Annotated in this window: 105 protein-coding genes, 1 tRNA gene, 1 pseudogene and 1 riboswitch (1 of these 108 cut by a window edge); of the genes and pseudogenes, 54 read left to right on the top strand and 53 right to left on the bottom strand. The window is 73.0% G+C overall.

Going from position 1 to position 112078, the window contains the following annotated elements; all coding sequences use genetic code 11:
* Nucleotides 1-920, bottom strand: the 5' portion of a protein-coding gene (locus ABFY07_RS25135) for a sugar kinase (protein WP_346176655.1). Its footprint begins 178 nt before the window's first position; only the first 920 of its 1098 coding nucleotides appear in the window; the start codon lies at nucleotides 918-920; its stop codon lies off the left edge, out of view.
* Between the two features lie 141 nt (nucleotides 921-1061).
* Here ABFY07_RS25135 and ABFY07_RS25130 point away from each other — a divergent pair, with 141 nt between their 5' ends.
* Together ABFY07_RS25130 and ABFY07_RS25125 are read left to right on the top strand one after the other, a co-directional pair.
* Nucleotides 1062-2405, top strand: a complete 1344-nt coding sequence (locus ABFY07_RS25130; RefSeq protein ID WP_346176654.1) for an alanine racemase — start codon at nucleotides 1062-1064, stop codon at nucleotides 2403-2405.
* Between the two features lie 61 nt (nucleotides 2406-2466).
* Nucleotides 2467-4110, top strand: a complete 1644-nt coding sequence (locus ABFY07_RS25125; protein ID WP_346176653.1) for an N-acyl-D-amino-acid deacylase family protein — start codon at nucleotides 2467-2469, stop codon at nucleotides 4108-4110.
* Here ABFY07_RS25125 and ABFY07_RS25120 read toward each other — a convergent pair.
* Genes ABFY07_RS25120 through ABFY07_RS25095 form a run of 6 tightly spaced genes read right to left on the bottom strand, consistent with a single transcriptional unit; the run spans nucleotide 4068 to nucleotide 12081 of the window.
* Entirely contained in the window at nucleotides 4068-4742 is a 675-nt protein-coding gene (locus tag ABFY07_RS25120; protein WP_346176652.1) for a TetR/AcrR family transcriptional regulator, read from the bottom strand. The genes ABFY07_RS25125 and ABFY07_RS25120 overlap by 43 nt on opposite strands.
* Nucleotides 4739-6748 carry a CocE/NonD family hydrolase gene (locus tag ABFY07_RS25115; protein ID WP_346176651.1) on the bottom strand — a complete coding sequence of 670 codons (2010 nt, stop codon included), beginning with the start codon at nucleotides 6746-6748 and terminating at the stop codon, nucleotides 4739-4741. Before ABFY07_RS25115 ends, ABFY07_RS25120 begins: the two co-directional genes overlap by 4 nt.
* Complete coding sequence (locus ABFY07_RS25110; protein WP_346176650.1) at nucleotides 6745-8598, bottom strand: dipeptide ABC transporter ATP-binding protein; 1854 nt, start codon at nucleotides 8596-8598, stop codon at nucleotides 6745-6747. Before ABFY07_RS25110 ends, ABFY07_RS25115 begins: the two co-directional genes overlap by 4 nt.
* Nucleotides 8598-9503: an ABC transporter permease gene (locus tag ABFY07_RS25105; protein ID WP_346176649.1), complete on the bottom strand. Its 906-nt coding sequence runs from the start codon at nucleotides 9501-9503 to the stop codon at nucleotides 8598-8600. Before ABFY07_RS25105 ends, ABFY07_RS25110 begins: the two co-directional genes overlap by 1 nt.
* Nucleotides 9500-10459 carry an ABC transporter permease gene (locus ABFY07_RS25100; protein WP_346176648.1) on the bottom strand — a complete coding sequence of 320 codons (960 nt, stop codon included), beginning with the start codon at nucleotides 10457-10459 and terminating at the stop codon, nucleotides 9500-9502. The genes ABFY07_RS25105 and ABFY07_RS25100 overlap by 4 nt, the downstream gene beginning before the upstream one ends.
* A gap of 5 nt (nucleotides 10460-10464) precedes the next feature.
* The gene (locus ABFY07_RS25095) at nucleotides 10465-12081 is read right to left on the bottom strand and encodes an ABC transporter substrate-binding protein (RefSeq protein ID WP_346176647.1); all 1617 of its coding nucleotides are present in this window, start codon (nucleotides 12079-12081) and stop codon (nucleotides 10465-10467) included.
* A 232-nt stretch (nucleotides 12082-12313) separates the two neighbouring features.
* On the opposite strand from ABFY07_RS25095, the gene ABFY07_RS25090 reads away from it, so the two are divergent.
* Nucleotides 12314-13525, top strand: a complete 1212-nt coding sequence (locus tag ABFY07_RS25090) for a pyridoxal phosphate-dependent aminotransferase (protein WP_065963834.1) — start codon at nucleotides 12314-12316, stop codon at nucleotides 13523-13525.
* Between the two features lie 105 nt (nucleotides 13526-13630).
* Here ABFY07_RS25090 and ABFY07_RS25085 read toward each other — a convergent pair whose 3' ends face one another.
* Complete coding sequence (locus ABFY07_RS25085) at nucleotides 13631-14107, bottom strand: GNAT family N-acetyltransferase (protein ID WP_346176646.1); 477 nt, start codon at nucleotides 14105-14107, stop codon at nucleotides 13631-13633.
* 31 nt (nucleotides 14108-14138) lie between these two features.
* Complete coding sequence (locus tag ABFY07_RS25080; protein ID WP_428837000.1) at nucleotides 14139-14282, bottom strand: hypothetical protein; 144 nt, start codon at nucleotides 14280-14282, stop codon at nucleotides 14139-14141.
* A gap of 191 nt (nucleotides 14283-14473) precedes the next feature.
* Here ABFY07_RS25080 and ABFY07_RS25075 point away from each other — a divergent pair, with 191 nt between their 5' ends.
* The 3 genes from ABFY07_RS25075 (at nucleotide 14474) to ABFY07_RS25065 (ending at nucleotide 16322) form a co-directional block, all read left to right on the top strand.
* The gene (locus ABFY07_RS25075) at nucleotides 14474-14884 is read left to right on the top strand and encodes an SCO4983 family protein (RefSeq protein ID WP_346176645.1); all 411 of its coding nucleotides are present in this window, start codon (nucleotides 14474-14476) and stop codon (nucleotides 14882-14884) included.
* 36 nt (nucleotides 14885-14920) lie between these two features.
* Nucleotides 14921-15433, top strand: coding sequence for an O-acetyl-ADP-ribose deacetylase (locus ABFY07_RS25070; protein ID WP_346176644.1), 513 nt, complete (start codon nucleotides 14921-14923; stop codon nucleotides 15431-15433).
* 175 nt (nucleotides 15434-15608) lie between these two features.
* Nucleotides 15609-16322, top strand: a complete 714-nt coding sequence (locus tag ABFY07_RS25065; RefSeq protein ID WP_346176643.1) for a M10 family metallopeptidase domain-containing protein — start codon at nucleotides 15609-15611, stop codon at nucleotides 16320-16322.
* Between the two features lie 160 nt (nucleotides 16323-16482).
* Here the strand turns inward: ABFY07_RS25065 and ABFY07_RS25060 are convergent, their stop codons facing one another.
* Nucleotides 16483-18312 (bottom strand): phosphoenolpyruvate carboxykinase (GTP), encoded by a 1830-nt coding sequence (locus tag ABFY07_RS25060; RefSeq protein ID WP_174589044.1) that lies wholly within the window; start codon nucleotides 18310-18312, stop codon nucleotides 16483-16485.
* A gap of 253 nt (nucleotides 18313-18565) precedes the next feature.
* Here ABFY07_RS25060 and trhA point away from each other — a divergent pair, with 253 nt between their 5' ends.
* Together trhA and ABFY07_RS25050 are read left to right on the top strand one after the other, a co-directional pair.
* Nucleotides 18566-19288, top strand: coding sequence for a PAQR family membrane homeostasis protein TrhA (gene trhA / locus ABFY07_RS25055; RefSeq protein ID WP_346176642.1), 723 nt, complete (start codon nucleotides 18566-18568; stop codon nucleotides 19286-19288).
* A gap of 51 nt (nucleotides 19289-19339) precedes the next feature.
* Nucleotides 19340-19966, top strand: coding sequence for a TetR/AcrR family transcriptional regulator (locus tag ABFY07_RS25050; protein WP_346176641.1), 627 nt, complete (start codon nucleotides 19340-19342; stop codon nucleotides 19964-19966).
* Nucleotides 19967-20031: 65 nt separating this feature from the next.
* Here the strand turns inward: ABFY07_RS25050 and ABFY07_RS25045 are convergent, their stop codons facing one another.
* Nucleotides 20032-21045, bottom strand: coding sequence for an MDR family NADP-dependent oxidoreductase (locus tag ABFY07_RS25045; protein WP_346176640.1), 1014 nt, complete (start codon nucleotides 21043-21045; stop codon nucleotides 20032-20034).
* An 86-nt stretch (nucleotides 21046-21131) separates the two neighbouring features.
* Nucleotides 21132-23165, bottom strand: a complete 2034-nt coding sequence (locus ABFY07_RS25040; protein WP_346176639.1) for a thioredoxin domain-containing protein — start codon at nucleotides 23163-23165, stop codon at nucleotides 21132-21134.
* Nucleotides 23166-23282: 117 nt separating this feature from the next.
* On the opposite strand from ABFY07_RS25040, the gene ABFY07_RS25035 reads away from it, so the two are divergent.
* Nucleotides 23283-26720 (top strand): tetratricopeptide repeat protein, encoded by a 3438-nt coding sequence (locus tag ABFY07_RS25035; RefSeq protein ID WP_346176638.1) that lies wholly within the window; start codon nucleotides 23283-23285, stop codon nucleotides 26718-26720.
* Between the two features lie 8 nt (nucleotides 26721-26728).
* Here ABFY07_RS25035 and ABFY07_RS25030 read toward each other — a convergent pair whose 3' ends face one another.
* Nucleotides 26729-26986 carry a hypothetical protein gene (locus ABFY07_RS25030; protein WP_404777064.1) on the bottom strand — a complete coding sequence of 86 codons (258 nt, stop codon included), beginning with the start codon at nucleotides 26984-26986 and terminating at the stop codon, nucleotides 26729-26731.
* Between the two features lie 4 nt (nucleotides 26987-26990).
* Nucleotides 26991-27863, bottom strand: coding sequence for a mycothiol conjugate amidase Mca (gene mca, locus ABFY07_RS25025; protein ID WP_346176637.1), 873 nt, complete (start codon nucleotides 27861-27863; stop codon nucleotides 26991-26993).
* 96 nt (nucleotides 27864-27959) lie between these two features.
* Between mca and ABFY07_RS25020 the strand changes: the two genes are divergently transcribed.
* Together ABFY07_RS25020 and greA are read left to right on the top strand one after the other, a co-directional pair.
* Nucleotides 27960-28370 (top strand): DUF4307 domain-containing protein, encoded by a 411-nt coding sequence (locus tag ABFY07_RS25020; RefSeq protein ID WP_346176636.1) that lies wholly within the window; start codon nucleotides 27960-27962, stop codon nucleotides 28368-28370.
* A gap of 163 nt (nucleotides 28371-28533) precedes the next feature.
* A complete protein-coding gene (gene greA / locus ABFY07_RS25015) occupies nucleotides 28534-29031 on the top strand; it encodes a transcription elongation factor GreA (RefSeq protein WP_065963794.1) in 498 nt (165 codons plus the stop codon).
* A gap of 57 nt (nucleotides 29032-29088) precedes the next feature.
* Here the strand turns inward: greA and ABFY07_RS25010 are convergent, their stop codons facing one another.
* The 3 genes from ABFY07_RS25010 to ilvA all read right to left on the bottom strand — a co-directional run bounded on the left by ABFY07_RS25010 (nucleotide 29089) and on the right by ilvA (nucleotide 32349).
* The gene (locus tag ABFY07_RS25010; RefSeq protein ID WP_346176635.1) at nucleotides 29089-30081 is read right to left on the bottom strand and encodes an ABC transporter permease; all 993 of its coding nucleotides are present in this window, start codon (nucleotides 30079-30081) and stop codon (nucleotides 29089-29091) included.
* Complete coding sequence (locus ABFY07_RS25005; RefSeq protein ID WP_346176634.1) at nucleotides 30081-31049, bottom strand: ATP-binding cassette domain-containing protein; 969 nt, start codon at nucleotides 31047-31049, stop codon at nucleotides 30081-30083. Before ABFY07_RS25005 ends, ABFY07_RS25010 begins: the two co-directional genes overlap by 1 nt.
* Before the next feature lie 136 nt (nucleotides 31050-31185).
* The gene (gene ilvA / locus ABFY07_RS25000) at nucleotides 31186-32349 is read right to left on the bottom strand and encodes a threonine ammonia-lyase (protein ID WP_346176671.1); all 1164 of its coding nucleotides are present in this window, start codon (nucleotides 32347-32349) and stop codon (nucleotides 31186-31188) included.
* A 263-nt stretch (nucleotides 32350-32612) separates the two neighbouring features.
* On the opposite strand from ilvA, the gene ABFY07_RS24995 reads away from it, so the two are divergent.
* From ABFY07_RS24995 to ABFY07_RS24985, 3 genes are all read left to right on the top strand, one after another.
* Nucleotides 32613-33113 carry a MarR family winged helix-turn-helix transcriptional regulator gene (locus tag ABFY07_RS24995; RefSeq protein WP_065963788.1) on the top strand — a complete coding sequence of 167 codons (501 nt, stop codon included), beginning with the start codon at nucleotides 32613-32615 and terminating at the stop codon, nucleotides 33111-33113.
* A 259-nt stretch (nucleotides 33114-33372) separates the two neighbouring features.
* Entirely contained in the window at nucleotides 33373-33915 is a 543-nt protein-coding gene (locus ABFY07_RS24990) for a sigma factor-like helix-turn-helix DNA-binding protein (protein WP_346176633.1), read from the top strand.
* Nucleotides 33912-34163 (top strand): hypothetical protein, encoded by a 252-nt coding sequence (locus ABFY07_RS24985; protein WP_065963786.1) that lies wholly within the window; start codon nucleotides 33912-33914, stop codon nucleotides 34161-34163. The genes ABFY07_RS24990 and ABFY07_RS24985 overlap by 4 nt, the downstream gene beginning before the upstream one ends.
* Nucleotides 34164-34202: 39 nt before the next feature.
* On the opposite strand, the gene ABFY07_RS24980 is transcribed toward ABFY07_RS24985, so the two are convergent.
* Entirely contained in the window at nucleotides 34203-35393 is a 1191-nt protein-coding gene (locus ABFY07_RS24980; RefSeq protein WP_346176632.1) for a cystathionine gamma-synthase, read from the bottom strand.
* A 122-nt stretch (nucleotides 35394-35515) separates the two neighbouring features.
* Between ABFY07_RS24980 and ABFY07_RS24975 the strand changes: the two genes are divergently transcribed.
* The 6 genes and pseudogenes from ABFY07_RS24975 to ABFY07_RS24950 form a co-directional block, all read left to right on the top strand.
* Nucleotides 35516-36613 (top strand): hypothetical protein, encoded by a 1098-nt coding sequence (locus tag ABFY07_RS24975; protein WP_346176631.1) that lies wholly within the window; start codon nucleotides 35516-35518, stop codon nucleotides 36611-36613.
* A 134-nt stretch (nucleotides 36614-36747) separates the two neighbouring features.
* On the top strand, nucleotides 36748-37410 hold the full coding sequence (gene msrA / locus ABFY07_RS24970) for a peptide-methionine (S)-S-oxide reductase MsrA (RefSeq protein ID WP_346176630.1): 663 nt from the start codon (nucleotides 36748-36750) through the stop codon (nucleotides 37408-37410).
* Nucleotides 37411-37540: 130 nt separating this feature from the next.
* The gene (locus ABFY07_RS24965) at nucleotides 37541-37894 is read left to right on the top strand and encodes a hypothetical protein (RefSeq protein ID WP_346176670.1); all 354 of its coding nucleotides are present in this window, start codon (nucleotides 37541-37543) and stop codon (nucleotides 37892-37894) included.
* Nucleotides 37891-38163, top strand: coding sequence for a hypothetical protein (locus ABFY07_RS24960; protein WP_346176629.1), 273 nt, complete (start codon nucleotides 37891-37893; stop codon nucleotides 38161-38163). The genes ABFY07_RS24965 and ABFY07_RS24960 overlap by 4 nt, the downstream gene beginning before the upstream one ends.
* Nucleotides 38164-38371: 208 nt before the next feature.
* Nucleotides 38372-38683, top strand: coding sequence for a helix-turn-helix domain-containing protein (locus ABFY07_RS24955; RefSeq protein ID WP_346176628.1), 312 nt, complete (start codon nucleotides 38372-38374; stop codon nucleotides 38681-38683).
* A gap of 97 nt (nucleotides 38684-38780) precedes the next feature.
* Nucleotides 38781-39308, top strand: a pseudogene (locus ABFY07_RS24950) (GNAT family N-acetyltransferase); the annotation flags it as partial.
* An 87-nt stretch (nucleotides 39309-39395) separates the two neighbouring features.
* On the opposite strand, the gene ABFY07_RS24945 reads toward ABFY07_RS24950, so the two are convergent.
* The 5 genes from ABFY07_RS24945 to ABFY07_RS24925 all read right to left on the bottom strand — a co-directional run bounded on the left by ABFY07_RS24945 (nucleotide 39396) and on the right by ABFY07_RS24925 (nucleotide 44207).
* Nucleotides 39396-39932 carry a DUF2231 domain-containing protein gene (locus ABFY07_RS24945; protein WP_346176627.1) on the bottom strand — a complete coding sequence of 179 codons (537 nt, stop codon included), beginning with the start codon at nucleotides 39930-39932 and terminating at the stop codon, nucleotides 39396-39398.
* Nucleotides 39933-40064: 132 nt separating this feature from the next.
* Nucleotides 40065-40700: a GTP-binding protein gene (locus ABFY07_RS24940; protein ID WP_065963753.1), complete on the bottom strand. Its 636-nt coding sequence runs from the start codon at nucleotides 40698-40700 to the stop codon at nucleotides 40065-40067.
* Entirely contained in the window at nucleotides 40648-41091 is a 444-nt protein-coding gene (locus ABFY07_RS24935) for a DUF742 domain-containing protein (RefSeq protein WP_346176626.1), read from the bottom strand. Before ABFY07_RS24935 ends, ABFY07_RS24940 begins: the two co-directional genes overlap by 53 nt.
* 49 nt (nucleotides 41092-41140) lie before the next feature.
* A complete protein-coding gene (locus ABFY07_RS24930) occupies nucleotides 41141-41620 on the bottom strand; it encodes a roadblock/LC7 domain-containing protein (RefSeq protein ID WP_065963749.1) in 480 nt (159 codons plus the stop codon).
* Nucleotides 41601-44207, bottom strand: a complete 2607-nt coding sequence (locus ABFY07_RS24925; protein ID WP_428837002.1) for a sensor histidine kinase — start codon at nucleotides 44205-44207, stop codon at nucleotides 41601-41603. The genes ABFY07_RS24930 and ABFY07_RS24925 overlap by 20 nt, the downstream gene beginning before the upstream one ends.
* Nucleotides 44208-44597: 390 nt before the next feature.
* Here ABFY07_RS24925 and ABFY07_RS24920 point away from each other — a divergent pair, with 390 nt between their 5' ends.
* Together ABFY07_RS24920 and ABFY07_RS24915 are read left to right on the top strand one after the other, a co-directional pair.
* A complete protein-coding gene (locus tag ABFY07_RS24920) occupies nucleotides 44598-45737 on the top strand; it encodes a substrate-binding domain-containing protein (RefSeq protein ID WP_346176624.1) in 1140 nt (379 codons plus the stop codon).
* Nucleotides 45738-45791: 54 nt separating this feature from the next.
* Nucleotides 45792-46355, top strand: coding sequence for a hypothetical protein (locus ABFY07_RS24915; protein ID WP_346176623.1), 564 nt, complete (start codon nucleotides 45792-45794; stop codon nucleotides 46353-46355).
* A 28-nt stretch (nucleotides 46356-46383) separates the two neighbouring features.
* Here the strand turns inward: ABFY07_RS24915 and ABFY07_RS24910 are convergent, their stop codons facing one another.
* The 3 genes from ABFY07_RS24910 to ABFY07_RS24900 all read right to left on the bottom strand — a co-directional run bounded on the left by ABFY07_RS24910 (nucleotide 46384) and on the right by ABFY07_RS24900 (nucleotide 49818).
* Complete coding sequence (locus ABFY07_RS24910) at nucleotides 46384-48183, bottom strand: S8 family serine peptidase (RefSeq protein WP_346176622.1); 1800 nt, start codon at nucleotides 48181-48183, stop codon at nucleotides 46384-46386.
* Between the two features lie 149 nt (nucleotides 48184-48332).
* A complete protein-coding gene (locus tag ABFY07_RS24905) occupies nucleotides 48333-48839 on the bottom strand; it encodes a hypothetical protein (RefSeq protein WP_346176621.1) in 507 nt (168 codons plus the stop codon).
* 118 nt (nucleotides 48840-48957) lie between these two features.
* On the bottom strand, nucleotides 48958-49818 hold the full coding sequence (locus tag ABFY07_RS24900) for an LLM class flavin-dependent oxidoreductase (protein ID WP_346176669.1): 861 nt from the start codon (nucleotides 49816-49818) through the stop codon (nucleotides 48958-48960).
* A 165-nt stretch (nucleotides 49819-49983) separates the two neighbouring features.
* Between ABFY07_RS24900 and ABFY07_RS24895 the strand changes: the two genes are divergently transcribed.
* The gene (locus ABFY07_RS24895; protein ID WP_346176620.1) at nucleotides 49984-50901 is read left to right on the top strand and encodes a phosphorothioated DNA-binding restriction endonuclease; all 918 of its coding nucleotides are present in this window, start codon (nucleotides 49984-49986) and stop codon (nucleotides 50899-50901) included.
* Between the two features lie 18 nt (nucleotides 50902-50919).
* Here the strand turns inward: ABFY07_RS24895 and ABFY07_RS24890 are convergent, their stop codons facing one another.
* Complete coding sequence (locus ABFY07_RS24890) at nucleotides 50920-51318, bottom strand: DUF1330 domain-containing protein (RefSeq protein ID WP_346176619.1); 399 nt, start codon at nucleotides 51316-51318, stop codon at nucleotides 50920-50922.
* Between the two features lie 175 nt (nucleotides 51319-51493).
* Here ABFY07_RS24890 and ABFY07_RS24885 point away from each other — a divergent pair, with 175 nt between their 5' ends.
* Nucleotides 51494-52162: a hypothetical protein gene (locus tag ABFY07_RS24885; protein WP_346176618.1), complete on the top strand. Its 669-nt coding sequence runs from the start codon at nucleotides 51494-51496 to the stop codon at nucleotides 52160-52162.
* Between the two features lie 197 nt (nucleotides 52163-52359).
* Nucleotides 52360-53613, top strand: coding sequence for a nucleotidyl transferase AbiEii/AbiGii toxin family protein (locus tag ABFY07_RS24880; protein WP_346176617.1), 1254 nt, complete (start codon nucleotides 52360-52362; stop codon nucleotides 53611-53613).
* A gap of 105 nt (nucleotides 53614-53718) precedes the next feature.
* Here the strand turns inward: ABFY07_RS24880 and mfd are convergent, their stop codons facing one another.
* Together mfd and sugE are read right to left on the bottom strand one after the other, a co-directional pair.
* The gene (gene mfd, locus ABFY07_RS24875; RefSeq protein WP_346176616.1) at nucleotides 53719-57255 is read right to left on the bottom strand and encodes a transcription-repair coupling factor; all 3537 of its coding nucleotides are present in this window, start codon (nucleotides 57253-57255) and stop codon (nucleotides 53719-53721) included.
* A gap of 192 nt (nucleotides 57256-57447) precedes the next feature.
* On the bottom strand, nucleotides 57448-57768 hold the full coding sequence (gene sugE, locus ABFY07_RS24870) for a quaternary ammonium compound efflux SMR transporter SugE (protein ID WP_065963719.1): 321 nt from the start codon (nucleotides 57766-57768) through the stop codon (nucleotides 57448-57450).
* A gap of 31 nt (nucleotides 57769-57799) precedes the next feature.
* Nucleotides 57800-57869, bottom strand: a riboswitch (guanidine-III (ykkC-III) riboswitch).
* A gap of 173 nt (nucleotides 57870-58042) precedes the next feature.
* Here sugE and ABFY07_RS24865 point away from each other — a divergent pair.
* The 3 genes from ABFY07_RS24865 to ABFY07_RS24855 all read left to right on the top strand — a co-directional run bounded on the left by ABFY07_RS24865 (nucleotide 58043) and on the right by ABFY07_RS24855 (nucleotide 59382).
* Entirely contained in the window at nucleotides 58043-58522 is a 480-nt protein-coding gene (locus ABFY07_RS24865) for a hypothetical protein (RefSeq protein WP_346176615.1), read from the top strand.
* Nucleotides 58519-58878: a hypothetical protein gene (locus tag ABFY07_RS24860; RefSeq protein WP_346176614.1), complete on the top strand. Its 360-nt coding sequence runs from the start codon at nucleotides 58519-58521 to the stop codon at nucleotides 58876-58878. Before ABFY07_RS24865 ends, ABFY07_RS24860 begins: the two co-directional genes overlap by 4 nt.
* Before the next feature lie 72 nt (nucleotides 58879-58950).
* Nucleotides 58951-59382, top strand: coding sequence for a helix-turn-helix domain-containing protein (locus ABFY07_RS24855; protein ID WP_346176613.1), 432 nt, complete (start codon nucleotides 58951-58953; stop codon nucleotides 59380-59382).
* A gap of 163 nt (nucleotides 59383-59545) precedes the next feature.
* Here ABFY07_RS24855 and ABFY07_RS24850 read toward each other — a convergent pair whose 3' ends face one another.
* From ABFY07_RS24850 to ABFY07_RS24840, 3 genes are all read right to left on the bottom strand, one after another.
* The gene (locus ABFY07_RS24850; protein WP_065963716.1) at nucleotides 59546-60148 is read right to left on the bottom strand and encodes a ClpP family protease; all 603 of its coding nucleotides are present in this window, start codon (nucleotides 60146-60148) and stop codon (nucleotides 59546-59548) included.
* 1 nt (nucleotide 60149) lies between these two features.
* Nucleotides 60150-60788 carry an ATP-dependent Clp protease proteolytic subunit gene (locus ABFY07_RS24845; RefSeq protein WP_065963714.1) on the bottom strand — a complete coding sequence of 213 codons (639 nt, stop codon included), beginning with the start codon at nucleotides 60786-60788 and terminating at the stop codon, nucleotides 60150-60152.
* Nucleotides 60789-60906: 118 nt separating this feature from the next.
* Nucleotides 60907-62037, bottom strand: a complete 1131-nt coding sequence (locus tag ABFY07_RS24840; protein ID WP_346176612.1) for an MFS transporter — start codon at nucleotides 62035-62037, stop codon at nucleotides 60907-60909.
* Between ABFY07_RS24840 and ABFY07_RS24835 the strand changes: the two genes are divergently transcribed.
* The 9 genes from ABFY07_RS24835 to ABFY07_RS24795 all read left to right on the top strand — a co-directional run bounded on the left by ABFY07_RS24835 (nucleotide 61925) and on the right by ABFY07_RS24795 (nucleotide 66204).
* The gene (locus ABFY07_RS24835; protein ID WP_346176673.1) at nucleotides 61925-62221 is read left to right on the top strand and encodes a hypothetical protein; all 297 of its coding nucleotides are present in this window, start codon (nucleotides 61925-61927) and stop codon (nucleotides 62219-62221) included. The two genes, ABFY07_RS24840 and ABFY07_RS24835, sit on opposite strands and share 113 nt — an antisense overlap.
* A 242-nt stretch (nucleotides 62222-62463) precedes the next feature.
* A complete protein-coding gene (locus tag ABFY07_RS24830) occupies nucleotides 62464-62775 on the top strand; it encodes a gas vesicle protein GvpO (RefSeq protein WP_346176611.1) in 312 nt (103 codons plus the stop codon).
* 74 nt (nucleotides 62776-62849) lie between these two features.
* A complete protein-coding gene (gene gvpJ, locus ABFY07_RS24825; protein ID WP_346176610.1) occupies nucleotides 62850-63383 on the top strand; it encodes a gas vesicle protein GvpJ in 534 nt (177 codons plus the stop codon).
* A gap of 4 nt (nucleotides 63384-63387) precedes the next feature.
* Nucleotides 63388-64155: a GvpL/GvpF family gas vesicle protein gene (locus ABFY07_RS24820; protein WP_346176609.1), complete on the top strand. Its 768-nt coding sequence runs from the start codon at nucleotides 63388-63390 to the stop codon at nucleotides 64153-64155.
* Nucleotide 64156: 1 nt separating this feature from the next.
* Complete coding sequence (locus tag ABFY07_RS24815) at nucleotides 64157-64411, top strand: gas vesicle protein GvpG (RefSeq protein WP_346176608.1); 255 nt, start codon at nucleotides 64157-64159, stop codon at nucleotides 64409-64411.
* A 74-nt stretch (nucleotides 64412-64485) separates the two neighbouring features.
* On the top strand, nucleotides 64486-64863 hold the full coding sequence (locus ABFY07_RS24810) for a gas vesicle protein (protein ID WP_346176607.1): 378 nt from the start codon (nucleotides 64486-64488) through the stop codon (nucleotides 64861-64863).
* Complete coding sequence (locus ABFY07_RS24805) at nucleotides 64860-65708, top strand: GvpL/GvpF family gas vesicle protein (protein WP_346176606.1); 849 nt, start codon at nucleotides 64860-64862, stop codon at nucleotides 65706-65708. The genes ABFY07_RS24810 and ABFY07_RS24805 overlap by 4 nt, the downstream gene beginning before the upstream one ends.
* Entirely contained in the window at nucleotides 65705-65929 is a 225-nt protein-coding gene (locus tag ABFY07_RS24800; protein WP_065963703.1) for a gas vesicle protein, read from the top strand. The genes ABFY07_RS24805 and ABFY07_RS24800 overlap by 4 nt, the downstream gene beginning before the upstream one ends.
* Nucleotides 65926-66204 carry a gas vesicle protein K gene (locus ABFY07_RS24795; RefSeq protein ID WP_346176605.1) on the top strand — a complete coding sequence of 93 codons (279 nt, stop codon included), beginning with the start codon at nucleotides 65926-65928 and terminating at the stop codon, nucleotides 66202-66204. The genes ABFY07_RS24800 and ABFY07_RS24795 overlap by 4 nt, the downstream gene beginning before the upstream one ends.
* Nucleotides 66205-66372: 168 nt before the next feature.
* Here ABFY07_RS24795 and ABFY07_RS24790 read toward each other — a convergent pair whose 3' ends face one another.
* A complete protein-coding gene (locus ABFY07_RS24790; protein WP_346176604.1) occupies nucleotides 66373-68949 on the bottom strand; it encodes an ABC transporter permease in 2577 nt (858 codons plus the stop codon).
* A complete protein-coding gene (locus ABFY07_RS24785) occupies nucleotides 68946-69734 on the bottom strand; it encodes an ABC transporter ATP-binding protein (protein ID WP_065963695.1) in 789 nt (262 codons plus the stop codon). Before ABFY07_RS24785 ends, ABFY07_RS24790 begins: the two co-directional genes overlap by 4 nt.
* Nucleotides 69735-70195: 461 nt before the next feature.
* Between ABFY07_RS24785 and ABFY07_RS24780 the strand changes: the two genes are divergently transcribed.
* Nucleotides 70196-71842, top strand: a complete 1647-nt coding sequence (locus ABFY07_RS24780) for an MFS transporter (protein ID WP_428836999.1) — start codon at nucleotides 70196-70198, stop codon at nucleotides 71840-71842.
* A 62-nt stretch (nucleotides 71843-71904) separates the two neighbouring features.
* Here the strand turns inward: ABFY07_RS24780 and ABFY07_RS24775 are convergent, their stop codons facing one another.
* The 3 genes from ABFY07_RS24775 to ABFY07_RS24765 form a co-directional block, all read right to left on the bottom strand.
* Entirely contained in the window at nucleotides 71905-72822 is a 918-nt protein-coding gene (locus ABFY07_RS24775; protein ID WP_346176603.1) for a coiled-coil domain-containing protein, read from the bottom strand.
* 274 nt (nucleotides 72823-73096) lie between these two features.
* Entirely contained in the window at nucleotides 73097-76864 is a 3768-nt protein-coding gene (locus tag ABFY07_RS24770; RefSeq protein WP_346176667.1) for an SUKH-4 family immunity protein, read from the bottom strand.
* Nucleotides 76865-76869: 5 nt separating this feature from the next.
* Nucleotides 76870-77847, bottom strand: a complete 978-nt coding sequence (locus tag ABFY07_RS24765; RefSeq protein WP_346176602.1) for an SMI1/KNR4 family protein — start codon at nucleotides 77845-77847, stop codon at nucleotides 76870-76872.
* A 279-nt stretch (nucleotides 77848-78126) separates the two neighbouring features.
* On the opposite strand from ABFY07_RS24765, the gene ABFY07_RS24760 reads away from it, so the two are divergent.
* Both ABFY07_RS24760 and ABFY07_RS24755 read left to right on the top strand, forming a co-directional pair.
* Nucleotides 78127-78690: a YwqJ-related putative deaminase gene (locus ABFY07_RS24760; RefSeq protein ID WP_346176601.1), complete on the top strand. Its 564-nt coding sequence runs from the start codon at nucleotides 78127-78129 to the stop codon at nucleotides 78688-78690.
* A gap of 29 nt (nucleotides 78691-78719) precedes the next feature.
* Nucleotides 78720-79199 carry an SUKH-3 domain-containing protein gene (locus ABFY07_RS24755; RefSeq protein ID WP_065963681.1) on the top strand — a complete coding sequence of 160 codons (480 nt, stop codon included), beginning with the start codon at nucleotides 78720-78722 and terminating at the stop codon, nucleotides 79197-79199.
* A 100-nt stretch (nucleotides 79200-79299) separates the two neighbouring features.
* Here ABFY07_RS24755 and ABFY07_RS24750 read toward each other — a convergent pair whose 3' ends face one another.
* The gene (locus ABFY07_RS24750; protein WP_346176600.1) at nucleotides 79300-80886 is read right to left on the bottom strand and encodes a sensor histidine kinase; all 1587 of its coding nucleotides are present in this window, start codon (nucleotides 80884-80886) and stop codon (nucleotides 79300-79302) included.
* 156 nt (nucleotides 80887-81042) lie between these two features.
* On the opposite strand from ABFY07_RS24750, the gene ABFY07_RS24745 reads away from it, so the two are divergent.
* The 7 genes from ABFY07_RS24745 (at nucleotide 81043) to ABFY07_RS24715 (ending at nucleotide 86885) form a co-directional block, all read left to right on the top strand.
* Nucleotides 81043-81948, top strand: a complete 906-nt coding sequence (locus ABFY07_RS24745) for a hypothetical protein (RefSeq protein WP_346176599.1) — start codon at nucleotides 81043-81045, stop codon at nucleotides 81946-81948.
* 11 nt (nucleotides 81949-81959) lie between these two features.
* Nucleotides 81960-82031: transfer RNA gene (locus tag ABFY07_RS24740), tRNA-Gln, on the top strand.
* Between the two features lie 111 nt (nucleotides 82032-82142).
* Complete coding sequence (gene glmU / locus ABFY07_RS24735) at nucleotides 82143-83600, top strand: bifunctional UDP-N-acetylglucosamine diphosphorylase/glucosamine-1-phosphate N-acetyltransferase GlmU (protein ID WP_346176598.1); 1458 nt, start codon at nucleotides 82143-82145, stop codon at nucleotides 83598-83600.
* A 71-nt stretch (nucleotides 83601-83671) separates the two neighbouring features.
* Complete coding sequence (locus ABFY07_RS24730) at nucleotides 83672-84646, top strand: ribose-phosphate diphosphokinase (RefSeq protein ID WP_346176597.1); 975 nt, start codon at nucleotides 83672-83674, stop codon at nucleotides 84644-84646.
* A 307-nt stretch (nucleotides 84647-84953) separates the two neighbouring features.
* Nucleotides 84954-85538 carry a 50S ribosomal protein L25/general stress protein Ctc gene (locus ABFY07_RS24725; protein ID WP_346176596.1) on the top strand — a complete coding sequence of 195 codons (585 nt, stop codon included), beginning with the start codon at nucleotides 84954-84956 and terminating at the stop codon, nucleotides 85536-85538.
* 170 nt (nucleotides 85539-85708) lie between these two features.
* A complete protein-coding gene (gene pth / locus ABFY07_RS24720) occupies nucleotides 85709-86299 on the top strand; it encodes an aminoacyl-tRNA hydrolase (protein ID WP_346176595.1) in 591 nt (196 codons plus the stop codon).
* 67 nt (nucleotides 86300-86366) lie between these two features.
* Complete coding sequence (locus tag ABFY07_RS24715; RefSeq protein ID WP_346176594.1) at nucleotides 86367-86885, top strand: hypothetical protein; 519 nt, start codon at nucleotides 86367-86369, stop codon at nucleotides 86883-86885.
* 100 nt (nucleotides 86886-86985) lie between these two features.
* On the opposite strand, the gene ppc is transcribed toward ABFY07_RS24715, so the two are convergent.
* Nucleotides 86986-89706 carry a phosphoenolpyruvate carboxylase gene (gene ppc, locus ABFY07_RS24710; RefSeq protein WP_346176593.1) on the bottom strand — a complete coding sequence of 907 codons (2721 nt, stop codon included), beginning with the start codon at nucleotides 89704-89706 and terminating at the stop codon, nucleotides 86986-86988.
* A 303-nt stretch (nucleotides 89707-90009) separates the two neighbouring features.
* On the opposite strand from ppc, the gene ABFY07_RS24705 reads away from it, so the two are divergent.
* The 3 genes from ABFY07_RS24705 to ABFY07_RS24695 all read left to right on the top strand — a co-directional run bounded on the left by ABFY07_RS24705 (nucleotide 90010) and on the right by ABFY07_RS24695 (nucleotide 92212).
* The gene (locus ABFY07_RS24705) at nucleotides 90010-90990 is read left to right on the top strand and encodes an acyl-CoA desaturase (protein ID WP_174589041.1); all 981 of its coding nucleotides are present in this window, start codon (nucleotides 90010-90012) and stop codon (nucleotides 90988-90990) included.
* Nucleotides 90991-90997: 7 nt separating this feature from the next.
* Nucleotides 90998-91687, top strand: coding sequence for a TetR family transcriptional regulator (locus ABFY07_RS24700; RefSeq protein ID WP_346176592.1), 690 nt, complete (start codon nucleotides 90998-91000; stop codon nucleotides 91685-91687).
* A 66-nt stretch (nucleotides 91688-91753) separates the two neighbouring features.
* On the top strand, nucleotides 91754-92212 hold the full coding sequence (locus tag ABFY07_RS24695) for a hypothetical protein (RefSeq protein WP_346176591.1): 459 nt from the start codon (nucleotides 91754-91756) through the stop codon (nucleotides 92210-92212).
* A gap of 31 nt (nucleotides 92213-92243) precedes the next feature.
* On the opposite strand, the gene ABFY07_RS24690 is transcribed toward ABFY07_RS24695, so the two are convergent.
* The 4 genes from ABFY07_RS24690 to ABFY07_RS24675 all read right to left on the bottom strand — a co-directional run bounded on the left by ABFY07_RS24690 (nucleotide 92244) and on the right by ABFY07_RS24675 (nucleotide 95769).
* Nucleotides 92244-93125 carry a hypothetical protein gene (locus ABFY07_RS24690; RefSeq protein WP_346176590.1) on the bottom strand — a complete coding sequence of 294 codons (882 nt, stop codon included), beginning with the start codon at nucleotides 93123-93125 and terminating at the stop codon, nucleotides 92244-92246.
* 118 nt (nucleotides 93126-93243) lie between these two features.
* Complete coding sequence (locus ABFY07_RS24685) at nucleotides 93244-94038, bottom strand: SDR family NAD(P)-dependent oxidoreductase (protein ID WP_346176589.1); 795 nt, start codon at nucleotides 94036-94038, stop codon at nucleotides 93244-93246.
* A 142-nt stretch (nucleotides 94039-94180) separates the two neighbouring features.
* Nucleotides 94181-94825 carry a Uma2 family endonuclease gene (locus tag ABFY07_RS24680; protein ID WP_346176588.1) on the bottom strand — a complete coding sequence of 215 codons (645 nt, stop codon included), beginning with the start codon at nucleotides 94823-94825 and terminating at the stop codon, nucleotides 94181-94183.
* Between the two features lie 125 nt (nucleotides 94826-94950).
* On the bottom strand, nucleotides 94951-95769 hold the full coding sequence (locus ABFY07_RS24675; protein ID WP_346176587.1) for a trans-aconitate 2-methyltransferase: 819 nt from the start codon (nucleotides 95767-95769) through the stop codon (nucleotides 94951-94953).
* A gap of 122 nt (nucleotides 95770-95891) precedes the next feature.
* Between ABFY07_RS24675 and ABFY07_RS24670 the strand changes: the two genes are divergently transcribed.
* On the top strand, nucleotides 95892-96389 hold the full coding sequence (locus ABFY07_RS24670) for a MarR family winged helix-turn-helix transcriptional regulator (protein WP_346176586.1): 498 nt from the start codon (nucleotides 95892-95894) through the stop codon (nucleotides 96387-96389).
* Here ABFY07_RS24670 and ABFY07_RS24665 read toward each other — a convergent pair.
* From ABFY07_RS24665 to galT, 4 genes are all read right to left on the bottom strand, one after another.
* Nucleotides 96348-97310: a response regulator transcription factor gene (locus ABFY07_RS24665; protein ID WP_346176585.1), complete on the bottom strand. Its 963-nt coding sequence runs from the start codon at nucleotides 97308-97310 to the stop codon at nucleotides 96348-96350. The two genes, ABFY07_RS24670 and ABFY07_RS24665, sit on opposite strands and share 42 nt — an antisense overlap.
* 339 nt (nucleotides 97311-97649) lie before the next feature.
* Nucleotides 97650-98852 (bottom strand): galactokinase, encoded by a 1203-nt coding sequence (gene galK, locus ABFY07_RS24660; protein ID WP_346176584.1) that lies wholly within the window; start codon nucleotides 98850-98852, stop codon nucleotides 97650-97652.
* Nucleotides 98853-98855: 3 nt separating this feature from the next.
* Entirely contained in the window at nucleotides 98856-99842 is a 987-nt protein-coding gene (galE, locus tag ABFY07_RS24655; protein ID WP_346176583.1) for a UDP-glucose 4-epimerase GalE, read from the bottom strand.
* The gene (gene galT, locus ABFY07_RS24650; RefSeq protein WP_346176582.1) at nucleotides 99839-100882 is read right to left on the bottom strand and encodes a galactose-1-phosphate uridylyltransferase; all 1044 of its coding nucleotides are present in this window, start codon (nucleotides 100880-100882) and stop codon (nucleotides 99839-99841) included. Before galT ends, galE begins: the two co-directional genes overlap by 4 nt.
* 185 nt (nucleotides 100883-101067) lie before the next feature.
* On the opposite strand from galT, the gene ABFY07_RS24645 reads away from it, so the two are divergent.
* Nucleotides 101068-102738, top strand: coding sequence for a sodium:solute symporter family protein (locus ABFY07_RS24645; protein WP_346176581.1), 1671 nt, complete (start codon nucleotides 101068-101070; stop codon nucleotides 102736-102738).
* 34 nt (nucleotides 102739-102772) lie between these two features.
* Complete coding sequence (locus tag ABFY07_RS24640; RefSeq protein WP_346176580.1) at nucleotides 102773-103108, top strand: hypothetical protein; 336 nt, start codon at nucleotides 102773-102775, stop codon at nucleotides 103106-103108.
* A gap of 188 nt (nucleotides 103109-103296) precedes the next feature.
* Here the strand turns inward: ABFY07_RS24640 and ABFY07_RS24635 are convergent, their stop codons facing one another.
* From ABFY07_RS24635 to ABFY07_RS24625, 3 genes are all read right to left on the bottom strand, one after another.
* Nucleotides 103297-103980 (bottom strand): response regulator transcription factor, encoded by a 684-nt coding sequence (locus ABFY07_RS24635; RefSeq protein ID WP_065963638.1) that lies wholly within the window; start codon nucleotides 103978-103980, stop codon nucleotides 103297-103299.
* 367 nt (nucleotides 103981-104347) lie between these two features.
* Nucleotides 104348-106198, bottom strand: coding sequence for a hypothetical protein (locus ABFY07_RS24630; protein ID WP_346176579.1), 1851 nt, complete (start codon nucleotides 106196-106198; stop codon nucleotides 104348-104350).
* A gap of 335 nt (nucleotides 106199-106533) precedes the next feature.
* The gene (locus ABFY07_RS24625; RefSeq protein WP_346176578.1) at nucleotides 106534-108354 is read right to left on the bottom strand and encodes an ABC-F family ATP-binding cassette domain-containing protein; all 1821 of its coding nucleotides are present in this window, start codon (nucleotides 108352-108354) and stop codon (nucleotides 106534-106536) included.
* A 171-nt stretch (nucleotides 108355-108525) separates the two neighbouring features.
* Here ABFY07_RS24625 and ABFY07_RS24620 point away from each other — a divergent pair, with 171 nt between their 5' ends.
* On the top strand, nucleotides 108526-108978 hold the full coding sequence (locus ABFY07_RS24620; RefSeq protein ID WP_346176577.1) for a hypothetical protein: 453 nt from the start codon (nucleotides 108526-108528) through the stop codon (nucleotides 108976-108978).
* Nucleotides 108979-108997: 19 nt separating this feature from the next.
* Here the strand turns inward: ABFY07_RS24620 and ABFY07_RS24615 are convergent, their stop codons facing one another.
* The 3 genes from ABFY07_RS24615 to ABFY07_RS24605 all read right to left on the bottom strand — a co-directional run.
* The gene (locus ABFY07_RS24615) at nucleotides 108998-109924 is read right to left on the bottom strand and encodes a 4-(cytidine 5'-diphospho)-2-C-methyl-D-erythritol kinase (protein ID WP_346176576.1); all 927 of its coding nucleotides are present in this window, start codon (nucleotides 109922-109924) and stop codon (nucleotides 108998-109000) included.
* Nucleotides 109925-110027: 103 nt separating this feature from the next.
* Entirely contained in the window at nucleotides 110028-110897 is an 870-nt protein-coding gene (gene rsmA, locus ABFY07_RS24610; RefSeq protein WP_346176575.1) for a 16S rRNA (adenine(1518)-N(6)/adenine(1519)-N(6))-dimethyltransferase RsmA, read from the bottom strand.
* Between the two features lie 24 nt (nucleotides 110898-110921).
* A partial coding sequence (locus tag ABFY07_RS24605) for a ubiquitin-like domain-containing protein (protein WP_346176574.1) occupies nucleotides 110922-112078 on the bottom strand: 1157 nt, incomplete at its 5' end.

The raw sequence follows: 112078 nt of genomic DNA, 5'->3' as shown, positions 1-112078 counted from the left end.
CGCAGCCGCTCCGCGACGGGCAGGCCGCGCAGGGTGCCGGACAGGAACCCGGCGGCGAAGGCGTCCCCCGCGCCCACGGCCGCGACCACCTCGACCCGGGGGGCCGGTTCGCAGGTGACCTCGTCGCCGCCGGCGGACCGCCGGGCGTACGCGGTGGCACCCGCGCTCCCCTGCTTCACGACCAGCACCTCGGGCTCGGGCAGGGCCGCCCGGATCGCCGCCGCGCCGTGCAGCCCCCAGGCGGCCCCGGCCTCGTCCTCGCCGACGAAGACCAGGTCGCAGCCGCGGGCGAGGTCCAGCAGGCGCCCCGCGCCGCCGCCGCGCCACAGGGCGGTGCGGTAGTTGACGTCGAACGAGACGAGGGGACGGCCGGGCGCGCGGGCGGTGAGCTCCCGCAGCAGGGCGCGGCAGCCGTCGGAGAGGGCGGCGGTGATCCCGGTGAGGTGGAGGACGCGGCCCGACCAGGTCTGTTCCCGGGGCACCAGGTCCGGGGACATGGCCGCGGCGGCGGACCCGGCCCGGTAGTAGACGACCTCGGACAGCTCCTCTCCGCCCCCTTCACCCCTGCCGTCCCCTCCGTCCGTCTCGCCGAGCGCCCGCTCCCCCGCCGTACGGAAGTAGACGCCGGTGGGGCGGTCCGGGTCGCGCCGCACGTACGAGACGTCCACGCCGGCGGCGGCGATCTCCGCGACGAGGTGGTCGCCGAAGCCGTCCGCGCCGACCCGGCTGATCCACCGGGCGGTGTGTCCGACCCGCGCGAGCGTGCACGCGACGTTGGACTCCGCGCCGCCGATCCCGCGAGAGAACGCCGGTACGTCGGCGAGGCGGCCGGGGCAGGAGGGCACGAAGGTGACCATCGACTCGCCGAGGCACACGACGTCGACGTCACGGGCGTCGTCGGCATGGGGGGCTGCGGACACGACGTACTCGCTCCTCGCTGGGGCGTCGGGGGTGTGGCGCACACCGTTGACCGGGTGCTTGGCGGGATGTTAGACAGCGCTAAGCGTTATACGCAATGAACGTTGCACATGTTGCAACCCCGATGCTCATTGGGAGGCTCCATGGCCGCCGACTCCGCCGCCGACCGCCCCGCCGAAACGGCCGCCGACCCCGCCGCCGGCACGCCCGCCACGCCCGACTCCCCCGTCGCCCGCCTCGCCCGCGAGCGCGTCGACCACCGCTTCAAGGGCCTGCCCCCGAGCGCCGAAGGCCGTACGGTCGGCGAGCTGGCGGCCGAGCGCCGCTCCCTGTTCACCGGCGGGTTCACCACCCCCGTGCTGGTGCTGTCCGCCGAGGCCCTGGAGCACAACCTCGCCGCCCTGGAGCGCTACGCCGCCGCCCACGGCCTGGCCTTCGCCCCGCACGGCAAGACCTCCCTCGCCCCCCAGCTCTTCGAGCGCCAACTCGACCGTGGCGCCTGGGGCATCACCGCCGCCGTGCCCACCCAGGTGCGCCTGTACCGCGCCTTCGGCATCCAGCGGATCTTCCTGGCCAACGAGGTCGTGGACGCCGCCGCCCTCCACTGGCTCGCCGGGGAGTTGGACGCCGACCCCGGCTTCCGCTTCATCGCGTACGTCGACTCCCCGCGCGGCGTCGAGCTGATGGACGCGGCCCTGCGGGAGGCGGGCGCCCGCCGCCCGGTCGACGTGGTCGTCGAACTCGGCGCCGGGCCCGGCGCGCGGACCGGCGCCCGCACGGAAGCCGACTGCGCGGCCGTCGCCGACGCGGTCGCGGCCACCGGGACCCTGCGCCTCGTCGGCGTCGCCGGCTACGAGGGCGAGGTGCCGGAGCCGGACGGCGAGCGGGTCCGGGCGTGGCTGCGCCGGCTCACCGCGCTGGCCGTCGCCTTCGACCGGGAGGGCCGGTTCGCGGAGGCGGACGAGATCGTGGTCAGCGCGGGCGGCAGCGCGTGGTTCGACGCGGTCGCGGACGTCTTCGCAGAGCTGCCCGAGCTGTCCGGCCCGGTGCTGAAGCTGCTGCGCTCCGGCGCGTACGTGTCCCACGACGACGGCCGCTACCGCCAGGTCACCCCCTTCAACCGCGTCCCCCAGGAGGGCACCCTGCGCCCCGCCTTCCGCCTGTGGGCCCAGGTCGTCTCCCGCCCCGAACCGGGCCAGGCGTTCCTCAACGCGGGCAAGCGCGACGCGGCGTACGACCTCGACCTCCCCGAGGCGCAGGTCATCCGCTCCCTCGACGGCACCGAGCGCCCCGCCACCGGACTCACCGTCACCGGGCTGTCCGACCAGCACGCCTGGCTCGCGGTCGAGGAGGGCACGCGCCTGGAGGTCGGCGACTGGGTGGGCCTCGGCCTGTCCCACCCGTGCACGAGCTTCGACAAGTGGCAGCTGATCCCCGTGGCCGAGGCGGACGGCACGGTCACGGACTACATCCGCACGTTCTTCTGAGACCACTGAGGCTTCTGAGACCACCGAGGCTTCTGAGACCACTGAGCGAGAGGCAGCGCACATGGACCTGGTCATCCGCGACGCGCGGGTCGTCGACGGCAGCGGCGGCGACCGCTACCGCGCGGACGTCGGCATCGACGGCGGGCGGATCGCCGCCATCGTGCCGGAGGGGGCCGGCGCGCGGCCGGCGGGACGGCGGGTGGTGGAGGCCGACGGGCTCGCGCTGGCGCCCGGGTTCATCGACATGCACGCGCACAGCGACCTCGCCCTGCTGCGCGACCCCGACCACTCGGCCAAGGTCGCGCAGGGGGTGACCCTGGAGGTGATCGGCCAGGACGGGCTGTCGTACGCGCCCGTCGACGACCGCACCCTCGCCGAGGTCCGCACGGCCATCACCGGCTGGAACGGCGACGGCTCCGACATCGACTTCGACTGGCGCAGCGTGGGCGGGTATCTGGACCGCCTCGACCACGGCTTCGACGGGCAGGGCATCGCGGTCAACGCCGCGTATCTGATCCCCCAGGGCACCGTCCGCATGCTCGCGGTCGGCTGGGCGGACCGGGAGGCCGCCCCGGACGAGGTCGAGCGGATGAAGCGGCTGGTCGCGGAGGGTCTCGAGGAGGGGGCGGTGGGGCTGTCGTCGGGGCTGACGTACACGCCCGGGATGTACGCGTCCGACGCCGAGCTGACCGAGCTGTGCCGCGTCGTCGCGGCGTACGGCGGCTACTACTGCCCGCACCACCGCTCGTACGGCGCGGGCGCCCTCCGGGCGTACGAGGAGATGGTGGCCCTCGCCCGTGAGGCGGGCTGCGCGCTGCACCTGGCGCACGCGACCATGAACTTCGGCGTGAACAAGGGCCGGGCGGCCGAGCTGCTGGCGCTGCTCGACCGGGCGCTGGCGGAGGGCGCCGACATCACCCTGGACACCTACCCCTATCTCCCCGGCTCCACCACGCTCGCCGCGATGCTGCCGAGCTGGGCCGCCGAGGGCGGGCCCGATGCCGTCCTGGAGCGGCTGCGGGACGAGCCGACCGCCGAGCGGATCCGGCACGTCATGGAGGTGGAGAGCGCGGACGGCTGCCATGGCGTGCCCATCGAGTGGGACACCATCGAGATCTCCGGGGTCGCCGATCCGGCCCTGGCCCCGTACGTCGGCAAGACGGTCGCCCGGTCGGCGCGCGAGCGCGGCGAGGCACCGTGGGACACCGCGCGCCGGCTGCTGCTGGAGGACCGGCTCGGCTCGACGATCCTCCAGCACGTGGGGCACGAGGACAACGTGCGGGCGATCATGAAGCACCCGGTGCACACCGGCGGCAGCGACGGCCTCCTCCAGGGCGCCAAGCCGCACCCGCGCGCGTACGGGACCTTCCCCCACTACCTGGGCCGCTACGTCCGCGAGCTGGGCGTGCTGTCGCTGGAGGAGTGCGTGGCCCACCTCACCGCCCGGCCCGCGGCCCGACTCCGCCTCCCCGACCGGGGCCTGGTCCGCGAGGGATACCGCGCCGACCTGGTCCTCTTCGACCCGGACACGGTCGCCGCGGGCTCCACCTTCGAGGCCCCGCGCACCCTGCCGACGGGGATCCCGCACGTCCTGATCGACGGCCGTTTCGTCATCGAGGACGGGCGGCGCACGGACGTCCTGGCGGGGCGCTCGGTGCGGCGTCAGCCCGCCGCCGCCGCCAGCTCCACCTCCACCAGCCGGTAGAGGTGGGCGCGGGCGGCCTCGGTGGTCAGCGGCGGGGCCTGGCGCAGCCGTTGCAGGGCCAGGCCGTCGGCGAGGGCGGCGAAGCGGACGGCGAAGTCGGCCGGGTCGACGGTGCGGAAGTCGCCCTCGGCGACGCCGCGTTCGACGAGGGAGCGGATCTCGCCGTGCCAGCTGGCGTAGCGCTCGGCCTGGCCGCGGGCGAAGGCCTGGTCGCGGTCGCCCGCGTGCCAGTAGTCGAACCACATGCGCCAGTGCCGGTCGGTGTCGTCGGTGAACAGGGCGTCGATGAGCAGCCGCAGGCCCTCGGCGCCGCTGGTGGCCCGGTCGGCGGCCTCGCTGAGCGCCGCGTAGTAGCGCTCGATGTGCAGCACCATCGCCTCGGAGAGGACTTCCTGGACGCTGTCGAAGTGGTAGGTGACGGTGCCGACCGAGACGCCCGCCGCGGCCGCCACGTCGCGCACGCCGACCGCCGCCGAGCCGCGTTCGACGATGAGCGGGACGGCGGCCTCCACGATCAGCCGGCGGCGCACCTCGGTGGGCTGCCGGGTGCGTTCGGAGGCTGCGACGGCCCGGCGGGGCGCCTTGGGCCGGCGGCCGGGTCGGTCGGGCCGGTCGGGCACGGACGTCGTCATGCCGAGGTCCTGGGGGTGGTGTGGTGCCAGGTGCGCTTGGCCACTGTCTCTCCGTTCGCCCGTGCTTCGAGGCCGCTGTCCATGATGAACTCCGTGGCGATGGCGCGGAGTTCGGTGGTGGTCACCACGGTGGCGTCCCAGTCGCCGCGCCGCAGCCGGATGGTCCACTGGGAGCTTGCCACGGCCGACAGCGGGTCGGTGCCGCGGATCCGGTACGTCTCCAGGGCGCTCTCCTCGTAGCGCAGGCCGTCCGGGTAGGTGCGGGAGCCGCCGTAGTTGGGGTCCACCTCCAGGGTCCACTCGCCCGTGGCCACGTCGTGCCGCACGATCCGTTCGGGCCGGGGCCTGGCGGGCGGCTCGCTGATCACGGGGAGCGGCGGGGCCTGTTCCGGCTCCTCGAAGGCGACCGGCGGGCGGCCGGCGTCGGCGCCGGGGTCCCGTACGGGCAGCAGCAGGGCGCTGTCGGCGGGCAGGACGGTCAGGGCGCCGCGCTCGCCGTGCGGCCACACCCACGGCCAGTACTGGTCGGACAGGGCGACGCGGACGCGGTGGCCGGGCGGGAAGGCGTAGCCGGTGGCGGTCAGTTCGACCTCGACGTCCTCGTACGTGCCGGGCCGCCACTCCACGGCCCGGTCCCGGCCGTGCCGGGACAGCAGGTTGAGCACGCCCCGGCTGACCAGCGTGGAGGAGCCGTCGGGGGCGACGTCGCAGACGCGCGCGATGACGTGCGCCCGGGGGGTGGCGCTGTCCAGGCGCAGCCGTACCCGGGGGCGGCCCAGGATCTCCACGCGCCCGGTCAGCGGCGCGGAGTCGAAGCAGACCGAGCGGCCGTCCTCCTCACGCTGGTCGGGCGGCAGGTCGGTGGCGTTGCCGAAGGGGAAGAAGCGGCCCGCGTCGACGCCGGTGTGCAGCGGGGAGCGGACCACCGCGGGCCCCGCGCCGGGGCCGCCCAGGGGCCGCTCGTCCCAGGTCACGGCCGGGGAGGGCCAGGCGTCGTCGGCGACCCAGCGGCCGGGCATGGTGGAGTAGTGGGTCGCGGGCGGCACGGGGTCGTTGATCCAGGAGCGCAGGGCGGGGTCCTTCATGACCCCGGTGTCGACGCCCTTGAGCCAGTGGTCCCACCAGCGCAGCGTCTCCTGGAGGAAGCCGATCGAGGGGCCCGGCGGCAGGCCCCGGTCGGGGTACTGGTGGGACCAGGGCCCGATCAGCCCCCGTACGGGCGCGTCGAGGTGCTCGACCAGCCGCAGCACGGTGTCCCGGTACGGGTCGGCCCAGCCGCCGACCGCGAGGACCGCGGCGTCGATGGCGCCGTAGTCCTCGCACACGCTGCCGTGCCGCCAGTAGTCGTCCCGCTCCTGGTGGGCGAGCCAGGTGTGCAGATACGGCTCCAGCGCCCCGAGCCGCTCCCGCCACATGGGCAGCCAGCGGTCCTCGCCCACGGTGGCCGGGTCCGGCGGGCGGGCGGTGAAGGCGAGCATGGTGCCGGCCCAGGCGAGCATGTCGATGCCGAGGACGGCGCCGCCGGTGTAGTGGACGTCGTTGTCGTAGCGGTCGTCGGTGGAGCAGACGGTGACGATCGCCTTCAGCGGCTCGGGGCGCAGGGCGGCGATCTGGAGGGAGTTGAACCCGCCCCAGGAGATGCCGAACATGCCGACCTTGCCCGTGCACCACGGCTGGGCGGCCAGCCACTCCACGACGTCGACGCCGTCGGCGAGTTCGGTCTCGGTGTACTCGTCGAGCATCACGCCCTCGGAGTCCCCGCTGCCGCGCAGATCGACCCGTACGGAGGCGTAGCCGTGCCCGGCGTACCAGGGGTGGCGCTGGGCGTCGCGCGGGGCGGTCCAGTCGCCCTTGCGGTACGGCAGGTACTCCAGCAGGGCGGGCACGGGGTCGGCGGTGGCGTCGGCGGGGCGCCAGATCCGCGCGTGCAGCCGGGTCCCGTCGCGGGTGGGGATCCAGACGTCCTCCACCCGCACCTCGCGGTCGAACCGCTCGCGGTACCTCACGGGTTGACGCTCCTCACTCGTGGGCTCCAGCGGCGGACGCGGTGGCCGCCGCCCAGGTCGGTCCAGGTGTCATGCGGCTCGGCCGCGTCCTGCCAGTCGTCGGCCGCCTCGGACGGCTCAGGGTCGGGTTCGGCGTCCGTGCCGGGACCGGGGTCCGCGTCGGGGCCGGGATCCGGGTCGGGGGCGGGATCCGGGTCGGGGGCGGGATCCGGGTCGGGCTCCAGCGCGGCGGCCATGAGCCGCCGGGTGTACGGGTGGCCGGGGGCCGCGAAGACCGCCTCGGTGGGGCCCTCCTCGACCACCACGCCGTGCCGCAGCACCACGACCCGGTCGGCGATGCCGCGCACCACGGCCAGGTCGTGGCTGATGAACAGGCAGGCCAGCTCACGTTCCCGGCGCAGGTCGTCCAGCAGGCGCAGCACCTCGGCCTGGACGGAGACGTCGAGGGCGGTGGTGATCTCGTCGGCGATGAGCACGTCCGGTTCGCCGGCCAGCGCCCGGGCGATCCCGATCCGCTGCCGCTGCCCGCCCGAGAGCTGGGCGGGCAGCCGGTCGGCGAAGGCCGGGTCGAGGCGTACGTCGGCGATGAGCCGCCGGGCGCGGGCGGCGGCCTCGGTGCGGGAGCCGGCCGTGCCGAAGAAGCGCAGGGGCCGCCGTACCGCGTCGCCCACCGAACGCCGGGGGTTGAGGGAGGTGTCGGCGTTCTGGAAGACGAGCTGGACCTTCCGGCGCAGGGCGAGCGGCCGCTTGCGCGCCGGGCGGGCCAGGTCGCCGTCGGCCCCGGCGCCCCCGCCGGAACCCCCCTCGGCGCCGGTCGCGGTCATCGTGCCGCCCGAGGGCGCCCGGAGGCCCGCCAGCGACCAGGCGAGCGTGGACTTGCCGCTGCCCGACTCGCCGACCAGCGCCAGCACCTCGCCGCGCCGCACCCGGAACGACACGCCGTGGACGGCGCGGCTGGCCCCGTAGTCGATGGTGACGTCGCGGACGGCGACGGCCTCGGGGGCGTCGGCGGGCACCTGGGCCCTGGGCCGGATCTCGCGGCTGCCGTCGTCGGCGACGACGGCGAGCCCGGCGTCGGACAGCCGGGGCACGCTGGCCAGCAGCCGCCGGGTGTAGGGGTGGGCGGGCGCGGTGAACAGGCGGCGGGTGGGGGCCGTCTCGACGACCCGCCCGGCGCGCAACACGGTGACCTCGTCGGCCATGTGGGCGACGACGCCCAGGTCGTGGCTGACCAGGACGGCGGCCAGGCCGAGTTCCTCGCGCAGCGCGGCGAGCAGGTCCAGGACGCCGCGCTGGGTGATGACGTCGAGGCCGGTGGTGGGCTCGTCGAGGACGAGGACCTTGGGGCGGGCGGCGATGGCCATGGCGATGGCGACACGCTGCTGCTGTCCGCCGGAGAGCTCGTGCGGGTAGCGGCGGGCGAGTTCGGCGGGGCGCGGCAGGCGCACCTGGTCGAGGAGGTCGGTGACGGCGGCGGGGCCGGCCGCCGCGTCGCCGCGCAGCGCCTCGGCGATCTGCCGCCCGACCCGCATGGAGGGGGTGAGCGCGTGTCCGGCGTTCTGCGCGACCATGGCGACCGTGCCGCCGCGCAGCCGCCGCAGCTCCCGGGGCGGCAGCGCGAAGACGTCCGCGCCGTCGACGCGCACGGTGCCCGCGGTGATCCGCGAGCCGTGCCGCAGATGCCCGAGCAGGGTCGCGGCGACGGTCGACTTGCCGCTGCCGGACTCGCCGACCAGGGCGAGGGTGTGGCCGGGGCGCAGCTCGAAGCCGACCTCGTGGACGACGGGCACGTCCCGGCCGCCGGAGCGGTAGGCGACGGACAGCCCCGCCACGGAGACGATGGCGGTCATCAGGAGCCCTCCCGGATCCGGTCCACGCCCCACGCCTTGGACAGGCCGTCGGCCGCGAGGTTGAGCCCGACCACGAGCGTGGCCAGGGCGATGATGGGCGCCAGGCTCGCCATGGGCACGACGGTGATGGCGGTGCGGTTCTCGGCGACCATCAGCCCCCAGTCGGGGGTGGGCGGGTTGGCGCCGAAGCCGAGGAACGACAGGGAGCTGATCAGCAGCACCACCCACGAGGCGCGCATCGCGAACTCCACGCACACCACGTCGGTGATGTTGGGCAGCACCTCGCGCCGCAGGATCGACCAGGTGCCCTCGCCGCGGGCGCGGGCGGCGGTGACGTAGTCGGCGGGCACGACGGCCAGCGCGGCGCCGCGCACGACCCGCACGACCTGCGGGACGTAGACGACGGCGACGGCGAGCACGATGACCGCGGGCCCGGTGCCGAGCGCGGTGACGACGACCAGCAGGGCGAGGATCGAGGGGACGGCCAGCACGGCGTCCAGGACCCGCATCAGCACGTCGTCCAGCCAGCCGCCGCGCAGCGCGGCCGCGCAGCCGAGCACGGTGCCCAGCGCGAGGGTCAGCACGGTGGCGGCGACCGAGACGCCGAGCGCGTACCGCCCGCCGTACAGCACGCGGGCCAGCACGTCGCGGCCGTAGCTGTCGGTGCCGGCCCAGTGGTCGGCGCCGGGGCCGAGCAGGGCGTGGGAGGCGTCGCCGACGGTGGGCGCGTACGGGGTGAGCACGGGTGCGAGCAGCGCGATCAGGACGTGCACGGCGACGATGGCGAGGCCGATGGTCGCGGCGCGGGAGGAGCGTACGGTGCGCCAGGTGCGGGCGGCGAAGCCCGGCCGGACGGCGGGCGGTTCGACCGGAACGGCAGCGTCGGGGATCTCCAGGGTGCTCATCGGGTCCGCCCTCCTCGGGTCCTGAGCTTGGGGTTGAGGGCCATGGCGCCGAGGTCGGCGGCCAGGTTGCAGCAGACGTAGACGACGGCGCTGATCAGCGCGATGGCCTGGATGACGGGCAGGTCGCGGTTCTGCACGGAGGAGAGCATCAGCTTGCCGATGCCGGGGTAGTTGAAGACGTTCTCGACGACGGCCACGCCGCCGACCAGCCACGCCACGTTGAGCGCGATGACGTGGAGGGTGGGCAGCAGGGCGCTGGGCAGGGCGTGGCGGGTGACCACGCGCCAGGTGGACAGGCCCTTGAGCCGGGCGGTGGTGACGTACTCGCCGGCCATGACGTCGATGACCGAGGTACGGGCCATCCGCACGATGTACGCGGCCATGACGATCGCGAGCGAGGCGGCGGGCAGCCAGACGGCGGGGAGCAGTTGGCCGACGGTCGCCTCGGGCCCGTAGAGCACGACGGCGGGCAGGACGGGCACGGCGATGGAGAAGAGCAGCACCAGCACGGTGGCCACCACGAACTCGGGGACGCTCATCCCGATCAGGCTGACGGTGGAGATGAGGTGGTCGGGCCAGCGGTCGCGGTAGAGGCCGGCGAGGACGCCCAGCACGAGCGAGCCGGTGACCGCGAACAGGACGGTGACGAGGGCGATCAGCGCGGAGTTGCCGAGGTACTGGCCGACCTCGCCGCCCACCGGCTTGCCGCTCACCAGGGAGGTGCCGAAGTCGCCGTGGAGTGCGCCGTTCACCCACTCGGCGTAGCGCTCCCAGGCGGGCCGGTCGAGGTGGAGCCTGTCGCGCAGCGCGGCGACGGCCGAGGGGGTGGCGTCCTTGCCGAGCACCTGGGTGGCGACATCGCCGGGCAGGGCCTGGACGGCCAGGAAGACCAGGACGGAGGAGAGCACCAGCGTGCCGAGGGCGGCCACGACGCGGCGCAGCAGGAAGGAGAGCACGCCCCTCACGCCCCCTTCAGCCCGATGCCGAGGTAGTCGAACTCGAAGCCGTGCTCGGCGTAGCCGCGCACCTTGCGGGAAATGCCGACGAGCCGGTCGGCGAACATGGGGGTGATCGCCCCGCCCCGCTCGACCACCGCGCTCTGCGCCTGCTGGTAGAGCTCGCGGCGCCGCCCGTCGTCGGTCTCCCGGCGGGCCCGGTCCAGCAGGGCGTCGAAGTCCTTGTCCGCCCAGGCGGTCTCGTTGTACGAGGAGCCGCCCCGGAAGACCTGGTTGAGGAGCTGGTCGACGGGGCGGCCGGTGTACCAGTAGGTGGCCATCAGCGGCTTCTTCATCCAGATCTGGGTGTAGTACGAGTCGGCGGCCGCCGTCCTGACCCGGATCCGGATGCCGGCCCGCCGGGCGGACTCCTGGTAGGCGAGGGCCATCGGCGTGAAGATCGGGTCGTAGGCGGAGGTGTAGAGGTCGACCGCGAGCCGCTCGTACCCCGCGCGCTTCAGCAGGTGGCGGGCCTTGTCGGGGTCGTGCGCCGGGTGGGCGGCGAGGTGTCCCGGGGTGCCGGGCGGCACGGGGTTGTCCCAGCCGGCGGTGCCCGCGCCCTGGAGGGCGACCTTCAGCACGTGCTCGGGGTCGTAGGCGAGCTTCATGGCCTGCCGCACCCGCACGTCCGTGAAGGGCTTCTCGGTGGTGAGCATCGGCAGCACGTACCACTGGGCGTTCCTGACCCGGGCGAGGGTGGCGCGGTCGGAGTTGGCGACCACGCGGGCGGTGGCGAAGTCCAGGTTGGTCTGGGAGAGCAGATCGACCTGGCCGGCCAGCAGGGCGTTGGAGCGGGCCTGCATGTCGGCGACGGAGTAGAAGTCGATCGCGTCCAGGACGGGGCGGCCGGCCCAGTGGTCCTCGTACGCGGCGATCCGGCCGGGCCCGGCGGCGGTGAAGGAGACCAGCTTGAAGGGGCCGGTGCCGATGCCGGTGCGGCCGATGGAGGCGGCGCTGCCGTCGGGGACGACGTAGCAGTTGTAGTTGGTCAGCAGGCTCGGGAACTCGGCGTTCGGGCTCTTCAGCGGGACGACCAGGGTGTGCGCGTCCGGGGTGCGCAGCCGCTTGGGGTCCACCAGCGGGGCGAGCACGCCGGCCTGCGGGGAGCCGGTCTTCGGGTCCAGGATGTGGCGCAGGGTGTAGGCGGCGTCGGCGGAGGTGAAGGCGCGGCCGTCGTGGAAGGTGACGCCGCGGCGCAGCCGGAAGGTCCAGGTGCGGGCCTCCTTGTCGGGCTCCCAGGACTCGGCGAGGTCGGGGGCGAGGGTGCCGTCGGGGCCGATCCGCACCAGCCGGTTGTAGAGGGCGCCCAGGTATTCGTACGCGGACAGGGAGCTCGCCGGGTCGAGGGTCTCGGCGTCGGAGGCGGGCGGCCGGGCGATGCGCAGGGTGCCGCCGCGGTCGGGGCGGCCGGCGGGGGCGCCGCTGGGGAGGGCGTCGGCGGGGGAGGCGGAGGCCGCGCCGGAGCAGCCGGTGAGCAGCCATGACGCGCCGAGCGCGGCGCCGCCCGCGGCCGCGGCGGCGAGCACCGACCGGCGCGGTATCGCCGCCGCCCCCGGGGCGTGTCGGGGTGAGGTGTCGGGCATGGGCCGGCCACCCTTCTCCGCTATTCGTTCAGCGGAACGATTCGTTGAAGTGCGTGAACGATAGCCAGCCGCCCCGCCCGGGCCAACCCTCCGGACGCGGAAATTCACCCCGGAAACAGACTCGTTACCCGGCGCGCGGACATGTCCCGTCCGCCCAAAGACGCCCCCTTACACCGTCCACGTGGCGAAGAACACCGAGCGGTCCCGGTTGCGCCGCCGTAAGGTGGCCGACATGCAGGTGATCCAGTCCGCGAAGCTCGCCAACGTCGGCTACGAGATCCGGGGCCCGGTACTCGAGGAGGCGATGCGGCTGGAGGCTGCCGGTCACCGCATCCTCAAGCTCAACACCGGCAACCCCGCGACCTTCGGCTTCGAGTGCCCGCCGGAGATCCTGGAGGACATGCTGCGCAACCTCGGCGGCGCCCACGGCTACGGCGACGCCAAGGGGCTGCTGTCCGCCCGGCGCGCGGTGATGCAGCACTACCAGACCAAGGGCATCGACCTGGACGTCGAGGACGTCTACCTGGGCAACGGCGTCTCCGAGCTGATCCAGATGGCGATGCAGGGCCTGCTCGACGACGGGGACGAGGTCCTGGTCCCCTCCCCCGACTACCCGCTGTGGACCGCCGCGGTCTCGCTCTCCGGCGGCACCGCCGTGCACTACCGCTGCGACGAGCAGTCCGACTGGCTGCCCGACCTGGCCGACATCGAGCGCAAGGTCACCGACCGCACCAAGGCCCTCGTCATCATCAACCCCAACAACCCCACGGGCGCGGTGTACGACGAGGAGATGCTGCGCGGCCTCACCGAGATCGCCCGCCGCCACAACCTGGTCGTCTGCTCCGACGAGATCTACGACAAGATCCTCTACGACGGCGCGACCCACACCCCCACCGCGGCCGTCGCCCCCGACCTGCTGACCCTGACCTTCAACGGGCTCTCCAAGGCCTACCGGGTCGCGGGCTACCGCAGCGGCTGGCTCGCGATCTGCGGCCCCAAGGCCCACGCCTCCAGCTATCTGGAGGGCCTGACGATCCTCGCCAACATGCGGCTGTGCGCCAACATGCCCGCCCAGCACGCGGTGGCCGCGGCCCTCGGCGGCCGCCAGTCCATCAACGACCTGGTGCTGCCCGGCGGCCGGCTGCTGGAGCAGCGCGACACGGCGTACGAGCTGCTGACCCGCATCCCCGGGGTGTCCTGCGTCAAGCCCAAGGGCGCGCTGTACGCGTTCCCCCGGCTCGACCCCTCGGTCTACAAGATCAAGGACGACCGGCAGATGGTCCTTGACCTGCTGCGCTCCGAGAAGATCATGATCGTGCACGGCACAGGCTTCAACTGGCCGGAGCCCGACCACTTCCGGATCGTGACCCTCCCGGCGAAGAAGGACCTGGCGGACGCGGTGACGCGGATCGGGAAGTTCCTGGAGGGCTACGCCCAGCACTGACCCGCCACCCCCGCCGCCGCTCGCCCGGCGGTGCGTTTGCGGTGAGTATGAGACAGCGACACGCCGACGTCACGGCGTGTCGCTGTCTCATACTCACCACAAAGGTCAGTCGGCGGGCCGCAGCGCCTTCTCCATGGCGACTTCCCCCTCCTCCTCACCGGCCTCGGTCAACCCGACCCGCCGGTAGAACGCGATCGCGCGCGCGTTGCCCGGCGCCACACCCAGCCGCAGCACCTCGGCCCCGGCCCGCAGGCCCCACTCCTCCACGGCCCGCACCAGCCGATCGGCGACGCCGCGCCCGCGCGCGTCCGCGCCGACCCACAGGGAGATGAGTTCGACGACGCCGGCGCGCGGGCCGGGCACCCCGCTGGCCATCCCGACGGCCTTCCCGTCGAGGACGGCCACCACGTTGTACGAACCGGGGATCTCCAGCCGGGCGCGCCACCGCTCCTCGCGGTCGCCCTCCCCCTGCCAGTCCGCGAGCCGGGACCCGAACGCGTACGGCGCGTCCGCGAGCGCGGCGAGCCGCAGCTCCCGCCAGACGGGCCAGTCGTCCGCCGTCAGCAGCCGTAACTCGATCACGCCGGGCAGCGCCCCTTCCTCCGGCCGGTCGCTATGCGCGCTCCATCACCCGCTTGAGCGCGGCGAGGTCGCCGGCCACCATATCGGCGTCGCGCTGGAATCGCTCATCGCTCATGTCCGGCTGCCGGCGCAGCGTGAAGAGCACCTCGCACCCGCCGGTGTCGTCGGCGATCACCCGCATCGGGTTGTGCACGACCTCGCCGGGCGATGGCTTCCATGGCCGCGACGCTATCGAGCGCCCGCGGAGGCCGTCTTGAACGAATCGGTCGCCGTCGCGCCGGGCGGAAGTGGCGAGTATTAGCGAGAGCTCAACTTTAGACAGCGTCTAAGTTAGGATGGCCTCCTGAGATCCCTTGGAGGCCATCCATGTACGAACCGATCCGCACCAAGTCGGTCCACACCATGACGGAGCCCGGCCCCGGCGTCCCCCACCGCTCGCGCGAGGAGGAGCTGGACATCCAGCTCGCGGGCCACCTCACCGCGCTGCTGACCGTCACCGACGAGCTGCGCGCCCTCGCCCCGGCCCCCACCCTCGACGACGCCGCCCAGCGCCTCGCCGACCGGGTCACCCGCCTCCGCGCCGGCCGCGCCCCCCTCCGCGCGGCCCCCACCACGACCTCCGCCACCCCCGCCCACATCGCCGCCCTCCACCAGCGCGCCCACACCCTGGCCGGCCGCGCCCTGGTCGTCGCCACCTCCCGCGGCGACGCGACGGCCACGGCGCTCGCGGCCGAGCGCCTGGAGAGCCACGCGGCGGCGCTCGGCATCGGCGGCTGAACCCCAGCCGCCGGTAGTTCGCCGAAGATGAGCCGTATGACCACCTCGATCACCCTCGTCCGCGGCGACATCACCGAGCAGCACGCCGACGCCATCGTCAACGCCGCCAATTCCTCCCTCCTCGGCGGCGGAGGCGTGGACGGTGCCATCCACCGCCGGGGCGGGCCCGAGATCCTGGAGGCGTGCCGCGCGCTGCGGGCCTCGCGCTACGGCAAGGGGCTGCCGACCGGGCAGGCCGTGGCCACCACGGCGGGGCGGCTGCCCGCGCGGTGGGTCATCCACACCGTGGGGCCGGTGTGGTCCGCCACCGAGGACCGCTCGGAGCTGCTCGCCTCCTGCTACCGCGAGGCGCTGAGGGTCGCGGACGAACTCGGCGCGAGGACGGTCGCGTTCCCCGCCGTCTCCACCGGCGTCTACCGGTGGCCGATGGAGGACGCCGCCCGCATCGCGGTGGAGACGGTGCGGGCCACGGACACGGGCGTCGAGGAGGTCCGGTTCGTGCTCTTCGACGAGCCCGCGTACCAGGCGTTCGCCGCGCACGCCGGCTGACGACGCCGGCGCCACTTCAGCTCCCCCGGGTCCCGGATCAGGATGTCTGGCCTCCTACGCGCCGCAGGTGGCCACGCCATCGGACACCGGGCCACCGGACACCGCGCCGATGGGCCCCATTAGGATCCGATCGGCCCGGCACACTGGCGGGCCTCCGCACAACGGGGAGCAGCACATGAAGAAACTCGGGGGAGTCGCGCTGGCCGCCGCCCTCGCGACGGTCTTCGCCACCGCCTCGACCGCGAGCGCGGCGAACGAGGGCACGGGCTGGAAGCTGGAGTCCGGCTCGCCGTACTTCATCACGAATCTGACGCACAACAGCACCTACACCCTCTCCTTCGTGACGCAGAAGTCGCGGAGCTGGCTCACCTCGTATCTGAAGGTCCCGGTCCAGCAGCTCAACGCCATGCCGGAGGTGAAGAACGCGGGAATCAAGTTCGTGCTGTCCACCACGATCGAGGGCGGGACGAACTACCAGAACAAGAAGTACTGCGCCGGGCCACAGCACCACATCATGTTCCACCTGAAGTACCGGCCGCTGGACGGCAAGAAGGGCATGTCGCGCGCCCTTCCCTGCTACAACACCAAGACCAACGCCGCCTGGGGCGGATACGTCGAGATGGACACCGAGTACTGGACCAGCACGGGCAAGGAGAACACCTGGTTCGGCTCGAACAAGACCAAGGCCCACGCGATGACCCTCAACGCGGTCACCCATGAGCTGGGCCACATGATGGGCCTGGACCACCCGGACCCGTCCAAGTTCAGCCCGAACGAGAACAGGCCGGTCATGACCTCGCCGAACGGCGGGTACCTCAACAGCAACGGCGGCAAGTTCACGGCCGCCGACCTGCGCGGAATCAGGAAGCTCGTCTCCAACGGCGCCTGAGTCGACGGTCCGGGGCTGCGAACACCGGAGTTCGCGGTGGAGGTGAGACAGCGACACGCCGACGCCACGGCGTGTCGCTGTCCCCTTCGCACCGGGAAGTCAGCACGCGCCCGGACGCCACCGCCCCGCCGGCCGGTGCCGCCGGGGCGGTGACGTCGCCTCAGCCGAGGCGCTCGACGAGCGCGCGGTGCTCGTCCCACATCTCCTGCGGGGTGTGGTCGCCGAAGGTGCGCAGGTGGTCGGGGACCAGGGCCGCCTCCTCGCGCCACACCTCCTTGTCGACGGTCAGCAGCAGGTCGAGGTCGGCGTCGTCGATGTCCAGGCCCTCGGTGTCCAGCGCCTCGCGGGTCGGCAGCACGCCGATCGGGGTCTCGACGCCGTCGGCCTTGCCGTCGAGGCGGTCGACGATCCACTTGAGCACGCGGCTGTTCTCGCCGAAGCCCGGCCACACGAACCGGCCGTCGGCGTCCTTGCGGAACCAGTTGACGTAGTAGATCTTGGGCAGCTTGGCCTGGTCGGCGGTCTTGCCGATCTTCACCCAGTGGGCCATGTAGTCGCCCATGTTGTAGCCGCAGAACGGCAGCATGGCGAACGGGTCGCGGCGCAGCTCACCGACCTTGCCCTCGGCCGCGGCGGTCTTCTCGCTGGCCACGTTGGCGCCGAGGAAGACGCCGTGCTGCCAGTCGAAGGACTCGGTGACCAGCGGTACGGCGCTGGCGCGGCGGCCGCCGAAGAGGATGGCCGAGATCGGCACGCCCTTGGGGTCCTCCCACTCCGGCGCGATGATCGGGCACTGCCCGGCGGGCACGGTGAAGCGGGCGTTGGGGTGGGCGGCGGGGGTGCCGGACTCGGGGGTCCAGTCGTTGCCCTTCCAGTCGGTCAGGTGGGCGGGCGCCTCCTCGGTCATGCCCTCCCACCACACGTCGCCGTCGTCGGTGAGCGCGACGTTGGTGAAGACCGAGTTGCCCCACAGGGTCTTCATGGCGTTGGCGTTGGTGTGCTCGCCGGTGCCGGGGGCGACGCCGAAGAAGCCGGCCTCGGGGTTGATCGCGTAGAGCCGGCCGTCCTCGCCGAAGCGCATCCAGGCGATGTCGTCGCCGATGGTCTCGACCGTCCAGCCGGGGATGGTCGGCTCCAGCATGGCGAGGTTGGTCTTGCCGCACGCGCTCGGGAAGGCCGCGGCCACGTACTTGGCCTCGCCGCGCGGCGGGGTGAGCTTGAGGATCAGCATGTGCTCGGCGAGCCAGCCCTCGTCACGGGCCATCACGGAGGCGATGCGCAGGGCGTAGCACTTCTTGCCGAGCAGCGCGTTGCCGCCGTAGCCGGAGCCGTACGACCAGATCTCGCGGGTCTCGGGGAAGTGGGAGATGTACTTGGTGGAGTTGCACGGCCACGGCACATCGGCCTGGCCGGGCTCCAGCGGGGCGCCGAGGGTGTGCACGGCCTTGACGAAGAAGCCCTGGTCACCGAGGACGTCGAGGACGTCCTGGCCCATGCGGGTCATGGTGCGCATGGAGACGGCGACGTACGCGGAGTCGGTGATCTCGACGCCGATCGCGGACAGCGGCGAGCCGAGCGGGCCCATGCAGAAGGGCACCACGTACATGGTCCGGCCGCGCATCGAGCCCCGGAAGATGCCCTGCTCCCCCGTGAAGATCTCCCGCATCTCGGCGGGGGACTTCCAGTGGTTGGTCGGGCCCGCGTCCTCCTCGCGCTCGGAGCATATGAAGGTGCGGTCCTCGACGCGCGCCACGTCGGAGGGGTCCGAGGCCGCGTAGTACGAGTTGGGCCGCTTGATCGGATCGAGGCGTTTGAAGGTCCCCTTCTCCACGAGCTCCGCGCACAGTCGCTCGTACTCCGCCTCCGAGCCGTCGCACCACACCACCCTGTCCGGCTGGGTGAGCTCGGCGATCTCGCCGACCCAGGAGAGCAGCTCCTGGTGGTTGGTGGGGGCTGCGGTGGTTGAGGAAGCCACATTGCTGGGGGCCACGATCGCTCCATCCCGCCGGACCGCACCGGTCCGGCGTCACTGATTGAGGGTTTGCGGCAGGTATGTGCACTCATACCCGCATATTCCGTTTATGGAGACAGCTACCCCTTGGGGGCTGCGACCCGGATGCTCAGCTCATCCGGTGCCGACCGCGCTCATTTGATCATCCGACGGCGCGGGCATTCTGTCCAGTGGGCGCAGGGTGACCATCACCACTCGGAACAGAGGGGTAACTTACGGTCGCGTAGGTAGCATGTGCGCCATGACTGCCGCCGCACCCGACCCCGCCGTTGACGCTTCGGCCGCCCCCAGTCCAGGGCCCCCAGCTGCTCCGCCGGTTCCCCTCAAGCCCCGGCTGCGAGGGTGGCTGCATGCCGGTATGTTCCCCGCCGCGCTCGTCGCCGGCGTGGTCCTCACCGCCCTCGCCTCCAGCCCCCGCGGGCGACTGGCCTGCGCGATCTACACCCTCACCGCCTGCGCGCTGTTCGGCGTCAGCGCCCTCTACCACCGGGGGAACTGGGGCCCGCGCGCCACGGCCGTGCTGCGCCGCCTGGACCACGCCAATATCTTCCTGATCATCGCCGGCACCTATACCCCCTTCACCCTGCTGCTTCTGCCCGACGGCAAGCAGGAACTCCTGCTGTGGCTGGTGTGGGCGGGGGCGCTGGCCGGGATCGCCTTCCGGGTCTTCTGGGTCGGCGCCCCGCGCTGGCTCTACACCCCCTGCTACATCGCGCTGGGCTGGGCCGCGATCTTCTTCCTGCCCGACTTCCTGCACACGGGCGGCGTCGCCGTCATGACGCTCATCGTCGTGGGCGGGCTGCTCTACAGCGTGGGCGCGGTGGTCTACGGCACCAAGCGCCCCAACCCCTCACCGCGCTGGTTCGGCTTCCACGAGGTGTTCCACTCCTTCACGCTGGCCGCCTTCGTCGTCCACTATGTGGGCATCTCGCTGGTGGCCTACCAGCACGGCTGACGCCGTCGGCACCATGGCCCCACGGCACACCGATGCCCGACAATGAGAGCCATGGCACGTACCGCCCCCTCGGCCCCACCCAAGCTCGGACTGCGTGAGCGCAAGAAGATCCAGACCCGGCGGGCGATCCGCGGCGCCGCGCACCGGCTGTTCGAGGAGCAGGGGTACGACGCCACCCCGGTCGACCAGATCGCGGAGGCCGCCGACGTCTCCCCCAGCACGGTCTTCCGCTACTTCCCCACCAAGGAGGACATCGTCCTCACCGACGAGTACGACCCGTTCGTGGTGGCGGCGCTGCGCGAACGCCCCCTGGACGAGCCGCCGGTGACCTCCCTGCGCCACGCCCTGGTCGGCCTGATGCACCAGTACGCCGACGACGGGCGCGAGGAGATGCTGACCCGGCTCAGGCTGATCCGGCAGGTCCCCGCGCTGCGCGCGCGGATGGGCGAGAGCCTGGTCGGCACCGGCGAGCTGCTGGGCGAGGTCCTGGCCGAGCGCAGCGGTCGGGCCCCGGACGACTTCGAGGTGCGGGTGGTCGTGGCGGCCGTGCTCGGGGCGCTGCGGGAGGCGATCTTCTTCTGGTTCGAGGAGGGTCGGGCGGAGGACGGTCGGCTGGAGGACATGGAGAAGCACATCGACCGCGCCCTGGAGATCCTGGCCCGCGGCCTGACCCTGTGAACGGCCCTGTGGCCGGCCCTCTCAGCCCGCGTGAAGGACCCGGAAGCGACCGGGTTCCACCGGGCTCACAGGTCCACCAGCACGGCCCCCACGTGCCGCCCCTCCAGCAGCTCGCACAGCGCGCGCGGCCCCCGCTCGACGCCGGACAGGCGGACGTGGGGGAAGGTGAGCGTCCCGGCCCGCAGCCCGCGGCCGAACTCCGCCGTCCACTCGGGGATCACGTCCATGTGGTCGTACAGCGCGATGCCCCGCAGCGTGATCCCGCGCGCGGTCAGCGCGACCGTGTCGATCTCCACCGGGGCCGTCGCGGCGCCCGTGGCCTGTCCGGACAGCGCCCCGACGATCGCGAACCGGGCGCCCCGGCGGGCCAGGGCCAGCGCGGCCCGCAGCTGCTCGCCGCCGACGTTGTCGAAGACCGCGTCCAGGCCGTCGGGGGCGGCCTCGCGCAGCTGCTCCTCGATCGGCCCGGCGCCCCGGAGCACGACCGCGTCGTAGCCGAGCTCCCTGGTCAGCACCTCGGCCTTGCGCGGCGAGCCGGTGCTGCCGATGACCCGCTTCGCGCCCCGCAGCCGGGCGATCTGGCCCGCGAGCGAGCCCACCCCGCCCGCTGCCCCCGTCACGAACACCGTGTCCCCGGACCGCACCTCGGCGCCCCGTACGACACCCATCCAGGCGCTGGGGCCCTGCGACAGATGCGCGGCCGGGTCCGGCAGCGCCTCCGGGTCGAGCCGGTGCGCCTCGGCGGCGTCCACCACCGCGTACTCGCGCCAGCCGAACCGGTGCTCGACCAGCTCGCCGACCTCCGCGGCGCCGCCCGGCGCGGCGACCACCTCGCCGACGGCCAGGCCCCACAGCGCCTCGCCCGCCACATAGGGCGGCATGAACAGATCGGCCTCGCTGTTCATCAGGGTGCGCATCACGGCGGTCACGGCCATGACCCGGTTGCGCACCAGCAGCTGACCGGGTCCCGGCTCGGGCACCGGGACCTCGACGACCTCGAAGTGATCGACACTGAGCGGTCGCGCGGGACGCGGGCGGACGGCGAGACGCACCTCGCGGTGCACGGCGGGAACGGGCATCGGCGCTCCTCCATCGGCGATGCACCGACCGTAGGCCGCGCCGCTCATGACCCGGTCAAGCCGGGCCTGGTCCGTAGGGCCTGTCGTCACCCCAGCTTTCCGGCCAGCGCCCCCGCGTCCGCCGTAGGCGCGTCGCAGGTGAACCGGCGGCACACATACGCCGCCGGCCGGCCCTCCAGCAGCGGGCGGTCCAGCAGCAGCGGCACCTCCCCCGAGCCGGGCTCGCCGACCGCGACCACCGCGCCGGGCGCGGTGCCCAGGAGGGCGGCCCGGTGCAGGGCGCGGGTCGCCGGGTCGTCGTCGTGCCCGACGACGGCCACCTCGCGCGGCCCGTCCAGCAGCGCCTCGGCCACCGCCAGGCCCCACCCGATGAACCGCGGCGCGCGCCCGGCGAGCGCCCGCACCACCCCCAGCGCCCGCTCCGCCGCCTCCCGGGGGCGGTCCTCGCCGGTGACGGCCGCGTACGACAGCAGCGCCCCGGCCGCGGCCGTCCAGCCCGAGGGCGCGGCGTTGTCCGTCGGGTCCTGGGGGCGGCGGATGAGCTGCTCGGCGTCGTCGGCGGTGTCGTACAGCGTGCCGTCCCCGGCCGCGAAGCGGCGCATGACCGCGTCCAGCAGCAGCCCCGCGAGGTCCACCCACGCGCCCTCGCCGGTGACGGAGGACAGCGCGAGGAAGCCCTCGGCGACATCCGCGTAGTCCTCCAGGACGCCCGCGTGGGACCCGGCCGTGCCGTCCAGCGAGGTGCGGGCGAGCCGCCCGCCGTCGTCGAGGTGGACGCGCACCAGCAGGTCGGCGGCCGCGGCCGCGGCGTCGACGAGGTCGGGGCGGTCGAAGTACGCCCCGGTCTCGGCGAGTGCCGCGATCGCCAGGCCGTTCCACCCGGCGACGACCTTGTCGTCGCGGCCCGGGCGCGGCCTCAGCTCACGGGCCGCCAGCAGCCGCTCCCGTACGGAGGCGACGCGCTCGGCGTCGGCCAGCCCCTCGCGGTCGGGGAGCCGCAGCACGGAGGAGCCCCGCTCGAAGGTGCCTTCCTCGGTCACGCCGAAGTGCTCGGCGGCGAGCTCGGCGTCCCGCTCCCCCAGCGCCTCGCGCAGCTGCTCGGGGGTCCAGACGTAGTACGCGCCCTCCGCGTGGCCGCCCTTGCCGTCGTCGCTGTCGGCGTCGAGGGCCGAGGCGAACCCGCCCTGCTCGGTGCGCAGCTCGCGGACCAGGAACTCGGCGGTCTCCAGGGCGACACGGCGCGCCAGATCCGAGCCGGTGGCCCGCCACAGATGGGCGTAGACGCGACACAGAAGCGCATTGTCATACAGCATCTTCTCGAAGTGGGGCACGGTCCACGTCGCGTCGACCGCGTAGCGCGCGAATCCCCCGCCGAGCTGGTCGTAGATGCCGCCGCGGGCCATCGCCTCGCAGGTCGCCTGCACCATCTGGAGCGCGGCCTTGGAGCCGGTGCGGGCGTGGTGCCGCAGCAGGAACTCCAGCACCATGGACGGCGGGAACTTCGGCGCGCCCCCGAAACCGCCGTGCACTGCGTCGAATTCGCGGGTCAGCGCCATCAGCGCGGAGTGCAGGTCCTCGGCCTCCGGCGGCCGCGCGGACCCGTACGCGAGGGAGGCCCCGCTGCGCTCGGCCAGGTCCCGCACGATGCGCCCGGCCACGTCCCGCACCTCCTCGCGCCGGTCCGCCCAGGCGGCCCGGACGCCCTCCAGCACCTGGCGGAAGGACGGCATGCCGTGGCGCGGCGCCGGCGGGAAGTAGGTGCCGAAGTAGAACGGCTCGGCGTCGGGGGTGAGGAAGACCGTCATGGGCCAGCCGCCCTGGCCGGTGGCGGCCTGCACGGCCTCCATGTAGACGGCGTCGACGTCCGGCCGCTCCTCGCGGTCGACCTTCACGGACACGAAGTGCGCGTTCAGATACTCGGCGGTCGCCTCGTCCTCGAACGATTCGCGCGCCATGACATGGCACCAATGGCAGCTCGAATACCCGACGCTCAGCAGCACGGGCACGCCCCGGCGGCGGGCCTCCTCGAACGCCTCGTCGGACCACGGCCGCCAGTCGACCGGATTGTCCGCGTGCTGGAGGAGGTACGGGGATGTCTCGTGCGCCAGACGGTTCGGCATGCCCCCATCCTCCCTCAACTCGGGGCGAGCGCGTGTTATCCACAGGCCTGCCGGAAATGAGCCAGAAACGGAACACTTGGCGTTGGCAGGCTTGGCGCCGGCAGGAGGGGGACGAGGATGCCGGGTTCACCGACCGCGTTGCGGGACGGCCATCGTGCGGAGATCGAGCGGCTGCTCGCGCGCGCCGTGGAGGAGGAGGTGCGCCGCTCCGGGGGGCGGACGCACGGCGGGGTGCTGCTCGGCCGCGCGCGGGCCGCGCTGGATTCCATGGCGGCGACCGCCGGCGAGGAGTACGGGGCGTATCTGCGGGCGCTGGAGGAGTCGGAGGCGGACAGCCGGCCGCTGTCGTCCCGGCTGACGCGCCGGCGGTTGCGCGCGCCGATGCTGGCCACGGCGGTCGCGTCGGCCGCGGCCTTCGGCGCGGACCTCTCGTTCGGCACCTCGGTGGGTGCGGCGCTGGGCGCGGGCGTGACCGCGGCGGCGGCCGGCTCAGCGGCCGCGGTCGCGGCGCTCACGGCCGGCCACTGGCCGGCCGCCCACCGCCGGGCCGCGCTGCGCAACCAGCCGGGCGGGGCGGAGCAGCTCAGGCTCCAGTGGCTCACGGCGGTGGAGGTGCGCGGCATCCGCCCCTTCATCGACCGGCATCGGATGACGACGGCCGCCACCCGCGGCGGCGGCACCGACCGGCGCTCCGGCTCCGGCGCGGGGTCGGGCGCGGGCGCCGGCGCGGGGTCCGGCGCGGGCTCTTCGGGCCGCGGTGGCGGGAGCCGCGCGGGCTCCGGGGCCCGGGCCGGCCAGGCGCCCCGGCTGCGCGGCGCGGACCGCAGCCAGGCGGCCCGCAGACGCAGCGTGCTGGAGCAGTCCTTCGGCCATCTGCCCGAGGCGGACGGCCCGTTCGCCGGGCGCCGGGCGCAGCTCACCCAGATCGCGCAGTGGGTGCGTCAGGCGCGGGCGAGCACGGAGACCAGGCCGACGGTGGTGCTGCTGGAGGGCCCGCCCGGGGCGGGCCGGACGATGCTGGCGGTGCGGGCGGCCCACCATCTGCGCGACCAGTTCCGCGGCGCGTGCCTGGTGGATCTGCGCGGCGACAGCCCCGACCAGCCCCCGCTGGCCACCCGGGACGCGCTGCTGCACCTGCTCAACCGGCTCGGCGCGCCCCGCGACCAGCTGCTCTTCCGGGAGCGGTCGGCCCAGGGGCAGCATGTCGGGCGGCTCGCCGAGCTGTACCACCAGCATCTGACCGGCCTGCCCGTGGCGATCGTGCTGGACGACGCCAGCGACGCCGAGCAGGTGCGCACCCTGATCCCGGAGCGGTCCGACAGCCTGGTCCTGGTCACCTCGCGCGACCCCCTGGCGCTGCCGCCCGACCTGGCCGCGTGGGTCCACCGGCTGGAGGTCGGCCCGCTGGACCAGCCGGGCGCCGAGGAGCTGCTGCGCGCCTTCGCCGAGGAGCCGGCGGGCGCGGGGCCCTACGACGGGCAGTCCGTGGAGCGGATCGCCGAGCTGTGCGGGCGGCTGCCGCTGGCGCTGCGCATCGCGGGTTCCTCGCTGGGCGCCCGCACCCCTGACGCCCTGGTCACCGCCCTGGGGGCGTACGGCCCTGTGGGTCCCGTGGAGCGGGCCCTGTGGCTGCGCTACACGGACCAGACCGAGGACGCCCGGCGGCTGCTGCGCCGGCTGGCGCTGGCCGGGCGGGCCAGCCTGGGCGCCGCCGCGGCGGCCGCGCTGCTGGAGACGGACGCCCGGGAGGCGGCCCGCCATCTGGACGCGCTGGCCCGCGCCGGGCTGATCCAGCACGTCCGCGGCAGCCGCTACCGCCTCCACGACCTGGTGCGCGGCTTCGCCCACGGTCGGCTGATGGACGAGGAGGAGCCGGCCCGGCGCACCGCCGCCCAGGAGCGGCTGATCCGCAGCTACGCGGAGCTCGCGGACTCGGTGATCCGGATGGTCGACGGCAAGACCTCCACCCGCGCCGACGTCTTCACCAGGGGCGCGGCGGGCGGCCATGGCTTCACCTCGCTGGACGCGGCGCTGCGCTGGCTGGACGACGAGTCGAGCTTCATCACGGCGGCCCTGCGCCACGCCGAGGGCGTCGATCAGTCGGCGGTGCTGCACCTGCTGGGCGCGCTGTGCGACTACTGCCTGCTCCGCGGCGACCTGTACCGGCTCGGGGAGATCAGCGAGCTGACCCAGGCCGTCGACCAAGGACTGCTGATGCGCTCGGTGCAGTGGCGCACCGGTATCGCGGCCCGCCAGCTGGGCGAGCTGGACCAGGCCCGCACCACCCTGTCCTCGGTGGTCGACCTGTACTTCGAGGCGCGCCACGAGGCGGGCGCGGCCCGTGCGCTGTGCAGCCTCGGCATCACCCTGCACCACCAGGGCAATCTCACCGAGGCCGCGGCCAAGCTGACCGAGGCCATGGAGCTGCAGGCGGCCGACGAGCTGCGCGCGGACCGGGCGTGGACCATGCACGCGCTGGCCGCGGTGGAGCGCGACCGGGGCCGGCTCGCGAGCGCGCTCGAGCTGCTGGATACGGCGCTGGAGCTGCATCGGGAGAGCGAGAGCGTCCATGGCCAGGCGTGGGCGCACTTCCAGCTCGGCCAGGCGTGTCTGCGCATGGGCGAGGTGCCGCGCGCGGAGCGGGAGCTGCGCGAGGCGCTGGAGGCGTACGGCCGCACGCAGGACCAGCGCGGCGAGGCCTGGGCGCTGACGCAGCTGGCGCGGGCCCGACTGGTGGCCGGGGAGGCCTCGGCGGCCGTGGACGGGCTGCGCCAGGCCCTGTCCCGCCACCGGGAGAACGAGGACGCGCGCGGCGAGGCGTGGACGCTGTACTACCTGGGCCAGGCGCTCGAGGAGCGGGGCGACCACGACTCGGCGCTGCGCGACCTGGAGCGGGCCCGCACGATGTTCAGCCGGATGCGGGATGTGTACGGGCTGGCCTGTGCCCGTCACCACTCGGCGCGGGTCACCCGGGATCTGCGGGCGGCGCGGACCGGCTCGCTGCGCAACAGCGGGTTCGCGCGGCAGCTGCTTCAGGACGCGCGGCAGGACTTCCGCCGGGTGGGGGTGGCCCATGGCGAGGCCTGGTCCTGTGTGGAGCTCGCGGTGATCGACGCGGGAAACGGGCGGGCGTCGCAGGCGCTGGATCTGGTGGCGGAGGCGGCGGAGCTGTTCGCGGGGTACGGCGACCGGCGCGGCGAGAGCTGGGCCCGGTTCCTGCGCTGCACGCTGCTGCCGTTCGCCTCGGCGGGCGGCTCGGTCGTCGGCACCGCGGTGGCCCAGGAGGAGCTGGCGGAGCTGCTGGGCGAGCTGCGGGCGGCCGACTGGGCGGGGGACGCGCGGCTGGAGGGGTGCGCGGAGGCGTTCGCGCTGGTGCTGGAGCGCGGGGTGGAGCCGGAGACGGGATGGCAGGCATGGCAGCTCGGCATGGTGCCGAGCCGCCACGCCCGCGAGGTCATGGCCGTCCTGCCGACCGCGCCAGGCCCCCGGGACACCCCGGGAGGGCCGGATGCCCCGGGAGGGCTGGATGCCCCGGGCGACCGGGGTGATCTATGAAGCGGACCTCAGGCCGTGCGCTCGCCCTTGGGACCGCGCGCGGCCGTCGAGGACGCGGCGGCCGGGGTCTTCCCGTCCTCCGGCTCCTCCTCGAAGTCCACCTTCTTCATGTGCTTGTTCATCGACTTCATCAGCAGCCATACCGCACCGCCGATCAGCGCGAAGACGATGAAGCCGAGGACCCCCGGCGTCACCTTGTTCTGGTCGAGCTCCTTGGCGAGCGGCACGAGATGCGTCATGGCCAGGGTGCTGGTCGCACTCATCATGAGCTCAATTGTTGCGGATGCCCGCGAAGAGGTCGTCCTCGGGGAGGGAAGTGTCCACGAGCGACTTGGCGAGCTCGTACTCCTCCGTGGGCCAGACCTCCTTCTGGATGTCCATCGGCACCCGGAACCAGCCGCCGTCGGGGTCGATCTGGGTGCGGTGCGCGATCAGCGCCTTGTCGCGGATCTCGAAGAAGTCGGAGCAGGGGACGAAGGTGGTCAGGGTGCGCTCGGCCCGCTCGAACTCCTTCCAGCGCTCCAGCCACTCCCCGTACGGCGACTCCAGGCCGCGCGCGAGCAGCGCCTCGTGCAGGGCGACGGTGCGCGGCCGGTTGAAGCCCTGGTTGTAGTAGAGCTTCAGCGGCTGCCAGACCTCGCCCGCCTCGGGGTACTTCTCCGGGTCCCCCGCGGCGTCGAAGGCCACCATCGAGATCTTGTGGGTCATGATGTGGTCGGGGTGCGGATAGCCGCCGTTCTCGTCGTACGTGGTGATGACGTGCGGCTTGAACTCACGGATCAGCTTGACCAGGGTGCCCGCCGCCTCGTCCACGTCCTGCAGCGCGAAGCAGCCCTCGGGCAGCGGCGGCAGCGGGTCGCCCTCCGGCAGCCCGGAGTCCACATAGCCCAGCCACTCCTGCTTGACGCCGAGGATCTCGCGCGCCTCGTCCATCTCCTTGGCGCGCACCTCGTGGATGTGCTCCTCGATATAGGGGTCCCCCTGGAGCTTGGGGTTGAGGATGGACCCGCGCTCACCGCCTGTGCAGGTCGCGACCAGCACGTCCACCCCCTCGGACACGTACTTGGCCATGGTGGCCGCGCCCTTGCTCGACTCGTCGTCGGGGTGGGCGTGGACGGCCATCAAACGCAGCTGATCAGTCAAGTCTCGATCCTCGGTGATTCATCGTGGAAGACGGCTTCTATAGTGACCCAAACCGGGGGCGAATAATTCCGGGTCCCCCAACCAGGAGGAACGATCATGGCCACGGTGCGCGAGGGGCTGCCCGTCGGGCGTTACGGCCGGTCCGCGGACCAGCGCGCCGATCGCAAGCTGAAGATCCTGGGCGCGGTGCTCGGCGCCGGGTTCCTCGCCATGATCGCCTGGTTTGGTTACTCGTACATCGCCGGCCAGGACATCAGCGGCCGGGTGACCGGCTACAAGGTGGTCTCCGACGACGCCGTCGAGGTGCGCCTGGAGGTCACCAAGGACACCGGCACCAGCGGGGTGTGCACCGTGCGCACCCTGGACGAGGATCACGGCGAGGTGGGTCGCAAGGACTTCACCTTCGGCAAGGGGCAGGACGATGTGGTCAAGGTCGTGACGGTGCGCACCACGGCCCGGGCGACCGCCGCCGAGCTGGTCGGCTGCGACCCGGCGTCGACCCACTGATCCCTGTCTGACCTGCACTGACGCGTTTCGTGCGCATTGCGCCCACATTCCTCCTCCCCGTTTCCGCCCGTAATTGTTAGGCTCGTGGTTTCGCCCGGCTTTGAAGGCGCACCCTTCTGAGTAGGGCGTTCATTTGTATTCCCAGCACCGACGAGGAGCACCTGTGACCCAGACCAGCGAGAACGTCACCTGGCTGACCCAGGAGGCGTACGACCAGCTCAAGGCCGAGCTGGAGTACCTGTCGGGTCCCGCACGTGTCGAGATCGCGAAGAAGATCGAGGCTGCCCGCGAGGAAGGTGACCTGCGGGAGAACGGCGGGTACCACGCCGCCAAGGAAGAGCAGGGCAAGCAAGAGCTCCGCGTGCGCCAGCTCACGCAGCTGCTGCAGCACGCGAAGGTGGGCGAGGCCCCCGCCGACACCGGGGTGGTCGCCCCGGGCATGGTCGTCACCATCGCCTTCGACGGCGACCCGGACGACACCCTGACCTTTCTGCTGGCCTCCCGCGAGTACGCGAGCTCGGACATCGAGACGTACTCGCCGCAGTCCCCGCTGGGCCAGGGTGTGAACGGCAAGAAGGTCGGCCAGGACGCCACCTATGAGCTGCCGAACGGCCGCACCGCGTCGGTGAAGATCCTTGAGGCCAAGCCCTACCAGGCCTGAGCCCCCCACCAGCCGCTCGGCTGGACCCTGAGCGCCCCGTTCTCGGCGACCGCCTCCTCAGGCGGTCGCCGAGCGGTATTTCCGGACCGACAGCGTCCGGAAGACCAGGATGATCAGGGTCGACCAGAGGACCGAGGCGAGCACCGGATGCTGCATCGGCCAGGCGTCGGAGACCAGCCCCTCGGGGTTGCCGAACAGCTCGCGGCTCGCCTGCACGGTGGCGCTGAACGGGTTCCAGTCGGCGATGTGCCCCAGGAAGGCGGGCATCTTGCTGGACGGCACGAAGGCGTTCGAGAGGAACGTCAGGGGGAACAGCCAGATCAGCCCGCCGGAGGTGGCCGCCTCGGGGGTGCGCACGGACAGCCCGATGAGCGCGCCGATCCACGAGAAGGCGTAGCCCAGCAGGAGCAGCAGCCCGAAGGCGGCCAGCGCCTTCGGCACCCCGTCGTGGATCCGCCAGCCCACGATCACCGCGACGATCGCCAGCACCACCAGCGTCAGCGCCGTCTGCACCAGATCGGCGAGGGTGCGGCCGGTGAGCACGGCGCCGCGCGCCATCGGCAGGGAGCGGAAGCGGTCGATCAGGCCCTTGTGCATGTCGTCGGCGATCCCGGCGCCCGCGCCCGCCGTCGCGAAGGTGACGGTCTGCGCGAAGATCCCCGCCATGAGGAACTCCCGGTACACATCGGCGTCGGCGCTGCTCTGCCCCGGCACCATGATCGCGCCGCCGAACACATAGCTGAACAGCACCACGAACATGATCGGCTGGACGAGGCCGAACACCACCACCTCGGGGATCCGCGCCATGCGGATGAGGTTGCGCTGCGCCACGACCAGGGAGTCGCGGACCGACCGGAGGAGCCCGCCGCGCGCCCGGGGAGCCACGGCGACGCGGCCGGCCCGGCCCGCCCGGCCGTCCGCCGCCCCGGGGCCCGCCCCGGCGGTCGCCTCGGGGCCCGACCCGGCGGTCGCCTCGGGGCCCGCTCCCGCAGTCGTCTCAGGGGTCATGTCGGGCGTCGCCCCGGGTGTGCTCTCGTTCACCGCGGCCATCACTTGACCTCCTCCTCGGCACTGTCGCCCTCGGCACCATGGCCGGTGAGCGAGATGAACACGTCGTCGAGGGTCGGGCGGCGCAGCCCGATGTCGTCGATCTCCACCCCGCGCGCGTCCAGCTCCCGGATCACCTCCGCGAGCAGCTTGGCCCCGCCGACCACCGGGACGGTCACCTCGCGGGTGTGCCGCCGCACGGAGACCTCGCCCTTGCCGAAGCCGCGCAGCACCTCCTCCGCGACCGGGATGTGGGCGCGCTCATGGACCACGACCTCCACCCGCTCGCCGCCCGTGCGCGCCTTGAGCTGGTCGGAGGTGCCGCGAGCGATGACCCGGCCGTGGTCGATCACGCAGATGTCATGCGCCAGATGGTCGGCCTCCTCCAGATACTGGGTGGTCAGCAGCAGCGTCGTGCCGCCCGCCACCAGCTCCTGGATGACCTCCCACAGCGCCTGCCGGTTGCGCGGGTCCAGGCCCGTCGTCGGCTCGTCCATGAACATCACCGGCGGGCTGACGACCAGGGCCGCCGCCAGGTCCAGGCGGCGGCGCATGCCGCCCGAGTACGTCTTGGCGACGCGGTCGGCCGCGTCGGTCAGATGGAACCGCTCCAGCAGCTCGCTCGCGCGCGCCTTCGCCTCCCGCCCGCCCATCTGGTACAGCCGGCCCACCATGCGCAGGTTCTCACGGCCGGTCAGATACTCGTCGACCGCGGCGAACTGCCCGGACAGCCCGATCGAGCGGCGCACCTCATTGGGGTGGCGCAGCACATCCACGCCCGCGACCAGCGCCTTTCCGCGGTCCGGCCGCAGCAGGGTGGTCAGCACGCGCACCGCGGTGGTCTTCCCCGCCCCATTGGGCCCGAGCAGCCCGAGCACGGTCCCCTCCGGTACGTCGAGATCGACCCCGTCCAGAGCTCTGACATCTCCGAAGGTCTTCACCAGACCCTCGGCATAGATCGCACCTGGCATATGCGTCCCCCATCGGGCGTGCTGGGCGTGCTCATAGAAGGATTTAACTTTCGCCCGAATTACCCCGCCTGTCCACGCCTGTGGAAAACAGCGGGGACAGCGGTGGGGACAGCGGTGGGGACAGCGGCGCGGGCCCCTACGGCATCACCGTGTAGCCCGCCTCGCGCAGCGCCTCCCGCACCTCGTCGCAGTGGAGCGGCCCCTTCGTCTCCAGCTGCAGCTCCACCTCGGCCTCGGTGAGCCCGAGCCGGGGATCGGTGCGTACATGGCCCACGTCCAGCACGTTGGCATCCACCGCCGACAGTGCCGCCAAAAGGGTGGCGAGCGCCCCCGGCCGGTCGGTGAGCCGCAGCCGCAGCGACAGATAGCGCCCCGCCGCCGCCATGCCGTGCCGCAGGATGCGCTGCATCAGCAGCGGGTCCACATTGCCGCCCGAGAGCACCGCCACCACCGGCCCCTCGAAGGCCTCCGGCTCGGCGAGCAGCGCGGCCACCGGACAGGCCCCGGCCGGCTCGACCACCAGCTTCGCCCGCTCCAGGCACAGCAGCAGGGCGGCGGCCAGCGCGTCCTCGGAGACCGTACGGACCTCGTCCACGAGCTCGTCGACGATCCGGAACGGGACGTCCCCCGGCCGCCCCACCTTGATCCCGTCGGCCATCGTCGTGGGTGACTCGATCGCCACCGGGTGCCCCGCCGCCAGCGAGGGCGGATACGCCGCAGCGCCCGCCGCCTGCACCCCCACCACCCGCACGTCCGGCCGCAGCGCCTTCACCGCCACCGCCACCCCCGCCGCGAGCCCGCCCCCGCCGACGCCCACCACGACTGTGCGCACCTCGGGGCACTGCTCCAGGATCTCCAGGCCCACCGTGCCCTGCCCCGCGATGATGTCCGGGTGGTCGAAGGGGTGAATGAAGACCGCGCCCGTCTGCCGCGCGTACTCCTGCGCCGCGCGCATCGTCTCGTCCACGATCTGGCCGTGCAGCCGCACATCGGCGCCGTAGTCCCGGGTGGCCGCGATCTTCGGCAGCGGAGCGCCCTGCGGCATGAAGACGGTCGAGCGCACGCCCAGCAGCGAGGCGGCCAGCGCGACGCCCTGCGCGTGGTTCCCGGCGCTGGCCGCCACCACGCCCGCGGCCCGCTCCGCGGGGCTGAGACCGGCGATCCGCACATAGGCCCCGCGCAGCTTGAAGGAGCCCGTACGCTGCAGGTTCTCGCACTTGAAATGCACCGGTGAGCCGAGCAGGGCGGTCAGGTGGCGGCTGCCTTCGAGCGCGGTGACCCGGGAGACCCCCGACAGCATCTTCTGCGCCGCGCGCACATCGTCGAGCGTGGGCCCCTGGGCGTCGGACGGGGACGCCGGGAGACCCGGAGAAGCGGAGGAATTGGTACCGGGAACGGGGGTCTTGCGTGCGGCCATGGTCCCAAGTCTCGCAGCTCGCCCCACGCGCCCCAGCGCTGGCCGGATCGAGGCGGCAGGTTTCTGCAGCCCCCGTACGGGCGGGCCCCCGGCCGCGTACTCTGTGCCCCATCCCACAGACCACCGCATGAAGTGAGCCTTAGTCCATGCCCACCCAATCGGACATGACGACCCACCTCGACACCGGCGTACTCGACCTCCTGCAGCACCAGGTCGCGGTCTTCGCCCGGCGCGCCGAACAGACCCGGCTCGGCGGCGTCGGACAGGCCCGGAACTCCATGGACCGCGCCGCGTACCTGCTGCTCAACCGGCTCGACCAGGAAGGACCGATGGGCGTCAAGGCGCTCGCCGCCGGTATGGGCATCGACTCGTCCACCGTCACCCGACAGGTCGCCCCGCTCGTCGACTCCGGCATGGTCAAGCGCACCTCCCACCCCGAGGACGGCCGCGCGGTCGTCCTCCAGCTCTCCCCGCGCGGCAAGGCCCGCCTGGAGGAGGTGCGCTCCTCGCGGCGCGCCCTGATGGCGCAGGTGACCGACGGCTGGACCGCGGAGGAGCAGGACATCTTCTGCGACCTGCTCACCCGCTTCAACGCCGCGCTGGCCGCCGTGCACGCCCCCGTGCCCCAGGCGGCCTCGGCCTCCTAGGCCCTCGTAGGTCCTCACCGGACCTCGCCGGATCTCACCGGACCTCGCCGGATCTCGCCGGACCTTGCCGGATCTCGCCTGATCACCACCGAGTGTTTCCGGACCGCTTTCTGGCAGTTTCCTGACCGCTTCCTGACGACTTGCCGACCGCGGCGGCACGCCTCTTGACCGGGCGACCATGGCTGCCGTGTCCTGAAAGGGACGCCGTGTCCGGAAGGGGACGCCGTGTTCCTGCCGGGGACGGGAGGCGGAGGACGGGGTGGGCGAGAGGCGGGCAGCACGGGAGAGCCGCCGGGACCGGGAGTTCGCGGCGTTCGCCGCGGGGGCGAGCGGTCGGCTGCTGCATGCGGCGACACTGCTCACGGGGGAGCCACCCGGAGGACCACCGGGGGAGACCAGCGCCGCCGAGCGCCTGCTGACCACCGCGCTCGCCCGCACCTACGCCCGCTGGGACCGGCTGCGCGGGGAGGACCCGTACGACCGCACCCGCCGGGAACTCGCCGCCCTCTTCGCCCACCGCGCCTGGCGCCACCGCCGGCCGCGCGGCGGCCTCCTGGCCCGGCTCACCCCGCAGGAGCGGCTGGTGCTGGTGCTCCGGCTGCACGAGGGCGTACCGGAGGAGCAGGCCGCGGCCGCCCTCGGGCTGCCGGTCGAGCGGGTCCGCGCCATCTGCGCGCGCTCGGTGACGCTGATGCGCGAACACCCGCCGGGGCCGCCCGGGCCACCCGCGGCGGCACCGGCGCGGGCTTCAGCGGCGTCGAAGGCTTCGACAGCATCGGGGGCATCGGGGGCATCGGCATGAGCTTCCCCGACCGCAAGGAGGACGAGGTCCGCCGCATGCTGCTCGGCCCGTACCCGGCCGTGCCGCCCGATCTGGCCGGCCGGGCGGCCGAGCGGGGACGGCGGCTGCTGCGCCGCCACCGCGCCGTACGGGCCGCCGGCTGGCTCCTGCTGCTCGCCGCGGCGGTCGCCTTCACGGTGTGGGCGGCGATCGTCCACCCCTGGACGACGCCGCCGACCGACACCACCCCTCCCTTCGAGGGCTGGTGAGCCCGACGTGCGGCGAGCCCGCGACTCACGGGCAGGGGCCTAGGCCAGCGCCTGGCTCAGGTCCGCGAGGAGGTCGTCCACCGCCTCGATGCCCACCGAGAGACGGACCAGATCGGCGGGCACCTCCAGGGCCGACCCGGCCGTCGAGGCGTGCGTCATCCGGCCCGGGTGCTCGATCAGCGACTCGACGCCGCCCAGCGACTCCCCGAGCGTGAACAGCCGCGCCCGGTCGCAGACGTCGACCGCCGCCTGCTCGCCGCCCGCGACCCGGAACGACACCATGCCGCCGAAGGCCCGCATCTGCTTGGCCGCGACCTCGTGGCCCGCGTGCCCCGGCAGCCCCGGGTAGTAGACCTCGGTCACCTTGGGGTGGGCCACCAGCAGCTCGGCGACGCGCGTGGCGTTCGCGCTGTGCCGGTCCATCCGCACGGCCAGGGTCTTGATGCCGCGCAGCACCAGCCAGGAGTCGAAGGGCCCGGCCACGGCGCCCATCGCGTTCTGGTGGAAGGCCAGTTCGTCACCGAGGTCCGGGTCCGAGACCACGAGCGCGCCGCCGACGACGTCCGAGTGACCGCCCATGTACTTGGTCGTCGAGTGCACGACCACGTCCGCGCCGAGCGCGAGCGGCTGCTGCAGATAGGGGCTGGCGAAGGTGTTGTCGACGACGAGGCGGGCCCCGGCGGACCGGGCGACGTCGGCGACGGCGGCGATGTCGGTGATGCCGAGCAGCGGGTTGCTCGGCGTCTCGACCCAGATCACCTTCGTACGGGGCCGCAGCTCGGCCCGTACGGCCGCCGGGTCGGAGGTGTCGGCGACCGACCACTCCACCCCCCAGCGCTCGGCGACCTTGGAGAACAGCCGGAACGTTCCGCCATAGGCGTCGTCCGGGATGACGACGTGGTCGCCGGGCACCAGGAGCGTGCGCAGCAGGCAGTCCTCGGCGGCCAGCCCGGACGCGAAGGCCAGGCCGCGGCGCCCGCCCTCCAGCGCCGCCAGGTTCTCCTCGAGGGCGGTGCGGGTGGGGTTGGCGGAGCGGCTGTACTCATATCCGCCGCGGAGGCCGCCCACCCCGTCCTGCTTGTAGGTGGAGACCTGGTAGATCGGGGGGACGACGGCCCCCGTGAGCGGGTCCGCCTCCTGCCCCGCGTGGATGGCGAGCGTCTCGAAGCTCCGCGCGCCGCGATCGTCGCCGTGCCGCGGGGCGGGCTGCTGGGTGTGCTGGTCGGTCATGGGCCCGAGGGTAGTGCCCACGGCGGTACTACCGGGTTCAACGAGCCCGCGGGCACCTAGGCTGGTGCCCGGACGTTCCGACTACGGATACCGGGCGCAGCAGGGGCAGCAGGGGACAACACATGGAGTATCTGATCTTCCTCATCGCCATCGTCATGATCGGCGGTCTCCTCGTCGTGCCCGCCGTGCGCCGGATGCGCGGCGGTGGCGAGGCCATGCGCGGCGCGACGCGCGCCGCGGACCCGGGGGCGTACGGCTTCGTCCCGCAGGAGCGGCTGGACGTACGGCTGCCCGGCCCCGACCGCGAGCTGATCGACGCCCTGGAGGAGGTCCAGCGCACCCAGGACTGGCAGCCCGCCGCCCGGCTGCTGGCCCTCACCGACGCGGGCTCCGAGCTGCGCTGGCAGCGGGTGCAGACCCTGGCGGGCGCCGCCGCCTTCGAACTGGCCCAGGCGCCGGGCCAGGGCGGCATGTGGCTGCGCACCTGGCGGGTCGCCGCGCCCAAGGACCCGGGCGCGGCCGCCGTGCACGCGGAGTTCCTGGTCCGCCAGGCGCTGCGCGACCCCTCCTCGGACGACTTCCGGATGATCCTGGAGGAGGCCCGTACGGTCTGCGGCGAGGCGGCGCTGCTGGCCCCCGGCGACCCGGTGCCGTACATCATCGAGCTCGGCGTCGCCCGCGGCCTCGCCTACCGGCAGGCCGACTTCGAGGAGCTGTGGTCGAAGGTCACCGAGCGCTCCCCGCACCACATGGGCGCCCACCTCGCCGCCCTCCACTACTGGTGCGAGAAGTGGCACGGCTCCCAGGAGCTCGCCGACGCCTTCGCCCACGCCGCGGCCGCCTCCGCCCCGGCCAAGAGCCTCCTCCCCGCCCTCCCCCTCTTCGCGGTCTTCGAGCACCTCCCGGAGGCCAACCTCGTACGCACCCTCTACCAGAGCGCGGTCGTCACCCGCGCCATCGAGGGCGCCCTCTTCGCGGTCCGCGAGGCCCCCGCCGACCACCCCGTCCAGCCGCACGTCCGCCATCTGCTGGTCTGGTTCCTGGTCCGCGCCGAGCGCTACGCGGAGGCGATGGAGCAGCTCCGCCACGTGGACGGCCACGTGGGCGCGGTGCCGTGGTCGTACGGCGCGGACCCGGCGGCGGAGTACACGGTCTACCGGGCGCTGGCGGTCGCCGGCTGGGAGGGCCACGGCGGCACCCCGGCCACCCTGCCGCACTGACCTCCACACCGGCAGCGGAATGGCCCAGGGCCACCACCTGTTGTAGGGGGTGCGCACACGACACCGCCGCGCCCCCACCCGCGTGCCCCACCGCTCGCCCGCCCACCTGCCCGCCGTACAGCCAGGAGCCATCAATGCTGTTCAGCCGCCAGCTCCACCTCCCCTCCGCCGAGGAAGCGCTCAAGGGCCGCACCGAACCCGGCTTCCCGGTCCCCGACCGCCACACCGTCCTCGGCAACCCCCTGACCGGCCCCTACCCCGAGGGCCTCCTCGTCGCCGACTTCGGCCTCGGCTGCTTCTGGGGCGCCGAGCGCAAGTTCTGGCAGGCCCCCGGCGTCTGGACCACCCTGGTCGGCTACCAGGGCGGCCACACCCAGAACCCCACCTACGAAGAGGTCTGCAGCGGTCTCACCGCCCACACCGAAGCGGTCCGCGTCGTCTACGACCCCTCCATCACCTCGTACGCCGCCCTCCTGAAGCTCTTCTGGGAGTCCCACGACCCCACCCAGGGCTTCCGCCAGGGCAACGACGTCGGTACCCAGTACCGCTCGGCCATCTACACCCACTCCCCCGACCAGCAGTCCGAGGCCGAGGCCTCGCGCGCCGCCTACCAGGCCGTCCTCACCAAGTCCGGCTACGGCGACATCACCACCGAAATCCTCCCGGCCGGCCCCTTCTATCCGGCCGAGGCCTACCACCAGCAGTACCTTTCGGACGCCAAGAACCCCGCCGGCTACTGCGGCATCGGCGGCACGGGCGTCTCCTGCCCGATCGGTGTGGCCCCGGCCGACGGCTGAGGCTCCTGCCCTACGGGCATCGCCCCCGCTGGAAGCCGAGGGCCTCCGCCTCACTCATTCGGGCGATGTGATCGAGCTTGGACTCGATACGCTGCTCCCAGGGATCAGAATCTCGCCCATGGGAGCAGCAATGACCACCTCCAGCGCCGGGCAGCCACTCATCCCTCAGCCTCCTGCCACCGTCACGGCCCTCCGCCAGGCCGTCACGCGGATCGCGCCCGCCGCCCTGCCCGCCTTCACACGGGAGCTGGATCAAGCCGCCGATCAGTCCCGCCAAGCCTCCGACCTTTCTCCCCTCCAGCGGTTCATCGCCCAGTGGGCCGTCTACATCCACATCCAGCGGCAGCCGAATCTCGCGAAAGAGTTCCGTCACTGGGAGGACACCGCCGAGATCGGTGACGCGACGCAGGCCCGCCGCGCCGCATCTGCTCTCGGCAAGATCCTGGACGACGCATACGCCGCGCTCGGCCTCCCGCCGCGGTGAGCGCTGGCTGGCGCTGGGAATACGACCCCGATCACGCCCACGTCGCAGGCGGCATCCCCGCTCACGTGGTGGTTGAAGTCGAGCGTCTCGCGGAGCAACTGGTCGACCTTGCGGGGGTGGGAGTCGACGTCAGCGATTTCGGCAATGGCCCCCGACCGGGAGGCATGCGCCGCATGGACGCGGCGGACGGCTGGTTCCACTTCCTGGTGGCACCGCGAGACCAACTCATCGTGATCGTCCGCATCATCCCCCCGTTCCCACAAATCTGAGTCGGACACCCGCTGCCGACGTCGGCGCTCCTGAAAGGGGATACAACAAGCCGTACTTCGGTCTAGAAACGTCAATCCTGACCGTCTTCCGCAAGAACCGGATGCGCGAAGAGCGGCAGGTCCAGCGGGCTCTCTTGGCCCAGAAGGAATGCGAAGAGCCGCACGCCGCCGCGCAGACCGCCTGTCACCGGACGTTCGAGGAGTCACCGTGAGCAGGGGTTACCACACCTCATGGACGATCCCTGAGGAACATCGAGCCGATCCGGCGTACGTCGAGGCGGGCGCCGCCATCGCCCTGGGGCAGGCCGTGTACGACCGTCGCACGGCCTTGGGCATCGATCAGGCATCGCTCGCCGAACGGACAGGGCTCTCCACGGAGGACATCGACCGCCTTGAAGGAGGTGGCGCCATGCCTACCCTCCCGCTCCTGCGCACCTTGGCCAAGGCACTGGACGCCGCCCTGGACGTGTCGATCGACACGGAGGAAATCCGCGTGTCGTTCGTGCCGCACGCCGCTTGAGACCTTCGAAGGGGACGCCCCGACAGTGACTTAAGGCTCTACCTGAAGTGCCTGGTGAGGATGGTGGAGAGCCCATATGTGGATCCAGAATGCTTGGATGGTCACGCTTGAGACTCCCCGATTGATCCTGCGTCGCTGGCGCGAGGCCGACCTTGCGTCCATGGCTGCTGTCAACGCCGACCCCGAGGTCATGCGGTGGATCGGTGACGGCAGCCTCCGTGACGAACAGCAGACTCGCGGCGGGATCCAGGCATCGGAGAGCGAGTGGGAGTCACAGGGCTTCGGCCTGTTCGCAGTGGAGCTCCGGTCCACTGGCGAGCTGGCCGGGTTCACCGGCCTTTCGGTGCCCCGCTTCTTGCCGGAAGTACTACCGGCGGTTGAGGTCGGCTGGCGGCTGGGACGTTCCCACTGGGGACAGGGCTTGGCCACCGAGGCCGCCGCGGCCGCTGTGCGGTTCGGGTTCGAGGAGCGAGGGCTGGAGCGGATCGTCAGCATCACTCAGGTGGGCAATGACGCCTCCGAACGGATCATGACCAAACTGGGGATGCGGGCGGTCCGTGAGACCGTCGACCCCACCTGTGGTCGACGAGTGCGGGTGTTCGAGTTGTCGTCGGAGCAGTACGCCAACGCTCCAGGCCGACACACTGAGCAGCGCAGGATCGGCGGCACGGGCGGCTCCGGCCCGATCGGTGCCGCGCCGGCGCCGGAAGGGTCAGCCCTTGTCGCCGTGTTCCTCATCGCCGGTCTTGGAGAAGCCGTCGTGCCAGGCGGCCTTCGCTCCGGAGTCGCCGATCCGGTACACGTCCACGACGGCGCCCGTGGCCACCCCGACGGAGAGCACCGCAGCCACGACGCGGAGGGCCGGCGCGGAGCGGGGCGTGGCTGTCCGGGCGCGCTCCCTGGGGGCCGCCTCCGTGGACGCCGGCCTGCGGGTCGTCCACCAGATCGCCGCCGCCAGCACGAACAGGCCCGCGGCCCAGGGAAGCAGCCCGTCACCGAGTTCGGCGTGCCTGCGCACCAGGGCGTCGTTGTCGACGTGCTCCTCCAGCCACTCACCGGCCTGCGTGGCCACGGGCACGCTCGCCAGTGCCACGAGGGCCAGCAAGGGAAGCACGATCCCCATCCGCCGCGCGGTACTCGGCCATATCGCGGCTACCACGACCGCCAGGGCACTCAGGGGAACGAGCACGATGACGAAGTGCACGACCAGGACGTGTGCGGGCAGGCCGTTGACCACGGTGAGGCTCATCAGGTTTTCCTCCAGGAGTGACCATGAGAAGTCGACGCGCGCACGGCCCCCCCCATGGGCCGGCCTTGAGGCGCGCCAGACTGTCACAGGAACTTCTGAGGTTCCTCTGAACACTCCGATGTCGCGCGGGTGTCAGCCGGCGGCCGCCGCCGCGGTCTCCGCGCGGGACAGGGCGACGTCCAGGACGACCAGCAGCGCGTCCCGGACCGAGCCCCGCTCGCGGGCGTCGAAGACGATCAGCGGTACGTGGTCGGAGACGTCCAGCGCCCATCGGACCTGGTCCAGGTCGTGCTGGACCTCGCCGTCGAAGGCGTTGACGGCGACGGCGAAGGGGATGTCCTTGTGCTCGAAGTAGTCGACGGCCGCGTAGCAGTCGTCGAGGCGGCGGGTGTCCACGATCACCAGGCCGCCGAGGGCGCCCTCGACCACGTCGTCCCACATGAAGCCGAAGCGGTCCTGGCCCGGCGTGCCGAACAGGTAGAGCTTCAGCGTCGGGTCGATGGTGATGCAGCCGAAGTCCATGGCGACCGTGGTGGTGGTCTTGCCGGGGGTGTGGGTGAGGTCGTCCACGCCCGCCGCGACCTCCGTGATCGCGGCCTCGGTGGTCAGCGGCCGGATCTCGGAGATCGAGCCCACGGCCGTGGTCTTGCCGACCCCGAAGCCACCGGCGATGACCAGCTTGACCGGCAGCGGCGGCTGCGCGGCGGACGGCTGTTCAGCTGCTGTCGCGGAGTGAGCCCCGGGAGTCGGGGACGGCACGGAGACCATCGATAACCCTTCGCAGTACGGAGATGTCCTGGGTCGCCCTGGCGTTCGGCAGGTGGACCGCCAGGTGGCCGGCGGCGCACAGGTCCCCCGCCAGCACCCGGACCACGTTGAGGTGCAGTCGCAGCCGGGCGGCGAGCTCGGCCACCGACTGCGGGCGCCGGCAGGCGGCGACGAGGTCGTGGTGTTCGAAGGTGAGCCTGTCCAGGGCGGCCAGCCCGGTCGAGGTGGCCACGATCTGGGACTCGACCGGGAGCGACGGCGCGGCGCCGCTCCCCGACACCCGGCCGGCGGTCAGCAGGAACGGCCGGATCGCGGGGGCGCGGCCGGCGGGCTCCGGCGGTGCCCAGGCACCGTCCGCCGCGTCGTGCGGTACTGGTTCACCGGCGGCCATGACGATTCCCTCCTGAATGCCTGTGCCTTGGTCCCGTTGGTGGGACGGGTCAGCCGCCCGTGGCGGCGCCGGCGTTCTTCTTCAGCTCCAGCACCAGCTGGGGAGTGAGCGCGGCCCCGGCCCGGTTGGCGAACAGGGCCATCTCGTAGGCGATGTTGCCCAGCTTGGCCTCCTTCGAGGCCACCACGCCGAGGACGGCGCCGCTGCCGATGGCCGACACCAGCACATGGCCGCCCTCCAGGTCGATGATGACCTTGTTGAGGCCGCCGAGTCCGTAGTTGCCGGAGGCGCCCGCGGCGAGGCTGGTGATGCCGGACACGATCGCGGCGAGCCGCTCCGAGTCGGCCTGCTCACGGAGTTTGGAGACGGCGATCAGCAGGCCGTCGGTGGAGACCGCGATGGCGTCCACGACCCCCGCGGTCTCGGTGGCGAACCGGTCCAGCAGCCAGGTGAAGTCGGCCGCGGCGGCGCGCAGATCGGTGGGTTCCGCCCGCTCCTCGGAACTGCCGTTATCTGTCGGCGTGGTCACTGCCGGGCTCCTTCCGGGATCTTGGGTGCTGGGAGGGTGCTGGTTCCGTGGGGGTGGTGGTGCTGTCCCGCTCGGCCCTGCGTACGGCGGCCTCGAACTCGTCGAGTTCGGTACGGACCGCCTCGGCGTCCACGGGCCGGCGCACGGCCGGGACGACCCGGTCGGCCGGCGGGGTGGTCATGGCGAGGGTCGCTCCCCGTACCCGCCGGCGCAGCGGCCGGGGGGACGGTGCGGTGGTGGCCCGCTCGTCGGCCCCGGTAGTGCGCTCTGCCGTCCCGGTGGTGCGTTCGCCCTTGCGGGCCGGGACGCGCCGGGGCAGCCCGCCGGGTCGGGACGGGGAGGCGGTGCTGCTCTCGGACGCGGTGGTGGGCGTCCGTACGGGGAGGGGGGTGGGCGCGGCGGGTTCCCCCGCGGCCTCGGTCGGGGCGTCGGTCGGGGTCTCGGTCGCGGCCTCGGTCGGGGCGCCGGGCCTGGCCGGGAGTTCCCGGACGGTTCCGGCCGCGCCGCCGTCCGTCCCCGGGGCCGGGGCCGCCTTCAGGGCGGGAGCGGTCACGGCCGGAGCCGTCAGGGCCGGGGTCCGGGGCAGGCCCACGGCGTTCACGGTCAGCAGCAGGCCGGCCGGGATCCACACCGTGCCGGTGACCCCGCCGCCGGGCGTGCGGCTCAGCGCGACCCGTACGCCCCAGCGCCGGGCCAGGGTGCCGACCACGAAGAGGCCGAGCACCTTGGTGGGGACGAGGTCGAGCCGCTCGCGGCGGATCAGCCGGGCGTTCTCCTCCTCGAGGCGCTCCGCGCTCATCCCGAGGCCGTGGTCGATGACCTCGATCAGCGCGCCGCCGTCCGAGGTGACATCGGTGCCGGGCCGGACGACCACCTCGACGGGGGTGTGGGACGGGGAGAAGGAGACCGCGTTCTCCAGCAGTTCGGCCAGCATCAGCGTCAGGTCGCCGATGATGTCGGGCGCGACGGTGATGTCCGTCTCGGACCGCAGGGACACCCGCTGGTATCCCTCGATCCGGCCGAGGCCGGCCCGGATGACATTGGCCAGGGTGGTGGGGCGGGCCTCGACGTCGGTCTCCCGGATGCCGGCGAGCAGCATCAGGCTGTCGGCGTTGCGCTGGAGGCGTACGGCGATGTGGTCGATGCGGTAGAGCCGCTCCAGGACCTCGGGGTCGGTCTCCTCGCGCTCGACGGCGTCGATCAGCATGAGCTGGCGGGAGGTCAGGTTGGAGACGCGGCGGCCGACGTTGCCGAACATCTCGGCGACGTTGCGGCGGCTCACCACCTGGCGCTCCAGCAGCGCCGCGGCGGTGACCTGCACCTGGTTGAAGGCCTCGGCGAGGTCGCCGATCTCGTCGCGGACCGGGACGGGGATCGGGTGCGGACGCAACGGGGTGCTCTCCGCCGACTCGTCGTACTCGACCCGGGCCAGTTCCTCGCCCGCCACGTCGACCACCTCCCGCGCGGCGCCGGTCAGGGCGGCCAGCGGGCGGACGACCGACCGGCGGACCAGGACGGAGAAGGTCAGCCAGAGGGCGAAGCCCAGCAGGGCGAGCGCGAGCATGGCCAGCGCCTTGTGGAGGGCGCTCTTGGAGAGGTCGTCGGCCTGGTCGGCGATCTGGCCGATCAGCGACTGGGTGATGTCGAGGCGGGCCTCGGCCTGCCGGCTTCCGGCGTCCATGGCCTTGCGCAACTGCTGCGGCGTGCCGTCCTGGAGGGAGCTCGGGTCGATCTGGAGCTCCGCGAACTGGGCGGTGATGCCGTTCTCCTCGGCGTCACGCTCGATGCCGCTCAGGGCAAGGACCTGGGCCGGGGTGGCGAGCCTGCCGAACCGTTCGGCCTGGTACTCGTAGGTCGCGTGGGCAGCGACCGCGCGGGTGTACTCGGTGAGGGCGTTGGCGTCGCGGGTCTGGGCGGAGAACACGCCGCTCTCGAAGGCCGCGTGGGCGGCGTCGGCCCGCAGGACCGCGTCGAGCAGGTGGATGACCGAGGACGAGGAGGTGCCGGAGGCGTGGTCGAGGCCGATGCCGTCGATCAGGTACTGGATCGCGGCGGCGTACGCCGGGCCGATGCCGGCGGCCGAGACCGAGCCCCGTTCGACCTTGTCGCGCAGCACGGAGAGGCCGCGTACGTACGCCAGGGCGCGCGCCTCGTCCTTCGGCACGCCCTGCTCCTCGAAGGCCGAACGCACGGCGGTGGCCTGTTCGTCGGTCTTGCGCTGCGCCTTGCGGTAGGCGTTGGTGGAGGGGAGGGCGGTGCCGGGGCGGAGCGCGTCGTACCGCACGGACAGCAGCAGCGCCTGGCGGTTCTCGGCCTGGAGGTCGTTGATCAGCTGGGCGACCTGTTCGCTGTCGCGGACCACGTCGGCGGTCCGGCCGGCCTCCCGGGCCTGGTCGATCTGGCCGACGACGCCGATGGTCAGCAGCACCCCGACGACCGCGACGGGCACGATCACCAGGACGTTGATCTTCCGGCGGAACGGCCATCGGTCGAGGAGGGCCGCGGCCTTCCGGCGGGGCCGCGGCGTCAGCGGCGCACGCTCGGACCCGTCGGGTTCCGCTTCGGGCGACGGGTCCACCGTGTCCACAGACACCCCGGGCCTCCTTTCATGTGCTTCTGAGCGGTGACCGAGGGGTTGTTGGTGCCGACCGCCGACGACCGGGGGAGCGTGACGCCGACACGGCCCACGCCCGCCTGTGACGGCTCACGTCCGCGCGCACGATGGCTCACGCCCATGTGCGAGCGATCAAATCGCGCCACAGTCCGACCGGCGGTGAACACTACCGTTTGCGCGGAAGCTTGCAAGGCATGGGTGATTAAGACCGGGAAACCTGCACTTTCTGCGGCATTTGCCCATCGCGAACGGCCTTGGACGGCCCGTCACCGGATGCCCCGCCGACCGACCGGGTGGGCGACCCGTACCCTGTCATCCCCCCACCCCGAAGGCGTAGCTCCCTCATGCCCCGCGAGGAGACCCGTGCACCCCACCCGCAAGGCGGTCGCGACCGCCGCCGCGCTCCTGGCCGTGGCGGCCGTCGCCGGCTGCGACCCGGATTCCGACACCGGCGCGTCCAAGGCAGGCTCCACGAAGGCCGGCTGTCCCTCCGTCGTGGCCAAGGCCAAGCGGGCCGTCGCCACGGCCGAGGACGTGGACGCCCCCTGGTCCGGGCCCACCACCGGGCCGAAGGCGGTGCGGGGCAAGACGATCGCCTTCATCGCCCACACCCTGGCCAACCCCGGTCCCGCCGGGGTCGCCCAGGGCGTCGAGGAGGCCGCCAAGGTCGTCGGCTGGCACGTGCGGACCATCAATGGCAAGGGCACCACCGCGGGCGTCAAGGACGCCTTCGAGCAGGCCTTCGCCCTGAAGCCGGACGGCATCGTGATCAGCGGCTTCGGCCCCGAGATCGCCGCCAAGGAGCTCCGCCGGGCGAACGCGGCCGGCATCCCGGTGATCGGCTGGCACGCCACCGCCACGCCCGGGCCCAGCGAGGACCCGAAGCTCTTCAGCAACATCACGACCCGGGTGGAGGACGTCGCGAGGATCAGCGCCGACTGGATCATCGCCGGCTCCAACGGCCACGCGGGTGTGGTGGTGTTCACCGACACCACGTCCTCGTTCCCCAAGCACAAGTCGGAGCTGATCAAGAAGGAGCTGGCCACCTGCTCCGGCGTCAGGCTGCTGGCGTACGAGAACGTCCCCATCCCCGAGGCCAACCGACGCTCCGTGAAGGAGGTCTCCTCGCTGCTGAAACGCTTCGGCGACCAGTGGACCCACTCGGTGGCCATCAACGACCTGTACTTCCGCCACGCCGCCCCCGCCCTGCGCGCCGCGGGCAAGGACGGCGACGGCGCCCCGTACAACATCGGCGCCGGCGACGGCGACCCGTCGGCCTTCGAGCGCGTCAACGGCAAGCAGTTCCAGGCCGCGACCGTGCCCGAACCGCTCTCCGAGCAGGGCTGGCAGATCGTCGACGAGTTCAACCGCGCCTTCGCCGGCGAGCCGGCCAGCGGATACGTCGCCCCGGTCCACATCACCACCGCCGCCAACAGCGGTGGCGCGCTGTCCTGGGAGTCCGAGGGCTACCGCCAGGCCTACCGCAAGATCTGGGACCGCTGACCAGTCCGCGGCACGGCCCTTCTCAACCACGCCGGTCATTGCCACCATTCGTCCATGAGTGACAACGGGGGCACGGCGGGCGGCACGGCGTACGAGACGCGATACGGGTGGGACCGCAGGACCAGGATCACGGTGGCCGCCGCGGCCGTCTTCACGGTGACGTGCCTGGTGTCGCCGGTCATGCCCCTGTACGCGCGGCTGCCGGGCCTGCTGCTGTTCGGTGGCGGTGGGCTGGTCATGGCGTACGGCGCCGCAAGCGGCAAGGTGGCGTTACGCGTCGACGAGACGGGTGTGCTGTTCGGCGGGCACCCTCTCCGGTACCGGGCCGGCACGGCCCAGGTGCCCTGGCAGGACATCACGGCCGTCGTCCTGTGGCGGCAGCATTCGGCGGCCTCGATTCCGTGGGTCGGTGTGGCGCGTCGGCCGGGCGCGCCGCCGCTGCCCGGCGCGCGGCAGGGGCGGGCCGGGCGGGCCGTGGTGCGCGCCCTCGTCCCGCACCTGCCCGCCGACGTCACGCTGGCCTCGCGGCCGGTGAGCGGCTGGCGCCTCGACAAGGCATGCCTGAGCGACGCCGTGGCCCGCTTCGCTCCGGGCACCCCGGTGGTGGACCAGGGTTAGTCAGGTCTTTTCTGACGCGCTCCCCCGGTCAGACCCCGTAGCCGGCCATGGGCGGGGCGTACGACGGCGGGACGGGGCCGAGTTGCACGCCGGGGGCCAGTCCGAGGGCGACCAGGGCGTCGGGGAGCCCGCGGCCGGTACGGGCGCGCTCCCAGGTGCCGGGGAGGGCCAGGGGGCGGCAGCTCGCGGCGATGATCTCGAAGAGGCGCTGCACCCGGCCGGGTCCGCGGGGCGGCAACTGGCCGCGGAAGTCCTCGTGGTGGGCGAGGACGAGGGCGGCGAGCCCGGCGACGTGGGCCGAGGCCGGGCCGGTGCCGTCCAGCGCCGCGCAGCCGCCGCGCGGCGCGCAGGACAGGACGGCCACGCCGGGGGCGACCGCGTCGACCTCGGGGCCGTACGCGCTGAACCGCGCGGCGAACAGGCCGTCGGGGGTCAGCGGCGGGCCCGCGTGGGTGGCCTGGGAGGTGTCGGGCGGGTACGAGCCGAAGGCGCCCAGCGCGCCGACGGTGAAGACGGTGGGCAGCGAGCCCGGGAAGGCGACCGGGCCGCCGGTGTCGCCCGCGGGGGCGACGCAGGCCACGCCGGCGGCGTGGGCGTCGGCGAGCTTGCGCGCGACCAGTTCGGAGGAGTACGGGGTGGCCACCGCGATGTGCGCGATGTCGACCTCGGCCTCGACGCAGTGGTCGAGGGCGGCGATCAGATCGCTGAAGTGGCCGCCGGGCAGCACCTGGCAGGCCTCGATCCGGGCGTCGAGGGCGATGCCGGTGACGCCGGGTCCGGTGTCGGACGCGGCGATCACGCCCGCCGCGTGGGTGCCGGTGCCGAGCACGTCATGGGCCCAGCCCCGTTCCGCCCCGCCCAGCAGGTCCGTCCCGGAGCGCACCCGGTCCTTGAGGTCGGGGTGGTCGGCGTCGACGCCGGAGCCGATGACCGCGACCTTCACGCCGAAGCCGCGGAACGTGGGCGGCAGCCGGTCGAGGCGCATGGCCTGCTGGCCCCAGCCGTACTGCTGACGCTCCTCGAGTCCCGGGTACACCTTGGCCAGCGGGGTGAGGGTGACCAGGTTCTCCTGGGTGGCCGACAGGTCCGGGCGGTGGATCCAGCGGTCGAGATAGCCACCGGCGGGGCGGACGTACAGGGCCTGGACGGACCGGGCCGTCTCGGTGGCGGGGACCAGGGTGACCGTGCCGTCGGCGCCGGTGATGCCCTGGACCGGCCAGGACGTCCCGATGAGGAACACCCCGGCCCCGGCCAGCGGCTCCTCGTCCGGGCCGCACACCCGCAGCCGGATCTCCACGGGCGTCTCCAGCGGGGCGACCAGACCGGGGTCGGCCGGGGGCGGCATCCCCACCGCCGGCCCGGCGCCCGCGCCCGCGCCCGCTCCGGCCCAGACCCCGGCCGCGGCACCGACCCCGGCCCCAGCCCCTGTCCCGGTCAGCGGCAGGTCCGGCTCCACGTGGACGTGGACCGAGCGCATGGCAGGCACCTGGCCCTCCGCCGCCTCGACCACCGCGATCTCCGGACAGGAGGCGGGCGGCCCCGCCGAGTCCAGCTTCCCCGAGGGCCGCAGCCGGCGGATCACCGCGACCTCCGGCATCCGGCCCAGCCGCTCGCACACCGCGTCCATGTCGAGCGCGGTCACGCCCGGGGGCAGCAGGTGCTGGGGCAGCGGGGTGACCAAGTAGCGCTCGCGGCGCGGCCGCACCGCGAGCGGGCGCCGCGCGTTCTTCTTGCGCGGCGCCTCGCCCCGGGCCGCGTCCGCGCGGCCGGACTCCCCCGTGCCCCCCGTTTCGCCGTCCGTGTCGTTCTCGGGCCTGTTCTTGAGCATCACGTCCACCTTCACCACGCCAACGTCGTCCTTGCGCTCCTGCTGCGGCGACCGGGGCCGCGCTCCCCCGGTGATGCGCCGTGCTCCCACGGTGATGCGGTGTGCTCGGGAACCGTTCCGGGCACACCGCACACGCGTCGACCGGGGCGTCAGCCCATCAGGCCGGAGCCGAGGCCGGGCTGTTGGTACTGCTGGTACGGCTGCTGACCGGACATGCCCATCTGCCCCGTGCCCGGCTGGCCCATCCCCATGGGGCCCATGCCGGGCTGGCCCATGCCCATGTGCCCCATCCCCATCTGACCCATCCCGGGCTGGCCCATGCCCATCTGGCCCATGCCGGGCTGGCCCTGCTGCTGGATGAGCGTCGCGATCGCCATCGGCAGGGCCAGCTGCACGGCCTGCTCGACCGCCTGGCGGATCCCGCTGTGCAGCGAGTAGTTCAGCGCCATGGCCAGGTACGGGTGCGCGTGCTGCCCCATGCCCTGCTGGTTGATCTGCTGGAACTGCTGCACGGTGTGCTGCATGCGCTGCGCGATCTGCTGGCTCGCCTGCTGGCAGGCCTGCTGCATCGCCTGCTGCACGATCTGGCCGATTTGCTGCTGCCCCATCTGGGGGCCGGTCTGCTGCAGGGGTTGGGCGCCAGTCATCACCGACATGGATCCTCCACACGACGACATCGACGAGGAAGGGCACAGGGGCGACACGCCCCGCATGCCCTATTTGTTACATTTACGCTAAGTCGGTGTCAGGGGCGCCGCCATCGGAGTACGGCCGTCAGCGCTCCAACACCGCCAGGGCCGCGCGCACCTGGGCCAGCGGCTCCTCCCCCACCGGGCGCAGCACGACCGTCTCCGCGCCCGCCTCCCACAGCTCCCGGACCCGCCCGGCCGCGGTGGCCGCGTCCCCCGCCGCGAGGAACACCTCGTCGCGCGGGACGCCGAGCCATCCGGAGTACTCGTCGCGCACGGGCGCGGTGGCCGTCGCGATGTGCCGGGGGTCGTCGGCCACGCACAGGTGGGTGAAGACGATCAGCTCGTGGGCGCGGGCGGCCCCGGCGGCGGCGCGGCCCTTCCCGATGTGGCCGAGCGCGGCGGCGACCGCCTCCGGGCCCTGGCCCTCGGCCATGACCGTGCCGTCGGCGGCGCGGCCGGAGAGCTCCAGGGAGCGGGGGCGTACCACGCCGGAGACGACCGGCGGGGCCTCGGCGGGCAGGTGGACCAGGCGTACGCCGTCGATGTGCACCGTACGGCCGTCGAAGGTGGTCGTCTCGCCGCGCAGCAGCCCGCGCACCACCGTGATCGTCTCTTCGAGCAGCGCGAGCGGGGTCGGGGACGCGGCGCCGACCTGGGCCATCCACGGCTGCGCGCCGTGCCCGACGCCCGCGACGAGGCGGCCGGGGAACACCCGGGCGAGAGTGGCCAGTTCCATGGCGAGCAGCGCCGGGTTGCGCAGCGGCGCCGGGGCGATCCCGATGCCGACCCGCAGCCGCTCGGTGGCCCCCAGCGCGAGCGCCGCCGAGCCGATCGAACCGGCCCAGCCCAGGTCCTCCACGACCCACAGGTCGTCCGCCCCGGACTCCTCCACCGCCCGGGCGTACCCCACGAGTTCCTCGGGCCTGCGGTCCCTGTCGAACATCACGCCGACGCGGCGGCGGGGCGCGGTGTCGTCGGTCACCGAGTCGTTCACCGGCTCGTTCACCAGCTCGTTGGTCATCGCGCCAATGTACGGGCCGGCGGAAGCGCCGGAGAAGGGGCGACGGAGGCCGTGGGGACTGTCCGACTCCCCCGCTACCGTGGCCGGATGGAATGGACTGAGCGCGTGCGCACGCTGCGGCAGTGGTCGCAGAACGGGGAGCGGGCGCCGCACAAGCCGCTGCTCATGCTGTACGCGCTGGGCCGGTTCCAGCGCGCCCCGGGCGAGGCGCTCCGCTTCACCGACGTCGAGGCGGATCTCAAGCGGCTGTTGGCGGAGTACGGGCCCCGGCGCGACACCAGCGCCGGGTATCCGTTCCACCACCTGGCGAACGACGGGGTGTGGGAGGTGCGCACCGGCAGCGGCGAGGGCAGCCCCGGCCCGGCGCTGGGCCTGCTGCGCGCCAGCGGCGCGGCCGGGCGGCTCGCGCCCGGCCTGCGCGAGGCGCTGACCGCCGACCCCGAGCTGCTCGGCCGCCTCGCCCAGCTCCTCCTCGACCAGCACTTCGCGCCCTCCCTCCACTCCGACCTCGCCGACGCCGTCGGGCTGGACCTGACCGGGGGCGCGGGGGCGCGCGGCACCCGCCGGATACGCCATGGGGCCGCCGAGATGCGCGAGCGGGTGCTGGACGCGTACGAGAACCGCTGCGCTTTCTGCGGGTTCGACGGGGCGCTCGGCGGCCCGGGCGCCGGGAGGGGCCGGCCCGCGCCGGTGGGCCTGGAGGCCGCGCATGTGCGGTGGTGGGCCTTCGCGGGCCCGGACGACCTCGGCAACGGGCTGTGTCTGTGCTCCCTCCACCACAAGCTCTTCGACAAGGGCGTGCTGGGCCTCGACGGGCAGCGGAGGATCCTGGTGTCGCGGCACTTCACCGGCCGCAGCGAGGCCGCCCACACCTATGTGCTGCGGCTCGGGGGGCGGCCGGTGCTCGGGCCCCGGGCGGGCAGCGCGCCGGTGGCCGAGGAGCACATCGACTGGCACACGGCGCAGGTCTTCCGCGGCAAGCCGCGCGTACCCGCCGGGGGGTGAGGGCTGGAGGGTGAGGGTTTACGACGCCGGGGCCGCCGGCCCCGCGCGGTCCTCCGGGTCCCCGGCGTAGCCCTCCGGGTCGGCGGCGCGCAGCTTCCTGGCCCGCTCGGTGGGGTCGTAGCCGGGCCCGACGCCCTCGACCAGGATCAGGTCTCCCTCGATGTGGTCCGTGCGCAGCCGCAGGATCTCCTGGTAGGCGGGCGACTCGTACCAGGCGCGGGCCTCCGCCGGGCCGGGGAACTCGATCAGGACCACGCTCCCCGGCCAGGAGCCCTCCACCACCTCCAGCTCCGCGGTGTGGATGACGAAGCGTCCGCCGTAGGGGTCGAGCGTGGCCTGGATCCGCTCCAGGTACTCGATGATGTCGGGGTGCGGGCTGCGGCTGCGCAGATGGGCGAGTCCGAAGGCGCGGGGCATGGCTCCTCCAGGGGGCGGGCGGGTCGGTCGGTTGGGGGTGCGCCCGGGTGCCCGTCCAGGCTGTCGCGGGCGGGGCGCGGTGTCGATTACCTGTGGGGTAAGGGCCGTGGGAGGTGCGGGCCGTGGGAGGTGAGGGCCCGCGTCTGCGGATCCGCTCGCCTGGGATCATGCACACGTGTTCACGGTCACCGGCGAGTTCGAGATCCATCTGACGGTCGGCCCCGTCGCGGGGAGGGCGGACGCCTCCTCCCCGTACCGCGCGCTGGAGCGGTACGCGGCGGGGCGCGGCTGGAAGTTCGCGCACATCGTCCTCGACCGCGGCCGGGTGCCCTCCCAGCCGATGCTGACCCTGCGCGCCGACGGCGCGCTGTCGGCGGCCCGTTCCGCCGCCGAGGCGGCCGCCGCCGGGCTGGCCGGCGCGGGCTTCCCCGTCGTACGGACGAAGATCGAGGCGGCGCCGTGGGCGGCGGGGGTGCCCGCGTCCGACGAGGACGGCCGGGCGCTCGGCCCCCGCTACTACTTCGAGCACCACGTCAAGCTGCTGCTGGACACCCCCGGGGCGGCGCCCGCGCTCGCCGGGCTCGCCGCCGCCCACTCCGCCCATCTGTCCCGCAACGCCCGCCGGGTGCGCCCCGACGGGCGGGCCGAGCGCTTCCTCACCCAGCGCTGCCGGCTGGTCGGCCGCGACACGGCGGGCCGCCGGCTGGAGGCGCTGACGGCCGCGCTGCGGGCGGGCGGCGGGGGCGGCCCGGAAATCCTCTCGGTGGAGCGGGAGTTCGTCGTGTATGACAGCGACGAGAGCCTGGACGCGGGCTGGATGGCCGAGGAGGGGGCAGCGCGATGACAGAGTCGACACCATCGGCATCGGCGGAGTCATCTGGTGGGGCGGAGTCACCTGACACGTCGGGGGCACCTGACACGTCGGGGGCACCTGACACGTCGGAATCGACGGCATCGGCATGGACGGCGTTCGGCTACGGCCCGTGGCCGGAGGACGGCACCATCCCCCAGGAGGAGCTGGACGCGGCGACCGCCGCGCGCATGCGGCTGCCCACGTCGCTGCGGCCCGTCCTCGGCGAAGGCGTTCTGCAGCGCCCGGTGTTCGACCCGTCGATGGCCCACCACGTGCGGGCGATGCGGGCCGGCGAGCCGCAGTTCGAGGACGCGGAGGCCGGCCGCCGCTGGTACGCGGCCCGCCGCCGCGCCACGGACCTCGTCCTGGCCGCCGTCGCGGACTCGCCCTGGGCCGACCATCTGGTGCTGCGCGGCAGCGTGCTGCTGAAGGCCTGGTACGGCAAGGCGGCGCGCGAGCCGGGCGACCTCGACTTCGTCGTGGTCCCCGACTCCTGGCAGCTGGAGGACGAGCGCACGGACCGGATGATCGAGGGCATCGCGCGCGCCGCCGACCTCCGCTCCCGGCGCGCGGGCGGTCCGGTCCGCGTCGACTCCCGGGGCGCGGTCAGCGACCAGATCTGGACGTACGACCGCGTCCCCGGGCGGCGTCTGGTGATCCCGTGGACGCCCGGCGAGGACGGGGTGCCGTCCGGCACGGTCCAGCTCGACTTCGTCTTCAACGAGCGGCTGCCCGCGCCCTCCGCCCCCACCGCCATCCCCCGCTACGCCGGCCCGGACGCTCCCGAGGAGAGCGCCGAGCCCCCGATCCGGCTCCACGCGGCGACGCCCGGGCTCTCCCTCGCCTGGAAGATCCTGTGGCTGATCACGGACATGCACCCGGAGGGCAAGGACCTGTACGACGCCGTGCTGCTGGCCGAGTCCACCGAGCTGCCCTTCGAGCTGCTGCGCCGGGTGTTCGAGGGCGTCGAGGGCGGCTACTACGAGCGGAATCCGGTGCTCCTGGAGTGGATCGGGAGCGTCGAGGCGGACTGGTTCGAGTTCCGGAAGGACTATCCGCACATCAAGGGCGGCCACGGCGAATACCGCACCCGCCTCGTCAAGGCCCTCGCCCCCACCTTCGCGGCCCTCGACGACGGCAGCGGCGAGCCCGCCGAATACCTGGAGCGGGCGGCCTGGCTGGCCGGGTGGACGCGGGACTGCGGGCGGCTGCTGGCGGACTCCGGCATGGAGGCGCTCCAGGAGCACCTGGTCGATCGGTACGTGGCCGCGAAGAACGCCATCGTGATCACGCGCGAGCTGCTGGGCCGCGCCGATTGCGGGATCGTGGACGCGGCCGAGATCGTGTACGAGTACCGGTCCTTCAGCCGCAAGTCGTACCAGCTGCGGGAGGTGCTCGGCGACCCGGTCGAGGCGGCGCGGCAGCTCGCCGGCGAGCGGTGACCGCGCGGCGAGCCCGTGGTGGGTTTGCGGTGAGTACGGGACGGCGACACGCCGTGGCGTCGGCGTGTCGCCGTCCCGTACTCACCGCGAATCCGGCCCCCGCCGCTACGCCCCCACGATCGTGGTCAGGAACTCGCCTGTCCACGCCAGCAGCTCCCGCCCCACCAGCGGCTTCCCGCCGATCCTGGCCGTCGCCGGCCGGGGCACCAGCACCTGCTTGGTGGCGGGCTTGATCACCGACCGCGGATACAGCCGCTTGAGCCTCAGCTCCTGCGACTCGCGCAGCTCGACCGGCCCGAAGCGGATGTTGGAGCCCTGCAGCGTGATGTCGCCGACCCCGCAGGCCCGCGCCAGCAGCCGCAGCCCCGCGACCAGCAGCAGATTCTCCACCGGCTCCGGCAGCTTGCCGTAGCGGTCGGTGAGCTCCTCGCGGACGGCGCGGATGTCCTCCTCGTTCGACGCCGAGGCGATCGCCCGGTACGCCTGGAGGCGCAGCCGCTCGCCCGGCGCGTAGTCGTGCGGGACGTGCGCGTCGACCGGCAGCTCGATCTTGACCTCCAGCGGGGCCTCCTCCGGCTCCCCGCCCGCCTCCAGCGAGGCGCGGTAGTCGGCGACGGCCTCGCCCACCATGCGCACGTACAGGTCGAAGCCGACCCCCGCGATATGGCCGGACTGCTCGCCGCCGAGCAGATTGCCCGCGCCACGGATCTCCAGGTCCTTCATCGCCACATACATGCCCGCGCCCATCTCGGTGTGCTGGGCGATGGTGGCCAGGCGCTCGTGGGCGGTCTCCGTCAGGGGCTTCTCGGGCGGGTAGAGAAAGTACGCGTAGCCGCGCTCGCGCCCCCGGCCGACGCGGCCGCGCAGCTGGTGGAGCTGGGAGAGGCCGAAGTTGTCGCCGCGCTCGACGATCAGCGTGTTGGCGTTGGAGATGTCGATGCCGGACTCGACGATCGTCGTCGAGACGAGCACATCGAACTTCTTCTCCCAGAAGTCGACGACGACCTGCTCCAGCGCGCTCTCCGACATCTGGCCGTGCGCGGTGGCGATCCGCGCCTCGGGGACGATCTCGCGCAGCCGCGCCGCCGCCCGGTCGATGGACTCGACGCGGTTGTGGATGTAGAAGACCTGGCCCTCGCGCAGCAGCTCGCGCCGGATCGCCGCGCCGATCTGCTTCTCCTCGTACGGGCCGACGAAGGTGAGCACCGGGTGGCGCTCCTCCGGCGGGGTGGTGATCGTGGACATCTCGCGGATGCCGGTGACCGCCATCTCCAGGGTGCGCGGGATGGGAGTGGCGGACATGGTCAGCACGTCCACGTTGGCCCGGAGCTTCTTCAGCTGCTCCTTGTGCTCGACGCCGAAGCGCTGCTCCTCGTCCACGATGACCAGGCCCAGGTCCTTGAACTTGGTCTCGGAGGAGAAGAGGCGGTGGGTGCCGATGACCACGTCGACCGAGCCCTCCCGCAGCCCCTCCAGGACCGCCTTCGCCTCGGTGTCGGTCTGGAAGCGGGACAGCGCCTTGACGACCACGGGGAACTGTCCGTACCGCTCGGTGAAGGTGCCGAAGTGCTGCTGCACCAGCAGCGTGGTCGGCACCAGCACCGCGACCTGCTTGCCGTCCTGGACCGCCTTGAAGGCCGCCCGCACCGCGATCTCGGTCTTGCCGTAGCCGACGTCGCCGCAGATCAGCCGGTCCATCGGGACCGACTTCTCCATGTCCTCCTTGACCTCGCTGATGGTGGTCAGCTGGTCGGGGGTCTCCGCGTACGGGAAGGCGTCCTCCAGCTCCCGCTGCCAGGGGGTGTCGGCCCCGAAGGCGTGGCCGGGCGCGGCCATGCGGGCGGAGTACAGCTTGATCAGGTCGGCCGCGATCTCCTTGACGGCCTTCTTGGCGCGCGCCTTGGTCTTCGTCCAGTCGGCGCCGCCCAGGCGGTGCAGGGTCGGGGCCTCGCCGCCCACGTACTTGGTGATCTGCTCCAGCTGGTCGGTCGGCACGAACAGCCGGTCGCCGGGCTGGCCGCGCTTGGCGGGCGCGTACTCGACGACCAGGTACTCGCGGGTGGCGCCCTGGACGGTGCGCTGCACCATCTCGATGTAGCGGCCGACGCCGTGCTGCTCGTGGACGATGAAGTCGCCCGCCTGGAGGGTCAGCGGGTCGATGGTCTTGCGCCGCCGGGCCGGCATCCGGGCCGCGTCCTTGCCCGCCGCCTTCTGCCCGGACAGGTCGGTCTCGGTCAGCACGGCCAGCCTGAGGCCCGGGTCCACGAAGCCGTACTCGATCGAGCCGCAGGCCACATGCACCACGGACGGCTTGATCTCGGTCAGGTCGCCGTCCAGCCGCGCCGCGATGCCCTCGCCGCCGAGCACCTCGACGGTGCGGGAGGCCGGGCCGTGGCCCTCCGTCACGTACACCGTGCGCCAGCCGTCGGCCAGCCATCCCTTGGTGTCGGCGAGCGCGCGGGCGGTGTCGCCCCGGTAGGTCTCGGGGGCGCGCATGCCCAGCTTGAGCGTGTCCTCCTCGACATCCTCGTCGGTGGCCGCGAACGGGCTCACCGACCACCACATCATGCCCAGCTCGCGCGCCCGGTCCCGGACGTCGGCGATGCCCCACAGCGAGGCGGCGCCCACGTCGATCGGGGCCTCCCCTCCCCCGGCCGTGGCCGCCCAGGACGCCTGGAGGAACTCCTGGCTCGTCGCCACCAGGTCCGCCGCCCTGGTCCGCACCCGCTCCGGGTCGCACACCACGGCCATGCTGCCCGCCGGCATCACGTCCAGCAGCAGCTCCATGTCGTCCACCAGCACGGGCGCGAGCGACTCCATGCCCTCGACCGCGATCCCCTCGGCGATCTTGCCCAGCAGCTCGCCGAGCTCCGGGTGCTCCTCGGCCAGCGCCGCGGCCCGCTCCCGCACCTCCTCGGTCAGCAGCAGCTCACGGCAGGGTGGGGCCCACAGCCCGTGCTCGGCCACCTCCAGCGACCGCTGGTCGGCGACCTTGAAATAGCGGATCTCCTCGACATCGTCGCCCCAGAACTCGATCCGCAGCGGATGCTCCTCGGTCGGCGGGAAGACATCCAGGATCCCGCCGCGCACCGCGAACTCGCCGCGCTTCTCGACCAGCTCCACCCGGGAGTACGCGGCGGCCGCCAGGCCGTCGACCACCTCCTGGAGATCGGCGCTCTGCCCCGACCGCAGACTGACCGGCTCCAGGTCCCCCAACCCCTTGACCTGCGGCTGAAGCACGGACCGCACCGGCGCGACCACCACGGACACCGGCCCTGCCGCCGGGTCGTCCGCACTCGGGTGCGCCAGCCGCCGCAGCACGGCCAGCCGCCGGCCGACCGTGTCCGACCTCGGCGACAGCCGCTCGTGCGGCAGCGTCTCCCAGGACGGGTACTCCACCACCCCGTCCGGCGGCAGCAGCGAGCGCAGCGCGGCGGCCAGATCCTCGGCCTCCCGCCCCGTCGCGGTCACCGCCAGCACCGGCCGCCCGGCGGAGCGCGCCAGCGCGGCGACGGCGAAGGGGCGGGCGGCGGGCGGGCCGACCAGGTCGACGTGGTGGCGCCCGCCGGACGCGGCGGCCTGGACCGCCTCGGCGAGCGCGGGGTCCCGTACGACGGCGTCGAGCAGACCGGTGAGGCTCATAAGGGGCTAATTCCATCCCGGAGGCGAACAACGCGAAGGGCCCGACACGTGACACGGGCCGGGGGTCTTCCAGAGTACGGCCCCCCGCCGACAACGTCCGCCGGGTCCGCCGTACCCCGGAGTGCCCCCGCGCCCCCGCGCCGCGCCCTTCGCGGTCCTCGTCGTGGTCCTCGTCCCGGGAGGCGGGCGGGTTCAGTGGCCGGAGGTCGCCTTGAGCCCCACCACGGCGACCAGCAGCAGTGCCACGAAGAAGATCCGGGCCGCCGTCGCGGGCTCCCCCAGCACGACCATGCCGAGCACCGCCGCCCCGGCCGCCCCGATGCCCACCCAGACGCCGTAGGCGGTGCCGATGGGCAGGGTCCTGCTGGCGTAGGAGAGCAGCAGCATGCTGGCGACGATGCCCGCACCGGTGAACACGCTGGGGACGAGCCGGGTGAAGCCGTCGGTGTACTTCATCCCCACGGACCAGCCGACCTCGAGCAGACCGGCGACGACGAGCAGAACCCAGGCCATGACAGGCACCTCCGAAACACGGGCTTACGGTGGTGCGTCGTCTTTGCCTGCATCCCGGTACGGCGCGTCTCGTCGGGCCCTGCCACTGTAACAAGGGCGGCGTCGGGCCTCCTCCCTCCTGCCCGTCCCCGACCGCGCCGGTCAAGCGCCGGGGAGTCGGTGGCGAAGGAGAGACTGACCGCCAAGCCCTGACCCTGTCGGCACCCACCTCCTTTCGGGTGAAGGAGGCAGCGGGTCATGGCGAGGGGCCGGGTTTCGAAGTACTTTCAAAGTCATGGCAACTGAGAACGCCGCCGTGAATTTCTCCGAGCTGGTGAACAAGAACAAGCAGACGCTGGCCCGGCTCAAGGAGTCGCCCCGGCTGCTCCTGCACCGCAGAGACGGGGAGGACCTGGTCCTCACCACAGCGGCACGGGCCGAGCAGGACCAGACCGTCGTGTCGGCCGCCACCCGCATGCTCACCGCGATGGCACACCGGGAGCCCGGCAGCATGGAGCTGCTTCTGGACATACTGCCGGACGCTTTCCCCTGGGTCCGCTTCCTGCCCGAGGCCGACGTGCACGCCTTTGCTGTCGAACTGGTCGACACCATGAGAGCTGCCGACTCCGTCGGCAACAGTGCTTCGGTGGCTCAGCTGCTCATCGCATGGCAGCACACCGCCGAGGCCTACTCCGACCCCGAGCTGCTGGCCGCACTGACCAGGGACCACGGCGAGGACTACGGCGCGGCACCGGACCCACGGGACATCGCGTGAGCGCGGGCCGCGGTGACCGGGCCGCGCCACCGGCGCCGCAGGGCCACTGGGAGGTCCGCTTCGCGGACGCGGCCTCGGCCAAGGGTTGGGAAAGCCTCGCACAACAGGCACGCGAGAACACCTACCGCGCGTGGATCATCATGCGCACCGGCCCCAGGCCGGTCGCCGAGACATCCCGGCACCATCGGCTGAAGGGTGGTCTGGCGCACGGCACCCATCGGGGGCGGACCTGTGAGCAGTGGCAGCTCGAAGTGACCGGTGGAGGACGGATCTGGTACCTCCTGGACACCGCTCGTGAGACCTGCTGGATCACTTTCGCGGGGACAGGGCATCCTCGCGCCACGGATCACCGCTGAACCCCGCCCGGCTTCACCCAGGGCAGAACGCCGCTCCCTTCCCCCCGCGCCCCGGATCCCTAGGCTGAACGGGTGAGCACTCATGCGCCGAACGAAGCCCGCGTCATACCCCTGCGTCCGCAGACCGCGCCGCCCCGTTCCGGTGGGGCGGCCCCCGCCCCGGAGCGGCCGACGGGAGCCCCACGGACACCCGTGCCGAGGGAGCCCCTGTGGCGCGACCTCGTCGGCGATGTGCTGCGGCGCGAGCGGCTCGCCCAGGAGCGCACGCTCAAGGACGTCGCGGAGGCGGCCCGGATCTCGATGCCGTACCTGTCGGAGCTGGAGCGCGGACGCAAGGAGGCCTCCTCGGAGGTGCTCGCGGCCGCCGCCCAGGCCCTCGGGCTGGGCCTCGGCGACCTGCTCTCGCTCGCCCAGAACGAGCTGGCCCGGCACGCCAGGAGCCGGGTGGGGCGGGGCCGCACGTCGCCCACGGCCCAGTACGACGGCCTCTGCCTCGCCGCCTGACCGAACCGACGGTTCGTACGACGGCCTGGACGGCGGCCGGTGCGAGGGGCCGTACGGCGGCCGGCGCGAAGGCTCGTACGGCGGCCCGCACCTCGGCCGGTACGGCGGGGCGCACCGCCGCCGTACCGGCCGGATCGCGGCCTCCGGGCCACGGCCCGCGCGGTCAGACGAACGCGAGCCGTCGGCTCAGCACCTCGTCGGCGAGCCCGTAGGCGACGGCCTCCTCGGCGGTGAGCACCTTCTCCCGGTCCATGTCCGCGCGCAGCGTCGCCACGTCGTGATGCGTGTGCCGGGCCAGGACCTCCTCCACCTGCGAGCGGATGCGGACCATTTCCTTGGCCGCGAGGCTGAGGTCGGAGACCGTCCCCTGCCGGCCGCCGCTGGCCGGCTGGCCGAGCAGCACCCGCGCGTGCTGGAGCACGAACCGTCGCCCGGGATCTCCGCCGGCCAGCAGCACCGCCGCCGTCGACGCGGCCTGACCGACGCAGAACGTGGAGATCGGGGCCTGCACGAACGTCATGGTGTCGTAGATTGCCATCAGCGAAGTGAACGATCCCCCGGGCGAGTTGAGATAGATCGAGATCTCGCGCTCCGGGTTCGCCGACTCCAGGTGCAGGAGTTGGGCGATGACCACATTGGCCACCCCGTCGTCGATCTCGGTGCCGAGGAAGATGATCCGCTCGTTCAGCAGCCGGCTGAAGACGTCGTAGGACCGCTCACCCTGCGCGGTGCGCTCGATGACGTAGGGAACCGTGTACGAGCCCATGTCACAACCCCATCCGTCGGCGCGAGGTGGCCGGGCGGATGTCGGTGAGCGACTCCACCACCCGGTCCACGATCCCGTACTCCCTGGCCTGCTCGGCCGTGAACCAGCGGTCCCGGTCGCCGTCCCGAGCGATCGTCTCCTCGCTCTGCCCGGTGTGCTCGGCGGTGATCCGCTCGATGGCCTTCTTGGTGAACTCCAGGTTCTCCGCCTGGATCTCGATGTCCGCGGCGGTGCCCCCGATGCCCGCCGAGGGCTGGTGCATCATGATCCGCGCGTTCGGCAGCGCGAACCGCTTGCCGGACGCCCCCACGGTGAGCAGGAACTGGCCCATGCTGGCGGCGAATCCCATCGCCAGCGTCGAGACGTCGTTCGGGATGAGCCGCATGGTGTCGTAGATGGCCAGACCCGCGGTGACCGACCCGCCGGGGCTGTTGATGTACAGGCAGATGTCGGTGCGCGGGTCCTCCGCCGAGAGCAACAGCAGTTGCGCGCACACCCGGTTGGCCGACACGTCGTCGACCTGGGTGCCGAGGAGGACGATCCGCTGGGCGAGCAGCTGCGCCGCGAGGTGGTCGTCGAAGCGGCTGGGCGGTGTGTCGCCCTCCTCCGCGCGCGGCGCGAGCGTGGTGAGTGGAGTCATCTGGTCTCCTTGTCGAGGCAGGGGGGCCGTCGACTCCACTCTTGACCGCGGGAGATCCCCGGATGCGGTTTCTCTGCCCGCCGCAGATTCGCCACGGGCAGAGACGCCGCACCGCCGCCTAGTCGCCCCCGGGCCAGTCGATTCGCCTGGCGTGGTGGAGCCATACGACCAGCGCCGTCAACACCGCGGTGACGCCACCGAACGTCATGACCGCCGAAGGGGAGAACTGGTCGACGACGACACCTCCGACCAGCGCTCCGAGCGAGAGGGTCGCCTGGAACGACGCGGTGAACAGCACCGATGACGCCTCCAGCGCGTGGGGAGCCGACTTGGCGAACCACGTCTGGGAGCAGACCGGGACGGCACCGTACGCCATCCCCCAGACCACCAGAAGGGCGACCGCCCCGGCGCGCCATTGCCCCAGCACCGGCAACAGCGAGGCGGATGTCGCGATCAGCGCCGCCGCGACCGCGAACGTGGCGCGCGGATGGCGGGCCGCGCGGGACCCGGCGATGAAGTTGCCGGCGATCCCCGCGGCGCCGTAGAGGAACAGGAAGACGGTGGTCAGGCCGGGACCCACGTGGGTGACCTGTTCCAGGAACGGGTTGATGTAGGTGTAGGCCCCGAAATGGGCGAGCACGATGAGAAAGGTCGTGGCCAGCGCGAAGCGGGTGTTGACGCTCCGCAGCATGCCGCCGAGCACGGCCAGGCGGGTGGCCTGCTCGGGCGGGAGCGGGGGAAGCACCAGCAGCAGCGCGACGAAGACGGCGGCGGACAGCACCCCCAGGGCGACGAACGCCGTCCGCCACCCGGCGATGTCTCCGATCAGGGTGCCCAGAGGGACGCCGAGTACCGACCCCAGCGGCACCGCCGAGAAGATGACCGCGGTCGCCCGCCCGACCGCGTCGGCCGGTACGAGGCGGCCCGCCAGCCCGGCTCCGATGGACCAGAAGCCGCCGATGGTGATCCCCACCAGCACCCTGGAGACGAGCACGAGCCAGTAGCCCGGGGCCGCCGCGGCGAGGAAGTTGGCCAGGGCCAGCAGAAGAACGAAGGCACACAGCATCAGCCGGCGGTCGATGCGCGCCGTGGCCGCGGTGACCAGAGGGGCGGAGAGCGCCGCCAGGAACCCGGGCATGGTCATCATCAGCCCGGCCATTCCGTCCGAGACGGTGAAGCTCGAACCGATGGAGGTCAGCAAGCCGATGGGCAGGATCTCCGTGGTGACGATGGAGAATATCCCCATCATCACCGAGACCACCGCCGGCCATGAGGTCGTGGCTGGGCGACTCGCCGCTTCGGTGGTTCCGGCGGATGTCGCGGCGTCTGTGGGCATGGGTTTCCGCTCTTTGTCGGGCGTTGATGAGCTGATTGATCACCAGCTCATCAAGAGCCCTGACGAAACACTGGCGGGATCCCGACACCAACGCTGACGCAGAGGATGACGCCGTTTTCTCGCCACCGCACGTCGAGTCCACCGCACGCCGACCCCGCCGCACCCCCGGCCCCCACCGCACCCCGGCCCCACGGCACGCCGAGTCCACCGCACGCCGGGCCCGACCACCCGCCGGCCCCCACCACCCACCGCGCCGCTTGGGCCGACGGTGGGAGGGGGCCACCGTATCGGCCCATCTCAGGGGGCGGCCGGACACGCCATGTGAACACACTGATGCACATGGCAGAGCGAGAGCGGCACACATCTCCCCCGAAGGCGGACCGCGCACCCCGCCGGACCGGCGCGGCGGAGGCGGCCGGCCTCGCCTGCGAACGGCTCGCCGCTCTGATAACCCACCCCACCGAGGGGGTCAGTGCCGTGTGCCGGGTCGAGGACGGCTGGCGCGTCAGCGTGGACGTCGTGGAAGTCGCCCGGATCCCCGACACGACGAGCCTGCTGGCCACCTACGAGGTCGACATCGACGAGCGGGGGGAGCTCCGCGCGTACCGGAGAGTCCGCCGCTACCGGCGCGGCTCGGCCGACGACTGCTGACCAGGCCGCGTCGGTCGCGCCGGGCGGGACCGGTCGGCGCGGCCGGGCCCAGCCATCGAAAGGACGCTCCGATCATGGCCCCCACCTACGCACCCACCCACACCGACGAGGTCGTCTGCGTCTCGCGCTCGGGAAACCTCTACGACGTCCTCGAACTGATCCTCGACCGCGGCATGGTGATCGACGTCTTCCTCAGGGTCTCCCTGGTCGGCATCGAGATCCTGAAGGTCGACGCCCGCATCGTCGTGGCGAGCGTGGACACGTACCTCCGCTTCGCCGAGGCGTGCAACCGCCTGGACCTGGAATTCGACCGCAGCAGCACGACGGTGCCCGAGCTGCTGGGCTCGGGCCCGGCCGCGAGCCTCGGCAAGAAGGCGGCCAAGAAGACGGCCAAGAAGGCGGTGGAGTCCGTGGGCGGCAAGGTCAAAAGGGCCGTGACCGGCCACGACGGGGCGGACGAGGACGAGGCCGAGGGTGAGGACGAGGCCGAGGAGAGCGAGCGCGCGCGGGACGAGGACGAGCGCGGAGAGGGCGAGCGCCGCCCGCTCAAGCGCACCGCCCGCGCCCGCCGCCGTATCGAGGACGACCGCGAAGACAGGGAGGACTGACCCCATGGCCGCACAGGGCCTGTACGTCTACGGCGTCGTCCGCGCCTCCCACCCGCTGCCGCCCGGCCGCACGGGGGTGGGCGCCGACCCGGCCCCGGTGCGTACGGTGCGCGCCGGGGAGTTGGCCGCCGTGGTCAGCGACGCCCCGCCCGGTCTGCGCGCCAAGCGGCGCGACCTGCTCGCCCACCAGAAGCTCGCGCTGGCGCTGACGGCGGACGGCCCGGTGCTGCCCATGCGCTTCGGGATGATCGCCGCCGACGAGGAGTCCGTACGGGGGCAGCTGACCGCCTCGCGGAGCGCGTATCTCGCCACCCTCGACCGTCTCGACGGCCGGGTCGAGATGAATCTCAAGGCCCTGCCGGTCCAGTCCGGGCTGCCCGCGCTGGTCCGGGAGAACCCCGAGGTGGCCCGGGCGCGCGCCGCGGCTCGCCGGTCGCCGGGCTACGAGGCGAGTGTGCGGCTCGGCGAGGCTGTGGCGCGGGGGCTGACGGGGCGGGCCGCCACCGCGTCGGCCGCGGTGGTCGCCGAGCTGTCCGCCATGGCGGTGGAGCGGGTGGCCGGGCCCGAGGTGCGGGGGTGCGTGCTCAACGTGTCCTTCCTGCTCGACCGCGGCGATCAGGAGCGGTTCCGGGCCGTGGTGGAGCGCTTCGCGGCGGGCCACCACGACCATGTCGAGCTGCGGCTCACCGGGCCGCTGCCCTGCTACAGCTTCGTGGACCCCGCCCCGGGAACCGCCCGCCGGGAGACCGAGCCCGTACGGAGCGGAGCGTGACATGGGCTTGCTGAGCGGGCTGGTCCTCCTCCCCATGGCGCCGGTGCGGGGCGTGATCTGGATCGCGGACTGCCTGGTGGACGCCGCGGAGCACGAGCTGCACGACCCGGCGGTCCTGCGCGCCAGGCTCGCCGAGCTGAACGAGGACCTGGAGGCGGGGGCGATCGGCCCCGAGGAGTTCGAGCGGGAGGAAGACCGGCTGCTCGACCTGTTGGAGCGCTCGGTCCCGTCCCTGCCGGTGAGACACAACCGGTGAGACGCGGCCAGTGAGACGCGGCCGGTGAGGCGAAGGGTGAGAGACGGAGGGTGAGACGCGGATGGTGAGACGCCGTGACTGAACACGAGCTGACGGGCAGGACACCCCTGGGCACGGCCCCGCCCACGGCCAACCTCGCCGAGATCCTGGAGCGGGTGCTCGACAAGGGCATCGTCATCGCCGGCGACATCAAGATCGACCTGCTCGACATCGAACTGCTCACCATCCGGCTCCGGTTGTTCGTGTCGTCCGTCGACACCGCCCGCAGGGCCGGCATCGACTGGTGGGAGACCGACCCGGCGCTGTCCTCCCGCGCCGCGCGCGACGCCCTCGCCGAGGAGAACGCGCGGCTGCGCGAGCGCCTGGCGGCGCTGGAACCCGGCGCCGGCGACACGCCCGAGCTGAGCGCCGCCGGCACCGGCACCGGCACCGAGGAGAGGAGGGGCGGATGACGTCCCCCACGGTCATCTACGCCTTCGCCGTCTGCCGGCGGTGCGACCCCGCGGCCCTGGCGGGCCTGCCGGGGCTGGACGCCGCCGCCCCCGTACGCACTCTGGCCGCGGGCCCGCTCACCGCCGTCGTCCAGGACGTGCCCGCCGCGGACTTCGCGGAGGACGCCTTGCGGCAACGGCTCACCGACCGCGAGGAACTGGAGCGCTGCGCCCGCGCCCACCATGAGGTGATCATGGCCGCGTCGGCCGTCACGCCGACCGTGCCGCTGCCCTTCGCCACCCTCTATCTCGGCGACGCACGGGTCCGCGCGGCGCTGCGCGAGAAGGAGGAGTCCTTCCTCGCCGCGCTCGGCCGGCTCACCGGCCGGGTCGAGTGGGGGGTGAAGGTCTACACCGCCCCCGCGCCCCTGGACTCCCTCGCCCCCTCCCCCACCCCTTCCCCGGCCCGCTCGCCCGGCGCCGCATCCGCCCTCTCGCCCTGCACCCCGCCCGGCACCACGCCCGACACCCCGGCGGGCAGCGGACGGGCCTATCTGGAGCGCGTACGCGGCCGCCGGCAGCTCCGCGAGCGGCGGCAGAACGCGGCGCTTCAGGCCGCGGAGCGGGTGGACGCGGTGGTACGCGGCCTCGCCGTGGCCGCGCGGCGGCTGCGCCCGCACGGTGTGGAGGTCACCGGGGCGCACCGCACCCACCTACTCAACGCCGCCTATCTCGTCGACAGCGCCCGCGCGGACGAACTGCGCGCCACGCTGGAGGCGCTGCGCCGGGAGGAGACGGACGTCCAGATCGAGCTCTCGGGCCCGTGGGCCCCCTACTCCTTCGCCGACGGGAGCGTCCCCCGATGACGACGGCCGCCTGGGGGACCGCCCCCGCGGAAGCACACGGGCCGATCGGCGTGCCGCTCGTGGACCTGCTCGACCGGGTGCTGGCCACCGGGGTCGTCATCAGCGGCGACGTGGTCATCGCCATCGCGGAGGTGCCCCTCGTACGGCTGTCCCTCCACGCCCTGCTCTCCTCGGTCAACGAGCGCGTCCCCGCCCCGTGGACCGACGGCGGCCCGCTGTGAGCGGCGGCAGGCTCGACCTGGACGCCGACTCGGTGGGCCGCGACCTGGTCGCGCTCGTCCTCACGGTCGTGGAACTCCTCCGGCAGCTGATGGAACGCCAGGCCCTGCGCCGGATCGACGCCGGCGGGCTGAGCGAGGAGCAGGTCGAGCGCATCGGCACCACGCTGATGCTCCTGGACCAGCGGATGGCGGAGCTGTGCGCCCAGCACGGCCTGCGGCCCGAGGACCTCAATCTGGACCTCGGGCCGCTGGGTACCCTGCTCCCCCGCGACTGACGCCCCGCGACCGACGCCCGCCGCTCACTGCACGATCACGAACCTGTTTCCGTCCGGGTCGCGGAAACCCGCCGGGCCCGGCGCGCTCCCTTCGAGCGCGCCGGGCCCATCCGCTGCCCCTCACCCCCACGGAGGGGCAGTGGCCAGGTGATATCTGTTCAGTCGGGGTTACTCGGTGGCGATGGCGTTCAGCACGTTCATCCGGCCGGCCCGGAAGGCCGGGAGCAGCGCGGCGACCAGGCCGACCACGGCCGAGCCGATGAAGACGGTGATGATCGTCGGCCACGGGATGTCCAGGGTCTTCAGGCCCTCGAGTGCCAGCAGCTTCTGCGCCGTGGCCCCCCAGCCCATGCCGAGACCGAGGCCCAGCAGGGCGCCGAAGAGCGCGATCACGACCGACTCCAGGCGGATCATGCGGCGCATCTGACGGCGGGACAGACCGATGGCGCGCATCAGGCCGATCTCGCGGGTCCGCTCGACCACCGACAGCGCCAGGGTGTTCACCACACCGAGGACGGCGACGATGATCGCGAGGGCCAGCAGGCCGTAGACCAGGTTGAGCAGCTGCCCGATCTGGTCCTTCATCAGCTTCTTGTAGTCGGTCTGGTCCCGGACCTTGACCTGCGGATACCGGTCGAGCTGGGCCTTGAGCGAGGCGTACGCCTCCTTCTCCTGGCCGTCCTTGGCGGCCGCCAGCATCATCAGGTCCGCCGGGACCTTGTCGGCCGGGACGTAGCGCTCGACCGTGGTGATGTTCAGGTACTTGGCGCCCTTGTTGAGCGAGGTGTCGTCCGAGGTGATGACGGCGACCTTGAGCTTGGCCGTCCGGCCGCCCTTGAAGGCGACGGTGACCGTGTCGCCCTTCTTCGCCTTGTGGTCCTTGGCGAAGCCCTCGGGCAGCGAGATGGCGTCCTTGCCGTAGGCGTCGGCGAGCGAGCCGTCGACGGCGGGGGTGCGGAGGTCGTCCGCGAGCGTCGGGTCGGAGGCCGCCAGGTTGTCGGTGGTGGTCTTGCCGTCAGGCGTGGTGATCTTGGCGTCGCGGATGTCCTTGAAGTCGCTGACGTGGTCCAGGCCCTTCGCCCCGGTCACCGCCTTCTCGATCTCCGAGGTGATCGGCTTGCCGCCGTCGGACTGGATGATGAAGTCCGCGCCGACCGACTTGTCGAGCTCTTCGCTGGCCGAGGCGACCATCGAGGAGCCGACCACCGACAGACAGGCGACCAGCGCCAGGCCGATCATCAGGGCGGCACCGGTGGCGCCGGTGCGCCGGGGGTTGCGCAGCGCGTTCCGCTCGGCCATGCGGCCGACCGGGCCGAAGATCCGCAGAATGACGGCGGCCAGCACCCGGACCACCAGGCCGGCCAGCAGCGGGCCGATGACGATGAAGCCGACCAGGGTCAGCACCACGCCCAGGCCCAGGAACATCGACCCGTCGGTCGCCTTGTCCGCCTTCGCCGCCACCACCAGGGCCAGCGTGCCCGCCGCCGTGAGCAGCAGGCCGACCACGGCCCGGATGCGCCCGGCCTTGGCGTCCGCCGGGGTGCCCGCGTCCCGCAGGGCCGCCATCGGGGAGATCTTCCCGGCGCGTCGGGCGGGGATGTACGCCGAGATGAGGGTGACGACGATGCCGATGACGAGGCCGATGACAGGTGTGGCGGGCTTGACCGTGAGCTGGTCGGTGCTGATGTTCAGGCCCATGTTGCCCATGAGCTTCATCAGCCCGACGGCGAGGCCGACGCCGCCCAGGATGCCGAGGACCGAGCCGACCACGCCGAGCAGCAGCGCCTCGATGAGCACGGTCCGGTTGACCTGCTTGCGGCTGGAGCCGATGGCGCGCATCAGGCCGATCTCGCGGGTGCGCTGGGCGACCAGCATGGAGAAGGTGTTGACGATGAGGAAGATGCCGACCAGGACGGCGATCCCGGCGAAGCCGAGCATCGCGTACTTCATGATGTCCAGGAAGGACCCGATGTCGTCCTTGCCCTCCTCGGTGACCTCCGCCTTCGTCTGCACCTTGAAGCCGTCGCCGATGGCCGCGACCACGTCCTTCTTCAGCTGGTCGTTGCTGACGCCGGGCTGGGCGGTGAGGGCGAAGCTGGTGTACACGCCGGGGCGGCCGAGCAGCTTGCGCTGCGCGGTGTCGGTGTCCGTGTAGACGATGGTGGCACCGGGGTTGGTCACCTTGAAGGCGGCCAGGCCCACGATCTTGGCTCGGAACTCGCCGGGCACGGCGATGAGCCGCAGCTCGTCGCCGATCTTCAGCTTCTTGTTCTTGGCGGTGTCGGCGTCGAGCATCACCTCGGTGGGGCCGCGCGGCTGGTGGCCGGAGGTCACGTCCACCGAGAGGAGCTCGGTCGCGTCCCAGTTGGTGGCGACGGTCGGGGCGCCGGAGCTGGGGCCGATGTCGTCGTTGTTCTTGTCGACGACGGTGACGGTCTCGGTGCTGATGTCACCGACCACCGACTTGACGCCCTTGACCTTCTTCAGGTCGGCCATCCGGGCGCCGGGCACCGTCTCGATCCTGCCGGTCTGGGCGCTGTTCTGGCTGCCGCCCGCGTTCTTCGACTTGACGGAGACATCGGGGCTGGTGCTCGCGAAGAGCTGGTCGAAGGTGGCGTTGGTGGTGTCGGTGAAGACGAGAGTGCCGGTCACGAAGGCCACCGACAGCAGGACGGCGATGGCCGACAGGGCCATGCGTCCCTTGTGCGCGAAGAAATTGCGCATCGAGGTCTTGAAGACGGTCATGACACCCGCCCGCGCGCGTCGAAGCTCTTCATGCGCTCGAGGACCAGCTCGGCGGTGGGGTTGTACATCTCGTCGACGATCCGGCCGTCGGCCAGGTACAGCACCCGGTTGGCGTACGCGGCGGCGACCGGGTCGTGGGTGACCATCACGATGGTCTGGCCCAGCTCGTCCACCGAGCGCCGCAGGAAGCCGAGCACCTCGGCGCCCGCCCTGGAGTCCAGGTTTCCGGTGGGCTCGTCACCGAAGATGATCTCGGGGCGGGCGGCGAGGGCCCGCGCCACGGCGACGCGCTGCTGCTGACCGCCGGAGAGCTGGTTCGGCCGGTGCTTGAGCCGCCCCGAGAGACCCACCGTCTCCACCACGCGGTCCAGCCAGCCGCGGTCCGGCTTGCGGCCCGCGATGTCCATGGGCAGCGTGATGTTCTCCAGGGCGTTGAGCGTGGGCAGCAGGTTGAACGCCTGGAAGATGAAGCCGATCCGGTCGCGGCGCAGCTGGGTGAGCTTCTTGTCCTTGAGGCCGGTGATCTCCGTCTCGTCGATGAAGATCTGACCGGAGGTCACCGTGTCGAGCCCGGCGAGGCAGTGCATCAGGGTCGACTTGCCGGAGCCCGATGGGCCCATGATGGCGGTGAACTGGCCACGGGCTATGTCGACGTCCACATGGTCGAGCGCGACCACGCGGGTCTCCCCCGAGCCGTAGGCCTTGACCACCTGGCGTGCGCGGGCGGCAACAGCCGTATGTCCCCCACTGCCCCCGGTCTTGGGAATCGATACAGCGGTTGTCACGGTGACTCTCCTAGGTCGTCTGCTTCTGCGGGTACTGCGTCATCTGGGTTGTCTGCGTCGTCTGCGGGGGCCGAACGGTCGTCGACCGCGTGCCTCAAGCGTGGTCCAGGCGTACGGGGTGACGCGATGGTGCCTGGCTCCCTATCGGTGGTGGGGCTGGCCATACCCTCCCGGTCAGGCCGGCCATAGCCACCCTAAGAGCGCCGCAGGTCGGAAACCTCCTCCGCCGGTACGAACCCCGGGTAGGAGGAAGGGGTGGACATCCCCTAGGGGTGTGAGACCTCAGGCGTACCCCGTCTCGGGGTAGAGGCTGCACCCTGACGCTACGGAAGGATCAAGTCCGCTGTTCCAGGGGGCGGACGCCCGCTTCCCATCCCCCGATCCCGCATGGAATCGTGGGTATTACAAGGACCTGGCGACCGAGCCCCGAGACCCGGCTCGGCCGGGAAGGAGTGCGTACGGTGGGCGGCACCGCACGACGGCGGACAGGCTCGGACACCGGACCCCCCACCCCCGAGGCGGCCCCGTCGCCCCCCGCCCGCCGGGGCCCCGTCGCCGCCGCGCTGATGCTCGGCATGGCGCTCGCCGCGCTCGACTCCACCATCATCTCCACGGCCATCCCCCAGATCGTGGGCGACCTCGGCGGCTTCTCCGTCTTCTCCTGGCTGTTCTCCGGCTATCTGCTCGCCGTCACGGTCAGTCTGCCGGTCTACGGCAAGCTCTCCGACACCTTCGGCCGCAAACCCGTCCTGCTCTTCGGGATCGTGCTGTTCCTGCTGGGCTCGCTGCTGTGCGCGGGCGCCTGGGACATGGGCTCCCTCATCGCCTTCCGCGTCGTCCAGGGCCTGGGCGGCGGCGCGCTGCAGGGCACCGTGCAGGTCATCGCCGCCGACCTGTACCCGCTCGAGGAGCGCCCGAAGATCCAGGCCCGGCTCTCCTCGGTGTGGGCCCTGTCCTCCGTGGCGGGCCCGGCCATCGGCGGGCTGCTCGCCGGATACGCCGACTGGCGCTGGATCTTCCTGATCAACCTGCCGGTCGGCGCCGTCGCCCTGCTGCTGATCGTCCGCCATCTGCACGAGCCGGCCCGGGAGGCCGTGGCCACCTCCCGGGTGGACTGGGCGGGCGCCCTGGCGATCTTCGTGTCCGGCGGGCTGCTGCTGACCGCGCTGGTGCAGGGCGGGGTGGCCTGGGCCTGGCTGTCCGCGCCGTCGCTCGCCCTGTTCGCGGGCAGCGCGGTGGGCATGGCCGGGACCGTGTGGATCGAGCGCCGCGCCGCCGAGCCGATCATCCCCGGCTGGGTCTGGCGCCGCCGTACGATCTCGGCCGTCAACCTCGCGCTCGGCGCGCTGGGCCTGCTGATGATCGCCCCGACCGTCTTCCTGCCCACCTACGGCCAGTCGGTCCTGGGCCTCGGCCCGATCGCGGCCGGGTTCGTGCTGTCGGCCATGACCCTCAGCTGGCCGATTTCCGCCGCCCTGAGCAGCCGCGTCTACAACCGGATCGGCTTCCGGCGCTGCGCGATCACCGGCGTCTCGATCGCCGCGCTGGTCCTGCTCGCCTTCCCGCTCCTCCCCTACCCCGGCGCGGACCCCGGCGCGGCCTGGCAGCCCGCGCTGATCATGCTGCTGCTCGGCGCGGCCCTCGGTCTCTTCCAGCTACCGCTGATCATCTGGGTCCAGTCGTCCGTACGCTGGGCGGAGCGCGGCACCGCGACCGCCTCGATCCTCTTCTGCCGGCTGGTCGGCCAATGCGTGGGGGCGGCCGTCTTCGGCGCCGTCGCCAACGCCACGCTGACCGGGCGCCTGGAGGTGGCCCCCTCCGCCATCCGCCCCGGCCTGCCCGACGACCTCGACTCGGTCTCCCGCGCGCTCGAGCACCCCGGCACCCTCACCGACCAGGCCGCCGACTATCTGCGGCGCGCGGTCGACACCGCCGTCGAGCACGTGTACGTCGGCTCGGCGGGCGCCGCCGTCCTGGCCCTGCTGACCCTGCTGTTCCTCGCCCCGCGCCGGACCCCCGCCGGGCTCGACGGGGAGCAGGGCGCGGCGGGGGCGACCGGCCCGGAAGGCGCCACGGGCGCCGACGAGCAGGCGCGGACGGCGGGGTAACGGGGCCCCGGGAGCGCGGGAGCGCGGGAGCGCGGCGAAGTCCCGGGGCCGGTGCCGGGCCGTCAGGCTTCCGGTTGCGGCGCCGAGCCGATGTCCTCGGCGACCGGCCGCCCGGTCAGCGCCGCCAGGCTGCCCCGCACATGCTCCAGATGCGACTTGAGCTCCTCGCGCCGCTCCACGTGCTCGCGCAGCGTCCGCTCCGTCTCCCGCTCAAGACGCTCCTCCCGGGCCCGCGCCTGCGCGATGATCTCCGCCGCCTGCGCCTGGGCGTCCTCCTGCCGCAGCCGCGCCGCCTGCTCGGCCATCGCGTACTCCCGCTTGGCCTCGGCGAGCTTCCGCTGCGCGCGCTCCTCCATCTGCGCCACGCCCTCGGCCACCGCGGCCTCCCGCTCGGCGATCTCCCGGCCCGCCGCCTCCCAGCGCTCGGCGTGGTCCCGCTCCAGCTCGGCCAGGACGGCGGCGCTGCGCTGCCGCGTCTCCTTCAGCGCGGACAGGGCCTCGCCCCGCCACTCCTTGGCGTCCTGCCGCGAGGCGGCGCGCAGTTCGTCCACATCGGCCTGGGCCGACTCCAGGGTGGCGCGCGCGGACGCCTCGGCGGCGGCCCGCACCCGCTCGGCCTCCTCGCGGGCGGCCTCCTCGACCGTACGGGCCGCGGCCCGCGCGGCGTCCCACAGCTCCTGCGCCGAGGCCTCGGCGCGCGCCCGCAGGCTCGCGGCCTCCTCCTCGGCCGCGAACAGAATCAGCCGCGCCCGGTCGCCCAGCGATTCGTAGGTCTGGGGGGCCAGCTGGGCGACCGCCTCGCGCAGCCGCTCGGCCTCGGCGGACAGCTCATTGCTCAGCACGGTCAGCCGCGCGGCCCGCTCCCACGCCGCGTCGCGGGCGTCGGACAACTCCGCCAGAGCGCGGTCGACCTGCTCGGGGCGGTAGCCGCGGCCCCGTCCGCCGATGGTGAAACCTTGACGTGACACCGATGCGCCCATCCTTGGAACCCCTTTTGTCCGGCATGCAACCGCTCCGGCGCACATCTTTATAGATCGCGGCTAATCGCACATAACGCGACACTCCGCCCATCTTCCTCGGCCGGGCTGTCGTGGTCGTGCCCTCGTGGCGCCGACACGGAATCCGGACAGGACAACGACGAGGCGCCCGCCCCCGTCACGGGGGTCGGGCGCCTCGGTCCTGATGTTCTGGCGCTGTTCGCCTCAGGACTCGCTATCAGGGCTCGTACGTCAGGGCTCGTACGTCAGGGCTCGTTCAGAGCAGGCCGTCCCACATCTGCTCCAGCAGCACCGCCCACCAGTGGTCCGGCGAGGACAGCGCCGCCGGGTCCAGGCAGGCGAGCTGCGCCTGGAAGTCGACCGTCCAGCGGCCCGCCTGCTCGGGCGTCAGCCCGTACCGCAGCCGCCACATCCGGCCCAGCAGGGCCAGGCAGCGGACGAAGTCCGGCAGCGAGGTGTTGACGAACTGCGGCGGCACCGACGTACCACCGGGGCCCGCCTCCACCGGCACCGCCACGATGTGCGCCGTGCCGTACTGCACGCAGAGCTGACGGCCGAAGTCATTGCCCATGACCAGGTACGACCCCGCGTCCGGCGCGGGCTGCACCCCGCGCTCGGCGGCCAGCTCGGCGAGCGTCGGCACCGGACGGCCCTGCTGCGCCTGCGCCCAGAAGAACGGCCCGAAGTCCATCGGCAGCCCCGCCCAGACCAGCGTCTGCGCGACCACGTCCGGCACGCCCATCCGCGACACCGCGCGCTGGTCGAACCGGAAGACGCCCTGCGGGCCGAACGACTGGATCAGCTCCTGCGCCAGCGCCTCCGGCGGCACCGGGGGCACCCGCTGCACCTGGCTGGGGTGCGGCAGCGGCACCCGGTTCGGGGCCGGACGGGCCGGGCCGTCCGCCACCTGGTGCAACTCCCCCTGGTGCTCGATCAGATGGCGTACGCCCTGCTGACGGGTCGCGTGGTCGCGCCCGTACGCCGCCGTGTGGCTGATCCGCACCTGCGGCCAGGTCTCCTTGATCATGCGCGCGCAGTAGCCGCCGGGCAGATCGCAGGACTCCAGCTCGGTGTGCAGCTCCAGCACCTGCTGCGGGGGGACGTTCATCCCGCGCAGCTCGTGCAGGATCTGCCACTCGGGGTGCGGGGTGCCGGGCGCGGAACGGCGGATGAGCTGCTGCTCGGAGCCGTCCTGCGCGCGGTAGCGCAGCACCGCCATATAGCCGGGGCCGACGGTCGGCTGGCCGGACGGCGGCGCGGGGTAGGCGTATCCGCCGCCGGGCGGAGCGGTGCCGGGGCCGGACATGCCGGGGCCCGGCATACCGGGCGGGGGCGTGCCGGGGCCGCCCGCGAGCATCGTCGCGGCGGCGTGCACGCCGCCGGGGACGGCAGGCTGCCCGGGAGCGCCGGGCTGGCCGGGAGCGCCGGGGACGGCGGGCTGACCCAGCGCGCCAGGCTGACCCGGCGCGCCGGGCTGGCCGGGTGCGCCGGGCTGACCGGGTGCGCCAGGCATCCCGGGCGCGCCGGGGCCACCGGGCGCGTCCGGGAAGCCGGGGCCGGGCGGCGGGGGCGGCGCCTGAGCACCGCCGGGGCCGGGCACCCCGGGCTGCCCCGGGGCACCGGGCTGGCCGGGAGCGCCGGGCACGCCGGGCTGACCGGGTGCGCCGGGAGCGCCGGGCTGGCCGGGTGCGCCTGGGCCACCGGCGAGCATCGTGGCCGCCGCGTGCATCCCACCGGGAGCGCTCGGCGGGCCGGGGAAGTTTGCGGCCGGACCCGACGGGGGCGGCATCTGGGCGCCCCCGGCGCCCGGCACACCCGGCGGACCGGGCGGCTGGGGGCCCGACGCGGCGGGCTGACCCGGCGCACCGGGAGGCCCGGGCGGCCCAGGAGGTCCAGGCGGGCCGGGCGGCTGCGGGGCGCCCGCGCCCGGCGCACCAGGGGCTCCGGGGGCCGCGGGTCCACCGGGGGCCGCGGGGGCTCCCGGCCCACCGGGGGCTCCGGGCACGCCCGGCGCGCCCGGCCCCCCGGCGAACATCGTCGCCGCGGCGTGCATCCCGTCCGGCGCGCCGGGCTGGCCGGGTGCGCCGGGCGGAGGCGTCGCGCCCGTGCCCGGGGCGCCGGGCGCCGACGGCGGAGGCGGCGTCTGCGCACCGCCCGGTGCCCCACCCGGGGCGCCGAGGCCCTCGGGGTCGAGCGCCGAGACCAGCTGCGTCGGCACGTACCCCCCGGCCGACGCCCCCGGAGCACCGGGCCCGGACGGCGGCGGAGGCGGCGCGGGCTGCCCCGGGGCCGGGCCGGCGCCAGGCACGCCGGGCGGGGCCGACGGCACGCCGGGGGCGCCGGGAGGCGCCCCGGGCACGCCCGGGCCCGTGGCCGGCGGCCCCGACGGGGGCGGCATGTCCAGGGCCGGGGCAATGGCGGTGGGCGGCAGCGCGCTGCCCGCCGACAGCAACTCCGTCTTCGCGTCAGGGCGCACGCCCGGCGCCGGGGTGTCCTCGTCGTCGGAGCCCGCGAGCGGCGGCGCGAAGACCGTGACGGGCGGGGCGACCGACCGGTCGCTGTCATCGCTCCCGGAGTTGGTGTCGGCACCCGCCCACGGCGTGCCGCCGGCGGGGGCACCGGGGGCCGGGGAGTCGGCGGGGGCGCCCCAGGGACTGTCGCCCCCCGCGGCGGCATCCGCCCCGACGCCCTGCCGGCCGCCCCGCGAGTCGTCGTCAGAAGCCCCCGCACCCGCGCCCGATGTGCCGGAACCCGGCCAATCGTCCACCGCCGACGACCGCCCAGCGGCCCCACCGGAACCCCCGGGCGCACCCGCGCCGGCCGCGCCCGGCCAGTCGTCCGTACTCGACGCGCCGTCAGCGGCCCCGCTCGCAGCGCCGCCCCCGGAGGCACCGCTGTACCCACCGGCCCCGCCCGAAGCGCCCGGCCAGTCGTCGGCCCCCGACGGACGGTCAGCAACCCCGCCAGGAGCACCACCGTACGAACCGGACTCGCCCGGCCCCGCGGCCGCCCCAGCTCCGGCCACACCCGACGCGCCCGGCCAGTCGTCGGTCCCCGGCGCGCCGTCAGCGGCCCCGGTCGGAGCACCCGCCCCAGAACCACCGCCATACGAACCCGATGCCGCAGCCGTCGCAGCTCCGGCTGCGCCCGACGCGCCCGGCCAGTCATCCGCCCCCGAAGCCCCGTCACCGGCGCCACCCGAAGCACCCGCCTCGGAACCACCGCCATACGAACCCGACGCACCCGACGCCGCAGCCGCCCCGGCTCCGGCCGTGCCCGACGCGCCAGAGCCCGGCCAGTCGTCCACCACGCCGGGCTCGCCGCCGGCGGGGCCCCTCGCCGGGCCGGACGCGCCCGGCCAGTCGTCCGGCCCGCGCTCGGCCGGACCACCGGCTGTGGCGAAAGCCGCAGGCGAGCCCGTACCGGAACCCGGCCAGTCGTCCGCCCCGCCGTCGGCCGAACCACCGGCCGTGCCGGAATCCGCGGCGGAATCACCGTCCGGCGCCGCAGGCGGCGCGGCCCCGGCCCCCGGCGTGCCACCGGTCGAGTCGCCGGTCGAGTCGCCCGCCGGTCCGGCGGGCGCCGGGCCGGAGTCCGACCCGCGCCCACCACCACTGGCGCCCGACCGCTGGTCGGGGATGCCCATGGCGTCGGCCGCCTCCTGGAGCCAGGCCGGCGGGGTCAGCAGGAAGGAGGTCGCGTTGAGGTCGATGCGCTGGGGCCGGCTCCCCGTGGAGGTGGTCTCCTCGCGGCCGCCGGGGGATCCGTACTCCTCCTCGTACCGGCGGATGACCTCGCCCACCGGCAGCGCGGGCCACAGGGTCGTGTCCCCGCTGTCGCGGGCGATGACCAGCCGGGCGCCCTCGGCGGGCGCGTCCGAGACGGGGCCGTCCGCGCGGTCCTCGGCCCAGGCCACGAAGCCCAGGTCGAACTCCCGCACCCGCACCTCGCGCTGCTGGTAGCCGGGCACGTCGCCGTTGATCCAGAGTTCCGCGCGCTCCTGCGCCTGTGCGAAGGTCACCATCGCGCTCATCCCTCCACCGGGACGGCGTACGCGAAGCCGCCCTCCACCATCAGGTTGGCCACCGTCTCCAACTCCGGCGGGTTGCCCGCGAGCCGCAGCAGGAAGGCGTCGAAGTCGTCGCCGCAGGGCAGCATCAGGTGCTCGACGCGCTCCTGCACCGTCCAGCCGTCGCGGTCCCGCGCGTCGTCGTACGCGCAGAACCAGACCGAGCCGATCGCGTCGCCCTTGACCTTCACCGCGATGACCCCGCCCTGCACGAAGCCGACCCCGAGGAAGTCCTTGGTGAAGTGGTCGCGCAGGCATTTGTTGATGTAGACGAGGTCGTTGACCGCGGCCTCGTCGCGCACCGTGAAGAACGGCTGGTCGACCAGCAGGCCGAGCTCGGGGTCGAGCGCCGCGCCGACGGGCGCGCAGCCGCCCGCCGCCTTGAGGAAGGCGCGGTACGCGCCGGGCAGCCGGTAGCCGAGGTCCTCCTCGACGCCGAGGACCTGCTCCTCGGTGACCGACAGACCGCGCTTGGGCAGCCGGAAGTGGACCGGGCGGGTCTCCTGGAGGGGCCGGGTGCCGCGCTTGTCCTGGTCGACGGCGGCGGTCGCGAGCCCGCCGTGGTGCCGCAGCAGCGCCTTGACCTCCACCGGGATCAGCTCCAGGCGGCGGGTGCCGGCGACGTGGTGCCAGGTCCAGCCGTGCGGGGTGGCCACGCTCGACGAGCCGTCCCACAGGTCGTGGCCGACCGCGTGCAGCGCGGCGTTGGCGGACACGTAGTCGGTCAGCCGCAGTTCGTCGACGCCGAATCCCTCGGGGGGCTCGGCTATTTCGGCGGCGGCGCGCGCATAGGACGTAAAGTCCGGATAGCCGTTTTCGTCCACCCAGACGCCCTTGGGGTGCCTGGCGGCCCTCACCGGGTCCGGGAAGTGCACGACCTGCCCGGCGTAGGCCGTGTTCGGTGGCGCGGCGTGCTGCCCGAGCCGACCTGTCGTCATGGCGGATGCCCCCTGCTGCTGCTGGCTACTACGGACAGACTATGCGGTAGCGCGAGGCCGGACCCCGCCGCGCCCGGCACCCACGGGCCGACCCGGACCCCGCCGCGCCCGCCCTCCACTGGCCGACCCGGACCGCTCCGCGGCCCGCCAATTTTCGCCCGGCCCGCACCGGACACCCCCGGACTTTCGCACCACGCGCAACATTTGGCAGGCTGATCTTCGCAACCGGGGGGATTGCGCGGGATCGCGCGCGGATTGCGCGGGGAGGGAAGGCGGAACATGCACGGTACGAGCAGGCCGGGCGGCCACGACGGCGCCGCGCCCGGACAGCACGACCCACGGCTCAGCTGGAGCGACACCGACGGCGCGGCCGGGCCGCCCGAGCTCCTCCACCGCCGCGACGGCATCCTGCCGACCGTCGCCGCCGCGCTCTCCGTCCGCGGGCAGACCCTCACCTGCACCGCGAGCAAGGGCGACCAGCCGCCCGCGCTGCACCCCCTCGTCCAGGACTTCCTGGACACCCTCACCAGCGCGCAGCGAGAGCGGTTCACCGGCCGCTGCCCGGAGGCGATCCTGCTGTCCCGCCATCTGACCGGCGTGGAGGCGAACCGCTCCAAGCGCGCCGCCCGCAAGCCGCTCAGCCACGGCGAGGCCCGCCGCGCCTTCAAACAGGCCAAGATCACAACGCGCCGGATCCGCGAGGCCGGCGACCCGCACCACGGCAGCTACGCCCCGCCGTGCCGGTCCTGCGTGCCGCTGCTGGCCCATTTCGGCGTACGGGCCGTGGGACACCCCGATGGGGCCGGCGGGGCAGAGGCCCCGGCGGGCCCGGCCAGGGGCTGACCTTGGAGGCATCGCCACGCGTGCGCGCCATGGACACCACCCGCTTCTCCGTCGCCGTCGACGCCGCCCTGCGCGAGGCCGGCTGGCGGCCGGGGCGTCGCGACATCCGGCAGGCCGAGGTGTGGGCGGACACCCTGCGCGCCCACATCTCCCCCGCCGGGCACCTGCACGCCGTCTTCCCGGCGGCCGTCGAGGCGTGGGCCGAGTTCGGCGGGCTGCGGGTCGTCCCGCCCGGGGCCGGGCGGCACATCGCCCCGACCCCCTTCCACATCGACCCGCTGCACGGCCTGCACCTGGCCAGGACGCTGGGCGATTTAGGACGGGCGCTGGGCACGGAGGTCTGCCCGCTGGGCGAGGAGGCGGACGGGCAGGCGTTGCTGACCATCGACGCGGAGGGCCGGGTGTACAGCCTGGACCACACCGGGGACTGGTACCTGGGCCCGGACATCGACGCGGCGCTGGCGGCGCTGGTGACGGGAGTCCAGCCGCAGCGCCTGGCGCGCGGGTAGGGCCCGATCCGCGGTGAGTATCGGACAGCGACACGCCGTCGTGTCGGCGTGTCGCTGTCCGATACTCACCGCAAACCCATGGGGATGGGACCCAGGAGGGCTATGCGCTCTTCGCCCGCTCGGCGTCCCGCTCCCGCACGGGGAGGTCCACCGAGCCGCCGGCGGAGCTGTCGGCCGTACGGACCACAGCGTCCGCGGGGGCACGGTCCCCGGCCGCACGATCCCCGGCCGCACGGTCCGCGGCCGCACGGTCCGGGATGACCGCCGAGACCCGGAAGCCACCCGCCTCCGTGGCCCCTGACACGAACCCGCCGCCGAGCACCGCCACCCGCTCCTTCATCCCCAGCAGGCCGTTGCCGCCGCTCGGCAGCCCCGCGTCCGCCGCGCCCCGCTCCGACGGGCCGTTCTCCACCTGCACCGCGACCTCGGAGATCCGGTAGGCGAGCCGGACCCGCGCCCGCGCGCCCGGCGCGTGCTTGTGGACGTTGGTCAGCGCCTCCTGGACCACGCGGTAGGCGGTCTGCTCCACCCGGGGCGCGTAGCCGCGCGCCTCGCCCTCCACCGACAGCTCCACGACCATCCCGGCCGCCCGCGACTGCCCGACCAGCGTCTCCAGCTCCGCCAGGCGCGGCCCGCTCGCCAGGCCGGGCCCGCCGGCGAGGTCCGCCGCCCCGGCCCCCTCCGCTGCCCGGGCCCCGCGCACCGCCCCCGCGCCCGCCGCCCCGGCCCCCCCCGCCGCCCCGGCCGCCTCCGCCGCGGCCGACGCGGCGGCGGCCACCGCCGCCAGGGGCGCCGGGTCCTCGTCCGCCGGGCGGGTGGCGGCCGAGGCCGGGGCCCGCTGGCCGACGTCCTCGGAGCGCAGCACTCCGAGCATCTGCCGCAGCTCGGTCAGCGCCTGCCGGCCCATGTCGCCGACCAGCGCCGCGTTCCTCGCGGCCTTCTCCGGGTCCTTGAGGGCGACCGCCTGGAGGGCCGCCGCGTGCACCACCATCAGGCTCACCCGGTGGGCCACCACGTCGTGCATCTCGCGGGCGATCCGGGTGCGCTCCTCGTTACGGGCCCACTCCGCCCGCTCCTCGGCCCGCTCCGCCAGCAGCGACAGCTCGCGCTCCAGGCCGTCCGCCCGCTCCCGCAGGCTCTCCACGAGCCGCCGCCTGGCCCTGACGTACAGCCCGAGCAGGATGGGCGGCGCGGTCAGCCCCAGGGACATCACCACGGCGACCAGCGGGATCCACCAGCCGGTGGACGCCGTGGTGCCGTGGTGCATGTCCTCCCGGAACCGGATGGTCGAGATGATCAGCGTGCCCGCGCCGGACATCCCGGCCAGCACGGCCGTGATCCGGCGCGGCACCTCGGAGGCGGCGAGGGTGTAGAGGCCGACGATGCTGAGCAGCATGCCCATCTCCGCCGGGGTGACCGCGATCGATATCAGCACCACGGCGATCGCCCAGCGCCGCCGCAGCAGCAGCGTGGCGCCGACCAGCAGCCCCATCGCCACCCCTACGGCGGCCGGGACGCCGGCGTCATGGGCGAACGCGACGCCCTCCGCCGCGCACTCCACCGCCGACACCACGGCCAGGACGATGTCCAGCACCATGCTCCGCCGCCGCGGCCACCACCACGGCCCGGCGGGCGCGCCCCGCGCGCCCGCCGCCTCGACGTCCCCCGTATCCCCCGTCGCAGTCATACGGACCAGACTACGGCCGGGCGCCAGGGGTGCACCCCGGGACACGGCAGGGGCGAAGCGCCCTCGAACAGAACGCGAAGTGCGGCTTTTAACTCGAACGAATGAATCGTCCATGTTTGCGACACACGTGTCTGCGGGGCGAACAACAGTGTGACCATGAGCGAACCAGGACGCCGCGACAGCGACGGGACGAGCGGCCCGCGCGACCGGTCGGCCATCTTCGAGGAACTGCGAGAGCGGGCGATCGCGCTCCGGAGGGAAGGCCTGAGCCGTAGGCAGATCCGCGACCGCCTGAAGGTCCACAACAACGACATCCTGAACCGCCTCCTGGAGGGCGAGCCGCCACCCGAGTGGACCAAGCGGCCGAACGCGAAGGACGGCTTACGGGCGAAGGCCCGCGAAATGCGACTGCGCGGCATGACCTACGACCAGATCCAGCTGGAGCTGGGGTGCTCGAAGAGCTCGATCTCGCTGTGGGTACGCGACCTGCCGAAGCCGCCGCCGCGCACGCGGGAGGAGGCGTCGGCGATCGCCAAGCGGGGATGGGAGGCCACGCTGCGGCGGCGCGAGATCGAGCGCCAGCAGACGAAGCTGGCGGCGGCGCGGGAGATCGGCGAGCTGACGGACCGGGAGCTGTTCCTGGTGGGGGTGGGGCTGTACTGGGCGGAAGGCACGAAGAGCAAGCCCTACCGCCTCCAAGAGACGGTGGTCTTCGTCAACAGCGACGCGGGCATGATCCGCGTCTATCTCGCCTGGCTCCACCTACTGGGCGTCGAGCCGGACCGCCTCCGCTATCGCGTGATGATTCACGAGGAGGCCGATGTCACAGCAGCAGAGGACTACTGGGCAGCCGTGGTGGGCGTTCTGGCCACCACTTTTGACCGGACGACACTCAAGAAACACAACCCGAAGACAGTCCGGAAGAACGTCGACGACGGGTACCACGGCTGTCTCGTCGTTCGCGTGCGGGGTGCAGCCGATCTGTACCGTCGCATTGAGGGCTGGTGGTACGGCATAGTGGTGGGGGCCAAGTCGACAACCTCCACCGGGTGTCCGATTTGACCTTTTTGCCATCCCCTGTGGTGTAATGGGCAACACAATGCACTTTGGATGCATTATTCCAGGTTCGAGTCCTGGCGGGGGAGCTCAAGTTCGAAACCTGACCGCCCACGCCGGGACCCACCCTCGTTCCCGCCCCGAAACCTCTCGGTATCCTGCCGGGTGTCCACCCCGAGCCGAGCCCGAAGGGCACATCCGTGAGCGTCAACCGCCCGGCAGCCGTCGTCGTCCTCGCAGCGGGTGAGGGCACCCGCATGAAGTCGGCGACCCCCAAGGTCCTGCATGCGATCTGCGGCCGGTCCCTCGTCGGGCACGTCGTCGCCGCGTCCCGCGAACTGTCCCCCGAGCACCTGGTGGTCGTCGTCGGCCACGCCCGCGAGCAGGTCACCGCCCATCTGGCGGAGATCGACGCCGAGGTGCGCACCGCCGTGCAGCACGAGCAGAACGGCACCGGCCACGCCGTGCGGATGGGGCTCGAGGAACTCTCCGACAGCGGGGTCGTCCTGGACGGCACCGTGGTCGTCGTCTGCGGGGACACCCCGCTGCTGACCGGGGAGACCCTCGGCCGGCTCGCCGGGACCCACGCCGCCGAGGGCAACGCCGTCACCGTGCTGACCGCCGAGGTCCCCGACGCGACCGGCTACGGCCGGATCGTACGCGAGGGGGCGAGCGGCGCGGTCACCGCGATCGTCGAGCACAAGGACGCCACCGACGCCCAGCGCGAGATCCGCGAGATCAACTCGGGGGTCTTCGCCTTCGACGCCCGCCTGTTGACCGACGCCCTGGGCAAAGTGCGCACCGACAACAGCCAGAGCGAGGAGTACCTCACCGATGTGCTGGGCATCCTGCGCGAGGCCGGGCACCGCGTCGGCGCCTGTGTGGCCGGGGACCACCGCGAGATCGTCGGCATCAACAATCGGGTGCAGCTCGCCGAGGCGCGCAGGCTGCTCAACGACCGGCTGCTGACCCAGGCCATGCTCAGCGGGGTGACCGTCGTCGACCCGGCCACCACCTGGGTGGACGCGGCCGTCACCTTCGAGCCGGACGCCCTGGTCCACCCCGGCACCCAGCTGCTCGGCGCCACCCACATCGCGGCGAACGCCGAGGTCGGCCCGAACTCCCGGCTCACCGACACCACCGTCGGCGAGGGCGCGAAGGTGAGCTTCACCGTCGCCGAGGGCGCGGAGATCGGCGCGGGCGCGAGCGTCGGCCCGTACGCGTATCTGCGCCCCGGCACCCGGCTCGGCGCCAAGGCCAAGGCCGGCACGTATGTGGAGATGAAGAACGCCAGGATCGGCGAGGGCACCAAGGTGCCGCACCTGTCCTACGTCGGCGACGCGACCATCGGCGAATACACCAACATCGGCGCCGCCAGCGTGTTCGTGAACTACGACGGCGTCAACAAGCACCACACCACCATCGGCAGCCACTGCCGCACCGGAGCGGACAACATGCTTGTGGCTCCGGTCACGATCGGGGACGGCGCCTACACCGCCGCCGGCTCGGTCATCACCAAGGATGTGCCCCCGGGCTCGCTCGCCGTCGCACGCGGTCAGCAGCGGAATATCGAGGGTTGGGTCGCCCGCAAGCGCCCCGGAAGCGCCGCCGCCAGGGCCGCCGAGTCGGCCCGCCAGGAGGACGCGGGCGAGGGATGACCCGTGCACGGGTGCGCCGTGCGGGGCGTACCGTGATAAGCGCATCAAAGTGACATCCAAGGAGACTTGCTGTGACCGGGATCAAGACGACCGGCGAGAAGAAGCTGATGCTCTTCTCCGGCCGCGCCCACCCCGAGCTGGCCGAGGAGGTCGCCCACGAGCTGGGCGTCAGCTTGGTCCCGACCAAGGCATTCGACTTCGCCAACGGCGAGATCTACGTCCGTTTTCAGGAGTCCGCGCGAGGCGCCGACTGTTTCCTGATCCAGAGCCACACGGCTCCGATCAATAAATGGATCATGGAACAGCTCATCATGATCGATGCGCTGAAGCGGGCCTCCGCGCGCTCGATCACGGTGATCGTGCCCTTCTACGGCTATGCCCGCCAGGACAAGAAGCACCGCGGCCGCGAGCCCATCTCGGCCCGTCTGATCGCGGACATGTTCAAGACCGCGGGCGCCGACCGGATCCTCACGGTCGATCTGCACACCGACCAGATCCAGGGCTTCTTCGACGGGCCGGTCGACCACCTCTTCGCCCTGCCGGTGCTCGCGGACTACGTGGGCGCCAAGGTCGACCGCTCCAAGCTCACCGTGGTCTCCCCGGACGCCGGCCGGGTGCGGGTCGCCGACCGCTGGTGCGACCGGCTCGGCGCCCCGCTGGCCATCGTGCACAAGCGCCGCGACCCGGACGTGGCCAACCAGGTCACCGTCCACGAGGTCGTGGGTGATGTCCGGGGTCGGGTCTGCGTCCTGGTCGACGACATGATCGACACCGGTGGAACCATCTGCGCCGCGGCGGACGCGCTGTTCGCCAACGGGGCGGAGGACGTGATCGTGACCGCCACCCACGGTGTGCTGTCCGGCCCGGCCGCGGACCGGCTGAAGAACTCGAAGGTGAGCGAGTTCGTCTTCACCAACACCCTGCCCACCCCGAGCGAGGTCGAGCTCGACAAGATCACCGTGCTGTCGATGGCGCCCACCATCGCCCGCGCGGTCCAGGAGGTCTTCGAGGACGGCTCGGTGACCAGCCTCTTCGAGGAGCACTGATGGGTGCCGGCACCGGCGCCGGTGACTTAGGCGCCCGCCGACCGATCTGAGGCCACCCCCGGCGGGGTGGCCTCAGCCATGTGCCGGGGGCCGGGTGCCGGGGCCGCGGGCGGGTGCCGGGGCCGCGGGCGGGTGCCGGGGCATGGGTCCGGGGACGGTAGAATTGCCGGGTTGCTCGGCGAGGGAAGCTGTGTGCGGCCACGCGCGCGGCTCGTCCGTTATCGACGCGCTCTTCGTAGAGGTGGTCTGTCGTGGGCCGGGTGACGGCCGTCAGATCGTTCATCGAATGACTACGAGGAGTGCAGTCATGGCCGAGATCAAGCTTTCCGCCAAGCCCCGTACCGAGTTCGGCAAGGGCGCCGCCCGCCGCGCCCGCCGTGAGGGTCTGGTCCCCGCCGTGGTGTACGGCCACGGCGCCGAGCCGGTCCACGTCAACCTGCCGGGCCACGACCTGATGCTCGCGCTCAAGACCCCGAACGCGCTCCTCGCCCTCGACCTCGAGGGTAAGAAGGAGCTCGTCATCCCCAAGGCCGTGCAGCGCGACGCCATCAAGGGCTTCCTCCGCCACGTGGACCTGCTCCTGGTCCGGCGCGGCGAGAAGGTCACCGTCGAGATTCCGGTCCACACCGAGGGCGACCTGGCCCCCGGCGGCAACCTGCTGGAGCACGTGCTGAACGCGCTGCCGGTGGAGACCGAGGCCACCCACATCCCGGAGTCGGTCACCGTCTCCATCGCGGGTCTGGACGCCGGTCACTCCGTCCTGGCCAAGGACATCACCCTGCCGGCCGGCACCACCCTGGCCGTCGAGGAGGACACCGTCGTGCTCCAGGTCGTCGGTGCCCAGGCCGAGGCCCCGGCCGCCGAGGGCGAGGGTGAGGGCGAGGAGGCGTAACCACGCCCCGCGGGCGTCACGGCACCGCCTCGGCGCCGTAGAGCACCGGGGCCCGCCGCCGGCGCGACGCCCTTGCCCCCTGTCCGGCCGCCGTCCCGCCCCGCCCCTCCCGGGGCCGGGCCCGGGGCGGCGGCCGCAGCCACCCCCGGCCCACTCCAGGAGACAGCCAGATGACGGACGAAGCCAGCCCCTGGCTCGTGGTGGGCCTCGGCAACCCCGGGCCCGAGTACGCGGGCAACCGCCACAACGTCGGCTTCATGGTGGCCGACCTGCTGGCCGACCGCATGGGCGCCCGGTTCAAGGCGCACAAGTCCCGCGCGCAGGTCGTGGAGGGGCGCGTCGGCCCGCCCGGCCCGGCCGGCCGGCGGGTGATCGTCGCCAAGCCGATGTCGTTCATGAACCTCTCCGGAGGACCGACCACCGCGCTGCGCGACTTCTACAAGGTGCCGGTCGGGCACATCATTGCGATCCACGACGAACTGGACATCGACTACGGCGCGCTGCGGCTGAAGCTCGGCGGTGGTGACAATGGCCACAACGGCCTGAAGTCGATCACCAAGTCGCTCGGCCCCGGCTACTTCCGCGTCCGCTTCGGCATCGGCCGCCCGCCCGGCCGGATGGATGTCGCGGCCTTCGTGCTCAAGGACTTCTCCGCCGCCGAGCGCAAGGAGTTGGACTACTTCGTGGACCGCGCGGCGGACGCCGTGGAGACGCTGATCGTCGACGGCCTGGAGCGCGCGCAGGGCACGTACAACTCCTGACCCCCGCCCGGGCGGGCCCCGACCGGAAAGGTTGACCGCGCGCCCGGGTGTCGCCAGGATCGCCGCCATGTCTTCCACCGGCACGATCAAGCGCAGCCGTACGCGGCGGGCGGGCGAGAACGCGTACGGGCTGCTGTTGCTCACGAAGAACGTGGTCATGGCGCTTATCGCGCTGTTCGTCCTGGTCGCCGGGGTGTGGTACTCGTGGGGGACCGCCAAGTCGGCGATGTTCACCAAGAATCTCGAACGCGGCACGGTCACGGTCTCCCGGTGCGACGACGACTGGTGCACCGGCGCCTTCGCGCCCACCGACGACTCCGGCCGCGCCCGCGCCGGGGTGCGGATCGACAAGGCGGTCGCCGACGGCCCGGGCGACCGTCTGCCGGTGGCCCTGAAGCCCGGCACGGACGAGGCGGTACGGACCGGCTGGGCCGGTGTGCTGCACGCCTGGGTGCCCTTCGCGGGCTCCCTCCTCCTGGCCTCCCTGTTGGTCGCCGGCGGCCTCCGCCTCCGCCGCACCGCCTGGGCCCTGGGCCTCACCGGCGCGACCCTCCTGGCCGCGTCCTTCGCCACCCTCACGTTCTGACCCGAAGACCGCGCCGAAGACCGCGCCCGAGGTGACCGCGGCCCGGGCCGCTCCTCGCGGAGCGGCCCGGGCCGCGGTCACCTCGGGCGCCGGACGCGGGTCAGCCCGTGTTGCGCAGGCCCGCCGCGACGCCGTTGACCGTCAGCAGGAGGGCGCGGGCGAGGAGGGGGTCGGGGGTCTCGCCGCGCTCGCGGGCGGTGCGCTGGCGGTGGAGCAGGGAGACCTGGAGGTAGGAGATGGGGTCCAGGTAGGCGTCGCGGACGTGGAAGGTCTGCTTCAGCACCGGGTTGGAGTCCAGCAGCTCGGTCTCGCCGGTGATCCGCAGCACCTCCCGCACGGTCAGCTCGTGCTCCGCCCGGATGGTGTCGAAGACGTGCTTGAGCTCGTCGGGCACCAGCGTGTCGACGTAGTGCCGGGCGATCCGCAGATCGGTCTTGGCGAGCGTCATCTCCACGTTGGACAGGAAGTTCCGGAAGAAGTGCCAGTGCTGGTGCATCTCGTCCAGGACCGCGTCAAGACCCGCATCGCGGGCGGCCTTGAGCCCGGAGCCGACGCCGAACCAGCCGGGGACGATCTGCCGCGACTGGGTCCAGCCGAACACCCACGGGATGGCCCGCAGCCCGTCCAGGCCGGCGCCGGAGTCGGGGCGGCGGGAGGGGCGGGAGCCGAGGTGGAGCTCGGCGAGCTGGTCGACGGGGGTGGAGGCGAAGAAGTACGCGGGCAGGTCGGGGTCCTCGACCAGCGCGCGGTAGGAGCGGTGGGCGGCCTCCGAGACGGTCTCCATCGCGGCGTCCCAGCGGGCCAGCGCCTCGTCGGACTGGCGCGGGGCGGTGTGCAGGGCGGAGGCCTGGAGCGTGGCGGCGACGGTCAGCTCCAGGTTCTCCCGGGCCAGGGACGGCACGAGGTACTTGTCGGAGATGACCTCGCCCTGCTCGGTGACCTTGATCTCGCCCTCCAGGGTGCCCCAGGGCTGGGCGAGGATCGCGTCGTGGGTGGGGCCGCCGCCGCGGCCGACGGTGCCGCCGCGGCCGTGGAAGAGGCGCAGCCGTACGCCGTGCCGGTGGGCGACGTCGCGCAGCAGCCGCTGGGCGCGGTGGATCTCCCACTGGGAGGTGGTGATGCCGCCGAACTTGGAGGAGTCGGAGTAGCCGAGCATGACCTCCTGGACGTCGCCGCGCAGGGCGACCAGCCGCCGGTAGGAGGGGTCGGAGAGCATCTCGTCGAGGAGCTGGTCGGCGATCTTGAGTTCTTCGGTGGTCTCCAGCAGCGGCACGATGCCGATCTTGGCCCAGCCGGCGTGGAGGTCCATCAGGCCGGCCTCGCGGGCGAGGACGGCGGCGGCGAGGACGTCGTCCGAGCCCTGGCACATGGAGATGATGTAGGACTCGACGACCTCGGGCCCGAACCGCTCGAAGGCCTCGCGGATGGTGTGGAAGACGCCGAGGGTCTTGGCCCCGGCGGCGTCCAGCGGGGCGGGGGTGGGCGCGAGGGGGCGGCGGGAGCGGAGTTCCTTGGCGAGCAGCTTGCGGCGGTAGTCGCGGGGCATGTCGGCGTACCGCCAGGACTCCTCGCCGAGCCGGTCGAAGAGCTGTCCGAGGGCGTGGTGGTGGGCGTCGGCGTGCTCGCGTACGTCCATGGTGGCGAGCTGGAGGCCGAAGGCGGCGAGGGTGCGCAGGGCGCGTTCCATCCGGCCGTCGGCGATCAGCTGGCCCCGGTGGGCGCGCAGCGACTCCTGGATGAGGTGGAGGTCGGCCAGGAGTTCCGCGGTGCCCAGGTAGTCGCGGCCGGGCTGGTGGGGGGTGCCGCCGGCGAGGCGGGCCCGGGTGTTGAGGAGCTTCTGGCGGACGCAGGTGGCCTTGAGCCGGTAGGGCTCCTCGGCGTTGAGCCGCTTGTAGCGGGGGCTGATCTCGGGCAGCAGCTCCAGGTCGCGCTGGAGGGAGTCCAGCAGCTCCTCGGAGGCGTCGGAGTTGCGGATGGAGCTGGAGAGGGCGGCGCGCAGGTCGTCGACGACGGCGAGGGCGTCGGTGATGCCGTGCTCGTGCTGGAGGATCAGCACGTCCCAGGTCACCTGGGGGGTGACGTTGGGGTTGCCGTCGCGGTCGCCGCCGATCCAGGTGCCGAAGGTGAGCGGGCGGGTGGTGGCGGGCAGCGGGGCGCCGACCCGTTCCAGCTCGGCGGACAGGTCCTCCAGCACGTCGCCGACCGCGCCCGCGTGGAGTTCGTCCAGGTAGTAGACGGCGTTGCGGGCCTCGTCGGCGGGCTCGGGGCGGGCGACGCGCAGCTCGTCGGTCTGCCAGAGCAGGTCGATGTTCTCGGCCAGCCGCAGGTCGGTGCGGCGGCGGTCGCCGCCGACGGCGAGGGTGTCGAGGAGTTCGGCGATCCGGCGCAGCTTGTTCAGGACGGTGCGGCGGGCGGCCTCGGTGGGGTGGGCGGTGAAGACGGGCCGGACGCCCAGGTTCCGGACGGTCTCCCGGAGGTGGTCGGGGTCGGCGTCCTTGAGCTGGTCGGCGGTGCGGGCCAGGAGGCCGCCCTCGGCGGCGCGCTTGGCGCGCAGCTCGCGGCCGCGGTGCACCTGCTCGGTGATGTTCGCCAGGTGGAAGTAGGTGGAGAACGCGCGTACGAGCTTGGCCGCCGTCTCCAGGTCGGTGGAGCCGAGCAGCTCCGCGGCGGCCTCGCCGTCGCTGCGGGTGAGGGCCCGGACCCGCTCGACGAGGTCGAGGAGGTCGGGGCCCTCCTGTCGGACGAGGGTCTCGCCGAGGAGGTCACCCAGGCGGCGGATGTCGGCACGCAGGGCGGCGTTGGTGTTGTCGGCACTGCTCACAGGTGCGGGCTCCTTGCAGTGTTCGGGTCGCATGGGTCGGGTAACGACGGGTGACGACGGGGCCGAAACGCCACGGTACGGCTGCTGCTCCGGTGGATACGCGGCATCCGCCGGGTGGCGCCCGGGCCCGGGACCCCCGTGTCGTCGGCGATGTGCGGACCGCGCTGTCCGACGTCACCAGGATATGCGGCGCGCCTTCGGGGGAACCCATAGCCCTATTGCCCCGCTTCGGGGCCCTGCCATACTTACGTCGCCGTAGGTTACGGTCCCGTAGCCGTACCCCCGAGCCCCATGAGGGATCCCATGACTGCAAGCCCCGACGTGATCCACGACGCGCCGAAGGCCCAGGAGCCCACCCCTCCCTCCGCCACGCTCGGCGGGGACAACAAGCGCTCCATCGAACAGATCACCCTTCTGCTGTTCATCACCGTGCCGTTCCTCGCCCTGGCCGCGGCCATCCCGCTGGCCTGGGGCTGGGGGGTGAGCTGGCTGGACCTGACGCTGATGGTGGTCTTCTACTACATCGGCTGCCACGGCATCACCATCGGCTTCCACCGCTACTTCACCCACGGCTCCTTCAAGGCCAAGCGGCCGCTGCGGATCGCCCTGGCGATCGCCGGGTCGCTGGCGGTCGAGGGGCCGCTGGTGCGCTGGGTGGCCGACCACCGCAAGCACCACAAGTTCTCCGACGCGGAGGGCGACCCGCACTCCCCGTGGCGGTACGGGGAGACCGTGCCGGCACTGATGAAGGGCCTGTGGTGGGCGCACATCGGCTGGATGTTCGACGAGGAGCAGACCCCGCAGCACAAGTACGCCCCCGATCTGATCAAGGACGACACGATCCGCCGGATCTCCCGGCAGTTCGTGTTCTGGACGGTCACCTCGCTGCTGCTGCCCGCGCTGATCGGCGGCCTGGTCACCTGGTCCTGGCAGGGCGCGGCGACCGCGTTCTTCTGGGGGTCGCTCGTCCGGGTGGCTCTGCTCCACCATGTGACCTGGTCGATCAACTCGATCTGCCACGCGGTCGGCAAGCGCCCCTTCAAGTCGCGTGACCGGTCCGGCAATGTGTGGTGGCTGGCGGTGCTCTCGTGCGGCGAGTCCTGGCACAACCTGCACCACGCGGACCCGACCTGCGCCCGCCACGGCGTGATGAAGGGCCAGCTGGACTCCAGCGCCCGGATCATCCGCTGGTTCGAGAAGGCGGGCTGGGCGTATGACGTCCGCTGGCCCAGCGAGGCGCGTATCGACGCCCGCCGTAAAGAGGAAACCGCAGAAGCGGCATGATGGGGGCGTGGCGACCGACAGTAATACCAGCGGTGACAAGGCCCGGGCGGCCCGGGCCTCCGGTTCCGGGACCCGGCGCGCCCGCCGGGTGCGGATGACCGGTAAGGAGCGCCGCGAGCAATTGCTGGACATCGGTCGCACGCTCTTCGCCCAGCGCGGCTTCGAGGGCACGTCGGTGGAGGAGATCGCGGCCAAGGCCGGGGTCTCCAAGCCGGTGGTGTACGAGCACTTCGGCGGCAAGGAGGGGCTGTACGCGGTCGTGGTGGACCGCGAGATGCGCCGGCTGCTGGACATGGTGACCGGCGCGCTGACCGCGGGCCATCCGCGGGAGCTCCTGGAGCAGGCGGCGTTCGCCCTGCTGGACTACATCGAGGCGTACACCGACGGCTTCCGCATCCTGGTGCGCGACTCCCCCGTCGCCCAGTCGACGGGCAGCTTCGCCTCGCTGATCAGCGATATCGCCACCCAGGTGGAGGACATCCTGGGCCTGGAGTTCAAGGCCCGCGGCTTCGACCCGAAGCTCGCCCCGCTGTACGCGCAGGCGCTGGTCGGCATGGTCGCGCTCACCGGCCAGTGGTGGCTGGACGTGCGCCGGCCGAAGAAGGCCGAGGTGGCGGCCCACCTGGTGAATCTGGCCTGGCACGGCCTGGACGGCCTGGAGCCCAGGCCCCGGCTGATCGGCCACCGCAAGTCCTGACCCTCCGGGGGCTGGTTCGCGCGTCCCTCACCGGAGGATGATGTGGGCCACGGGGAGGGAGTACACATGGTCACGGGGGAAGTGTCCGAGGCGCGCCGGAAGGCGGTGGGCCTCGGGTCGGGCGCCTGTCACGCGCTGGGGCTGATGGTGCTGGCCATCACGGAGTGGGTCAGGGCCGACCTGAAGGACGCGACGTCGCTCGCGTCGCACTCGTATCTGAAGGACATGCTGCGGTTCGCTGCCGATCTGGCGGACGAGGACTGGTACAAGACGGCCGTGGACCTGTACGACAAGGTCTCCTTCGGCCAGCCGCGCGCCGCCCTGTGGGCGGCCGTGTTCATGGCGCTGGTCGTCCGCCTCAACCGGCACGGCCCGGAGGAGGTCCAGCAGGCCCTGTCCTGGGTGACCGCCGCATACTGTCTGCTGGCCACCGTGGCCCTCATGCCCTATCTGGCCGCCCCGGGCGCGGGCGTCATCCTGCTGCTGGCGCTCAGCGGGGGCCTGGTGCATGTGGCGACGCGCTGAGGCCAGCGGCGCTCACCCCTGGTAGACCAGCTCACCCCTGGTAGATCATGGTGCACAGCAGCGTCCGGCCGCCGTTCACCAGCCACGACCAGTAGTACGTGCGGTCGCCCTGGACCCGGGCGCAGTTGCGCGCGGAGGCGTTCGCCGGGGCCCGGTAGACGCCGGTGATGTGCAGGATCTGGTTGTACTGGGCCGGGACCCGCTTGGCGTCGCAGTCCACCGCGGTCATCAGCCCGGCGTTCATCCGCGCCTGCGCGCCGCTGCCCGACTGCTTGGCCAGCAGGCAGTAGCCCACCTTGAACTGGCGGGTCAGGCACAGGGCGGTGGTCTGCCCCCGGGAGGTGTACGACATGTAGTTGCGGCCCGGCCCCTGCGGGCAGGCGCCACCGCTCGAGCGCACGGCGCTCACCCACATGTAGGCGTTCCCGGCGCCGCAGCTCACCCGGTAGGGGATCCGGGTGTTGTAGTCGTCGTAGCCGGTGTCGTACACGGCCAGGCAGTCCCCCGGGCTCACCGCCCGGTACGCGTCGGCGGTGGGATCCGGCGCGACGGTGGGCGTCGCGGGCTCCTGCGTCCGCACCGAGCCGCCGCCTCCCCCGCTGCCCCCGTCCGTCCCCCCGCCGCCCGTCGGCTGCCCGGCCCCGTAGCCGGGTGCCGAGGTGCCGGGAAGACCGCTGGGGAGACCGCTCGGCAGCCCGCCGCTGGGCAGGCCGCCGGGCAGCGACGGCAGCCGTGAGTCGCCGCCGGAGGGCAGGACGCTGCCCGCGAAAGAAGTCTTGTCGTCGTCCGCGACGACCTGCGGCAGCACCAGCACGGCGAAGGCGAGGGCGGCGGCGACCAGTATCCACACCCCGCGCTGCCGCTGCTCCTCGCTCGCCCCGCCCGCCCCCGGCCCGCCCGACGCCCCGTCCATGGCTCTCCCCCGTGGAAACCTTGGCCCGCCCTTTGGTTGTTCAGCGCTCTACGATCTCACGCCACGCGGCTCGGGGGGAGCGTGCTGCGGCAAAGCGTGCCGCTATGTGACCTTGGCTTCACGGCACCGCTGCGATTCCCCCGTCGACGCGCAGGTCGATCCCGTTGATGTAGCCGGCCAGCGGGCTGGCCAGGAAGGCAACCGCCGCCGCGATGTCCTCTCCGGTGCCCAGCCGCCCCGCCGGATTCGGCGCGTACTCGGCCACCACGCGCGGCTCCAACTCCGACCACTCCTGCGGCCAGCCCCGCTCGGCCGCCCCCTCCTCGAACATCCGCCGCATCCCGTCGGTGACGACCACTCCGGGGCTCACGGTGTTCGCGGTGATCCCGGATCCGGCGAGATGCCGGGCCAGGCTGGTGGTCATATTGACCACCGCGGCCTTCGCCGCCGAGTACTCGACCATGTTCGGCAGCGGCGTCGTCGCCGCCCGGCTGCCCACGTTGATGATCCGCCCCCAGCCGCGCTCGCGCATGGGCGGCACCAGGGCCCGGATCATCCGCACCGCGGAGAGGACATTGCCGTTCACCGCCTCCAGCCACGCCTTTGGCTCCGCGGTCTCCCAGTCGTTTTCGACGAACGGACCTGCGTTGTTGACCAACACGTCCACGCCCCATGCCAGGGCCTGCTCGGACACCTCCTCGGCGGCCTCGTCGTCGCTGAGGTCACCCAGCACGGCCTCGACCGTCCCTCCAGCGTCGCGCAATTCCCGCGCGACCGCACTCGTGCGCCCCGGATCGCGCCCGTGCACCAGCACCGCACACCCTTCCCCGACCAGCGTCCGCGCCACCGTCGCGCCGATGCCTCCGCTGCTTGCCGTCACCAGCGCACGTCGTCCTGCGAGTCCAAGATCCATGCCCGACAGGCTAGGCACGGCCTCTGACAGCGGCGCACCCGTGAGTGGGGCGGGCCGTTCAGGCGGGAAGACCCCCGTGGTGAGTAGCGGACAGCGACACGCCGTGGCGTCGGCGTGTCGCTGTCCGAAACTCACCGCAGAGTCAGGGCTTGGTGATCGCCTCGCCGATGACGAAGCCCTTCGCCGGGCCGTCGGGGACGACCGCGTCGGTCCCGTACGGGACACGGTGCTCGTCGGCGTAGACGGCCTTGTCCGGGTTGGGGGAGGTGAGGACGCTGACCGTCCCCTCGCCGTCGAAGTCGTCGATCATGACGTAGAGCGGGATGCCCGCCCGGGCGTACGCCCGGCGCTTGCGCTCTCTGTCACGCGACCGGGCTTCGCGGCCGGGCGAGACCACTTCGAAGACGGCCGCGACGCCGCTCGCGTCGACCCCGAGATCCTCCTCGTCGGGGATCTCGTCCAGATCCCGGGGAGCGATGAACAGATCAGGGATGAACACCTTGCGGCGATGGATGACGTTGCCGTCCTGGTAAGCGGCATGGTCACCATCCGCCAGATGGGTGACCAGTGCATCCCGGAGACGATTGATGATCACGGTATGGCGGCGACGGCCGGTGGGCGACACCTCGATGGACTCCTCGATGATCTCGGCCCGGTAGCCCTCGGGGAGTTCCATGGCCTTCCACGCCTGCCACAGAACCTCGTCCAGGGCCACAGCCTCGTGCCCGGAAGCCGAGGGCGAACCTTCGTCCACGGCGGGGCACACCTCGTACGCGAGAGCGGTCATCGTGAAGCACCTCCTCCATGAAGTGTGGGCGCGGGCGCCACTGCGGCACAAGCGACACCGCGACGCTACGCAGCCGCGCCGCGCCCCCGCACCGGAACGAGATCCGATCATCCGATCGGGTGAGGTCAGGCGGCCGCGCGGGCCACGACGAAGATGCGGCGGAAGGGGAAGGCCGTGCCGTGGGGGCCCGGTGGGTAGGCCTCGCGGAGGAGGGCGGCGTATTCGGTGAGGAAGGTGTCGCGGGCCGTGGGGTCGTCTTCGAGGGCGGTGAGGACGGGGCGCAGGGCGGTGCCCTTGACCCAGTCGAGGACCGGGTCGGGGCCGGTCAGCATCTGGATGTAGGTGGTCTCCCAGGCGTCGACCTCGCAGCCGAGCGCGGCCAGGTGCTCCAGATAGGCGGCCGGGTCGAGGACGGGGGTCGAGTGGGCGCGGGGGGTGGGGAGGCGGTCGCGCCAGCGGGGAGAGGTGGACAGCTCGGCGAGCAGGGTGTGGCTGGGGGCGGTGAAGTTGCCCGGGACCTGGAAGGCGAAGGTGCCGCCGGGGCGGAGGGCGGCGACCCAGGCGGGGAAGGACGCGGTGTGGCCGGGGACCCACTGGAGCAGCGCGTTGGAGACGATCAGGTCGAAGGGCTCGTCGGGGATCCAGTGCGCGGCGTCGGCGAGGCGGAAGTCGAGCCGGCCGCCGCCCTCGGGCGGGGTGTGGGCGCGGGCCGCCTCCAGCATCTCGGCGGAGTTGTCCAGGCCGGTGACATGGGCGTCGGGCCAGCGGTCGAAGAGGTGGACGGTCACATTGCCGGCGCCGCAGCCGAGGTCGGCGATGCGGGGCGGGCTGCCGGGGGCGGTGGGGAGGTCGGGGACGCGGGCGAGGAGGTCGAGGAAGGGGCGGGTGCGGTGGCCGGCGTGGCGGAGGTACTGCCCCGGGTCCCAGGTGGGTGAGGAGTGCATGGCGAAGCCCCCTGGCAGGTAGGCGTGGTGCGTGATGATCCGCGCTGTCGGGCCTACCGTGCCCCAAGAGGTATCTTGACGTCAAGAGACTTCATGTCGACAGACCAACTACACTGATCGTCATGGAGGACGAGGTCGATCGGCTGGTCGCGGCGTGGCGGCGGGAGCGCCCCGACCTCGACGTGGAGCCGCTGGAAGTGCTCAGCCGCGTCAGCAGGCTCGCCCGCCATCTGGACCGGGCGCGGCGGATCGCCTTCACCGAGCACAATCTGGAGCCCTGGGAGTTCGACGTGCTGACGTCGCTGCGCCGGGCCGGGACGCCGTACCAGCTCTCGCCGGGGCAGCTGCTCACCCAGACGCTGGTCACCTCGGGCACCATGACCAACCGGATCGACCGGCTCGCGAAGAAGGGTCTCGTCGAGCGGCTGCCCGACCCCAGCGACCGGCGCGGGGTGCTGGTGCGGCTCACCGTCGAGGGCCGGGACCGCGCCGACCAGGCGCTCGCCGGGCTGCTCGACCAGGAGCGCGCCATCCTCGCCGAGCTGTCCCAGGCACAGCGCGCGGAGCTGGCCGCGCTGCTACGCCAGCTGACCGCCCCGTTCGACAACTTCCCCGGCTAGGTCGACGGGGCCGACGCCGGCGCGGCGGGCCAGGGCCACGGCCGCCAGGGTGGAGTGGACCCCGAGCTTGCCCAGCACGTTCTGCATGTGGGTGCGGACCGTGTGCGGGGACAGATACAGCCGCTCGGCGACCGCCTTGCGGCCGAGGCCGGCCACCATGCAGCGCAGCACCTCGCGCTCGCGCGGGGTCAGCGACTCCACCAGCCGCTCGCTCTCGGTGCGGTGCTTGCGGGCGGCCGTCAGCTCCCGCAGCACGCCGGTGAGCAGCGCGGGCGGCAGATGCGTCTCGTCGCGCAGCACGCCCCGGATGACCGCGAGCAGCCGGGAGAGCGAGCAGTCCTTGGCGACCCAGCCGCAGGCCCCGGCCTGGAGGGCCGCCGCCGCCCGGCGCGGGTCGTCGCGCTCGGCCAGCACGACGGTGCGCACGCCCGGCTGCGCGGAGCGGACCCCGCCGACCAGCGCGATGCCGTCCACCGGCCGCGCCGGGGCCATCCGACCGGGCGCCGCGCGGCCGTTCACCGCACCGCCCACCGCCGCGCCGCCAACAGCCGCGCCGCCGACAGCCGCACCGCCGACGGCGGCGCCGACAGCCGCGCCGTTCACCGGCGGGCCCGGCACCGCGCCGTGCACCGGCGAGGCCACCGCCGCGCCCGGCACCAGCGACTCGGCGGGCGCGGGCAGGGGCTGCGGCGGGATGCCGACGGCCCCCGCGGCGGCCCCGGCCGCCCTTCCCAAGTCCGCGTCGACCAGCATCACATCGAAGCGACGCCCCTCCGACGCCCCGCGCTCCAGACAGCGCAGCGCCGCCGGACCGCTCCCGGCCGCCGCGACCTCCACGTCCTGCTCCGCCGCGAGGGCGGCCGCCAGCGACTCGGCGAAGATGCGATGGTCATCGACCACGAGAACCCGAATACGTGCCACGGAACCCCCCACGACTCCGGATACGGAAAAACCAGTGCGGGTACGGCGCCCGGAGCGGGGGTCGCCGCGGCCGCACGGCCGCCGCCGTGCCGATCGCTACCCCACCCCGGGCGTCGTACCTGCCTGTCTCGCCCCCTGATCAGCGTCGGCCCCCACCGACGCTGTGCCCAGCGTACGGCCGGGGTCCGACACCAGGGGTGCATTTCGGCAAAACTGACCGTCGGCGCACCGACGTTGACCCGCTCTGATGAGGATCGTGTTCCGTTGTGGGGAGTAAGTCAACGAAACGGTACGGGATTTGATCGGTGGATCGGTCAACGAGCCTTCACCGCAAGGGTGTTACGCCAGGCGCCGCGCCCCCGCGCTCGGCACCGCCGGGAAGATCCGCGGGGTCCGGTACCCGGCCGCGGCGAACGCCTCGGTCACCGCCTTCCCCACGGACTCCGCGTCCGCCTCCTCCACCAGCACGATCGCCGAGCCGCCGAAGCCGCCGCCGGTCATCCGGGCCCCGAGCGCGCCCGCCGCGTTCGCCGTCTCCACGACCAGGTCAAGCTCCGCGCAGGAGATCTCGAAGTCGTCGCGGCAGGAGGCGTGCCCGGCGGTCAGGATCGGGCCGATGGACCGGGTGGCGCCCGCGTCGAGGCGCTCGATGACCTCCTCGACCCGGCGGTTCTCGGTCACCACATGGCGCACCCGCCTGACCAGCGTCTCGTCGCCCGCGAGGGTGGCGAGAGCGTCCTCCAGGCGCTCGTACGCGACATCGCGCAGGGCGGGCACCCCGAGCGCCCGCGCGCCCGCCTCGCAGGCGGCGCGCCGGTTCGCGTACGCGCCGTCGCCGAGTTCGTGCTTGACCCGCGTGTCCACGACCAGCAGCCGCAGCCCCTCGGCGGCCAGGTCGAACGGCACCTGGCGCAGGGCCGGCTCGCGGGTGTCCAGGAACAGCGCGTGCCCGTCCGCGCAGCAGGCGGACGCGGTCTGGTCCATGATTCCGCAGGGGACGCCGACGAAGTCGTTCTCCGCGCGCTGGCACAGCTGGGCGATGCGCAGCGGCTCCAGGCCGAGACCGTACAGCTCGTTCAGCGCGGTCGCCGTCACGACCTCCAGCGCGGCGGAGGAGGACAGGCCGGCGCCCGTGGGGACGGTGCTGGTGTAGTGCAGATCCGCCCCGCCGGCCGCGGCGCCGGAGAGCAGCCCCGCCTCGCGCAGCGCCCACACCACGCCCGCCGGGTAGGCCGCCCAGCCGCCGCGGTCGCCGCCCGCCCCGGCCTCGGCGACCGGCGCGAGGCCGTCCACGCGCAGCTCCACGACCCCGCCGGAGGCGTCCCCGGAGTGCAGCCGCAGGACGCCGTCGGTGCGCGCGCGGGCGGCGGCCAGGCAGGTGTGCGGCAGCGCGAGCGGCATGACGAAGCCGTCGTTGTAGTCGGTGTGCTCACCGATCAGGTTGACCCGGCCCGGGGCCGCCCACACACCCTCGGGCCCGGCGCCGAACACCGCGCGGAAACCCTCCGCCGCGCGGTCCGCGCCGCTCACACTGTCACTCACGGGCTAGCTCTCCTTCTGCTGTGCGACGTGCTGCGCGAACCGCCAGGCGTCCGCGACTATTCCGGCCAGGTCGGCGCGGGTCGGGCGCCATCCCAGGCGCTCCCTGGCCCGCTCGGCCGAGGCCACCAGGACCGCCGGGTCGCCGCCCCGGCGGTCCGCGATCACCTCGGGGATCGGGTGGCCGGTGACCTGGCGCACGGTCTCGATGACCTCGCGGACCGAGAAGCCGTTGCCGTTGCCCAGGTTGCAGATCAGGTGCTCGCCCTCGGCGGCGGCGCCCAGGGCCAGCAGATGGGCCTCGGCCAGGTCCGCGACGTGGATGTAGTCGCGCACACAGGTGCCGTCGGGGGTGGGGTAGTCGTCGCCGTAGACGGAGATCGCCTCGCGGCGGCCCTGGGCGACCTGGAGGACGAGCGGGATCAGGTGCGACTCGGGGTCGTGCCGCTCGCCGTACGCCCCGTAGGCGCCCGCGACGTTGAAGTAGCGCAGGCTCACCGCGGCCAGGCCGTGGGCGGCGCACTCCCCGCTGATCATGTGGTCCACGGCGAGCTTGCTCGCCCCGTACGGGTTGGTCGGCGCGGTCGGGGCGTCCTCGGTGATCGGGACCCGCTCCGGCTCGCCGTAGGTGGCGGCCGTGGAGGAGAAGACGAGCGTGCGGACGCCCGCCTCGCGCATCGCCGCGAGCAGCTCGGTGGTCCCGCCGACGTTGTTGACCCAGTACTTCTCCGGGTTGACCACGGACTCGCCGACCTGCGAGAAGGCCGCGAAGTGCAGCACGCCGTCGTACGAGGGGTCGAGCCACTTGGCGGCGTCCTGGATGCGCCCCTCGATGAACTCGGCGCCCTCCGGCACCCCCTCCCGGTGCCCGGTGGACAGGTCGTCCAGCACGGTCACCCGGTGGCCGGATGTGAGCAGATGCGCCGCGACCACGCTGCCCACATAGCCGGCACCGCCGGTGACCAGGTACTTCTTCTGCTGCGCCTTGCTCACTCGCTCGCTACCTCTCGCAGTCGCTCGGCCGCGGCCTCCGGCGGCACATCGTTGATGAACACATTCATGCCGGATTCGGAACCCGCGAGAAACTTCAGCTTGCCGGGAGTGCGGCGGATGGTGAAAAGCTCGAGGTGGAGTGCGAATTCACCCCGGCCCGCGACGCTGAACGGCGCCTGGTGCCAGGCGGCGATGTACGGCGTCGGCGGCTCATCCGGCCCGAAGATCCGGTCGAAGCGCCTCAAGAGTTCCAGATACATCTGTGGAAACTCTGTGCGCGCGCCTTCGTCCAGCTCGCGGAGGTCGGGGACGCGCCGCTTCGGATAGAGGTGCACCTCGTAGGGCCAGTGCGCCGCGTACGGCACGAAGGCGATCCAGTGCTCGCCCTCCAGCACCACGCGCCGCCCGTCGGCCCGCTCGTCGGCGACCACGTCGTCGAAGAGGTTGCGCCCGGTGCGCTCACGGTGCTCGGCGAGCGAGCGCAACATCAGTTGTGTACGAGGCGTGGTGAAGGGATACCCGTAGATCTGCCCATGAGGGTGACCGAGGGTGACGCCGATCTCCTTGCCGCGGTTCTCGAAGCAGAAGACCTGCTCGACGGAGGGGAGTTGGGCCAGCTCCGCGGTCCGGTCGGTCCAGGCCTCCAGCACCAGGGCGGCCTGGTCCACCGTGAGATCGGCGAAGGAGGCGTCGTGGTCGGAGGTGAAGCAGACGACCTCGCAGCGGCCCGAGTCCCCGGCGAGCGAGGGGAAGCGGTTCTCGAAGACGACGACGTCGTAGTCGGCGGCGGGGATCTCGCTGTGCCGGCCCTCCCGGGAGGGGCACAGCGGGCACTCGTCGGCCGGCGGGTGATAGGTGCGGCCCTGGCGGTGCGAGGCGATCGCGACCCGGTCGCCGAGCAGGCGGTCGTGGCGGACCTCGGAGCGGGTGGCGATGGGGTCCAGGGGCCGCGGGTCGACGGCGTCGCGCACCGCGTCGTCGCGCGCGTCGTAGTAGATCAGCTCGCGTCCGTCCGCGAGCCGCGTCGCCGTCTTTTTCACTCCCGCAACTCCTGTCGCTGTCTCTTCATTGATTGCACGCGTCATCCAACACAACCGAACACAATGAACCACAACTCAACAGCCCCGTCAATGAGCGTGAAGGTGACCGGACAAAGCAGGAGAATTCGGATACCTTCACCGAACGTTTGTGGTGCATTCCGTTCTGGCGACGAAGCGAGTGACTCATGCACTATCTGGCCGAAGGGCTTCGGCTCCCCACCAACGCGCTCGACTACTCCATTCTCATCCTCTACTTCGTGGTCGTCCTGGGGGTCGGATTCGCCGCCAGAGCGAGCGTCAAGACCAGCCTTGATTTCTTCCTGTCCGGCCGGTCACTGCCCGCGTGGGTGACCGGTCTCGCGTTCGTCGCCGCCAATCTGGGCGCCCTGGAGATCCTCGGCATGGCCGCCAACGGCGCCCAGTACGGCGTGTACACCGTGCACTGGTACTGGGTCGGCGCCATCCCCGCCATGGTCTTCCTCGGCCTGGTGATGATGCCCTTCTACTACGGCTCGAAGGTGCGGTCGGTCCCCGAGTTCCTGCTGCACCGGTACGGCCCCTCCTCCCACCTGCTCAGCTCGATCATCTTCTCGATCGCGTCCGTGCTGATCGCGGGCGTCAACCTCTACGCGATGGCGATCGTGGTGGAGGCGCTGCTGGGCTGGCCGCAGTGGGTGGCCATCGTGGTGGCCGGCCTCTTCGTCCTCGCGTACATCACCCTCGGCGGGCTCTCCTCGGCGATCTACAACGAGGTCCTGCAGTTCTTCGTCATCCTGGCCGCGCTGATCCCGCTCACCGTCGTCGGCCTCAAGCGGGTGGGCGGCTGGAGCGGGCTGTCGGACTCGCTCACCGAGAGCCACGGGGCGAACTTCACCTCGGCCTGGGGCGGCACGGGCATCGGCAGCGACAATCCGCTGGGCGCCAACTGGCTGACCATCGTGCTCGGCCTCGGCTTCTGCCTCAGCTTCGGCTACTGGACCACCAACTTCGCCGAGGTGCAGCGCGCGCTGTCCGCCAAGAACCTCTCGGCCGCCCAGCGCACCCCGCTGATCGCCGCCTTCCCCAAGATCTTCATCCCGCTGATCGTGGTCGTCCCCGGCCTGATCGCGCTGGTCGTCGAGCCGGGGATCGGCACGAAGGAGAGCGGGTTGCAGTACAACGACGCGATCCCGCTGCTGATGCGCGACCTGCTGCCCAACGGGGTGCTGGGCGTCGCGGTGACCGGACTGCTCGCGGCGTTCATGGCCGGCATGGCGGCCAATGTGTCGTCCTTCAACACCGTCTTCACCAACGACATCTGGAGGGCGTACGTCAAGAAGGGCCGCCCGGACGCGCACTACCTGCTGACCGGGCGCGTGGTGACGGCGATCGGTGTGCTGTGCGGCATGGGGACGGCCTTCATCGCCTCGTCGTTCAGCAACATCATGAACTATCTGCAGACCCTGTTCTCGTTCTTCAACGTGCCGCTGTTCTGCGTCTTCATCATCGGCATGTTCTGGAAGCGGGCCACGGCCGCGGCCGGGTTCTGGGGGCTGCTCGCGGGGACCGTGGCCGCGATGATCAATTACTTCTGGCTCTACAAGGGGGGCGTGATCTCCATCCCCAGCGACCAGGGGGCCAACTTCGTCTCGGCGATCGTCGCGTTCGTGGTCGGCGGCGTGGTGATGGTCGGGGTCACGCCGTTCACCAGGCCCAAGCCGGTGGAGTCGCTGGCCGGCCTGGTCTACGGGACCACCTCCCCCGGCCTGGCCGAGCCCCCCGCGGCCGGCGACGAGGCCTGGTACCGCAAGCCGGCCCTGCTGGGCTGGGGCGCGATCGTCCTGGCCGCGCTGTGCTACGTCCCGTTCTCCCTTTGACCCGCGAGCCCGATCGGAGGCGAGTCCTCACATCATGAGTGAAGAGTACGAGTACCAGCGCGAGGTCGAGGAGCTCGAGGGGAAGTCGGCGACCGCGGCCCGGCTCTTCGACGTACGGCGGATCATCGGGGGCCTGTTCGTGGTCTACGGCATCCTGGTCACCATCGCCGGGATCACCGCCTCGGACGCGGACCTGAAAAAGGCCGAGAACATCAACATCAACCTGTGGACGGGCCTGTCCATGCTCGTCGTCGGGCTGCTGTTCCTGCTGTGGCTGAAGCTGCGACCCACAGCCGCGCCGCACACCGCGCCCGAGCCGCGCCAGGAGGGCCCCGGCCCGGTCCCCAGGCGGGACACGGACGAAGGCTGAGCCACGGCGGCGGGGCTGTGCGGCGCGCGCAGCCCGGCGGGGCTCAGGGCGGCGGCGCGCGGCCCGGCGGGGCTCAGGGCGGCGGCGCGCGGCCCGGCGGGGTTCAGGGCAGCGGCGCGCGGCCCGGCGGGGCTCAGGAGGGGGCTCAGGGCGGCGGGGCCAACGGCGGCGGGAAGCCACGGCGGGGCTCAGGGCGGCGGCGCATGGTGCGTCGCCGCCCGCTCCAGCAGCCCCGTGCGCGCCGCCAGGGCCGCCGCCTCCAGCCGGGAGCCCACCCCCAGCTTCATCAGCACCCGCTGGACATGCGTGCGCGCCGTACTCGGCGCGATCCCCATGCCCGCGGCGATCAGCCTGGTGTCCTCGCCGTCCGCGACCCGCATCAGCACCTCCACCTCGCGTGGGGTGAGCATCCGCAGCAGCCGTGAGCCCTCGTCGTCCGGCTGCGCGGCCGGGTTGAGCAGCTCCGCGAACGCGCCCTGCAACAGCTGGGGCGCCACCGCGGCCTCGCCCGCGCGCGCCTTCACCATCGCCCGCTCGACGCCCTCGATGCGCTCGTCGTGGCGCACATAGCCGGAGGCCCCGGCCGCGAACGCGGCCGCTATGCCGCGCGGGCTGGGCACCGGGCCCAGCACCACCACCGCGACCTGCGGCCGCTCCTTCTTTATCCGTACGACCGGTTCGAAGGCGCCGGGCTCGGCGGGAGCCGCCGTGCCCAGCAGGCACACCTCCGGTGCCCGGCTCACCACCAGCTCCGCGGCCCCCGCGCTCGGCGCGGCCGCCGCGAGCACCCGGTGCCCGCGCAGCTTCAACGCCGAGGCGAGCGCCTCGGCGAGCAGCCGGTGGTCATCGACCACCATGAGTCGCACGCCCATGAGCTCCCCCCATCCGCTCGGGAACGGAGTCCCGGCCGCCCCGGACCACCACGTCTGCCGTCCGCGCGAGCACCCCCTCGGCCGCCGGGCCCGTAACGAGGCCAATTCCTTGTCCCCGGGAAGCTACACGCTTGTTCGACGTCGCGCGCCCCTTACCCGGAAGAAGCCCCCCGGAATGCCGAAATCCCGGCCATTCGCGCCTACTTGACCTCTACTCACGCCCGAATCGGACTGATACGGGCGGCCGGGCGGCCGAAAAACGGCGGTGGCCCCGCCCGTACGCGCCCCCTGGCGAAGGGGACGACGTACGGGCGGGGCCACCGGGAAGCGGCCACCGGGCCGGCGAGCGAGCCGAAGAGGCCGTGCCTCAGCCGCCCGCGCCGAAGATCACGGCGAGCGGGTCGTTCTTGTCGTAGCTGCTGGTGGGCTTGGTGGCGTACGTGTCGCTCATGTACAGCCGCTGGTTGGCGTAGATGACCTCCGACGAGTACTGCACGTTGAAGACGGACTCCACCTGGTGATCGGCCGCCTGGTTCTGCAGCAGCTTGTCCTTCTCGTACGACTTCGGGTCGATCCGCCAGACCGCGCCGCCCTGGTCGTAGCTGCTCTCCTGGTAGGCGAGCACGAAGCCGTCCTTGTCGAGGCCGATCGGCGTCAGCGCCGCGCCCGTGACACCGTCGGTCTTCCCGATGGGCTTGCCGGTCTTCAGGCTGAAGGCGACGATCTCGTTCGCCGTGCCCGACGCCGCGCTGCCGCGGTCCTCCGACCCCATGTAGAGGGCGTTCGCCGACTTGCTGATGGCGATCAGCTTGCAGTGCTCGACGTCGGTCGTCTCACAGTCGGCGTTGTACTTCCCGCCCTCCGTGGAGATCTTGCTGACGACCTTGCCCTCCTTGTGGCTGTCGTCGATCGTCAGGAAGTCGGAGACCGAGGCGCCTGTCGAGTCACCGGCGTCGAGGCCGATGACCAGCGGGTCGGTGGACGCCACATGGACGTAGTCCAGGCCCGAGGAGACCTTGTAGCTGGACTTCACCTTGCCGTTCTTCGGGTTGAGCGTCTGCACCTGCAACTGCGGGTTGTCGTACTGGCCGCACCGCCGCACCGCGATCAGCTTGTCGCCGCCGCCCGCGTAGCCGTCGTCCGAGCACTCCTCGCCGGGCTGCGGCTTCCACAGCAGCTTGCCGTCGATCGACCAGGCCGCACCGCCGCTGGTGCCGCCCGCGGCCACGGTGCCCCCGCCGAGGGTCACCTCGTCGAAGCGCAGCTTGTCGTCGCCGTCGCTGACGTGCTTCTGCCAGAGCATCTTGCCGTTGTTCAGGTCGAACAGCCCGACCTCGGTGCAGGAGGGGTACTTGTCCTCCTTGGAGGGCTTGGCCTCGGCGAAGAGGATCGTGGTCAGGCCGTCCTCGCTCAGGTGGTCCGAGGACCAGCAGACCTCGCCGGCCAGCGGGATCGTCCACTTCGGGCTGCCGCCGTCCAGCGGGTAGCCGACGACCTTGTAGACGTCGGCCTTCACGAAGGTGTCGTCGGTGACCCACATGCCCTGGGTGGTGATCTGGTCGCTCACCTTGGGCATGTCGATCTTGTTGATCAGCTTGGCGTCGATGGTCTTGGGCGCGGGCACGTCCTTGCCGCCCGTCGTCCCCGAGGTGTCGTTCTGGCTGGTCTTCTTGTCCTTGTCCGGGTCCTTGGCCTGGTCGCCGCCGCCGTCGTCCTTGGTGGCGAAGAAGATGCCGCCGACGACTATCAGCGCCACCGCGACCACCGCGCTGATGATGATCATCATCCGCTGCTTCGACTGCTTGCCGCCGCCACCCGGGCCGCCCTGCACGGGGCCGCCGGGGAACGGGGCCTGGGGCGGGTATCCGTACTGCGGCTGCGGGCCGGGCGGGTAGGTCGCCGCGGGCATGGACACCTGGGTCGGCTGCGCGTGCACGGACTGCGGCTGCGGATAGCCGTAGCCGCCGGCGCCCTGCGGGGGTGTCTGGGGCATGCCGGACGGAGGGGTCTGCGGGGGGCCGGGCGGGGGCGGCGGCGGGGTCTGGTGCGGTGGGGCCGGGGGAGCCTGCGGCGGTTGGCCCGGCGCCTGCGGGTAGCCGTAGCCCGGCTGGGCGGGCGGCGGTCCCGGCGGCTGCTGCGGATAGCCGTACGAGGGGTCCTGCGGTGCGCCGAAGCCGCCCTGCGGCGGCTGGTTGGGCGGCGGAGGCGGCTGTGACATCGGAATTTCCTTTGTGCGCGGGCCCGTGAGCCGACCGGTCTCCCCCGCGATCCCGGGGTCAAAGCCCGCCAGGAAGGAGCGAATCGGACACGGAACCCACCAGTGAGCGGCAGACAAGCGGGAGTTCTTTGTATCACCCGCCCCTGTCGGGCCCAGGGCCGGTCTCACGCTCATCGATCAGCTGAGACCGGCCTGTGACGCGACCGTTGCCCTCGTCCACACCGCCTTCACACGCCGGTCCCGCGCGCTGCTTTCGCCCACCGCTTTGACTCGCCGGGCCGGGCGCCGCTCTCGCCCGCCGCTGCCCGCCGTGCCGTGCGGCCGCGCGGCCGGCGCTACGCGTCCTCGGCGAGCTCCAGCCAGCGGGTCTCCAGCTCCTCCCGCTCCGCCGTCAACTCCCGCAGCCGCGCGTCCAGCTCCGCGACCTTCTCGAAGTCCGTGGCGTGCTCGGCGATCCGCTCGTGCAGCTCCGCCTCCTGCTCGCCGATGCGGTCCAGACGCCGCTCGATCTTCTGCAGCTCCTTCTTCGCGGCGCGCTGCTCGGCCGCCGACTTCTGCGCCACGCCCGTCTGTTCCGCGGCCTTCTGCCGGGCCGGGGCCGCCGGTGCCGCGGCGGATTCCTTCACGCGCTGCCGCCGCTCCAGGTACTCGTCGACGCCGCGCGGCAGCATCCGCAGGGTGGCGTCGCCCAGCAGCGCGAGGACGCGGTCCGTCGTCCGCTCGATGAAGTACCGGTCGTGGCTGATCACCACGAGCGAGCCCGGCCACCCGTCGAGCAGGTCCTCGAGCTGGGTCAGCGTCTCGATGTCGAGGTCGTTCGTCGGCTCGTCGAGGAACAGCACGTTCGGCTCGTCCATCAGCAGCCGCAGGATCTGCAGCCGGCGCCGCTCGCCGCCGGAGAGGTCGCCGACCGGCGTCCACTGCTTCTCCTTGGTGAAGCCGAACTTCTCGCACAGCTGCGAGGCGGTCATCTCCCGCCCCTTGCCCAGGTCGACGCGCTGCCGCACCCGCTCCACGGCCTCCAGCACCCGCCAGGCCGGGTCCAGCTCCGCGACCTCCTGCGAGAGGTACGCCAGCTTCACGGTCCGGCCGACCATCACCCGGCCGGCCGCCGGCTGCCGCTCGCCGTCGCTGCCGGCCGCCTCGGCCATGGCCCGCAGCAGCGAGGTCTTGCCCGCGCCGTTGACGCCCACCAGGCCGATCCGGTCGCCGGGGCCGAGCTGCCAGGTCAGGTGGGTCAGCAGCACCTTCGGGCCTGCCTGGATCGTCACGTCCTCCAGGTCGAAGACGGTCTTGCCCAGGCGCGAGTTGGCGAACTTCATCAGCTCCGCGCTGTCCCGCGGCGGCGGTACGTCCGCGATCAGCGCGTTCGCCGCCTCGATCCGGAAGCGCGGCTTGCTGGTGCGGGCCGGGGCGCCGCGGCGCAGCCAGGCCAGCTCCTTGCGGACCAGGTTCTGCCGCTTGGCCTCCTCGCTGGCCGCGATGCGCTCGCGCTCGGCCCGCGCGAACACGTAGTCGCTGTAGCCGCCCTCGTATTCGTGCACCACGCCGCGCTGCACGTCCCACATGCGGGTGCAGACCTGGTCCAGGAACCAGCGGTCGTGGGTGACCACCACCAGGGCCGAGCGCCGCGCCCGCAGATGGGCGGCCAGCCAGGAGATGCCCTCGACGTCGAGGTGGTTGGTCGGCTCGTCGAGGACGATCAGGTCCTGTTCGGCGATGAGCAGCTTGGCGAGCGCGATCCGGCGGCGCTCCCCGCCGGACAGCGGGCCGATGACGGTGTCCAGGCCCTGTGGGAAGGACGGCAGGTCGAGCCCGCCGAACAGCCCGGTCAGCACGTCGCGGATCTTGGCGTCGCCCGCCCACTCGTGGTCGGCGAGATCGCCGATGACCTCGTGCCTGACGGTGGCCGCGGGGTCGAGCGAGTCGTGCTGGGTGAGCACGCCGAGCCGCAGGTCCCCGGCGTGGGTGACGCGGCCGGTGTCGGCGGGCTCGAGCTTGGCGAGGATCCGGATCAGGGTGGTCTTGCCGTCACCGTTGCGGCCGACGACCCCGATCCGGTCGCCCTCGTTCACCCCGAGGGAGACGCCGTCGAGCAACGCCCGGGTGCCGTACACCTTGCCGACGGCTTCGACGTTGACCAAGTTGGTGGCCATCACACTCCTGTACGCGGATCGATCGGCATCCCAGGGTAGTCGCCGCGCGGAGCGGCCCGTCGCCGCGAGCGCTCCGCCGTGAGGTCCCGGCCGGGTACTCGGCCGTGAGTACCTCGCCTGAGTATCCGTACGGATGCCCCGCGGGTGATCTTCCTCCTAGCGTCCTGGGCCATGGATCACGCGAGGAGCCCGTGGGCCGGTGCGGGGACGATCGAGGCGGACCGGGAGCAGGAGCCGGCCGGGGCGGGGCGGGCCGACGCCGAGGCCGAGTCGGCCGACGCCCGGCGGCGGTCGGAGCGGGGGAGGTCGGAGCGGGGGCCGAGGATCCTCCGGGCGGTGGCGACCGGGGTCGTGTGGCTGGGCGCCGGGCTGACGCTCATGCTCCTGCCCATGCTCACGATGTCCGCCGGGTCCGACTGCGAGATCGACGACACCCGTTTCGTCTGCACGGACGGCGGCCAGGACACCGTCGTCTACATCGCGGTCTACACCTCGCTGGTCGCCGCCCTGGCCGGCACCTGGGGGGCGTTCTCCCGCCGCCTGCTCGGGCGCGTGGTGTGGGGGGCCTCGCTCGCGGCGCTCGCCGTCGCCTGGCTGGTGAATCTGCTGATCATCGGCGAGTGACCGCTCAGGCCCCGACCGGTCAGGCCCCGACGACGGCCGCCCCCGGCGCCGGCCCGGTGGCCACCCGTACGGCACGGCAGGTGCCCGAGGCGGCCAGGCCCTTGGCGACGGAGGCGGCCGCCTCCGCGTCCTCGGCCAGGAAGGCGCAGGTCGGGCCGGATCCGGAGACCAGCGCGGCCAGCGCGCCCGCGCTGGTGCCCGCGCTCAGCGTGGCGGCCAGCGCGGGCCGCAGGGACAGCGCGGCGGGCTGGAGGTCGTTGGTCACCGCGGCGGCGAGGGCCCTCGCGTCGCCGGTGCGCAACGCCTCCAGGAGGGCCGGGGACGGCTCGGGGTCGGGCACGTCGGCCACCGTCGCGCCCTGGCCGTCGGCCGCGCGCAGCCGGTCGCACTCGCGGTAGACGTCGGGGGTGGACAGGCCCCCCTCGGCCACGGCGAAGACCCAGTGGAAGGTGGAGCCGGTCTGCAGCGGGGTCAGCAGTTCGCCGCGGCCCCGTCCGAGGGCCGCCCCGCCCACCAGGCTGAACGGCACGTCGCTGCCCAACTCGGCGCAGATCTCCAGCAGTTCCGTACGGGGGGCCGCCGTGCCCCACAGCGCGTCGCAGGCCACCAGGGCCCCGGCCGCGTCGGCGCTGCCGCCCGCCATGCCGCCGGCCACGGGGATGTCCTTGGCGATGTGCAGCTGGACCCGCGGCTCGATGCCGTGCCGCGCGGCGAGCGCGAGGGCGGCGCGGGCGGCCAGGTTGGTGCGGTCGAGCGGCACGGCGTGCGCGTCCGCGCCGGAGACGGTGATCCGCAGCTCGTCGGCCGGGGTGGCGGTGACCTCGTCGTACAGCCCGACCGCGAGGAAGACGTTGGCCAGGTCGTGGAAGCCGTCCGGCCGCAGGCCGCCGACCGCGAGCTGGACATTGACCTTCGCGGGCACGCGGGCGGTCACGGATCGGGTCACGGCTGGTCTCTCCTCGGGCTGGTGCGGGCTTTCACGGTCTGGTGCGTGCCCTTGCGGGCCGTTTCGTGTGCCTTTTACGGTCTTCGCCGGTCGCGGTGCGGGGTCACTCCGCCGCGGGCCGCCGCTCCGCGATCGCGGCGAACTGCTCCACCGTCAGCGCCTCGCCCCGCGCCTGGGGCGAGATCCCGGCCGCCGTCAGCGCGGCCTCGGCCGCCGCCGCGGATCCGGCCCAGCCCGCGAGGGCGGCGCGCAGCGTCTTGCGGCGCTGGGCGAAGGCCGCGTCGATCACGGCGAAGACCTCGTCCTTGGTGGCGGTGGTCCGGGGCGGGGAGGCGCGGCGGACCAGGGAGACGAGGCCGGAGTCCACGTTCGGGGCGGGCCAGAAGACATTGCGGCCGATCGCCCCGGCCCGCTTGACGTCGGCGTACCAGGCGGCCTTGACCGACGGCACGCCGTACACCTTGGAGCCGGGCGCCGCCGCGAGCCGGTCGGCGACCTCGGACTGGACCATGACCAGCGTCCGCTCGATGGTCGGGAAGCGGTCGAGCATGTGCAGCAGCACCGGGACGGCGACGTTGTACGGGAGGTTGGCGACGAGCGCGGTGGGTTCGGGCCCGGGCAGCTCGGTGACGCGCAGGGCGTCGGAGTGGACGAGCGCGAAGCGGTCCGCGCGGCCGGGCAGCCGGGCCTGGACGGTGGCGGGGAGGGCGGCGGCGAGCACGTCGTCGATCTCGACGGCCGTGACCCGGTCCGCGGCCTCCAGGAGGGCCAGGGTCAGCGAGCCGAGTCCCGGGCCGACCTCGACGACCACGTCGTCGGGCCGGACGCCGGCGGTGCGGACGATCCGGCGGACGGTGTTGGCGTCGATGACGAAGTTCTGGCCACGCTGCTTGGTGGGGCGTACGCCGAGCCGGGCGGCCAGTTCGCGAATGTCGGCGGGGCCCAGCAGGACGTCTGCGTCGGTGGAGCTCACCGGTGAAGTTTACGGCCCTGGCGCCTACCGGCTCAGCCGGTGGCCGCAGTGCGGCCAGGGGCTCGCGCCCCGCTGCACATACAGCTTCTTGGCGCGGTAGGTCTGCTCCGCCGCGGGCGCGTCCTGCGGCCGGCCCTGCCCGCCGAGGTCGTGCCAGGTGTCCTGGTCGAGCTGGTAGAGCCCGCCGTAGCGGCCGGAGCGGTCGACGGCGTCCGGCCGCCCGCCGGACTCGCACTGCGCCATGGCCCGCCAGTCGAGCCCCTCCGCACCGGCGACGGGCAGCGGCGGCCGGGGCTTGGTGCCGACCCGTACGACGCGGGTCACGGGCTCGCGCACCACGCGGGTGGCGAGCTTCCGGGGCCGCTCCCGGACGCCGTTGACGGTGCGCACCAGGTAGGTGGTGCGCTCCAGGCCCGGCTCGCCGACGGAGGCCACCAGCTCGGTGCCCTGGAGAACGGTGGGGTCCGCGCGCCGGACGGTCTGGAACGGGATGGTCCGGTCGCGCACCTCCTGGCGGCCGGTGATCCGCAGGACCGAGACGGTCTGGCCGTCGCGCGGGAAGCTCTCCCGGGGCACGGAGGTGGTGTCCTGGTCGCGGAGGGTGATCCCGGCCTCCGCCAGGGCGGCGGCGACGGTGGCGGCGTTGGTGCGGATGGTGTGCTCGCGCCCGTCGGCCATGAAGGTGACGCTGCGCTCGGTCCGTACGTGCAGGTCCAGGCCGCGCCGGGAGATCGCGGCGGAGCGGGAGGCGGACAGGTGGGCGCCGTCGGCGCGCACCCCGAGCTGGCGCAGCGCGCCCTCCACGGTGCGGGCGGTGGTCCACACCCGGCGTCGCTCGCCGTCGATGGTGAGGGTGACCGGGCGGCCGTAGCGGACGGCGATCCGGTCGCCGCTGACGAGGGCCTGGCCGGGGTCGGGGGCGACGAGGTCGTGGGCGCCGACCCGCACGTCCTCGTCGGCGAGCAGTTCGCCGACGTCCTCGGCGTAGGTGTGGAGGGTGCGGGCGTTGCCGTCGACGCTGAGCCGTACGGCCTTGTCCTGCGCCACGAAGGCGGAGGTGCCGCCGGCCAGCGCGGCGACGACCAGCGCCTGGGGCAGCAGCCGGCGGAGCTGCTCGGGCCGGTCGGCGCGCTGGCCGCAGCGCGCGGCTCGGCGGGCGGCGGCCCGGCCGCCCCCGCCCC

The organism is Streptomyces sparsogenes subsp. cuspidosporus, from assembly GCF_039532705.1.
GTDB lineage: Bacteria > Actinomycetota > Actinomycetes > Streptomycetales > Streptomycetaceae > Streptomyces > Streptomyces sparsogenes.
This window is presented reverse-complemented; position numbering and strand designations above follow the sequence as displayed.

Coding starts and splice junctions, on each gene's coding strand:
- ABFY07_RS25130 (WP_346176654.1), top strand. CDS start 1,062: ATGGCCGCCGACTCCGCCGCCGACCGCCCCGCCGAAACGGCCGCCGAC.
- ABFY07_RS25125 (WP_346176653.1), top strand. CDS start 2,467: ATGGACCTGGTCATCCGCGACGCGCGGGTCGTCGACGGCAGCGGCGGC.
- ABFY07_RS25120 (WP_346176652.1), bottom strand. CDS start 4,742: ATGACGACGTCCGTGCCCGACCGGCCCGACCGACCCGGCCGCCGGCCC.
- ABFY07_RS25110 (WP_346176650.1), bottom strand. CDS start 8,598: ATGACCGCCATCGTCTCCGTGGCGGGGCTGTCCGTCGCCTACCGCTCC.
- ABFY07_RS25105 (WP_346176649.1), bottom strand. CDS start 9,503: ATGAGCACCCTGGAGATCCCCGACGCTGCCGTTCCGGTCGAACCGCCC.
- ABFY07_RS25095 (WP_346176647.1), bottom strand. CDS start 12,081: ATGCCCGACACCTCACCCCGACACGCCCCGGGGGCGGCGGCGATACCG.
- ABFY07_RS25090 (WP_065963834.1), top strand. CDS start 12,314: ATGCAGGTGATCCAGTCCGCGAAGCTCGCCAACGTCGGCTACGAGATC.
- ABFY07_RS25075 (WP_346176645.1), top strand. CDS start 14,474: ATGTACGAACCGATCCGCACCAAGTCGGTCCACACCATGACGGAGCCC.
- ABFY07_RS25070 (WP_346176644.1), top strand. CDS start 14,921: ATGACCACCTCGATCACCCTCGTCCGCGGCGACATCACCGAGCAGCAC.
- ABFY07_RS25065 (WP_346176643.1), top strand. CDS start 15,609: ATGAAGAAACTCGGGGGAGTCGCGCTGGCCGCCGCCCTCGCGACGGTC.
- trhA (WP_346176642.1), top strand. CDS start 18,566: ATGTGCGCCATGACTGCCGCCGCACCCGACCCCGCCGTTGACGCTTCG.
- ABFY07_RS25050 (WP_346176641.1), top strand. CDS start 19,340: ATGGCACGTACCGCCCCCTCGGCCCCACCCAAGCTCGGACTGCGTGAG.
- ABFY07_RS25045 (WP_346176640.1), bottom strand. CDS start 21,045: ATGCCCGTTCCCGCCGTGCACCGCGAGGTGCGTCTCGCCGTCCGCCCG.
- ABFY07_RS25040 (WP_346176639.1), bottom strand. CDS start 23,165: ATGCCGAACCGTCTGGCGCACGAGACATCCCCGTACCTCCTCCAGCAC.
- ABFY07_RS25035 (WP_346176638.1), top strand. CDS start 23,283: ATGCCGGGTTCACCGACCGCGTTGCGGGACGGCCATCGTGCGGAGATC.
- ABFY07_RS25030 (WP_404777064.1), bottom strand. CDS start 26,986: ATGATGAGTGCGACCAGCACCCTGGCCATGACGCATCTCGTGCCGCTC.
- ABFY07_RS25020 (WP_346176636.1), top strand. CDS start 27,960: ATGGCCACGGTGCGCGAGGGGCTGCCCGTCGGGCGTTACGGCCGGTCC.
- ABFY07_RS25010 (WP_346176635.1), bottom strand. CDS start 30,081: ATGGCCGCGGTGAACGAGAGCACACCCGGGGCGACGCCCGACATGACC.
- ABFY07_RS25005 (WP_346176634.1), bottom strand. CDS start 31,049: ATGCCAGGTGCGATCTATGCCGAGGGTCTGGTGAAGACCTTCGGAGAT.
- ilvA (WP_346176671.1), bottom strand. CDS start 32,349: ATGCTGTCGGGGGTCTCCCGGGTCACCGCGCTCGAAGGCAGCCGCCAC.
- ABFY07_RS24995 (WP_065963788.1), top strand. CDS start 32,613: ATGCCCACCCAATCGGACATGACGACCCACCTCGACACCGGCGTACTC.
- ABFY07_RS24985 (WP_065963786.1), top strand. CDS start 33,912: ATGAGCTTCCCCGACCGCAAGGAGGACGAGGTCCGCCGCATGCTGCTC.
- ABFY07_RS24980 (WP_346176632.1), bottom strand. CDS start 35,393: ATGACCGACCAGCACACCCAGCAGCCCGCCCCGCGGCACGGCGACGAT.
- ABFY07_RS24975 (WP_346176631.1), top strand. CDS start 35,516: ATGGAGTATCTGATCTTCCTCATCGCCATCGTCATGATCGGCGGTCTC.
- msrA (WP_346176630.1), top strand. CDS start 36,748: ATGCTGTTCAGCCGCCAGCTCCACCTCCCCTCCGCCGAGGAAGCGCTC.
- ABFY07_RS24965 (WP_346176670.1), top strand. CDS start 37,541: ATGACCACCTCCAGCGCCGGGCAGCCACTCATCCCTCAGCCTCCTGCC.
- ABFY07_RS24945 (WP_346176627.1), bottom strand. CDS start 39,932: ATGAGCCTCACCGTGGTCAACGGCCTGCCCGCACACGTCCTGGTCGTG.
- ABFY07_RS24940 (WP_065963753.1), bottom strand. CDS start 40,700: ATGGTCTCCGTGCCGTCCCCGACTCCCGGGGCTCACTCCGCGACAGCA.
- ABFY07_RS24935 (WP_346176626.1), bottom strand. CDS start 41,091: ATGGCCGCCGGTGAACCAGTACCGCACGACGCGGCGGACGGTGCCTGG.
- ABFY07_RS24915 (WP_346176623.1), top strand. CDS start 45,792: ATGAGTGACAACGGGGGCACGGCGGGCGGCACGGCGTACGAGACGCGA.
- ABFY07_RS24910 (WP_346176622.1), bottom strand. CDS start 48,183: ATGCTCAAGAACAGGCCCGAGAACGACACGGACGGCGAAACGGGGGGC.
- ABFY07_RS24905 (WP_346176621.1), bottom strand. CDS start 48,839: ATGTCGGTGATGACTGGCGCCCAACCCCTGCAGCAGACCGGCCCCCAG.
- ABFY07_RS24900 (WP_346176669.1), bottom strand. CDS start 49,818: ATGTTCGACAGGGACCGCAGGCCCGAGGAACTCGTGGGGTACGCCCGG.
- ABFY07_RS24895 (WP_346176620.1), top strand. CDS start 49,984: ATGGAATGGACTGAGCGCGTGCGCACGCTGCGGCAGTGGTCGCAGAAC.
- ABFY07_RS24890 (WP_346176619.1), bottom strand. CDS start 51,318: ATGCCCCGCGCCTTCGGACTCGCCCATCTGCGCAGCCGCAGCCCGCAC.
- ABFY07_RS24880 (WP_346176617.1), top strand. CDS start 52,360: ATGCGGCTGCCCACGTCGCTGCGGCCCGTCCTCGGCGAAGGCGTTCTG.
- mfd (WP_346176616.1), bottom strand. CDS start 57,255: ATGAGCCTCACCGGTCTGCTCGACGCCGTCGTACGGGACCCCGCGCTC.
- sugE (WP_065963719.1), bottom strand. CDS start 57,768: ATGGCCTGGGTTCTGCTCGTCGTCGCCGGTCTGCTCGAGGTCGGCTGG.
- ABFY07_RS24865 (WP_346176615.1), top strand. CDS start 58,043: ATGGCAACTGAGAACGCCGCCGTGAATTTCTCCGAGCTGGTGAACAAG.
- ABFY07_RS24850 (WP_065963716.1), bottom strand. CDS start 60,148: ATGGGCTCGTACACGGTTCCCTACGTCATCGAGCGCACCGCGCAGGGT.
- ABFY07_RS24845 (WP_065963714.1), bottom strand. CDS start 60,788: ATGACTCCACTCACCACGCTCGCGCCGCGCGCGGAGGAGGGCGACACA.
- ABFY07_RS24835 (WP_346176673.1), top strand. CDS start 61,925: ATGGTCATCATCAGCCCGGCCATTCCGTCCGAGACGGTGAAGCTCGAA.
- ABFY07_RS24840 (WP_346176612.1), bottom strand. CDS start 62,037: ATGATGGGGATATTCTCCATCGTCACCACGGAGATCCTGCCCATCGGC.
- ABFY07_RS24830 (WP_346176611.1), top strand. CDS start 62,464: ATGGCAGAGCGAGAGCGGCACACATCTCCCCCGAAGGCGGACCGCGCA.
- gvpJ (WP_346176610.1), top strand. CDS start 62,850: ATGGCCCCCACCTACGCACCCACCCACACCGACGAGGTCGTCTGCGTC.
- ABFY07_RS24820 (WP_346176609.1), top strand. CDS start 63,388: ATGGCCGCACAGGGCCTGTACGTCTACGGCGTCGTCCGCGCCTCCCAC.
- ABFY07_RS24815 (WP_346176608.1), top strand. CDS start 64,157: ATGGGCTTGCTGAGCGGGCTGGTCCTCCTCCCCATGGCGCCGGTGCGG.
- ABFY07_RS24805 (WP_346176606.1), top strand. CDS start 64,860: ATGACGTCCCCCACGGTCATCTACGCCTTCGCCGTCTGCCGGCGGTGC.
- ABFY07_RS24800 (WP_065963703.1), top strand. CDS start 65,705: ATGACGACGGCCGCCTGGGGGACCGCCCCCGCGGAAGCACACGGGCCG.
- ABFY07_RS24790 (WP_346176604.1), bottom strand. CDS start 68,949: ATGACCGTCTTCAAGACCTCGATGCGCAATTTCTTCGCGCACAAGGGA.
- ABFY07_RS24775 (WP_346176603.1), bottom strand. CDS start 72,822: ATGGGCGCATCGGTGTCACGTCAAGGTTTCACCATCGGCGGACGGGGC.
- ABFY07_RS24770 (WP_346176667.1), bottom strand. CDS start 76,864: ATGGTGACCTTCGCACAGGCGCAGGAGCGCGCGGAACTCTGGATCAAC.
- ABFY07_RS24765 (WP_346176602.1), bottom strand. CDS start 77,847: ATGACGACAGGTCGGCTCGGGCAGCACGCCGCGCCACCGAACACGGCC.
- ABFY07_RS24760 (WP_346176601.1), top strand. CDS start 78,127: ATGCACGGTACGAGCAGGCCGGGCGGCCACGACGGCGCCGCGCCCGGA.
- ABFY07_RS24755 (WP_065963681.1), top strand. CDS start 78,720: ATGGACACCACCCGCTTCTCCGTCGCCGTCGACGCCGCCCTGCGCGAG.
- ABFY07_RS24750 (WP_346176600.1), bottom strand. CDS start 80,886: ATGACTGCGACGGGGGATACGGGGGACGTCGAGGCGGCGGGCGCGCGG.
- ABFY07_RS24745 (WP_346176599.1), top strand. CDS start 81,043: ATGAGCGAACCAGGACGCCGCGACAGCGACGGGACGAGCGGCCCGCGC.
- ABFY07_RS24725 (WP_346176596.1), top strand. CDS start 84,954: ATGGCCGAGATCAAGCTTTCCGCCAAGCCCCGTACCGAGTTCGGCAAG.
- pth (WP_346176595.1), top strand. CDS start 85,709: ATGACGGACGAAGCCAGCCCCTGGCTCGTGGTGGGCCTCGGCAACCCC.
- ABFY07_RS24715 (WP_346176594.1), top strand. CDS start 86,367: ATGTCTTCCACCGGCACGATCAAGCGCAGCCGTACGCGGCGGGCGGGC.
- ABFY07_RS24705 (WP_174589041.1), top strand. CDS start 90,010: ATGACTGCAAGCCCCGACGTGATCCACGACGCGCCGAAGGCCCAGGAG.
- ABFY07_RS24695 (WP_346176591.1), top strand. CDS start 91,754: ATGGTCACGGGGGAAGTGTCCGAGGCGCGCCGGAAGGCGGTGGGCCTC.
- ABFY07_RS24690 (WP_346176590.1), bottom strand. CDS start 93,125: ATGGACGGGGCGTCGGGCGGGCCGGGGGCGGGCGGGGCGAGCGAGGAG.
- ABFY07_RS24685 (WP_346176589.1), bottom strand. CDS start 94,038: ATGGATCTTGGACTCGCAGGACGACGTGCGCTGGTGACGGCAAGCAGC.
- ABFY07_RS24680 (WP_346176588.1), bottom strand. CDS start 94,825: ATGACCGCTCTCGCGTACGAGGTGTGCCCCGCCGTGGACGAAGGTTCG.
- ABFY07_RS24675 (WP_346176587.1), bottom strand. CDS start 95,769: ATGCACTCCTCACCCACCTGGGACCCGGGGCAGTACCTCCGCCACGCC.
- ABFY07_RS24670 (WP_346176586.1), top strand. CDS start 95,892: ATGGAGGACGAGGTCGATCGGCTGGTCGCGGCGTGGCGGCGGGAGCGC.
- ABFY07_RS24645 (WP_346176581.1), top strand. CDS start 101,068: ATGCACTATCTGGCCGAAGGGCTTCGGCTCCCCACCAACGCGCTCGAC.
- ABFY07_RS24640 (WP_346176580.1), top strand. CDS start 102,773: ATGAGTGAAGAGTACGAGTACCAGCGCGAGGTCGAGGAGCTCGAGGGG.
- ABFY07_RS24635 (WP_065963638.1), bottom strand. CDS start 103,980: ATGGGCGTGCGACTCATGGTGGTCGATGACCACCGGCTGCTCGCCGAG.
- ABFY07_RS24630 (WP_346176579.1), bottom strand. CDS start 106,198: ATGTCACAGCCGCCTCCGCCGCCCAACCAGCCGCCGCAGGGCGGCTTC.
- ABFY07_RS24625 (WP_346176578.1), bottom strand. CDS start 108,354: ATGGCCACCAACTTGGTCAACGTCGAAGCCGTCGGCAAGGTGTACGGC.
- ABFY07_RS24620 (WP_346176577.1), top strand. CDS start 108,526: ATGGATCACGCGAGGAGCCCGTGGGCCGGTGCGGGGACGATCGAGGCG.